At 64.8% G+C, this 110063-nt stretch carries 112 protein-coding genes and 3 pseudogenes (2 of these 115 running past the window's edge); 63 read left to right on the plus strand and 52 right to left on the minus strand.

What is annotated here, in order from left to right; genetic code table 11:
* Positions 1-115 carry the final stretch of a maleylacetate reductase gene (locus tag ACSQ9I_RS38545; RefSeq protein WP_436317177.1) on the plus strand. 962 nt of this gene lie to the left of the window's left edge, so 115 of the gene's 1077 nt are visible here — the last part of the coding sequence; its start codon lies beyond the left edge, outside the window; the stop codon is at positions 113-115.
* Positions 116-175: 60 nt separating this feature from the next.
* Here the strand turns inward: ACSQ9I_RS38545 and ACSQ9I_RS38550 are convergent, their stop codons facing one another.
* Together ACSQ9I_RS38550 and ACSQ9I_RS38555 are read right to left on the minus strand one after the other, a co-directional pair.
* The gene (locus ACSQ9I_RS38550; RefSeq protein ID WP_436317178.1) at positions 176-328 is read right to left on the minus strand and encodes a hypothetical protein; all 153 of its coding nucleotides are present in this window, start codon (positions 326-328) and stop codon (positions 176-178) included.
* Positions 325-456 (minus strand): hypothetical protein, encoded by a 132-nt coding sequence (locus ACSQ9I_RS38555; protein WP_436317179.1) that lies wholly within the window; start codon positions 454-456, stop codon positions 325-327. The genes ACSQ9I_RS38550 and ACSQ9I_RS38555 overlap by 4 nt, the downstream gene beginning before the upstream one ends.
* 10 nt (positions 457-466) lie before the next feature.
* Between ACSQ9I_RS38555 and ACSQ9I_RS38560 the strand changes: the two genes are divergently transcribed.
* Entirely contained in the window at positions 467-946 is a 480-nt protein-coding gene (locus ACSQ9I_RS38560; protein WP_436317180.1) for a helix-turn-helix domain-containing protein, read from the plus strand.
* A gap of 206 nt (positions 947-1152) precedes the next feature.
* Here ACSQ9I_RS38560 and ACSQ9I_RS38565 read toward each other — a convergent pair whose 3' ends face one another.
* Complete coding sequence (locus tag ACSQ9I_RS38565) at positions 1153-2652, minus strand: PLP-dependent aminotransferase family protein (protein ID WP_436317181.1); 1500 nt, start codon at positions 2650-2652, stop codon at positions 1153-1155.
* An 87-nt stretch (positions 2653-2739) separates the two neighbouring features.
* Between ACSQ9I_RS38565 and ACSQ9I_RS38570 the strand changes: the two genes are divergently transcribed.
* The 3 genes from ACSQ9I_RS38570 to sugE are packed head-to-tail and all read left to right on the plus strand — an operon-like array spanning position 2740 to position 4104.
* Complete coding sequence (locus tag ACSQ9I_RS38570) at positions 2740-3372, plus strand: FMN-binding negative transcriptional regulator (RefSeq protein WP_436317182.1); 633 nt, start codon at positions 2740-2742, stop codon at positions 3370-3372.
* Between the two features lie 13 nt (positions 3373-3385).
* A complete protein-coding gene (locus ACSQ9I_RS38575) occupies positions 3386-3766 on the plus strand; it encodes an antibiotic biosynthesis monooxygenase family protein (RefSeq protein WP_436317183.1) in 381 nt (126 codons plus the stop codon).
* Positions 3767-3804: 38 nt separating this feature from the next.
* On the plus strand, positions 3805-4104 hold the full coding sequence (gene sugE, locus ACSQ9I_RS38580) for a quaternary ammonium compound efflux SMR transporter SugE (protein WP_436317184.1): 300 nt from the start codon (positions 3805-3807) through the stop codon (positions 4102-4104).
* Here sugE and ACSQ9I_RS38585 read toward each other — a convergent pair.
* Together ACSQ9I_RS38585 and ACSQ9I_RS38590 are read right to left on the minus strand one after the other, a co-directional pair.
* Complete coding sequence (locus tag ACSQ9I_RS38585) at positions 4080-4751, minus strand: IS630 family transposase (protein ID WP_436317185.1); 672 nt, start codon at positions 4749-4751, stop codon at positions 4080-4082. The genes sugE and ACSQ9I_RS38585 overlap by 25 nt on opposite strands.
* Positions 4751-5194 (minus strand): helix-turn-helix domain-containing protein, encoded by a 444-nt coding sequence (locus tag ACSQ9I_RS38590; RefSeq protein ID WP_436317186.1) that lies wholly within the window; start codon positions 5192-5194, stop codon positions 4751-4753. Before ACSQ9I_RS38590 ends, ACSQ9I_RS38585 begins: the two co-directional genes overlap by 1 nt.
* 300 nt (positions 5195-5494) lie before the next feature.
* Here ACSQ9I_RS38590 and ACSQ9I_RS38595 point away from each other — a divergent pair, with 300 nt between their 5' ends.
* The 3 genes from ACSQ9I_RS38595 (at position 5495) to ACSQ9I_RS38605 (ending at position 9181) form a co-directional block, all read left to right on the plus strand.
* Entirely contained in the window at positions 5495-6616 is a 1122-nt protein-coding gene (locus tag ACSQ9I_RS38595) for a trans-sulfuration enzyme family protein (protein WP_436317187.1), read from the plus strand.
* Positions 6617-6733: 117 nt separating this feature from the next.
* Complete coding sequence (locus ACSQ9I_RS38600; protein ID WP_436317550.1) at positions 6734-7627, plus strand: LysR family transcriptional regulator; 894 nt, start codon at positions 6734-6736, stop codon at positions 7625-7627.
* 225 nt (positions 7628-7852) lie between these two features.
* Positions 7853-9181, plus strand: a complete 1329-nt coding sequence (locus ACSQ9I_RS38605) for an MFS transporter (RefSeq protein ID WP_436317188.1) — start codon at positions 7853-7855, stop codon at positions 9179-9181.
* Between the two features lie 532 nt (positions 9182-9713).
* On the opposite strand, the gene ACSQ9I_RS38610 is transcribed toward ACSQ9I_RS38605, so the two are convergent.
* From ACSQ9I_RS38610 to acuR, 13 genes and pseudogenes are all read right to left on the minus strand, one after another.
* Positions 9714-10919 carry a trans-sulfuration enzyme family protein gene (locus tag ACSQ9I_RS38610; protein ID WP_436317189.1) on the minus strand — a complete coding sequence of 402 codons (1206 nt, stop codon included), beginning with the start codon at positions 10917-10919 and terminating at the stop codon, positions 9714-9716.
* A gap of 61 nt (positions 10920-10980) precedes the next feature.
* Entirely contained in the window at positions 10981-11721 is a 741-nt protein-coding gene (locus tag ACSQ9I_RS38615; RefSeq protein WP_436317190.1) for an amino acid ABC transporter ATP-binding protein, read from the minus strand.
* 63 nt (positions 11722-11784) lie between these two features.
* A pseudogene (locus ACSQ9I_RS38620) lies at positions 11785-12876 on the minus strand (amino acid ABC transporter permease).
* 2 nt (positions 12877-12878) lie between these two features.
* Positions 12879-14051, minus strand: coding sequence for an amino acid ABC transporter permease (locus ACSQ9I_RS38625; RefSeq protein WP_436317191.1), 1173 nt, complete (start codon positions 14049-14051; stop codon positions 12879-12881).
* An 81-nt stretch (positions 14052-14132) separates the two neighbouring features.
* Entirely contained in the window at positions 14133-15152 is a 1020-nt protein-coding gene (locus ACSQ9I_RS38630; protein ID WP_436317192.1) for an amino acid ABC transporter substrate-binding protein, read from the minus strand.
* A gap of 144 nt (positions 15153-15296) precedes the next feature.
* The gene (locus tag ACSQ9I_RS38635) at positions 15297-16094 is read right to left on the minus strand and encodes an aldolase (RefSeq protein WP_436317193.1); all 798 of its coding nucleotides are present in this window, start codon (positions 16092-16094) and stop codon (positions 15297-15299) included.
* A gap of 129 nt (positions 16095-16223) precedes the next feature.
* Positions 16224-17351: a CaiB/BaiF CoA transferase family protein gene (locus ACSQ9I_RS38640; RefSeq protein ID WP_436317194.1), complete on the minus strand. Its 1128-nt coding sequence runs from the start codon at positions 17349-17351 to the stop codon at positions 16224-16226.
* A gap of 12 nt (positions 17352-17363) precedes the next feature.
* Positions 17364-18554, minus strand: a complete 1191-nt coding sequence (locus ACSQ9I_RS38645; RefSeq protein WP_436317195.1) for an acyl-CoA dehydrogenase family protein — start codon at positions 18552-18554, stop codon at positions 17364-17366.
* Positions 18551-19159 carry a 2-hydroxychromene-2-carboxylate isomerase gene (locus ACSQ9I_RS38650; RefSeq protein WP_436317196.1) on the minus strand — a complete coding sequence of 203 codons (609 nt, stop codon included), beginning with the start codon at positions 19157-19159 and terminating at the stop codon, positions 18551-18553. Before ACSQ9I_RS38650 ends, ACSQ9I_RS38645 begins: the two co-directional genes overlap by 4 nt.
* Before the next feature lie 104 nt (positions 19160-19263).
* Positions 19264-20232, minus strand: coding sequence for a Bug family tripartite tricarboxylate transporter substrate binding protein (locus ACSQ9I_RS38655; protein WP_436317197.1), 969 nt, complete (start codon positions 20230-20232; stop codon positions 19264-19266).
* Between the two features lie 44 nt (positions 20233-20276).
* On the minus strand, positions 20277-21917 hold the full coding sequence (locus ACSQ9I_RS38660) for a thiamine pyrophosphate-dependent enzyme (RefSeq protein WP_436317198.1): 1641 nt from the start codon (positions 21915-21917) through the stop codon (positions 20277-20279).
* 10 nt (positions 21918-21927) lie between these two features.
* Entirely contained in the window at positions 21928-22914 is a 987-nt protein-coding gene (gene acuI, locus ACSQ9I_RS38665) for an acrylyl-CoA reductase (NADPH) (RefSeq protein WP_436317199.1), read from the minus strand.
* A gap of 20 nt (positions 22915-22934) precedes the next feature.
* A complete protein-coding gene (gene acuR, locus ACSQ9I_RS38670) occupies positions 22935-23600 on the minus strand; it encodes an acrylate utilization transcriptional regulator AcuR (RefSeq protein WP_436317200.1) in 666 nt (221 codons plus the stop codon).
* A gap of 275 nt (positions 23601-23875) precedes the next feature.
* Between acuR and ACSQ9I_RS38675 the strand changes: the two genes are divergently transcribed.
* Genes ACSQ9I_RS38675 through ACSQ9I_RS38690 form a run of 4 tightly spaced genes read left to right on the plus strand, consistent with a single transcriptional unit; the run spans position 23876 to position 27426 of the window.
* The gene (locus tag ACSQ9I_RS38675; protein ID WP_436317201.1) at positions 23876-24859 is read left to right on the plus strand and encodes a Bug family tripartite tricarboxylate transporter substrate binding protein; all 984 of its coding nucleotides are present in this window, start codon (positions 23876-23878) and stop codon (positions 24857-24859) included.
* Between the two features lie 25 nt (positions 24860-24884).
* Positions 24885-26084 carry an acyl-CoA dehydrogenase family protein gene (locus ACSQ9I_RS38680; protein ID WP_436317202.1) on the plus strand — a complete coding sequence of 400 codons (1200 nt, stop codon included), beginning with the start codon at positions 24885-24887 and terminating at the stop codon, positions 26082-26084.
* The gene (locus ACSQ9I_RS38685) at positions 26081-26743 is read left to right on the plus strand and encodes a CoA transferase subunit A (RefSeq protein WP_436317203.1); all 663 of its coding nucleotides are present in this window, start codon (positions 26081-26083) and stop codon (positions 26741-26743) included. The genes ACSQ9I_RS38680 and ACSQ9I_RS38685 overlap by 4 nt, the downstream gene beginning before the upstream one ends.
* Positions 26740-27426, plus strand: coding sequence for a 3-oxoacid CoA-transferase subunit B (locus ACSQ9I_RS38690; protein WP_436317204.1), 687 nt, complete (start codon positions 26740-26742; stop codon positions 27424-27426). The genes ACSQ9I_RS38685 and ACSQ9I_RS38690 overlap by 4 nt, the downstream gene beginning before the upstream one ends.
* Positions 27427-27498: 72 nt before the next feature.
* Here ACSQ9I_RS38690 and ACSQ9I_RS38695 read toward each other — a convergent pair whose 3' ends face one another.
* Genes ACSQ9I_RS38695 through ACSQ9I_RS38705 form a run of 3 tightly spaced genes read right to left on the minus strand, consistent with a single transcriptional unit; the run spans position 27499 to position 29652 of the window.
* Positions 27499-28119, minus strand: a complete 621-nt coding sequence (locus ACSQ9I_RS38695) for a helix-turn-helix domain-containing protein (RefSeq protein WP_436317205.1) — start codon at positions 28117-28119, stop codon at positions 27499-27501.
* Positions 28120-28175: 56 nt separating this feature from the next.
* Positions 28176-29126: a PDR/VanB family oxidoreductase gene (locus tag ACSQ9I_RS38700; protein ID WP_436317206.1), complete on the minus strand. Its 951-nt coding sequence runs from the start codon at positions 29124-29126 to the stop codon at positions 28176-28178.
* Between the two features lies 1 nt (position 29127).
* Positions 29128-29652 carry an MOSC domain-containing protein gene (locus ACSQ9I_RS38705; RefSeq protein ID WP_436317207.1) on the minus strand — a complete coding sequence of 175 codons (525 nt, stop codon included), beginning with the start codon at positions 29650-29652 and terminating at the stop codon, positions 29128-29130.
* A 500-nt stretch (positions 29653-30152) separates the two neighbouring features.
* On the opposite strand from ACSQ9I_RS38705, the gene ACSQ9I_RS38710 reads away from it, so the two are divergent.
* A complete protein-coding gene (locus ACSQ9I_RS38710; RefSeq protein ID WP_436317562.1) occupies positions 30153-30311 on the plus strand; it encodes a hypothetical protein in 159 nt (52 codons plus the stop codon).
* Between the two features lie 422 nt (positions 30312-30733).
* Here the strand turns inward: ACSQ9I_RS38710 and ACSQ9I_RS38715 are convergent, their stop codons facing one another.
* Genes ACSQ9I_RS38715 through ACSQ9I_RS38725 form a run of 3 tightly spaced genes read right to left on the minus strand, consistent with a single transcriptional unit; the run spans position 30734 to position 32877 of the window.
* Positions 30734-31012: a YciI family protein gene (locus ACSQ9I_RS38715; RefSeq protein WP_436317551.1), complete on the minus strand. Its 279-nt coding sequence runs from the start codon at positions 31010-31012 to the stop codon at positions 30734-30736.
* 30 nt (positions 31013-31042) lie between these two features.
* A complete protein-coding gene (locus tag ACSQ9I_RS38720; protein WP_436317208.1) occupies positions 31043-31888 on the minus strand; it encodes an isocitrate lyase/PEP mutase family protein in 846 nt (281 codons plus the stop codon).
* A complete protein-coding gene (locus ACSQ9I_RS38725) occupies positions 31885-32877 on the minus strand; it encodes a Bug family tripartite tricarboxylate transporter substrate binding protein (RefSeq protein ID WP_436317209.1) in 993 nt (330 codons plus the stop codon). The genes ACSQ9I_RS38720 and ACSQ9I_RS38725 overlap by 4 nt, the downstream gene beginning before the upstream one ends.
* A gap of 114 nt (positions 32878-32991) precedes the next feature.
* Between ACSQ9I_RS38725 and ACSQ9I_RS38730 the strand changes: the two genes are divergently transcribed.
* The 9 genes from ACSQ9I_RS38730 to gabT (ACSQ9I_RS38770) all read left to right on the plus strand — a co-directional run bounded on the left by ACSQ9I_RS38730 (position 32992) and on the right by gabT (ACSQ9I_RS38770) (position 44425).
* Positions 32992-33891 (plus strand): LysR family transcriptional regulator, encoded by a 900-nt coding sequence (locus ACSQ9I_RS38730; protein ID WP_436317210.1) that lies wholly within the window; start codon positions 32992-32994, stop codon positions 33889-33891.
* Positions 33892-34395: 504 nt separating this feature from the next.
* A complete protein-coding gene (gene capB / locus ACSQ9I_RS38735) occupies positions 34396-36141 on the plus strand; it encodes a caprolactamase subunit beta (protein WP_436317211.1) in 1746 nt (581 codons plus the stop codon).
* 83 nt (positions 36142-36224) lie between these two features.
* Complete coding sequence (capA, locus tag ACSQ9I_RS38740; protein WP_436317212.1) at positions 36225-38297, plus strand: caprolactamase subunit alpha; 2073 nt, start codon at positions 36225-36227, stop codon at positions 38295-38297.
* Positions 38298-38299: 2 nt separating this feature from the next.
* A complete protein-coding gene (locus tag ACSQ9I_RS38745; RefSeq protein WP_436317213.1) occupies positions 38300-39091 on the plus strand; it encodes an ABC transporter ATP-binding protein in 792 nt (263 codons plus the stop codon).
* Positions 39088-39813: an ABC transporter ATP-binding protein gene (locus tag ACSQ9I_RS38750; protein ID WP_436317214.1), complete on the plus strand. Its 726-nt coding sequence runs from the start codon at positions 39088-39090 to the stop codon at positions 39811-39813. The genes ACSQ9I_RS38745 and ACSQ9I_RS38750 overlap by 4 nt, the downstream gene beginning before the upstream one ends.
* Before the next feature lie 9 nt (positions 39814-39822).
* Positions 39823-40737, plus strand: coding sequence for a branched-chain amino acid ABC transporter permease (locus ACSQ9I_RS38755; RefSeq protein ID WP_436317215.1), 915 nt, complete (start codon positions 39823-39825; stop codon positions 40735-40737).
* Between the two features lie 65 nt (positions 40738-40802).
* Positions 40803-41819, plus strand: a complete 1017-nt coding sequence (locus ACSQ9I_RS38760; protein ID WP_436317216.1) for a branched-chain amino acid ABC transporter permease — start codon at positions 40803-40805, stop codon at positions 41817-41819.
* 57 nt (positions 41820-41876) lie between these two features.
* Positions 41877-43073 carry an ABC transporter substrate-binding protein gene (locus tag ACSQ9I_RS38765; protein ID WP_436317217.1) on the plus strand — a complete coding sequence of 399 codons (1197 nt, stop codon included), beginning with the start codon at positions 41877-41879 and terminating at the stop codon, positions 43071-43073.
* A 35-nt stretch (positions 43074-43108) separates the two neighbouring features.
* Complete coding sequence (gabT, locus tag ACSQ9I_RS38770; RefSeq protein WP_436317218.1) at positions 43109-44425, plus strand: 4-aminobutyrate--2-oxoglutarate transaminase; 1317 nt, start codon at positions 43109-43111, stop codon at positions 44423-44425.
* A 26-nt stretch (positions 44426-44451) separates the two neighbouring features.
* On the opposite strand, the gene ACSQ9I_RS38775 is transcribed toward gabT (ACSQ9I_RS38770), so the two are convergent.
* From ACSQ9I_RS38775 to ACSQ9I_RS38830, 12 genes are all read right to left on the minus strand, one after another.
* Positions 44452-45408: a helix-turn-helix domain-containing protein gene (locus ACSQ9I_RS38775; RefSeq protein WP_436317219.1), complete on the minus strand. Its 957-nt coding sequence runs from the start codon at positions 45406-45408 to the stop codon at positions 44452-44454.
* A 323-nt stretch (positions 45409-45731) separates the two neighbouring features.
* Positions 45732-45893: a hypothetical protein gene (locus ACSQ9I_RS38780; protein WP_436317220.1), complete on the minus strand. Its 162-nt coding sequence runs from the start codon at positions 45891-45893 to the stop codon at positions 45732-45734.
* A 64-nt stretch (positions 45894-45957) separates the two neighbouring features.
* A complete protein-coding gene (gabT, locus tag ACSQ9I_RS38785; protein WP_436317552.1) occupies positions 45958-47247 on the minus strand; it encodes a 4-aminobutyrate--2-oxoglutarate transaminase in 1290 nt (429 codons plus the stop codon).
* 10 nt (positions 47248-47257) lie between these two features.
* Positions 47258-48460 (minus strand): CaiB/BaiF CoA transferase family protein, encoded by a 1203-nt coding sequence (locus tag ACSQ9I_RS38790; RefSeq protein WP_436317221.1) that lies wholly within the window; start codon positions 48458-48460, stop codon positions 47258-47260.
* Positions 48461-48481: 21 nt separating this feature from the next.
* Positions 48482-49294 carry an enoyl-CoA hydratase gene (locus ACSQ9I_RS38795; protein WP_436317222.1) on the minus strand — a complete coding sequence of 271 codons (813 nt, stop codon included), beginning with the start codon at positions 49292-49294 and terminating at the stop codon, positions 48482-48484.
* Positions 49291-50364, minus strand: a complete 1074-nt coding sequence (locus ACSQ9I_RS38800) for an ABC transporter ATP-binding protein (protein WP_436317223.1) — start codon at positions 50362-50364, stop codon at positions 49291-49293. The genes ACSQ9I_RS38795 and ACSQ9I_RS38800 overlap by 4 nt, the downstream gene beginning before the upstream one ends.
* On the minus strand, positions 50361-52124 hold the full coding sequence (locus ACSQ9I_RS38805) for an ABC transporter permease (RefSeq protein WP_436317224.1): 1764 nt from the start codon (positions 52122-52124) through the stop codon (positions 50361-50363). Before ACSQ9I_RS38805 ends, ACSQ9I_RS38800 begins: the two co-directional genes overlap by 4 nt.
* Complete coding sequence (locus ACSQ9I_RS38810; protein WP_436317225.1) at positions 52121-53161, minus strand: ABC transporter substrate-binding protein; 1041 nt, start codon at positions 53159-53161, stop codon at positions 52121-52123. The genes ACSQ9I_RS38805 and ACSQ9I_RS38810 overlap by 4 nt, the downstream gene beginning before the upstream one ends.
* 30 nt (positions 53162-53191) lie before the next feature.
* On the minus strand, positions 53192-53944 hold the full coding sequence (locus tag ACSQ9I_RS38815; RefSeq protein ID WP_436317226.1) for an SDR family oxidoreductase: 753 nt from the start codon (positions 53942-53944) through the stop codon (positions 53192-53194).
* Complete coding sequence (locus ACSQ9I_RS38820) at positions 53941-54390, minus strand: MaoC family dehydratase (protein ID WP_436317227.1); 450 nt, start codon at positions 54388-54390, stop codon at positions 53941-53943. The genes ACSQ9I_RS38815 and ACSQ9I_RS38820 overlap by 4 nt, the downstream gene beginning before the upstream one ends.
* Entirely contained in the window at positions 54387-54785 is a 399-nt protein-coding gene (locus ACSQ9I_RS38825; RefSeq protein WP_436317228.1) for a Zn-ribbon domain-containing OB-fold protein, read from the minus strand. Before ACSQ9I_RS38825 ends, ACSQ9I_RS38820 begins: the two co-directional genes overlap by 4 nt.
* Positions 54786-54787: 2 nt before the next feature.
* Positions 54788-55951 (minus strand): thiolase C-terminal domain-containing protein, encoded by a 1164-nt coding sequence (locus ACSQ9I_RS38830; RefSeq protein WP_436317229.1) that lies wholly within the window; start codon positions 55949-55951, stop codon positions 54788-54790.
* A 143-nt stretch (positions 55952-56094) separates the two neighbouring features.
* Between ACSQ9I_RS38830 and ACSQ9I_RS38835 the strand changes: the two genes are divergently transcribed.
* From ACSQ9I_RS38835 to ACSQ9I_RS38925, 19 genes are all read left to right on the plus strand, one after another.
* Positions 56095-56595 (plus strand): thioesterase family protein, encoded by a 501-nt coding sequence (locus tag ACSQ9I_RS38835; RefSeq protein WP_436317230.1) that lies wholly within the window; start codon positions 56095-56097, stop codon positions 56593-56595.
* Positions 56596-56601: 6 nt separating this feature from the next.
* Positions 56602-57534, plus strand: a complete 933-nt coding sequence (locus ACSQ9I_RS38840) for a LysR substrate-binding domain-containing protein (protein ID WP_436317231.1) — start codon at positions 56602-56604, stop codon at positions 57532-57534.
* A gap of 293 nt (positions 57535-57827) precedes the next feature.
* Entirely contained in the window at positions 57828-58886 is a 1059-nt protein-coding gene (locus ACSQ9I_RS38845) for an IclR family transcriptional regulator (protein WP_436317232.1), read from the plus strand.
* A gap of 246 nt (positions 58887-59132) precedes the next feature.
* Positions 59133-60674, plus strand: coding sequence for an AMP-binding protein (locus ACSQ9I_RS38850; protein ID WP_436317233.1), 1542 nt, complete (start codon positions 59133-59135; stop codon positions 60672-60674).
* Between the two features lie 58 nt (positions 60675-60732).
* Positions 60733-61719: a Bug family tripartite tricarboxylate transporter substrate binding protein gene (locus tag ACSQ9I_RS38855; protein ID WP_436317234.1), complete on the plus strand. Its 987-nt coding sequence runs from the start codon at positions 60733-60735 to the stop codon at positions 61717-61719.
* An 80-nt stretch (positions 61720-61799) separates the two neighbouring features.
* Positions 61800-62540 carry an enoyl-CoA hydratase/isomerase family protein gene (locus tag ACSQ9I_RS38860; RefSeq protein WP_436317235.1) on the plus strand — a complete coding sequence of 247 codons (741 nt, stop codon included), beginning with the start codon at positions 61800-61802 and terminating at the stop codon, positions 62538-62540.
* A gap of 99 nt (positions 62541-62639) precedes the next feature.
* Positions 62640-63554, plus strand: a complete 915-nt coding sequence (locus tag ACSQ9I_RS38865) for a LysR family transcriptional regulator (protein WP_436317236.1) — start codon at positions 62640-62642, stop codon at positions 63552-63554.
* 160 nt (positions 63555-63714) lie between these two features.
* Positions 63715-65088, plus strand: a complete 1374-nt coding sequence (locus tag ACSQ9I_RS38870; RefSeq protein ID WP_436317237.1) for an SLC13 family permease — start codon at positions 63715-63717, stop codon at positions 65086-65088.
* A 43-nt stretch (positions 65089-65131) separates the two neighbouring features.
* Positions 65132-66814, plus strand: a complete 1683-nt coding sequence (gene mdcA / locus ACSQ9I_RS38875; RefSeq protein ID WP_436317238.1) for a malonate decarboxylase subunit alpha — start codon at positions 65132-65134, stop codon at positions 66812-66814.
* 14 nt (positions 66815-66828) lie between these two features.
* Positions 66829-67161: a malonate decarboxylase acyl carrier protein gene (gene mdcC / locus ACSQ9I_RS38880; RefSeq protein WP_436317239.1), complete on the plus strand. Its 333-nt coding sequence runs from the start codon at positions 66829-66831 to the stop codon at positions 67159-67161.
* Positions 67158-68039 (plus strand): biotin-independent malonate decarboxylase subunit beta, encoded by an 882-nt coding sequence (locus ACSQ9I_RS38885; protein ID WP_436317240.1) that lies wholly within the window; start codon positions 67158-67160, stop codon positions 68037-68039. Before mdcC ends, ACSQ9I_RS38885 begins: the two co-directional genes overlap by 4 nt.
* 11 nt (positions 68040-68050) lie before the next feature.
* A complete protein-coding gene (gene mdcE, locus ACSQ9I_RS38890; protein WP_436317241.1) occupies positions 68051-68752 on the plus strand; it encodes a biotin-independent malonate decarboxylase subunit gamma in 702 nt (233 codons plus the stop codon).
* A 16-nt stretch (positions 68753-68768) separates the two neighbouring features.
* A complete protein-coding gene (gene mdcG, locus ACSQ9I_RS38895) occupies positions 68769-69452 on the plus strand; it encodes a malonate decarboxylase holo-[acyl-carrier-protein] synthase (protein WP_436317553.1) in 684 nt (227 codons plus the stop codon).
* On the plus strand, positions 69449-70312 hold the full coding sequence (mdcB, locus tag ACSQ9I_RS38900; RefSeq protein ID WP_436317242.1) for a triphosphoribosyl-dephospho-CoA synthase MdcB: 864 nt from the start codon (positions 69449-69451) through the stop codon (positions 70310-70312). Before mdcG ends, mdcB begins: the two co-directional genes overlap by 4 nt.
* On the plus strand, positions 70309-71217 hold the full coding sequence (locus tag ACSQ9I_RS38905) for an acyltransferase domain-containing protein (RefSeq protein WP_436317243.1): 909 nt from the start codon (positions 70309-70311) through the stop codon (positions 71215-71217). The genes mdcB and ACSQ9I_RS38905 overlap by 4 nt, the downstream gene beginning before the upstream one ends.
* A 96-nt stretch (positions 71218-71313) precedes the next feature.
* Positions 71314-73236 (plus strand): acetate--CoA ligase, encoded by a 1923-nt coding sequence (gene acs / locus ACSQ9I_RS38910; RefSeq protein WP_436317554.1) that lies wholly within the window; start codon positions 71314-71316, stop codon positions 73234-73236.
* 13 nt (positions 73237-73249) lie between these two features.
* Positions 73250-73795 carry an inorganic diphosphatase gene (ppa, locus tag ACSQ9I_RS38915; protein ID WP_436317244.1) on the plus strand — a complete coding sequence of 182 codons (546 nt, stop codon included), beginning with the start codon at positions 73250-73252 and terminating at the stop codon, positions 73793-73795.
* Complete coding sequence (gene adk / locus ACSQ9I_RS38920; RefSeq protein ID WP_436317245.1) at positions 73792-74448, plus strand: adenylate kinase; 657 nt, start codon at positions 73792-73794, stop codon at positions 74446-74448. Before ppa ends, adk begins: the two co-directional genes overlap by 4 nt.
* Before the next feature lie 512 nt (positions 74449-74960).
* Positions 74961-75383 carry an EamA family transporter gene (locus ACSQ9I_RS38925; protein ID WP_436317246.1) on the plus strand — a complete coding sequence of 141 codons (423 nt, stop codon included), beginning with the start codon at positions 74961-74963 and terminating at the stop codon, positions 75381-75383.
* Between the two features lie 457 nt (positions 75384-75840).
* On the opposite strand, the gene ACSQ9I_RS38930 is transcribed toward ACSQ9I_RS38925, so the two are convergent.
* From ACSQ9I_RS38930 to ACSQ9I_RS38940, 3 genes and pseudogenes are all read right to left on the minus strand, one after another.
* Positions 75841-76146 carry a hypothetical protein gene (locus tag ACSQ9I_RS38930; RefSeq protein WP_436317247.1) on the minus strand — a complete coding sequence of 102 codons (306 nt, stop codon included), beginning with the start codon at positions 76144-76146 and terminating at the stop codon, positions 75841-75843.
* A gap of 69 nt (positions 76147-76215) precedes the next feature.
* Entirely contained in the window at positions 76216-76551 is a 336-nt protein-coding gene (locus ACSQ9I_RS38935; RefSeq protein ID WP_436317248.1) for an EamA family transporter, read from the minus strand.
* 59 nt (positions 76552-76610) lie between these two features.
* Positions 76611-77108, minus strand: a pseudogene (locus ACSQ9I_RS38940) (IS110 family transposase); the annotation flags it as partial.
* Between the two features lie 96 nt (positions 77109-77204).
* Here ACSQ9I_RS38940 and ACSQ9I_RS38945 point away from each other — a divergent pair.
* Entirely contained in the window at positions 77205-77471 is a 267-nt protein-coding gene (locus ACSQ9I_RS38945; RefSeq protein ID WP_436317249.1) for a ribbon-helix-helix domain-containing protein, read from the plus strand.
* The gene (locus ACSQ9I_RS38950; RefSeq protein ID WP_436317250.1) at positions 77468-77788 is read left to right on the plus strand and encodes a type II toxin-antitoxin system RelE/ParE family toxin; all 321 of its coding nucleotides are present in this window, start codon (positions 77468-77470) and stop codon (positions 77786-77788) included. The genes ACSQ9I_RS38945 and ACSQ9I_RS38950 overlap by 4 nt, the downstream gene beginning before the upstream one ends.
* A gap of 23 nt (positions 77789-77811) precedes the next feature.
* On the opposite strand, the gene ACSQ9I_RS38955 is transcribed toward ACSQ9I_RS38950, so the two are convergent.
* Genes ACSQ9I_RS38955 through ACSQ9I_RS38965 form a run of 3 tightly spaced genes read right to left on the minus strand, consistent with a single transcriptional unit; the run spans position 77812 to position 80420 of the window.
* Positions 77812-78399 (minus strand): hypothetical protein, encoded by a 588-nt coding sequence (locus ACSQ9I_RS38955; protein WP_436317251.1) that lies wholly within the window; start codon positions 78397-78399, stop codon positions 77812-77814.
* Positions 78396-79781 (minus strand): sensor histidine kinase efflux regulator BaeS, encoded by a 1386-nt coding sequence (baeS, locus tag ACSQ9I_RS38960; RefSeq protein ID WP_436317252.1) that lies wholly within the window; start codon positions 79779-79781, stop codon positions 78396-78398. Before baeS ends, ACSQ9I_RS38955 begins: the two co-directional genes overlap by 4 nt.
* Positions 79782-79799: 18 nt before the next feature.
* The gene (locus ACSQ9I_RS38965) at positions 79800-80420 is read right to left on the minus strand and encodes a TetR/AcrR family transcriptional regulator C-terminal domain-containing protein (protein ID WP_436317253.1); all 621 of its coding nucleotides are present in this window, start codon (positions 80418-80420) and stop codon (positions 79800-79802) included.
* A gap of 130 nt (positions 80421-80550) precedes the next feature.
* On the opposite strand from ACSQ9I_RS38965, the gene ACSQ9I_RS38970 reads away from it, so the two are divergent.
* From ACSQ9I_RS38970 to ACSQ9I_RS38995, 6 genes and pseudogenes are all read left to right on the plus strand, one after another.
* Positions 80551-81759: an efflux RND transporter periplasmic adaptor subunit gene (locus tag ACSQ9I_RS38970; protein WP_436317254.1), complete on the plus strand. Its 1209-nt coding sequence runs from the start codon at positions 80551-80553 to the stop codon at positions 81757-81759.
* Between the two features lie 15 nt (positions 81760-81774).
* Positions 81775-84942: an efflux RND transporter permease subunit gene (locus ACSQ9I_RS38975; RefSeq protein WP_436317255.1), complete on the plus strand. Its 3168-nt coding sequence runs from the start codon at positions 81775-81777 to the stop codon at positions 84940-84942.
* 1 nt (position 84943) lies between these two features.
* Positions 84944-86407 carry an AdeC/AdeK/OprM family multidrug efflux complex outer membrane factor gene (gene adeC / locus ACSQ9I_RS38980; protein ID WP_436317256.1) on the plus strand — a complete coding sequence of 488 codons (1464 nt, stop codon included), beginning with the start codon at positions 84944-84946 and terminating at the stop codon, positions 86405-86407.
* Positions 86408-86435: 28 nt separating this feature from the next.
* Complete coding sequence (locus ACSQ9I_RS38985; RefSeq protein WP_436317257.1) at positions 86436-87335, plus strand: LysR family transcriptional regulator; 900 nt, start codon at positions 86436-86438, stop codon at positions 87333-87335.
* 169 nt (positions 87336-87504) lie between these two features.
* On the plus strand, positions 87505-87717 hold the full coding sequence (locus ACSQ9I_RS38990; RefSeq protein ID WP_436317258.1) for a type II toxin-antitoxin system VapB family antitoxin: 213 nt from the start codon (positions 87505-87507) through the stop codon (positions 87715-87717).
* Positions 87717-88099: pseudogene (locus tag ACSQ9I_RS38995) on the plus strand (type II toxin-antitoxin system VapC family toxin). Before ACSQ9I_RS38990 ends, ACSQ9I_RS38995 begins: the two are co-directional and overlap by 1 nt.
* A 401-nt stretch (positions 88100-88500) precedes the next feature.
* On the opposite strand, the gene ACSQ9I_RS39000 reads toward ACSQ9I_RS38995, so the two are convergent.
* Positions 88501-90096: an IclR family transcriptional regulator domain-containing protein gene (locus ACSQ9I_RS39000; protein ID WP_436317259.1), complete on the minus strand. Its 1596-nt coding sequence runs from the start codon at positions 90094-90096 to the stop codon at positions 88501-88503.
* A 171-nt stretch (positions 90097-90267) separates the two neighbouring features.
* Between ACSQ9I_RS39000 and ACSQ9I_RS39005 the strand changes: the two genes are divergently transcribed.
* The 5 genes from ACSQ9I_RS39005 to ACSQ9I_RS39025 are packed head-to-tail and all read left to right on the plus strand — an operon-like array spanning position 90268 to position 94239.
* The gene (locus ACSQ9I_RS39005) at positions 90268-91071 is read left to right on the plus strand and encodes a ribonuclease activity regulator RraA (protein ID WP_436317260.1); all 804 of its coding nucleotides are present in this window, start codon (positions 90268-90270) and stop codon (positions 91069-91071) included.
* A 19-nt stretch (positions 91072-91090) separates the two neighbouring features.
* A complete protein-coding gene (locus ACSQ9I_RS39010; protein ID WP_436317261.1) occupies positions 91091-91543 on the plus strand; it encodes a nuclear transport factor 2 family protein in 453 nt (150 codons plus the stop codon).
* A gap of 7 nt (positions 91544-91550) precedes the next feature.
* Positions 91551-93023, plus strand: coding sequence for an aldehyde dehydrogenase (NADP(+)) (locus ACSQ9I_RS39015; RefSeq protein ID WP_436317262.1), 1473 nt, complete (start codon positions 91551-91553; stop codon positions 93021-93023).
* Positions 93017-93313, plus strand: a complete 297-nt coding sequence (locus tag ACSQ9I_RS39020) for a Dabb family protein (RefSeq protein ID WP_436317263.1) — start codon at positions 93017-93019, stop codon at positions 93311-93313. The genes ACSQ9I_RS39015 and ACSQ9I_RS39020 overlap by 7 nt, the downstream gene beginning before the upstream one ends.
* Complete coding sequence (locus ACSQ9I_RS39025) at positions 93310-94239, plus strand: hypothetical protein (RefSeq protein WP_436317264.1); 930 nt, start codon at positions 93310-93312, stop codon at positions 94237-94239. Before ACSQ9I_RS39020 ends, ACSQ9I_RS39025 begins: the two co-directional genes overlap by 4 nt.
* Here ACSQ9I_RS39025 and ACSQ9I_RS39030 read toward each other — a convergent pair.
* From ACSQ9I_RS39030 to ACSQ9I_RS39060, 7 genes are all read right to left on the minus strand, one after another.
* Complete coding sequence (locus tag ACSQ9I_RS39030) at positions 94224-95312, minus strand: mandelate racemase/muconate lactonizing enzyme family protein (protein WP_436317265.1); 1089 nt, start codon at positions 95310-95312, stop codon at positions 94224-94226. The genes ACSQ9I_RS39025 and ACSQ9I_RS39030 overlap by 16 nt on opposite strands.
* A gap of 4 nt (positions 95313-95316) precedes the next feature.
* On the minus strand, positions 95317-96129 hold the full coding sequence (locus ACSQ9I_RS39035; protein WP_436317266.1) for an NAD-dependent epimerase/dehydratase family protein: 813 nt from the start codon (positions 96127-96129) through the stop codon (positions 95317-95319).
* 1 nt (position 96130) lies between these two features.
* The gene (locus ACSQ9I_RS39040; RefSeq protein WP_436317267.1) at positions 96131-97417 is read right to left on the minus strand and encodes a TRAP transporter large permease; all 1287 of its coding nucleotides are present in this window, start codon (positions 97415-97417) and stop codon (positions 96131-96133) included.
* Positions 97408-97938: a TRAP transporter small permease gene (locus ACSQ9I_RS39045; RefSeq protein ID WP_436317268.1), complete on the minus strand. Its 531-nt coding sequence runs from the start codon at positions 97936-97938 to the stop codon at positions 97408-97410. Before ACSQ9I_RS39045 ends, ACSQ9I_RS39040 begins: the two co-directional genes overlap by 10 nt.
* A 35-nt stretch (positions 97939-97973) precedes the next feature.
* A complete protein-coding gene (locus ACSQ9I_RS39050) occupies positions 97974-98957 on the minus strand; it encodes a TRAP transporter substrate-binding protein (RefSeq protein WP_436291333.1) in 984 nt (327 codons plus the stop codon).
* 146 nt (positions 98958-99103) lie between these two features.
* Positions 99104-100144 carry an L-talarate/galactarate dehydratase gene (locus ACSQ9I_RS39055; protein WP_436317269.1) on the minus strand — a complete coding sequence of 347 codons (1041 nt, stop codon included), beginning with the start codon at positions 100142-100144 and terminating at the stop codon, positions 99104-99106.
* A 209-nt stretch (positions 100145-100353) separates the two neighbouring features.
* Positions 100354-101298 carry a LysR family transcriptional regulator gene (locus tag ACSQ9I_RS39060; RefSeq protein ID WP_436317270.1) on the minus strand — a complete coding sequence of 315 codons (945 nt, stop codon included), beginning with the start codon at positions 101296-101298 and terminating at the stop codon, positions 100354-100356.
* Positions 101299-101450: 152 nt separating this feature from the next.
* Here ACSQ9I_RS39060 and ACSQ9I_RS39065 point away from each other — a divergent pair, with 152 nt between their 5' ends.
* From ACSQ9I_RS39065 to ACSQ9I_RS39090, 6 genes are all read left to right on the plus strand, one after another.
* A complete protein-coding gene (locus ACSQ9I_RS39065) occupies positions 101451-102449 on the plus strand; it encodes a Bug family tripartite tricarboxylate transporter substrate binding protein (protein WP_436317271.1) in 999 nt (332 codons plus the stop codon).
* Position 102450: 1 nt separating this feature from the next.
* On the plus strand, positions 102451-103464 hold the full coding sequence (locus tag ACSQ9I_RS39070) for an alpha/beta fold hydrolase (protein WP_436317272.1): 1014 nt from the start codon (positions 102451-102453) through the stop codon (positions 103462-103464).
* Positions 103465-103497: 33 nt separating this feature from the next.
* Positions 103498-105348, plus strand: a complete 1851-nt coding sequence (locus tag ACSQ9I_RS39075; RefSeq protein ID WP_436317273.1) for a tannase/feruloyl esterase family alpha/beta hydrolase — start codon at positions 103498-103500, stop codon at positions 105346-105348.
* A 356-nt stretch (positions 105349-105704) separates the two neighbouring features.
* Positions 105705-106229: a hypothetical protein gene (locus tag ACSQ9I_RS39080; protein WP_436317274.1), complete on the plus strand. Its 525-nt coding sequence runs from the start codon at positions 105705-105707 to the stop codon at positions 106227-106229.
* Entirely contained in the window at positions 106192-106395 is a 204-nt protein-coding gene (locus tag ACSQ9I_RS39085; protein WP_436291326.1) for a hypothetical protein, read from the plus strand. The genes ACSQ9I_RS39080 and ACSQ9I_RS39085 overlap by 38 nt, the downstream gene beginning before the upstream one ends.
* Positions 106392-106520: a hypothetical protein gene (locus ACSQ9I_RS39090; protein WP_436317563.1), complete on the plus strand. Its 129-nt coding sequence runs from the start codon at positions 106392-106394 to the stop codon at positions 106518-106520. Before ACSQ9I_RS39085 ends, ACSQ9I_RS39090 begins: the two co-directional genes overlap by 4 nt.
* Positions 106521-106545: 25 nt before the next feature.
* Here the strand turns inward: ACSQ9I_RS39090 and ACSQ9I_RS39095 are convergent, their stop codons facing one another.
* Positions 106546-107949: a heavy metal sensor histidine kinase gene (locus tag ACSQ9I_RS39095; protein ID WP_436317275.1), complete on the minus strand. Its 1404-nt coding sequence runs from the start codon at positions 107947-107949 to the stop codon at positions 106546-106548.
* Positions 107946-108617 carry a heavy metal response regulator transcription factor gene (locus ACSQ9I_RS39100; RefSeq protein ID WP_436317276.1) on the minus strand — a complete coding sequence of 224 codons (672 nt, stop codon included), beginning with the start codon at positions 108615-108617 and terminating at the stop codon, positions 107946-107948. The genes ACSQ9I_RS39095 and ACSQ9I_RS39100 overlap by 4 nt, the downstream gene beginning before the upstream one ends.
* Positions 108618-108745: 128 nt before the next feature.
* Here ACSQ9I_RS39100 and ACSQ9I_RS39105 point away from each other — a divergent pair, with 128 nt between their 5' ends.
* The 3 genes in view from ACSQ9I_RS39105 to ACSQ9I_RS39115 are tightly spaced (at most 2 nt apart) and all read left to right on the plus strand, a layout consistent with a single transcriptional unit that may run on beyond the window.
* Complete coding sequence (locus ACSQ9I_RS39105) at positions 108746-109378, plus strand: DUF5666 domain-containing protein (protein ID WP_436317277.1); 633 nt, start codon at positions 108746-108748, stop codon at positions 109376-109378.
* Between the two features lie 2 nt (positions 109379-109380).
* On the plus strand, positions 109381-109995 hold the full coding sequence (locus ACSQ9I_RS39110) for a cytochrome b/b6 domain-containing protein (protein WP_436317278.1): 615 nt from the start codon (positions 109381-109383) through the stop codon (positions 109993-109995).
* Positions 109992-110063: the 5' portion of a molybdopterin-dependent oxidoreductase gene (locus tag ACSQ9I_RS39115; protein WP_436291321.1), read on the plus strand. It continues 666 nt past the right edge of the window; only the first 72 of its 738 coding nucleotides appear in the window; it begins with the start codon at positions 109992-109994; the stop codon falls past the right edge of the window. Before ACSQ9I_RS39110 ends, ACSQ9I_RS39115 begins: the two co-directional genes overlap by 4 nt.

Genomic DNA, 110063 nt, shown 5'->3' on the forward strand with positions numbered 1-110063 from the left:
CGCAGATCTCGTTGTGAACAACCCGTACTGGAACCCGCGAGCGGCGGGCTTGACACAGCGCGGCGAGATCAGACAACTCCTGCAGAGCGCCTTCGATGGCATCCGACCTGAGTAGACTCTCACCTGTAAGCCCGTTGCTCCAGCAATGGCGGTGCCTTGCCGTACTCCGGTCGGGTCAAATATCTTTCCACAAGATCTGAAATCGGGCCGTCGGCCGGAAGATGCCAGCGCCGTGGGGAATCTCGACTTCCCGAGCCTTCACGCCATCGGCGGGGTCGACCTGCGCGGCGAAGACGGCACTCCGGTCGAAGGCAGGCCAGCGAATCATTGGCGGCGCCCCGACCAAGCCCAGACCATCAGTATCATCAGCACCAGCGCGAGGCCACTGAACGAGAACGCCGCCTCGCCGAGTTCGATCTCCGGCACCAGTGCCTTGCCGATGTTGTACGCGGCCACGGCGTAGGGGGTGGACGCCGGTCAGTTCAGAGCCGACCTGTACTATCGGCTCAATGTGCTCGGCGTGCGCATGCCCGCGCTGCGCGAGCGCGACGACCTGGAGTGGTTGGCCGAGCAGCTGCTCGAGCGCATAGCGCGGCGAGAGGGCCTGCCGGGGCGCCGCGCGCCGCCGTCGGTGCGCGCGCAATGGCTGGCCTTCGACTGGCCGGGCAACGTGCACCAGCTGGAAGCCACACTGCTGCGTTTCCTGGTTTCGGGCGACGCCGGGCTGCCGGCTGCGCCCGCTGCGAAGCAGCAGCGGGCCGGTACCGGCCAGCGCGGAACCCCGGTAACGACCACTTTGCAGGCACACCTCGATCGCGAGCGCGATGTCTGCATACGGAAGGCGCTCGCGGAGACCGCCGGGGACAAGGACGAGGCCGCACGCCGGCTCGGCATCAGCCGTGCGACGCTGTACCGCGAGCTTCAGCGCTCGCCCTCCTCGCTTTGACGACCCAGGCACGTCTACCGCCGTCAACACTCAGGGTGAGGCGATTCGTGTACCGCAGGGGTGGCTCTCATGCAGCCTGTGCAGCCGCCGGCTTCACGGCGACGCCTTTGCACATCGGGGTTGACCAGACTCGACTGTTCCCGGACATCAGATGCGATGTGCAGTCCAGCAACGGGTCTTGCGCCGGATCCAGCCGAGCCTACTTCTCACCTGCTATTCGGCTCCGAACCCCGCGCGGCAATCACCGCAGCCAAGGTACGCATCCCCTGCTGGATCTCTTCAACCGTCAGACTGGCATATCCCAGAATCAGTCCAGCTGGCCGAGGTTGCAGGGGCGATTGCGGCTTGGCAAACAGCGGCGACACCGGGTAGACGCCCACGCCCTTGCCGCGGACAGCATCCACCAGCGCGGGCTCGTCCTGCGGCCGCAGGAAAGGCAGCCAGAGCACCACATGCAGCCCGGCTGCCGTACCGGTGACTCCAGCGTCGCCAGGCAGGTGGCGCGCAATGGCATCGAGCAGCGCCGCACGGCGGCGCTCGTGCTCGCGACGCGTGCGCCGCACGTGACGCTCGTAGACGCCGCTGTCGATCAGCGACGCCAGCACGCGCTGTTCCAGCACGGGCGCATGGCGGTCGGCCAGCCGTTTGGCCTGCCGGAACACCGGCACCAGTTCGGGAGGCAGCACCAGGTAGCCGAGTCGAAGTTGCGGCGACAGCGCCTTGGAGAAGGTGCCTACGTAGATCACGCGGCCGTCGGTGTCGATCGACTGCAGCGCGTCGATCGGGCGCTGGCCATAGCGAAACTCCCCGTCGTAATCGTCCTCGACCACCCAGGCGCGGTGTCTTCGCGCCCAATCAAGCAGTTCCAGGCGCCGGCCGATGGGCAGCACGCCCCCCAGCGGGAACTGGTGCGATGGCGTCACGTACGCCAGACGGGTGCGATCGTCCCGGGGCAGTCTGGCGGTGTCCAGGCCCTGAGCGTCCACTGGGATCGCCAAGAGCTTGGCGCCGGTGGCCTCGAAGCAGCGGCGCGCCATCAGGTACCCAGGCTCCTCGAAGACGAAGGCATCGCCGGGATCCAGCAGCAGCCTTGCGCACAGGTCGATGGCTTGCTGGGAGCCATGCACCACAAGGATCTGCTCGGCGTCGCAGGCGAGACCCCGCGCGCGCCTCAGGTAACCCTGCAGTGCGCGGCGCAGCGACGCGTCACCTTCGGGCGCGACGTAGTACAGACTGCGTTGATGGTGCCGCAGTTTGGCCTGGTACTCGCGCCTCCAGACCAGTGCGGGAAAGTCGCGAGCAGCCACCGCACCATACAGGAAGTCGACGCGGCACGGTTCTGCAGGGGCAAGTCCCGGCATCTCGATCCCCGCAACGCGGCGGCCGAACGCGGAAAGAGATGGCGCGGCCCTAACGCGCCGCTTCGTTCCCGAGTCAGATGGTGCAGCCGCCGCCAGCGGGCTCGCGACCCGGGCAACGCGCCCGACGGACGTGACAAGGAAGCCCTCGGCCGCAAGCTGCTCATAGGCGGCCGTGACGGTGGTGCGCGACACCCCGAGATCGGCCGCCAAGGCACGGGTGGACGGTACCCGCGCGCCCGCAGGGAGCGTCCCATCGGCGATCTGAGAGCGCAGCAACTCGCAAATGCGGCGTCCAGCTCCATTGAAACCGGAACCCTGGCCAGGTGGAATAGGGAACTGGTCCATGCAAAAGGAAAAAAACTGGACCTTCCAATTGTGCCGGTTCCGCGCGAAAGTTCGGCTGCTCGCGCCATTTCAGAACCGCTCACCTTCATGTACATCCAATCGCACTTTGCCGAAACAAGACCTGAGGAACTGCACCGCATCATCCGCGAGAACCCGCTGGGCGCGCTGGTCACGCAAAGCGCCACCGGGCTGGACGCGGATCACCTCCCGTTCGAGTTCGATCCTGACGTGGGAACGCATGGCTTGCTCTCGGCCCATCTCGCCCGCGCAAACACGCTGTGGCAGCGCTGCCCCACAGGCACCCAAGTAATGGTCATCTTTCGCGGCGCCCAGGCCTACGTCTCACCCAGCTGGTACCCGAGCAAGCACGAGGCGCACCGCCAGGTGCCGACTTGGAACTACCAGGTGGTGCACGCGCACGGCGTGCTCACAGTGCACGACGACGAGCGCTTCGTGCGCCGCATCATCGCCCGCCTGACGCGGCGGCACGAGGCAACTGAGCCGAGGCCCTGGAAGATGGGCGACTCAGCGCCCGAGTACATCGACAGCTTGGTGCGCAACATCGTGGGCATCGAGATTGCCATCACGTCGTTGGTGGGCAAGGCCAAGCTCAGCCAGAACAGGGAAGCGCGCGATCGCCTCAGCGCCGCCGACACGTTGAATGCGCGCGGGCACGAGGAACTGGCGGGATTGATGCGCAATGCCAGCGCAAAGAGTTAGGGCGACACAAGCCATGTACACAGCCACCTTCACTTTCGCAAAAGGCCAGTTCGACGACGAGTTCCACGCCCTGGACAATGTCATTGCCCAGATTGCCAGATCCATCCCCGGCTACCGCGGCGAAGAGAGCTGGGAGAATGATGCAAAAGGACTCATCTCAAACGTGTACTACTGGGAAACGATGGACGCGCTTCAGGAGCTCATGAAGCACCCGGCACACATCGCCGCAAAGCAGCGGCAAGCGCTTTGGCTCAACGGCTATCAGGTGGTCATCGCACAGGTCGTCCGTTCCTATGGCGATGGCGGCATTCCTCACCCGCTCGCTGACGGAACCCAATCAGCACTTGCGTCCGCTGATTCTCGGCGCGGAAGAGCAGTGACGAAGTCGATCTGATGCGGCGTCTGGATCGCCGCTGCAGTGGAGAGTCTCATATGGCGTGGATGCTTCTGGTTGTCGCTGGTCTTCTTGAAGTGGGTTGGGCCATCGGCCTGAAATACACGGATGGGTTCACAAAGTTGTGGCCAAGCATCTTCACGATCGCTGCCATGGTCATCAGCGTCGTGCTACTGGGAATCGCCATGAAGTCCCTACCCGTTGGCACCTCCTACGCCGTCTGGGTAGGAGTCGGGGCCGTCGGCACGGCAATCCTCGGCATCATCCTGTTCGGAGAACCCGCAGCACCCGGTCGGCTGCTCAGCCTAGTACATCAACACGTAAGTTTCGAAACGTAATGACGTCCGAGCTTGTGATCTGCATCCTGTCGGGTGAACTTCCACTCGATGGTTCGGCGCAGCGCGTTGCGATCTGTTTGCCAAGCATCGACTTCGTGTCGCAGAAGTTGCTGGCTTGGGAGGCGGCGGTTCAGGCATTGGCGCGTGAGGATGCCGATCTCGATCTCTGCCATATTGAGCCAACTTGCGTGCTTGGGCGTGTAGTGAAAGCACACCCGGCGCAGCAGCGTGCTGGCCGCGCGCGTTCCCAACACATCGTCGAAGCATTTCCTGAAGTGAATGTTCAGGTTGTCCAGCACGAGGTGAACGCGGCGCGCCGTCGCATACGTGTCGGTGAGAAGTGCCTGGACGAAGCCGACGAAGTCCGCCTTGCCCCGGTGATCGGTGACCGAGACGACGCGCTGTCCCGCCCTGGGCTCGACCGCCACGAACAGATTGGTCGTGCCCTTGCGCACGTATTCGTAATCCAGCTTGGCCGCCTCGCCCGGCGCCATGGGCAACGGTTCGCGGCTATGAGCAACGAGCTGCAGACTCTTCTCGTCGATGCAGATCACGGGCTCGTCGACGCGCATCGGCTTGGCGTACAGCTTGAGCAGGTTGTACATGCGACAGCGGTACTCTTCGGTGAGCGTGCCGATGCACCACATCAGCCGTCGCCAGGGCTTGAGATCGTTTTTTTGAGCATGCGCCGGACGGTTTCCCGACTGACCTTGCCAAGGCCCAATTCCTGGCGCGCGGCACGTTCGAGTTCGACGATCGTCCAGCGCTGGCGACCCTCGGGCGGAGCCGAGCATGCCAGCGCCGTCACTCGCGCCTCGGCATCGGTGTCGTACTGTCGCGGCCGACCCGAGCGTGCAACGTCGAACACGGCCAGATCGACGCCCCCTTGCAGGTATGCCGACCGGGTGCGCCACAGCGCAGTGCGTCCGATCCCCAGAACGTCCATGATCTGCGCCTCGGGAATCCCGCGATCCAGGCACGACAGCGCATGCGCCCGGTTCACTTCGCGCGAATGATGAATTCCCTTGCTTCGAATCTCCTCGATGACCGACCGATCCTTCTCGGTCAAATGCAGTTCGGTCTGGCGCATGAACACTCCTTCGTAACCCCAACGGGGATGGATGGAGTGTATTCATGTTCCGTTATTTACGTGTCACTGTACTAGGGCTCATCGTCGCCGGCATCGTCGGCCTCAAACTGGCAAGCTCGGCGTAGTCTGCCTCGGTGCAGGTGCAAGCCTGCGAGCACACCGTGGCATGCCTGCATCATCAACGCTGTGCACCGCAAGCACGTTCGTGACCAGATCGATACCAACATGGGCAATGGCCATGGGATCCAACGGAACTCGCATCAATAGTTCCGCACCACAAACCTTCTGGAGATACTGAGAATGAAAAAGCACCCGTCTGCAATCAAGCCGGAATCGTGGCTCGTGACGGCAGGTCGCTCCTCCGAGCCCGGCGCTCCGTTGAGCGTACCGCCGATCCCCGCTTCGAACTTCATCATCGGCAGCGGGCGCGATTATTCGCGTGATGATGGCACCCCGACCTGGGAAGCACTCGAGGAAGTTGTCGGCGGACTTGAGTCTGGTAAGGCCGTCGCGTTCGCCTCAGGCATGGCCGCCATTGCCTCGGTGTTTGATCAGCTTGCGGCTCGTGCCGTTGTCGTGCTACCAGATGACTGCTATCAAGGTGTTGCAGGCCTGGCGGCAGCAGGCGCTGAAAGAGGGCGTTGGTCCTTGCAGCGCGTGGCGGTGGACGACACAGCCGGTTGGATTCACGCCTGCAGCGTCGCTGACCTGATCTGGCTTGAATCGCCCTCCAACCCCCTGCTGACCGTCGCAGACCTGGAGGCTATTTGCGCAGCTCCGCGCAAGCCCGGGGCGATCGTGGCAGTGGACAACACCTTCGCCACGCCCTTGAATCAGCGGCCGCTTGACTTCGGCGCGACAGTGTCTCTGCAATCGGCAACCAAGTTCATTGGCGGCCACTCCGACTTACTGGCAGGGGTCGCCACGACAAAAGACGACGCGCTGTGGCACGCCCTCAGGAAGTCCCGCGAGTTGACTGGCGCGACACCAGGAACGCTCGAAGCTTTTCTTGCCGTCCGCGGCGCAAGAACTCTCGCGATTCGCCTACAACGGGCCCAGCAAACTGCCATGCTGCTTTCGCAACGGCTTGAGGCACACCCGCTGATCACCCGAGTCCGGTATCCAGGCTTGCCCTCGCATTCGACGCATGCGACTGCCAAGCACGTGCTCAAGGGATTCGGGACCATCATTTCGTTCGATATGCGTGGAGGAGCTGATGTTGCTGATGGCGTCTGCAAAGAAGTCAAGCTCATCCGCCACGCCACCAGTCTCGGTGCAGTGGAGTCGACTATGGAAAGAAGGGCTACGATCCCGGGACAGGGTCACCTTCCACCTTCGCTCCTGCGGCTCAGTGTTGGCATCGAGGATGCGGACGATCTCTGGGACGACCTCGACTCGGCAATACGTTCTGCTGCACCATGACTCTGTCGATAATGGTGCAGCGCGGCGAGCGTAGCCCGGACGGCTGGTCGGCCCCATGGCAGGTCGGCTGCCAATTCGATCACGCACACAACTACTAACCCACAGAACACCATGGCGATCGAAACACTTGACCGGCCGCTGCGGTATTTCCTGTGCATAGCGGAGCTGGGCTCGCTATCAAAAGCTGCCGACAAGCTTGACCAAACACAGTCCGGATTGAGCAAGCAATTGGCTGCGCTCGAATCGAACCTTGGTCAATCACTGTTCGTTCGAACGGGACGTGGGGTTGAACTCACCGAGGCCGGCACGAGACTCTATGACGCCCTGGCGCCAGCCTTCAGAGAAATCGATCGGGCTATCGACAGCGTGCGCCGGCAAGGAGTAACTCACGGTACCGTCCGGCTGGCGACGGTCCATACGCTCAGCTACTACTTCGTCGCTGAAGTGGTTTCGCTATTCGTCAGTACCCACCCGGATGTGAATCTCTCGCTTCTGAGCCGCAGTTCGCCCGAAGTCGTAGCTCTGGTCGACAATGGCAAGGCGGATCTGGGGTTCGTCTATGACTCCGCTGTGGACTGCGGAACCTTGACATCGAGGTCGCTGTTCCAGGACGAAATGGCATTGGTCGTCCTCAACGGCAGTCCTCTGAACACGCCCCAGGATCTCTCTACCCTCAATCTGCGCCTGGTCGGCTTTCCGGCTCATTACGCTCTCAGACGGATGATTCATAGCGCCGGGTTGCAGGCGACCTATGTTGCCGAAGCAGAAACCATAGACGCGATGCTCAAGCTTGTTTCCTCCGGGGTCGGCAATTGCATATTGCCGTCACGGATCCCCGACAAGCTACTCGCCGACTATGGGCTTCGCAAGGTTCACATTGAGCGACCTGCGCTACGTCGCCGGGTGGTAGCGATCTCCAAGACGGCCAAGGCGATGGCGCCCCTGACCTCTGATCTCCTCGTTTGCGTCTTGCAGGTCGCTGAACAACTGCAATGTGAGCAATCGGAATAGCTGATATGAGGACGCCTTCATTGGCGGCCCCAACTCCGTGCAAACACAATCGCACCAACGTTCGAAGCCCCCACGCCGCGAAAGTTCCTGCTCCTCATCAAGAGGATCTTCGCTGTAGACGTCTTGCTCCTGCGCCGAAAATCCGGCCGTGCCATCGCGTTTGCATCTGTCACACCCGAAGTAGGGCTAGCGATCTTCTGAGTTCGAAGCTGAAAGGAACTTGTGATGACTTCCACAGTCAATCAGGCGACCCGCTCAAGGCGGCGGTACGTGACCGCCGGCCTGGCAAGCATGATGGGCACAACCATCGAGTGGTACGACTTCTTTCTCTATGGCACCGCAGCGGCGCTGATCTTCAACAAGATCTTTTTCCCATCGATCGACCCGTTGACTGGAACTCTGGCTGCGTTTGCAACCTACTCGGTCGGCTTCTTCGCGAGACCCCTCGGCGGCATCATCTTTGGTCATTTCGGCGACCGAGTTGGCCGCAAGTCGATGCTGCTCATCACACTGTTCCTGATGGGCATACCAACCATCCTCATTGGCCTGATCCCGTCCTATCACAGCATCGGCTACTGGGCAGCAGTGCTGCTCGTCTTGATGCGCTTCCTTCAAGGCCTCGCGGTAGGCGGCGAGTGGGGAGGCGCAGTGCTTATGGCCGTCGAACACGCTCCAGAAGGAAAGAAGGGCTTCTTCGGCAGCTTGCCGCAAACAGGTGTCGCACCAGGTCTGATTCTGTCATCGCTTGCAATGGGTGCGGTCGCCCAGCTACCAGAGTCCGACATGTTGAGCTGGGGCTGGCGCATTCCCTTCCTTGCCAGCGTCTTCCTCTTGCTTGTCGGCTGGTTTATACGGATCAAGGTGGCCGAATCTCCGGACTTCGAGCACATGGAATCCAAAGGAGACAAGGTGGAGGTGCCTGCTCTTGTGGTCTTGCGCCAGTATCCCAAGGAGGTTCTGGTCGTCGTGGGAGGCCGCTTGGCGGAGGTCACCTGGTTCTACACCGTCGTCACATTTTCTTTAGCCTACGCAACTGGAACGCTAGGCATTCCACGAGCACTGATGCTCGACGCGACCGTATGGGGTGCCCTGCTTGCATTGTTCACCATGCCGATCTTCGGGATCCTCGGTGATAGGGTGGGCTTCAAATGGATCTTCTTGGCCGGATCCGTGGGAATCCTCGTCTTTGCACCCGTGTTCTTCTCACTCTTGCAGACCCTCGATGCACGGTCGATCACCATGGCCGTTGTTGTCGCTATCGGAGTGGTCTATGCATCTCTGTACGGTCCCGAGGGTGGTCTGTTCTCTGCCCAGTTCCCACCTGAGGTTCGCTACAGCGGCATTTCCATCGCAGTCCAGGTGTCGGGTGCCATCGGTGGCGGACTGGCCCCCATCGTCGCGACTTCATTGCTCGCCTTTGGAGGCGGTAGCCCTCGATACATCGTGTGGTACCTCAGCGCGCTTGGCGTCGTCGCGATCGTCAGCTCGCTCCTCATGCACGACCCCTCCAAGTTCTCGGTCCTGGCCCGGGCATCTCAACCGGCGCGGCTATGAACGATCCATGGGTCAGCGCGCGAGGTGGGAGTCGATACTCTCGATCGTTCGTGTGGCCGCGATCGGCTGAAACTGCGCTCGTTGCTCTAAATTTCATCGTGGCAGTGGCAACGCAGTCTTGTATCGAACCTGCTTCAGGGCAAAGCAAAACGGAGCCGTCGCGTTGCAGCTCATCGAGGATGCGCAGGTCGATGGGATCGAGATCCATTGAATCACGCGGTCAGAAGGTGAAGAGCTTCAAAAGACCACCAGGAGTCGATGGCGGAGGTGATGACGCGCTGGAGTGCGCCTCCTGGAGGGCTCTACAGGAACCCGGCTCAATGATCGGGTGATGCCTATGGAGTTGATCAAGATTCATCCGGGCGAACCAGATGCGCGACGTCGTTGTGTCGATCAAGCGCACGGAACGGTCCGAGCGCCCTGCCCTTGCGAAGGCGGGAGACAGCAAAGATATGCCGACTCCGCGCGATCCCGCTGCTCATTCTGGCGCCGACCAGCGAGCGAGCGTCTGGTTCATTCCCCGCCCCTATGGCTACTTCAATGAGTCAAGTGCCTGTCGAAGGTCGGCGATGATGTCTTCCGCGTCTTCCAGTCCGACGGACAACCGAATGAGGTCCATCGTCACACCTGCGCTGAGGCGCGCGGCAGGCTCAACCTTTTGACGCGCAAGAATCAGGGTGCCGGGATGCGTGATCAGGGTTTCCGTGTCGCCCAAGCTGATGGCCCGGGATATGAGCCTCAACCGGTCGATCATGGCGATCGCACCGACGACACCGGAGTGCAGCTCAAAGGACATCATCCCGCCACCCGCACTCATCTGCGAGATGCCGAGCTGGTGATCGGGACTGCCTTCGAGGTAGGCATATCGCACGAGCTTCACCGCCGGATGGGACTTTAGCATGCGAGCGACCTTCAACGCGCTCTCGCTGTGCTGGCGCATCCGCAGGGTCAACGTCTTCAGCCCGCGCATGACCAGGAAGCACAGCATTGGCGAGAGCGTCGCGCCGGTCATGTACTTCAGGCCCGCCGACCTGATCCGCTTGATCGTCGCCAGATCTCCAAGCACTACCCCCGCGAGCAGATCGCCGTGTCCGTTGATGTACTTCGTCATGGAATGCACGACGAGGTCGGCACCGTGCTTGATCGGCCGCTGCAGGGCGGGCGAGCCAAAGGTCGAATCGACAAGCACCCGAACACCAGGACAGCTATGCGCCACCTTTGCCAGCTCGCTGATGTTCAACAGCTGAGCCGTCGGGTTCACGGGCGTTTCAAAGTACACGAGCCGCGTGCGATCCGACAATGCCTCTTTCAGGCTCTCGGGCTTGGTGAGGTCAACCTTCGTGACTTTCACACCGAAGCGCGGCAGCCCTTCGTCGACCAACGAAGTCGCAGTCGAGTACATGGTGTGATGCACGATCAACTCGTCTCCGGCGGAGAGGAGCGTGAGCAAGGTGGAGCAGATGGCGCCCATCCCTGACCCGGTGGCCAGCGCGGCCTCGGCCCCCTCGAGCTCTGCAAGCCTGGTCTCCAAGAGATGCTGTGTCGGATTGTGCTGCCGGCCGTAGACGTACCGCTCACTTTCTCCGGAAAAGACCGCTGCTGCTTCTGCCGTGTTCTCGAAGGCGAAGGTTGAGGTCATGTAGATCGGTGGCGAAACGGCCCCGTAGGGATCCGATCTATCGTGACCATGATGCAGCGCGCGTGTCTGGAAACCCAGACCCTGCGATTCCTCTTTCATGCTTGACTCTTTCGTTGTGAAATGTTCCGGTGAGGCCAATCTGGCGCAGCAACTGCTGTGCCTAGTGGACTATCTGGTTCAAGAACTGGCGAGCGCGATCTGTTTGCGGGTTTTCAAAGAACAGCTCGGGGACGTTCTGCTCGACGATCTCCCCTCGGTCCATGAAGATCACCCGGTCCGCCACCTTGCGGGCGAAGCCCATCTCGTGCGTCACGCAGAGCATGGTCATCTTCGTCTCCTCGGCCAGGCTGACCATCACGTCGAGCACTTCCTTGACCATTTCAGGATCCAGTGCCGAAGTGGGCTCGTCGAACAACATCACCTTTGGCGACATGCACAGCGATCTGGCGATCGCAACGCGCTGCTGCTGCCCCCCAGACAATTGGCCTGGGTATTTGTGTGCCTGATCGGGGATGCGAACTCGCTCGAGGTACTTCATTGCGATCGACCGCGCTTCGGCCAATGGCTTCTTCAGAACCCAGGTCGGGCCCAGCGTGAGGTTCTCCAGGACGGTGAGGTGAGGAAACAGGTTGAAGTGCTGAAAGACCATCCCGACTTCTTTCCTGATGGCCTCGATGCGCTTCAGGTCAGGGATCAATTCGACGCCATCCACCGTGATGACCCCCGACTGGTGCTCCTCGAGCCGGTTGATGCACCGGATCATCGTGGACTTTCCCGACCCGGATGGCCCGCAGATCACGATCCGCTCTCCTTTGCGAACGCTCAGGTCAATATCTTGCAGGACATGGAAGTCTCCATACCACTTATTGACCTTCTGCAGACTGACGATTACTTCGCTCATTGATGTTCCCTTTGTGGGTTCGAGAATCCTCGGTGGCTGCCGCGTGGCCGTAGAGAGAAAACGCTAGCGCTTCAGATCCCGTTCAAGAGATCGGCTGTACTTGGATATCGAGTAGCAGAAGACAAAATAGATCATGCCGACGAACAGGTATGCCTCAACGCCGAAACCTGTCTACGCCGGATCCGAAAGAGCCGCCTTTGCTGCTTGCGTCAAGTCGAAAATTCCAATGATGACGACCAATGACGTGTCCTTGAACAGCGCAATGAAGGTGCTCACCAAAGGCGGAATTGCAACCTTCAGCGCCTGGGGCAGAACAATCTTGCGCGTCTGCTGCCAATAGCTCAGTCCGATGGACTCGGCGCCCTCGTACTGGCCCTTGGGAATCGACTGTAGTCCGCCACGGACAATTTCCGCAACATAGGCCGCCGCAAAGAAGATGATCGCAAGCTGCGCCCTCAACAGCTTGTCGATGTTGAAGCCCTCTGGCAGGAACAGAGGCAGCATCACCGACGACATGAATAGCAGGCTGATCAAAGGCACGCCGCGTATCAGTTCAATATACACAACGCACATTGCCTTGATCGCCGGCATCCGGGAGCGGCGTCCCAGGGCGAGCAAGATTCCAATGGGAAAAGCGAACGCGATCCCGAATGTCGACAGGATCAGTGTCAAGGGCAAGCCGCCCCAGCGCGTGTTTTCGACGAACTTTAAACCCAGGAATCCGCCCCACATCAGGGTCGCCACTGCCAGGATTGTGAGCACCCATAGCCCGGCAATCTGGAGTCCACTCAGTCGGCGTGTGGCTGTCCAGACGATCGATGCCATCAGCATCGCAGTGGCGAGCAATGGTCTCCATTGCTCGGCGTGTGGATAGGTACCGAAGAGGATCAACCGGTACTTCTCGCGGATGAAAGCCCAGCAAGCTCCGCCCGCTTCTCTACAGGCCTGTGCGTCAGGGGCCCGGAAGCTCGCCTTGACCAGCAGCCACTGCACCAACGGCGGCGCCAGCATCAGCACAAGCCAGATCGTCAGGACTGTCAAGACCGCGCTCGTCGGGGACTGGAAGAGGCTTTGGCGCAGCCTGGTCAAGAGCTTGACCTGTACTTTGGGCGGAGCCTGCACGGTGGGCCGATCCGTGTGAGTGGTGGTGCTCATGCTTATCTTTCCACCAGGGCGATGCGCTTGTTGTACCAGTTCATCAACAGCGAGACCGTCAGGCTCACAGTCATGAACGCACCCATGATGAGCAGGATTCCCTCAATCGCTTGGCCGGTCTGGTTCAAGACGGTATTGACGACAGAAACCAGATCGGGGTAGCCAATCGCGACAGCGAGCGAGCTGTTTTTGACCAAATTCAAGTACTGGCTTGTCGTAGGGGGAACGATCACGCGGAGCGCCTGGGGCAGGATGACAAGCCGAAGCACCCGTGCTCTCGACAGCCCCAGCGTCTGTGCCGCCTCCCATTGGCCATGGCTCACCGATTGAATGCCGGCGCGCACGATCTCTGCAATGAACCCGGCTGTATAGGTGATCAGGCCAACCAGCAATGCAAACAATTCGGGAGATAGCGCCCAACCTCCTTCGAAGTTGAAGCCGCTGCGGTGCGGCATGCTGAAGTGAAATTCGCGCCCCCCAACGAGCCAGCCAGCTGCCGGCATGAGCAGGAAGAGGATCAGGGCGAAAGGCCACAGTCTCGACTGGATACCGGTCCGGCGCCGGTTGGAGCGCTGGTAGCGGCCAACCGCCACGGTGACAATCGCAGCGAGCACCAATCCTGAAAGAATCCCCGCAACGGCCGGCCCGTCAACCGATGGCATCAGCATGCCGCGGTTCGACATGTAGATGCCTGGAAGCGGATGGAAAGCCGATTTCGGACCGGGCAGCAGTTCACCAATGACGGCGTACCAGATCAACAACTGCAGCAGAAGCGGCACGTTGCGGATCAGTTCGACGTACGCACTTGCCAGCCGCACGATGAGCCAGTTGTTCGACAGCCTGGCAATCCCGACAATAACGCCAAGAATCGTGGCCAGTACCAATGCGACGGCGGAGACCCGCAGCGTGTTGACGAGGCCGACAAGGATCGCCCGAGCGTAGGTGTCCGAAGGTGAATACTCGATCAGAGACTCGCCGATTGCAAACCCTGCTTCTCTTTCCAAGAACGCAAAACCAGTCGCAATGTTGCGCGTTGCGAGGTTGTGCAAGGTATTGGAAATGAGGTAGTACGCCAAGAGGGCGGCCAGGCCCACAACGACGAGCTGATAGGCAAGTGCCCTGAACTCTGGATTGTTCCAGTTGAACTTGAACGGAGCGCGTTGGGGTGAGCTCATGGGGAGGTCGAGTGCGGGTTTGGCGCGATTGCGACAACGCGCGCGCCACCCGCGCTTCGCTTCTGTCGCCTGGGCTTGGAGCTACCGAATGGGCCACCCGTACATCAAACCGCCCTTCGTGTACAAGGCATTCAGGCCGCGTTCGAGCTTCATCGGACTCCCGGCCCCCAGGCTCCGATCGAACATTTCGCCATAGTTGCCAACTTGCTTGATGATGTTGTATGCCCACTTGTCATCAAGTCCGAGTCCTTTTCCCATTCCTGGGGTGGTGCCGAGGATCCGCTGGATGTTGGGCGGGGCGCTGCCCTTCGCAACCTCGTCGACATTCTTGGACGTCAGGTTGTATTCTTCCGCCTCCAGAAGCGCATTGAGAGACCAACGAACGACGTTGAACCACGCTTCGTCGCCTTGACGGACCATCGGTCCGAGTGGCTCCTTGGAAAGCGGCTCCGGCAGGATCACGTATTTGTCCGTGTTTCCAAAAGCGATACGCGCCAACGCCAGTTGCGACTTGTCCATCGTGATGCCATCACAGCGGCCAGATGCGAACGCGCGCTTGATCTCGTCAACGGTGTCCAGCAGCACCGGCTTGAACGTCTGCTTGAGACCGCGGAACCAATCGGTGAGGTTCAGTTCGGTGGTGGTTCCCGGCAGGACGCAGATGGTGGCGCCAGCAAGGTTCTTGGCACTGCTGACGTTGGCATCCTTGGTCACCATGATGCCCTGGCTGTCATAGAAGTTCACGCCAACGCCAATGAGGCCCAGGGTGGTATCGCGCGACATGGTTTGGGTCGTATTGCGCGTCAGCACGTCGACTTCGCCGGACTGAAGTGCAGTGAAGCGTGCCTGGGTCGTCAGTGGGATCACCTTGAACTTGGTCGCGTTTGCGAACATCGCGGCTGCAATGGCGCGGCACGTGTCGACGTCGATGCCCTGCCACTCCCCCTTGCTGTCGGTGAACGCGAATCCCGGCAGATTCGTAGAGACGCCACATTGCACAAAACCACGCTTCTTCACCGTGTCGAATGTTTGGCCGGCATGGCCCAGACCTGAGAGACAAAGGCCCATCAGGGCGGCGGTCGCGAGGCGGACAAGTTTCATGGCTATCTTCCTTGTGGACTGAGGTTTCTTTCAGCGCAGACGCTGGGCGTGGAGAAGTGGGCGGGCGAGCGAATGGAGGACGAACATGCCCGGCGCATGCTCATCGGAACCAACGCCTGAACGCGGCGCGGTTGGGCAAGTGCTCTATTGGCGCAGCTGGTCGGCGAGCGGCGTCGACGAGCCTGCTTCAGTCTGCCTGCACCAGTAGTCGAAGGTGCTGTTCACGATCGACGGCTTCAGGAGATAGTCATGAGCCTCGCGCGCCAAAGCGTCGTCTACGGGCGTCAGGGGACCAAATGCGGCTTGCGCCCGCATCTGCATCCTCGCAGCGCGCTCAAGGTATACCGACAAGTAGGTGGCTTCCTGTGTCGTCTTTCCCGCCGTGAGGTAGCCGTGGTGCGCCAGGACGATCGCTCGCTTCGATCCCAGCGCCCTGGAGATGATGACCCCTTCGTCATCGGCAATGGGAACCCCTGGCCAGTCCGGCAGGAACGCGCAATCGTCATGGAGGGGGGTCATGTCCATCTGGGCGATGACCAAAGACTGCCTGGCTGCAGCGAGTGCGGACGCCCATGGCGAATGCGTGTGGATGATGGACTGAACGTCAGGACGCGCCTTATAGACCCACAGATGGAAACGCGTCGCGGGATTCGGCATGCCGATGCCTGTCAGCGTGTTCAGGTCGCCATCGACTTCGATAAAGTCCTCCGGAGTTGCCTCGTCGAAGCCAAGGCCAAACCTGAGCGTCCAGTACGCGCCTTCGCGGTCAGATCGAGCACTGATCTGGCCTGCGAGCCCCGCCTCCTGCCCAGTCATGGCGAGAATCCGGCAAGCGTAGGCCAGCGTCTCCTTCATGGTCCGGCGAGGCGACGCCAGGTGCTTGGCCATATCCTTCGTGGCACGATCGTCAAAGTAGTCCTTGGATCGCAAGTCCTCAGCCATGTGGTGTGCCTCCTGATCAGTCTTTCTGTCGCAGGATCGCCAGGAAAACATTACCTGGCGATGACACAAAGTATCCTGGGCGACCGCACAAGAAGCCATGCACCGCAGTGCATAGCAGCTATGAGCTGACTACTCGTCAACGCCAAATTGCCGGCACACGGCAACGGAGTCTTGTCCGATCTTCGGCGAATGGCATCGATCCGGTCGTGGCACATTGATGCCCGGTAAGCTTACGAGCGGCAGCTGGCCAAGGGCGCCGGCATTCGTCCAGTGATATGCCCCTGTCGCGAGAACCTGTTCATTGCGCAGCCACTCACCATAGGACTGCACACGCTCGACGAGCACTCCCACGTCCTGAAGTGCCTTGAGAAGAGCCGCGGTTGTCCAGGGTTGCGTCAACCGCGCCAGTACTTGCATGAGCACGGCCTCGTTTCGGACTCGGTCCTCGCCGGACTTGAAGCGCGTGTCGTCTGTCAGCTCCGCACGCCCGAGCACCTGACAGAGCAGGACATAGTGTTCTTCCTTCCGGCAGGAGACAGAAACACCTCCGTCGCAGGTTGGAAGGTATCCGACGGGCCCATAGAAGGACTTGGGTTCGCCTCCGCTGGCATGAAACTCCGCGATCTTCGCACCCTGAAATGCAGCGGCAGACTGCATGAGGCTGAGGTCCAGGTATCCCCCTTCGCCGGTTTGTTGCCGCGAAGCTAGCGCAGCCGTCAAAGCGGAGAACACATAGAGACCCGTAACAACGTCGGCGGCGACCATGCCTTGGCGCTGGGGCACGCCTTCGCTCGTGCGGTTCATCACCATCATCCCCGAGAAACCTTGGATAAGGGAATCCACAGTGCCGCGCTGGTTGTATGGGCCCATCTGTCCGAACCCAGAAACAGAAACATAGATCACGTCGGACCGGATCGCCTGCACAGCTTCATAGGAGAAGCCGAGGCGCGATATCACCCCGGGCCTGAAGCTCTCGATGAAGATGTCGCATTGGCTCGCAATCTTCGTCAGGATTTCTCGGCCAGACGCAGTTTTCAAGTCCAGCGCAATCGACTTCTTTCCAAGGTTGTAGTACCACGAATGCGCGCAGTGGTCCTCGCTTCGAGGGCCCAGCAGTCGCCCCCAGTCTCCTTCGGGAGGTTCCACCTTGACGACCTCCGCGCCATACTGTGCCAGCAACATTGTCGCGTGCGGTCCCGCGATTCCCTGGCTGAGATCACAGACGCGAATCCCCTCGAACGACTGACGCAGGTCCATCGCAGATCCCTTTCATGGATATCGCCGAACCAGGTGGCTGCCGATCCGTTCATTCAAGATTTCGGTCGTTCCATCCGCATAGCTCGCCATCTTGATCTCTGCCAGCTGCCGGTGCAGTCCATGCTCGCGCGACAGCGCATTTGCCCCCATGCTTTGCATGCAGCGCTCGATGCCTGAGACCGCCCTCGACGTTGCGAATTTCTTTGCGTGCGCGGCCGGGAGCTCAGCGCTCTCGCCGGCGCTTATCAGCCGTGCCGCGCGCAGCACGAGCGCATTGGCTGCCTCAAGCTCGTTCGCCACATCGGCGAGTTGCCAGCGCAATCCTTGATGCTCGAGGAGAGGTTTGCCGAACACGGTCCTGCGCTGCCCATAGCCCACTGCCACCTCCAGTGCACGCTCGAGACTGGCCGTCGCCATGGCGGCAACATGCACCCTGGCCCCGTTGATGGCTGCCATTGAACGCTTGAATCCCTCCCCTGTTCGCTCCAGAAGATGGTCTTCCGGAACGAAGGCGTCATTGAACCTCAGGCCTCCGACACCACTCGCTGTGCCCGCGTCCAGCGGATGAGCGCCCAATCTTTCCGCGCCTCGCTCCCACAAGGGCACCAGGAACCGTCCAATGCCCTTCGTCCCGGCACCGGTCTGCGCACCAACCACGGCAAGATCAGAAATCGTCGCGTTGGTGATCCAGGCCTTTTCGCCGTTGAGGAGCCAACCACCCGAGACCTTCTTCGCGATGGTTTTCATCGCGGCCAGGTCGCTGCCGCCGCCGCGCTCAGTAAGTGCAATACAGGCGACCAGCTTCCCGGACAGCAGATCGCCCAGATAGCGTTCTCTCAACTGCGCCGAAGCCTGGGTCGCCATCATCTGGACCATGCTGTGCGAATTGTTCAGGCTGAACGCCGCGGCAAAAGCCGAGCGTGCCAACACCTGCACGACCCGAATCTTTGCCAAGTAGGAGGCCCCTTGGCCACCAAGCTCGCGTGGGGTCTGCAGTCCCTGAAGGCCGAGCGCTGCCCAGGATTGAACGAGCTCTTTGGGAAGTGCGCTCCCAGTCCGATGGGCACGCTCTGCGAAGGGAATCAACTCGGAATCACAGAAGGCCTGCGCCTTTCGGACGAGACCTGCTTCCTCTGGTGTCAGGAGGGCATCCCATTCGTCATAGATGCTCGACGCGTGGCTTGCCTCCGAGATGGCGCTCATGATCCAAGGGCCTTGGAGATGGTCCTGTCCAGCATGTCGAGTCGATCCTGGCCCCAGAAGGCTTCGCCGCGGAAGAAGTAGAAAGGAGCTCCGAAGACGCCACGCTCTATGGCTTCATTCGTGTACTTCATGTAGGTCAGTTCGGTACGAGGATCCTGAGCCGCCTTCAGAATCTTCGTCCCGTCGAGTCCCATCTCGTCGCCAATCGACACCAGCGTGGCCGGGTCCTCAGCGTCGCGGTCTTCGACCCAGATCGCCCGCATGATGGCTTGGCTCAGGTCCGCGACTTCGTGCCCCAGCTCTTCCGCTGCTATCACGAACCATGACGGCAGATGCCCCGTGACGCAAAAATACTTTGGTTCGAGGTTGATCGGCATGCCGAGAATCTCGCGAAATCGCTTCATCTCCAGAAGGCGATAGTTCTTCCGTTCCGCCGAGCGGTACGGAAGCTTTATGCCGCCCGTGCGCGCATAGACAGTCGCGAGATCCACCGGACGGTGGTTGACCTTCAGGCCATGACGCTCACCCATGGCTTTCAGGCGTGGCCCCCCGAAGTAGGCCCAGTCCGAATGAATCCAGTAAAAGGCGTCGATCGAATCGGTCATCTACCATTCTCCTAATCGATTGTTTGTTGCTTTCAATCTCAGGCCGACAAAGGCTTCTGCGGATCACCGGACTGGCTTGCCGACGCCCAGCCGATCGCATTTCCTTACTCATCGGGCTTCAAGATGCCCTTCTGTACCAGATGCTCGGCATCGCGGTAGTCTGCCCGCGCTCGATCCGTGAACCCCTTCTGGTCGGTCGCCAGCACAACGAACGTCGATGCTTCGAGTTGCTTCCTGACTGCGTCGCTCATCATCACTTTGTGTACTGCAGTCTGAAGACGGCCGAATACCTCGCTGGACAAACCTTTGGGTGCCACGATGCCGACCCAAGCGGTCGACTCGAAACCGGGCACGGTGCTGTTCATGGTTGGAACACCGGGCAGCGCGGCCAGGGACTTCGCCGCTCCGACCGCCACCGCGTTGACCTTCTTCGATTGAATCAGCGGCAGGGCCGCCGTGACCGACACGAGAGCCATGTCAATTTGCCCACCCACCAGCGCCTGCAGGGCGGGGGCCACTCCCGGGAACGGAACGTAAGTCACCTTGGTGCCCATTGCCTGGTGAAGCAGCTCAGGCTTCAGGACGCTTGCTGCCCCGGGCCCGGTAATGGCCTGGTTGAGTGCCCCAGGCCTTGCTTTCAACGCCGTGATCAGCTTGGGCAGCGTATCAAGGCCAGACTGCGTGGACGTCGTCAGTACGAGGGGGGAGTAGCCCAGCAGCGAGATGTAGTCGAACGATTTGAAGGCATCCCACTTGAAGTTTTTATAGAAGAGATTCGTCGTCGCGTGCGTTTCGTAGACAAGCGACAACGCGTATCCGTCAGCCTTGGCGCGAGACATCTCGTTGGCGGCTATGTTCCCGCCGGCTCCCGCCTTGTTCTCGATGACGATCGGCTGGCCAAGCTCCTGGCCCAGTGGAACGCTGACGACACGGGCCACGAAATCGACAGGGCCACCCGGCGGATAGGGCACGACGAGCCGGATGGGGGCGTTCGGAAAGTCACTTGCCTGCGCGGCGCCCAAAGCGAAGAGCACGAAAAGGCCGGTGACCGCACTTGACGACTTCATTGACATCTTCTTCTCCTGGGGGCTTGCTTTACAAGACGCCGCACGGGCGCTCAATTCCACTTGAGGGAGCGTTCAACCGACATGTCTGGATCGCTGCATACCTCGATCAGTACCGGTCCCTTGACGCTCATGGCTTGCTCGACGATGCCTGCGGCATCCCCGGAGTGCTCGATCCTGAATCCACGGGCTCCGAATGCCTCGGCAAGCTTCGCGAAGCCGGGATTCGCCAGATCGGTGCCGCTGATGCGATTCGGGAAGTGCCGCTGCTGATGGGTACGGATCGTTCCGTACGACCCGTTGTTGGACACCACCACGCGCAGGTTCAGCTTCCTGTCGACCGCGGTAATGAGTTCATTGCCATTCATGAGGAATCCTCCGTCGCCGACGAAGGCGAGGACTTCTCGGCCCGGATAGCGCAAGCCAGCCGCCACCCCCGCAGGGACACCCGTCCCCATGGCTCCGCAAGCCGAGCCGAGCAACCGGTTTGCTGGCGTCATCTTGAAGATGCGGTGAACCCAGGATGCGAAGTTCCCGGAATCGGTCGTCAGGATCGCATCGCTCTGGGTCAGCCGCGCAAGCGCCATGATCGTGTGGCCCATGACGTCATTCGCCACCACGTTCTCCGGCTGCCACCCGTGCGCACGGTCAGCAGCCTCCCGCACGCGCTGTAGCCATTGGCTGGATGCCGATGCCGAGCCACCATGGCGCAGTGCAGCGCGCACGAAGCCATGCGCCGTCGAGACGATCGGCAGTTCTGTCGGGAAGTGTCGACCGATCGTGGACGGATCGGGATACACATGAACGAGCTTCTGCGGATTGGCACCTTGCCGCGGAAAGGCGAATCCCAGAGACGACACATCGCCCATGCGACTGCCGATCGCGACAAGCAGGTCAGCTTTGCTGAAGAGCGCCGTATGGGCCGGCGAGGTGAAGAAGCTCAGCTGACCAATCCAGTGAGGATCTGTATTCGAGAACTGGTCCTGGTTCTTGTTGGTGAGGGCGATGGGAATGCTCCACCGGCCGACGAGCTCCTGGAGGTCGCTGCGGAAATCCTGGGTCCGGCACTCCCCGCCCACGATCAGGATCGGGCGCCTGGCCTTGGAAAGCAGATCGTGCACGCGCGCCGCGTCCTCCACATTCGCCTCCGAAAGCGCCAGGCCATGGACCCGCGCGGGCTGCCGGTCGACCAGCTCAGTCAAGACGTCCTCGGGCAACTCCACCGCGACTGGTCCGGGGGTTCCCGACGCAGCTGCAGCAAAGGCTCGGGCCATTACTTCGCCGGCGCCGGCCGCCCTGTCGATACGCCCCGACCATTTCAGCAAGCCAGAGAAAGCCTTCGAGGAGTCGATTTCTTGAACGGCACCCCTGCCCAGGTTTGGCGTTTCGACCTGGCCGATCAGGAGGATCAGTGGAACCGCTTCTTCGGCCGCAACGTGCACTCCGATCGCGGCATTGAACGCGCCGGGCCCCCTGCTTACCATGACGATGCCGGCGCGGCCGGTCAGCTTGGCGTCGGCGATTGCGGCCAGGGCAGCAGACCCTTCGTGGCGGCATGTCACCAGATCGAAGTCGCGCCGCGCGTGAAGCGCGTCAAGGAGTGCCAGAAAACTCTCACCGGGAACGCTGAATGCACGGTCCGCACCATGCGCGACCATGCTGTCAACCATTGCCTCGGCAACTCGATACGTCATGACTGCCCTTTCACGACGCGTTCACGTTGACAACCAGACGGCCTCGGATCTCGCCCCGCATGAGTCTTGCGGCAGCGTCAATCGCCTGCGCCAGTGGGATCTCGCCCGCAATGTCTTCCAGGATCGGGCCATGCAGGTCCCGGGCCAGCCGTTCCCAGGCTGCGATGCGATCTGCCCTTGGACGCATCACGCTATCGACACCGATCAGGCTTACACCGCGGAGGATGAAAGGCGCGACGGAGGCAGGCAGATCAAGACCCTGAGCCATGCCGCATGCAGCGACCACTCCGTTGTATCGAAGTTGCGCGCAAACATTGGCCAGCGTGTGGCTGCCAACAGAGTCCACGGCAGCGATCCAGCGCTCTTTCTGCAGCGGCTTGCCCGGTCCGCTCAACTCGCTGCGATCGATCAGGTCGCTTGCGCCAAGGCGCCGCAGATAGTCGGACTCATTGAGCCGCCCCGTGGCCGCGGTGACCTTGTATCCAAGGTTGGCCAGGAGGGCGACCGCAACGCTTCCTACGCCACCATTCGCACCCGTTACGAGCACCGGCCCATCCGCCGCCTTTAGCCCATGCCACTCCAAGGCCATCACGCACAGCATCGCGGTATACCCCGCAGTACCGATCGCCATGGCGTCCCTGGCGCTGAAACGCTTCGGGAGGGGAATCAACCAGTCGCCCTTTACGCGCGCTCGCTGAGCGAGGCCGCCCCAGTGCGTCTCGCCAACTCCCCAGCCGTTGAGTACCACCGGATCGCCAGGCTTGAATTCGGGATGGTCGCTCTGCTCCACCACCCCTGCAAAGTCGATGCCCGGCACCATGGGAAAGCTCCGGACAACAGGGCCCTTTCCGGTGATCGCCAACCCGTCCTTGTAGTTCAGCGTGCTGTATTCGATCCGGACAGTGACGTCGCCTGCAGGCAGGCGGCTCTCCTCAATTTCACCCAGTGAGGCGCGGTAGCCTTCCGCGTCCTTTTCAACAACGATGCCTTTGAACATGTTTTCGTTCCAACAAGAGATTAGTGATCCGCTTCATTGCGGGGCGAGGCCTGAGCGCGTACACCCAGGCTAGACAAAAATGCTTCGATGAACGTCACCAGGGGGCGGTCCGACTGAACAAGCCTGGCCCGAAGCACCGCCCCTTCCCACGCGATCCAGAAGAATTCCGCGAGCTGCTCGACGTTCAACGTTCCGGGGATAGCCCCTGCGGCCTGCGCCTCCTTGAGGCAGCGCGCCACCCGCTCCTGCCAACCGACAAGAATGGCGTCGAGGCGTTCGCGAAAATCCGGAGGAAGGGCACCCAGCTCCTGACTCAGGTTGCCGACCAGACATCCTCGCGTGAAGCGGTGTTTGCGCATGCCTCTGGATGCATCGGCGATGAAGTCGGCAAGTCGATCAAGCGGTGCGCGTTCCTGGTTCAACAACCACCGATCGAGCTTTTGCTTGAAGTAGTCGTCATAGGCGTCCATCACTGCCGCTCCGAACGCATCCTTGTTCGCGAAGTAGTGATAGAACGAGCCCTTTGGCACAGTCGCCCGCTTCAGCACGGCATCCAGGCCCGTCGAACTGAAACCCTGCTCGGTGAGCAGCTCCATCCCGCATCGGATCAGCACATCGCGCGTCGCCGCATATGCCGGAGACGGTCGCCGTCCGCGCGCCACGGCCACCTTAGGTTTTTCGTTCATTCGGCAATTCTAGACCGATCGATTAGGAAGTATCCACCGTTTTTTCCAGGCGGGCGCACATCCCTCAAGAATTGCACCAACATGCGCCCATACACGCCCTGACACTGTGCAGGTTGCGTTCGTCGCAGAGAAACGGGCGTGAGGATCCATGATTTCGCCAGTTTCATCCTGGGCCCGACTCTTGCTCGCAAATCCTAGGACGTGTCCTTATTGACACAAAGTGTCCTTGACCGCAATACTTCCATCACCTCCTCACCTTTGCAGAAGGAAGCCCCATGAAGCTCAACTCAATCAGAAAATGGCTTGTCGCCACCAGCGTCGCCTGCCTGGCTATCGCACCGGCGCTGGCGGACGAGCCGTATCCGTCGAAGCCGATCAAGCTCGTTGCGGGTTTCCCGCCCGGTGGGCCCACGGACATCATTGCCCGCGTCATCGCACAAGCACTGGGCAAGGAACTCAATGGCACGATCGTCATTGACAACCGCGCCGGCGCCGGCGGTGTCATCGGCGCCGACGCTGTAGCCAAGTCGAAGCCGGACGGCTATACCCTGCTCGTTGCGGTGGAGTCCTCGCAGACGCGCGGTCAAGCTCTGAACCCGACGCTTTCCTATGACCAGCTTAAGGACTTCGCCTATATCAGGAATGTCGCCAAGCAGCGCAATCTCGTCGTTGTGAATCCCGACGTGCCGGTCAACAGCATCAAGGAACTCATCGCCTTCGCCAAGGCGAACCCCGGCAAGCTGAACTTCGGGGGCACTTTCGGCGCTACGTCGCATATCGGCGGAACGCTTTTCGACGCGCGCAATGGCACGCAGCTTACCTTTGTGAACTACAAGGGCGGTGCGCAGCCCATCACCGACCTCATGGCCGGCGTGGTACAGGTCGGCTTCTTCACCGAGGCGACAGTCGCCCAGCACATCCGCGCCGGAAAGATCAAGGCGCTTGCGGTCGCCGCGCCGGAGCGCTCGCCCGCATTCCCGGATCTTCCGACACTGCAGGAAGCCGGAAGCAAGCCCATAGACCTTTCCCCTTGGTTCGGCATTGCGGCCCCTGCTGGCACGCCGAGCGCAATCATCCAGAAGATAGCGATGGCACTGGACAAGGTGGTGACGAGTCCCGACTTCCTGGCGCAGCTGGAGACGCTCGGCGCCGTTCCGGTGAAGGAGTCGACACCTGATCTGTACACCAGGCAGGTGGCCAAGGAGATCGTGTTCTGGAACGATTGGTCGAAATCTTTGAAGACTCCCTTGGCCCGCTGAGCGACTAACAGAGCAGTCGATTCCGATGAACTTCTACGACCTCTACGACGAGAGACTATCCGCGGCGGAGCGAGCGCTCGTGGAGGCCGCAAGCGACTTCTGCCGCGGTGAGTTCAGCGCTCACCTCCTGGAGTCCCACACGCAGGGTCGCGCCTACGATGTCTCATGGATCGACAGGTGGGCAAAGGAAGGGTTCCTGGGACTTCAAGCGCCAAGGGAACTCGGCGGCCACGATGTTTCATTTCTCTGCAAGATCCGCGTTGCGCAAACGATGGCGGAACATGGGTTTGCCGCTGCCTTCGCCATCAACAATCTGCAGGGTTCCGTGACACGCGTTGCGCGCCACGGCTCCGAGAAGCAACGTGCTGAGTTCCTCGACGGCATGCTGAGCGGGCGAATGCTGTGCGCCGCCGCCATGTCGGAGCCCGACGGCGGAAGCGATCTGGCTGCACTGAAGACAAGGGCACGGCGCGTGGACGGCGGGTGGCTGATCAGTGGCACGAAGTCGTGGGTCACCAACGGTTTGATCATCCAGTGCGCGAACCTGCTTGCGAGAGTTGATCCTGTCGGCGAGGAAGCCGGCGATATTGCCTCTTTTCTGGTTCCGCTGGCCGACGGACCGACGCTTCGCAGGGAAGAGCTTGTCATGCCGGGTGCCCGATCCTTCCGGCTGGCGTCCCTGATCTTCCAGGATCATTTCGTTCCCGACTGGTGTCTCTTCAACCCGCCGGGGCAGGCGTTCAGGTCTTCCATGGCATCTGTCAACGCAGCACGCGTTCACGTCGCGGCGATGTGCGTGGCGTCTGCCAGGGCAGCCTTGGCAGAAGCGGTTGGCTACGCGGAAACAAGGCAAGCCTTCGGCAAGCCGCTGCTCAGGCACCAGGGCTTCGGATGGGAACTCGCAGAAGTCTCCCTGCGCCTGGAGGCAGCCAATGCGCTCGTCCTGCGCGCAGCGATCGCCGTGCAAACAGGAATGGCGGCGCTGACGCTGGCCGCACAGGCGAAGAAGTTCGCAGTCGACATCGCTGCCTGGGGGCTCGACCAGTGCCAACGTGCGATGGGCGCTACCGGGGCGAGCGCCGACCATCGCCTCGCCATGCTGTCGAGCGAAACACGACTGGCAGCATTCGGCGACGGGACCAGCCAGATGCTGCTTGACCGAATAGCCAAGGGCTTGGCAAAGGAATACGGGCCTTCGCCCGTGCAAAAGGAATTTCATCCATGAGAAATGTGGTCGTCAAGGATGCGAACGCCGCCGTCGGTGGTTTGCGCGACGGAGACACGGTGATGGTTGGTGGCTTCGGCGGCGCCGGGGTTCCGCGCGGAATGATCAAGGCCGTCCTGGACCTGGGGGTGCGCGAACTGACCGTCATCTCCAACAACGCAGGCTCGGGTGGCCAAGACCTCTCGCTATGGTTCGGTGCGCGCATCGTCCGGAAGATCGTCTGCTCCTATCCGCGAAGTGCGGATGTGTTCGCTGATCAATACCGAGCCGGCGAGGTGGAACTCGAGTTGGTTCCACAGGGCACGCTGGTCGAACGTATCAGGGCCGGGGGCGCGGGCCTTGGCGGATTCCTGACTCCTACGGGCGTCGGCACCGTGTTCGAAAAGGGCAAACAAAAGATCGTGGTCGATGGCCGTGAGTTCCTTCTGGAGACGCCGTTGCGCGCTCAGTTCTCGCTGCTGAAGGGCCGACAAGCCGATGTCCTCGGCAACTTGAACTACAACAAGACGGCACGAAATCACTCGGTCGTGATGGCTACCGCCGGTGAGGTGGTCGCGGTGGAGGTCGACGAACTCCTGGATCCTGGTGAACTCGACCCCGAGGGCATCGTTACCCCCTGCATCTTTGTCGACCGCGTATTCCTCTCGAGGCAAGCATGAACTCGTTATCCAGAATGGAACTCGCACGCCTGGTTGCGAACCACCTTCCCAAAGAAGGTTTCGTCAACCTCGGGATCGGAGCGCCGACAAGTGTCGCGGACTACCTTCCTTCCGATACCTCGGTCATGCTTCACAGCGAGAACGGCATCCTCAACGTCGGGCCCAAGCCGGCCGACGGGAACGAGGACCTGGACCTGATCAATGCCGGGAAGATGCCCGTCACGCTCGCCCGTGGCGGATCCTTCTTCGACTCGAGCTTGTCGTTCTCGATGATGCGCGGAGGGCACCTCGACATCGCCATCCTGGGTGCGTTCCAGGTTTCCCAGAACGGCGACTTGGCCAACTGGACCACTGGCGATCTACGCGGTGCCCCTCCAGCAATCGGTGGCGCCATCGATCTCGCAGTGGGAGCGAAGCAGATATGGGTGATGATGGAGCACACCACCCGCGACGCCCAGCCGCGCCTGGTCGAGCGTTGCACCTTGCCGCTCACGGCGGTGGGGGTTGTGGCCAAGGTATTCACGAACTTGGCGATCATGGACGTCACCAGCGATGGATTCGTCGTGCAGGCGCTTTTTCAGGGCGCATCACTTGAATCCGTGCAGCAACTCACCGGAGCAGCGTTGAAGTCGGCGCCAACGCTGAAGCGATTCTCCTCGGACGGGGTGCTGACCGCCGCCTAGTTGAGGCCGCGAATCAGGGATGGAGTCGGGACAACGTCCAGCAGTCCCGAGCGAACCGTGCCTCTTCCAAACCTATGTAGTGGCGGCAATCACGACAAGCGCCGAGGCCGGCTCGTCAGTGAGCGCGGTCAACTTGTGTGGAATCGTGGAATCGAACTGCACGCAGTCGCCGGGCTCCAGGCGCTCCTTGCGTGCCCCGATTTGCATCTCGATGTGGCCGGTCAGAACAAAGAGGATCTCTTCGCCTTCATGGTGACTCATGATCCGACCGCGCTTCTGGATTTTCCCTGGCCTCACGATGAATGCCCGCATCACGCGATCGTTGCGAAGGCCCGCAACCAGCGACAGATGCGTAGTCGGATCTCCGGCAATGGTCCCATTACCGCGGACAATCGAAACGACGTCCTCCTCCGGCTGTTGCCCAAAGAGCCGGTCCACCGTCACACCCAGCGCCTTCGCGATATTGAGTGCGGACTCGATCGATGGCGTGGACACGCCTCGCTCGATCTTGGATAAATAGCTGCGCGTCAGCCCTGAATCTCGAGCCAGATTCTCTAACGTCAGTCCGCTTTGGACGCGCAGGTACTTGAGATGTAGTGCCAAGGCCTTGAACGGGTAACCCGGCAGCCCGATCTGCTGCCCGAGCCCCGCTGAAAATTGCTGGGGGGCTCGATTCTGGCACGAGTGTGTCATCCATCGTCCCGACCAAGATTGGCCGCGGCATGCGTGCTGCTTTCCAGAACCACGGCCTATAGATCGAGTATCAGGCGCGGCCCTGCGCACTGCGCAACGCACACGATCACTTCATGCGCGCGCTCCTGAGGACTCAGGACCCGGTCGTGATGGATCGGCGGCCCCTCGATCCAGCGCGTACGGCATGCACCGCAGATGCCACCGGCGCACGACACCGAGATATCAGCGTTCATCGCTTCCAAGGTGGCCAGAAGGCCCATCTCAGGCCGGACCTCCATCTCACGTCCGCTCTTGGCCAGCACCACACTGTAGGGTTGTGCGTTCAGGGTGGGAACTAACTTCGGCGCGGTGAATCGCTCCACATGCTTTCGGCTTTCGGGCCATTCAGCGACAGCGGACTCGAATGCATCGAGCATCCCCGTGGGCCCGCAGCAAAATGCCTTCGCATCTTGACCAAAGGCTCCCAAGAGGGATTTGATGTCGGGCGGACTTACCTCGAGCGTGTTGTACAGATGGACACGTCCGCCCTTGACCGCTGGCTCCAGCATATCGATCAGGCTCGGATGGCCCATGCTTGCCCAGTGCAGCTCGTAGTTTGTCTTTCCTTCACGCTCCAACGCCAGAATCGCGGAAACGAACGGCGTCACGCCTATTCCGCCTGCGACAAAGATGTTCATCCCGGTGGGCGAGAGCTCCAACCCACTTCGAGGCACGGAAACACCGATGACTTCGCCGGCACGAAGCTCGTCGTGTATGTGGCGGGACCCGCCACGCCCCTCCTCCTCACGCTTGACCGCAATAACGTATCTCCTGCAGTCGGCGGGGTCATTGCACAACGAGTAGGTGCGTACGAGCCCATTGGCCAAATGGAGATCAATGTGCGCTCCGGGCCTGAAGGCAGGCAAGCGCCAACCGTCCTGGTCAGCCAGTACCAACCGCTTGACCCCCGGCAGAGGCTCATCGATTTCTCGAACAACAGCTTGAAGATGTTTGATCGCCTTCGGCATATCACGCCCCGTGGACAGCGTCGCCCACGTGGATGACACCGCCCTTCAGAATTCGGCAGTTGAGCCCTGATCTGTTGATCAATGGATCGAACACTGCCTTCCCGAGGATCTCCTCGATGTGACGGCACGGCGTGGACAGCCGGGTGGCCTCAAGAAGAGTTTCCCCAACCCAGAACCGGCGGCCGACGAGGTGATTGAGCGGCACACCTTGTACCGTCACGTTTCTTCGGTGCTCCTCGGGCAGCATCTGGATTTTTGCATCGCATGCCAGGGCTTCCAGAGTCTCGATCTCGAACAGCGTAATCTGGCGCCCCTCCTCCGGCTTGTGGGAGTAGAAGCCGGACTCCCGGCCGATCATGTACCGGTCTCCCTCGATGCCCTTGCCGGCAACGAGCGTCAACTCGTCGAACGACTCCATGGGAAGGAAGGCTCGAGGCGTGATGTGCAGATGTCGAACGACCCCCGTCCAAGCAGGAACGACTTCCCGATCCCCGAGCTGCGGTTGGTGGGCTGCTGCATTGGGCATGTAAACGCTCCTTGATAACGGTCGATCCACCGGTCTGATAAAGGAACGCCATTATAGGACACTTTGTGTCCTATGGAACACTCCAAGCGCCGTGAGGACTGGCCCCGAAACGAGAGATCGCCGCCCGTACCTATGGCAGGTTGGCGACGGCGGCGCGTCATATTTCTTCGTCATTCGCGCCTTGCCTGGTAAGGGGACAGCGAACACACGTTGATGCTGATATGAGTCGGCGTTGTAGGAGGCTCGTGTCCGCATAAGTTAGGCGGACAGATGGACACTTACGGAATGGATTTGATGGGCCGGCGTCGTCGGCGTCGGCACAGCTCGGAGTTCAAGGCAGCGGTGATCCAGGAGTGCATGCGCCCCGGTGTGTCGATGGCGGCGGTGGCACTGGCGCATAGCTTGAACGCGAACATGCTGCGCAAATGGGTGATCGACGGATCGACGCGGAGAGCGCGTTGCCGCCGAAACCCAAGGCCGCGCCGGCGCAAGAAGCGCCCATGCCCGGCCCTACATTCGTGCCGCTGGCGCTGCCGGCGCCGACCATCGAGGGGGACATCCGCATCGAGCTCCAGCGTAGCGGCACGACGGTCACTCTCGTCTGGCCAGCGAGTGCCGCTCGGGATTGCACGGCCTGGCTGCGCGACTGGCTTCGATGATTCGCGTGGAGGCGGTGTGGCTGTGCACCGAGCCGATGGACATGCGCGTCGGCACTGACACGACCCTCGCTCGGGTCGTCAAGGTCTTCGGCGCCGCGTGACCCCACCACGCGTACGTCTTCGCGCGACATCGGCATGAAGGAGGACGATCTCGACCGTGCGGCAGACATCGTAGTGAGCAATCCGTACTGGAACCCCCGAGACGCAGGCTTGGCACAGCGAGGTGAGATCAGGCAACTCCTGCAGAGCGCCTTCGATGGCATCCGACCTGAGTAGGCTCTTACCTGTAAGCCCGTTGCTCCAACAATGGCGATGCCTTGCCGTACTCCCACAGCGTGCGCAGTGCGAGATCTGCGTTCCGATTAGTCACATTGTTTTGGAGATAGTTCTGTCTCCGTTCGCACTGTTGGTCTAGCCGAGGTCTAGCCGACACGTTTGACATAAGCAGTGATGGTCGCCTCCTGCCAGACACCGGCGGTGAAGAAAGGGTCGTGGGTATGGAAGGATTCCGCGGCCGCGCGATCGACCACGTCGACAACGAACAGTGATCCTTTCATGGTCTGCCCGTCGTCTTCCACCAGCGGCCCGGACACCAAGGTCTTCACGCCCTCGCCCTCCATGGCGGCGAGATAGACCTTGTGGGCGTCGTAGTTCGCCAGCCGCACCGGCAGCGCACCTGGCCGGTCGAGCGCATGGATCACGAACAGCAAATGCGCTCCCCCGCTTCTTCCTCAAACATAGCGGTCCTCGATCCGGGACCACTTGGGCAGGCCTACCAGGTTCTTGTACTCCTCGAAGCTCACGCCGGAACCGGTCAGCCGCAGCTCGCCGCTTGCGATGTCGGCCAGCGTCTCGCGCATTGTGCGCGTGATGCACATCAGCAGCGAGATGCCGTAGATGACGATGCGGAATCCGAGCTGCTCGAGTTCAGCCGGGCGCAGGATGGGGGTGCGGCCGCCTTCCAGCATGTTGGCCAGCAGCGGGACGTCGAAGGCACGCCCGATGCGCTCCAACTCTTCGACGCTCATTGGCGCTTCGATGAACAGGCCATCGGCCCCCGCGCGCAGGTACTGCTCGCCGCGGCGCAGCGCTTCGTCGAGGTCATGCACCTCGCGGGCATCGGTTCGCGCGATCAGGAAGGTGTCCGGGTGCAGGCGCTCGCCGGCCGCGGCGCGGATCTTTGCGCACATCTCCTGCGCAGAGACGAGCGACTTGCCCGCGATGTGCCCGCAGCGCTTGGGGCTCACCTGGTCTTCGAAGAACAGGGCCTGTGCGCCCAGGCGCTCCAGGGTGTGCACCGTGTGCACCACGTTCTTGACGTCGCCGTAGCCATTGTCGGCGTCAAGAAGCACCGGCAGATCGGTGACCTCCAGGATGTCGCGGTAGGCCTCGGCGAAATCGCGCAGCCCGGCCAGGCCGATGTCGGGCCAGCCATAGCGGACCCCGGCGACCGGGAATCCGCCGATGAAGAAGGCCTTGAAGCCAGCCTCGCGGATCAGCAGCGCCGAAAGCGCATCATGCGCGCCCGGCAAGACGAGCGGGCGTTCGCTCGCGACGAGTTCACGGAATCGATTCATTCGAATTTCACTCCTGCTTTCTGGATCACCTCGCCCCATTTCACGCGGTCCTCACGCATCTGCCGGGCCATGTCCTCCGGCGTGCCCGGCGAAGGCTCTACGCCCTGCGCCGCCAAGCGCTCCTGCATGTCCGGAGCCTGCAAGGCGCGCTGCAGCTCAGCATGCAGCCGGGCGACGATCTCGCGTGGCGTGCCGGCCGGAACAGCCAAGCCGAACCACGTGACTCCTTCGAATCCGGGCAGCCCGGCCTCCGCGAGAGTGGGCAGCTCCGGCGCGAGCGCCGAACGCGACGAGCCGGTGACGGCCAGGGCCTTCAGCTTGCCCGCGCGCGCCTGCGGCAACGTCCAGACGATCGAGTCGAACTGGAACTGCACCTGGCCGGACGCAAGGTCCGTCAGCGCCTGCACGCCCGTCTTGTAAGGCACGTGCACCGCCTCGATCCCGGCACGGGTCTTGAACAACTCGCCAACCAGGTGCGTGATCGAACCGTTGCCGCTCGAGGCGAAGCTGAGGGCGCCAGGTCGGCTGCGCGCCAGTGTGATCAGGTCCTGTACGCTGCGCACCGGCACGCTGGGGCTGATGACCAGCACATTGGGCGCGCGCGCCACCATCCCCAAGGAAGCCAGCGCCGTCGCGGGATCGAAGGACAGACGTGGATTGGCCAAGGGCAGCAGCGCGTGCGTGCTGGTCGTCGCGAGCAGCAGCGCATAGCCGTCTGGGGCTGCCTTCGCCACCTGCTCGGTCGCGATCGCACCGGCGGCGCCAGGTCGGGTGTCCACGATGACGGGCTGCCCGAGCCCCGTGGACATCTTCTCGGCGAGCAGACGGGCAATGGCGTCCGTGGAGCCGCCGGGCGCGAACGGCACGACCAGCTTCAGCGCCCGCGCCGGAAAAGCTTGCGCCAACGCCGGCAACGCGCCGGTGGCGAGCAGGCCGGCGGCTGACGTGATCAATTGCCGGCGCCGCTTGCCGGCCACGTGAAGCGTCATGGGTGTCTCCTCTTCTTGTCAGAACGCGTGCTACCTTAGCGAGCGGCTCCATGCCTGGGAAATGCTGATTTCGGATGGCGCTGGCATGCACAAAATGAATGGATCAGCGAAACCATGAACCTGCGCCGGATCGACCTAAACCTGCTCGTTGTCTTCGAGGCGGTCGTCGCGGAGGGCAGCGTGTCGCGGGCTGCACGGCGCCTGCATCTGAGCCAGCCCGCGCTGAGCCATGCGCTCGCGCGGCTGCGCGAAGCGTTCGGCGATCCCATCCTCGTGCGGCACGGAAGGCGAATGGAGCCCACACCGTCTGCGCTGGCCGCACTGCCCGAGCTGCGCTCGCTGCTGGCCCAGGCGAGCCGATTGTTCGCGCACGGCGGCCGCTTCGACCCGACCCGCACAGAACGCACGGTGCACCTGGGCGTCTCGGACTACGCGACCGTCGCCATCCTGCCGGCGGTGTTCGCACGCATCCGGCGGGAGGCACCGGCCCTGCGTCTGCACCTGCATCACGCCGGACGCTCCGATGCGCCTGCGATGCTGCGTTCAGGACAGCTGGACCTCGCGCTGGGCGTGTTCAACACGCTCACCGCGGACCTCGCGTGCATGCCGATGTTGGAGGAGCCTTATCTTTGCATGGTGGGCGCAGGGATGCGTCCGCCGCGCTCGGAACAGGAGTATCTGGACGCCGAGCACCTGAACGTGCTGGTCAGCGGGGATGCACTGGGACTCATCGACGAGGCGCTCGCGCGACGGGGCCTGGCCCGTCGCATTGCCCTCACCGTGCCTCACTTCGCCGCCGTGCCCGCGCTGCTCGCCGGAACCGGCCTGGTCTACACGGGCCCCGCAGGTCTGTCTCGCCAGCCCGCCCTCGCACGCGCGCTACGCCTTGCCCCGGCGCCGCTGGAACTTCCCCCATTCCGGACGCAATTGGCCTGGTCACTTCGCACCGAGCAGGACGAATCCCTCCAATGGCTGCGAACCTGCTTCAACGAAGCCATTCCGGCACGCGCATAGACGCTGCTGTGTGCACATGCGCTGAGCGCGTCATTCGCACGCTCGTTGCAGCGAGTCCATCAGCCCTCTCATGCTGACCCTGCATCCATTGCTCGCTTCTTGAGAGCACAGTGCCGGCGCTACGGATGACGTTCCCTCTTCATCGGGCCACCCAGGTAGACGAACGGATCGAACGAAGGTGTCTTCAATGGCCACCAGCGCGGGCAGGCGGCATAGCTGATGGCGACGACTTCCGCCAGCCCGGCTGCGATGTCGTGGCGGCCTTGCCCAGGTGGACGACATAGGAGCAGCCACCCACCTCGGTTCCCATCGACGTTTGGTGTAGGGCTCGGAGCACGGCATCCGGGGACTTACCCGAATCTGCACCCACGCACAAAGGCTTGTGCACTCAGCAACAAGAAGACGCGGGCGCCGACGCCTAAATTTGCAGCCATCGACGCAGCGAACATCGCAGCGCAAAGACCAGGCCCAGCCCCCGAGCCATTTCAGGAGATTCACGTGGACATGCGAATTCGAAAAGTCGATCCGATCACCCTCGCCGTCGTGCGAGGCGCGCTGGAGACCACCCAGCGCGAAATGACACTGACCCTCGAGAAGACGGCGCGCTCCAGCGTCTTCAATGTGGCGCACGACTACAGCAATGCGCTGTTCAACCACCGCGCCGAGATGATCCTGCAGGGGCAGGACATTCCGATCCACCTCGGCGGCTTGATGCCGGCCATGAAGGCGGTCTCCGCCTACTTCGGCGACGACATCCACGAGGGCGACGTGATCTATCACAACGATCCCGTGATGATGGGTAGTCACATCCTCGACTGCTGCATGTACAAGCCGGTCTTCTACCAGGGCGAACTGGTCTTCTGGAGCGTCTGCAAAGGCCATGTCACCGACATCGGCGGCCCGGTACCCGCGGGCTACAACCCCGACGCCAGGGAGATCTATGCCGAGGGGCTGCGCATCCCTCCGGTCAAGCTGTGGGAGAAGGGCCGGCCGCGCAACGATGTAATCAACTTCCTGCTGTCCAACGTGCGCTCGCGCCGCGATTGGGAGGGTGACCTGAAGGCGCAGTTCGGCGCGGTGTCCATCGGCGAGCGCAACCTGATCGCGTTGCTCGACAGGTACGGAGTCAGGGAAGTGCAGGCCTGCATCGACGTACTGCTCGACATGGCCGAGCGCTCCATGCGCGAACTGATCGCGTCCGTGCCTGATGGCAGCTACGAGGCCAGCGCGGTGTTGGAGGATGCAGGCCACGGCCTGGGAGAGCTGTGCATCAAGGCGACCGTGAAGATCGAGGGCGACAACTGCCACATCCGCATCGAAAGCCCGCCGCAGGTGCCCTATTTCATCAACAGCTATGAGGGCAACTCGCACTCCGGCGTGTATCTCGGCGTCATGATGTTCGCCAAGGTGGCACCCCCCTACAACGAAGGCCTGTACCGCTGTATCAAGCTTGACCTCGGGCCCAAGGGCACGCTGTGCAACGCCGCCGAGCCGGCGCCCCACGTGAACTGCACGACCACGCCGATGGAGACTTTGGCCGATGCGGTGCGCCTTGCCCTGGAGAAGGCGTTGCCTGAGCGCGCGGTAGGGTCCTGGTGCCACTCCAGCGGCATCAACATCGCTGGTCGCGACACGCGCAACAACGAGGAATACGTGACCATGGTCCTGGCTTCGCTGATCGGGGGGGCGGGCGCCACCGCGCATCTGGACGGCTGGAACTCGGTGGGCCCGCAATGCTGCTTCGGGGCGCTGACTTCCGGCGACATCGAAGTGCTCGAGCATTCATATCCGATTCAGATCCACCGCTACGGCCTCGTCACCGACAGCGGCGGCGCTGGCAAGAACCGCGGCGGTTGCGCCACCGCGTGGGAGGTCGAGCCAATCGACCACGAGATGACCGTGATCAGCTTCGGCGAAGGCCGTCACTATCCGGCGCTCGGCGCCGAGGGTGCGCAGAGCGCACGCCCGACCCTCAAGCTCGGCCGCGTCGAGCGCAAGGAGGGCGACGAGGTCGTCGAGGTGATGCGCAAGAACGCCATCCTCACGATCCGGCCGGGCCAGCGCGTCTCCACCGTGAACCCCGGGGGCGGTGGCTGGGGCAAGGCCCTGGAACGCGACGTCGACAAGGTGGTCCACGACGTGCGCAACGGCTACGTCTCGACGGCCGCCGCTGAGGAGGAGTACGGCGTGATCGTCGACACCGCCACCTGGACCGGCAGGCCGGCCCCCGCGCGCCAGGCGCAGTACTGAAGCCCTCGTCTTCTGTCCGATCCGCGGCGCCCACGGCGCCTCGGCCTGGCGAAGTGCACCCCCCAACCTCGAGAGACCAAACCATGAACTATCGACTTGGCGTCGATGCCGGCGGCACCTTCACCGATTTCGTGCTGGCCGACCGCGAAGGCAATATCCACCTGTTCAAGGCCACTTCGACACCCGAAGATGGCACCCGGGCGATCGCCGAGGGCTTCGCGCAGATCGCCGAGAAGCTGGGCATACCCATGTCCGACATCTTGGGGCAGACCGAGTTGTGCGTGAACGGCACCACCGTCGGCCTGAACGCCCTGATCCAGCACAAGGGCGTCAAGACCGGTCTGATCTGCACCGCCGGCCACGAGGACTCGCTGGAGATCCGCCTCGGTCACAAGGAGGAGGGCTATCGTTACGACGATGCGTATCCGCCCGCGCAGATCTTGGTCGATCGCCATCTGCGCGCACCTGTGCGCGAGCGCGTGCTCGGCGACGGCAGTGTGCGTACGCCGCTGAATGAGCAGGATGTTTACGATGCCTGCGAGCTGTTCAGGCGTGAAGGCGTGCAGGCGGTGGCGGTTTCGTTCCTGTGGAGCGTGGCCAACGACCGGCACGAGCGTCGCGCGGCGGAAATCGTGCGCGAGATGCTGCCCGATACGTACGTGTCCGTCGGCGTCGAGGTGTTTCCGCAGATGCGCGAGTACACGCGCACCTCGACCGCGGTGGTGAACGCCTACCTGGGCCCGGTGCTCAACGCCTATGTCACCCGCATTGACAAGTTCTTCCAGGACCAGGGCACGCGCATCCCGGTGCGCTACTTCCAGTCCAACGGTGGCATGGCCTCGCGCGGCGCAATGGTGTCGCGCGCCGTCAACGCCATCAATTCCGGGCCGGCCTCGGCACCGATGGCCGGACGGCATGTCGCTCAGCCGCTGGGCTTCGAGAACTTCATTACCGTCGACATGGGCGGCACTTCCTTCGACATCACGCTGACCCATCAGGGCAAGACCAACGTCACCAAGGACCACGACTTCCTGCGCTACCGCATCGGCACGCCGATGATCCAGGTAGAGACCCTGGGTGCCGGCGGCGGCTCGATCGGCTGGTTAGACGGCATGGGCGTGCTCAACGTGGGCCCGCAATCGGCGGGCGCGACCCCGGGTCCGGCCTGCTACATGCGCGGCGGCACCCTGCCCACCGTGACCGACTCGAACGTCGCGCTCGGCTACCTCAATCCCGAGTCGCTGCTGGGCGGTCGATTGGCGATCGACGCCGCGGCCTCGCGCAAAGCGATCACGACGCACCTGGCCGAGCCCTTGGGCATCACGGTCGAGAAGGCTGCATTCGGCATCTTCAGCATCGTCAATAACAACATGGTCAACGGCATCCGCCGCGTATCGATCGAGCGCGGCTACGACCCGCGCGACTTCGCACTCATCGGCGCCGGCGGCGCGACCGCGCTGCATATCACCGCGCTGGCCCGGGAGATCGGCATCCGCACGGTACTGGTGCCCAAGTTGGCATCGGGCCTCTGCGCCTTCGGCCAGATCCTGTCCGACGTGAAATACAACTACATGGCGGCGACGCCGATGCGGCTCGACGAGCGTGCCGAGCTAGCCCGGCTGGAACAGCGCTTTGTCGAATTGGAGCGCGAAGGAACGGCTGCGTTACGCTCCGAGGGCATCACGCGCGACCGCATCGCTTTCAAGCGCAGCATCGACATGCGCTACGTCGGGCAGGTGCATGAATGCTCGGTCGACATCGGCGACATCGCGGTCAGCGCAGCCACCATCGATTCGATCAAGAGTGCCTTCCACCAGCTTCACAAGCAGCTGTTCACCTACGACGAGCCCGACAGCCTGGTTGAGATCGTCAACATCGAGACGACGGTCTTCGGCAAGACCGAGCCGTTGAGCCCCGCGCAACTGCCCAAGGGCGGGAATGCCGCCGGGGCCGTCAGGACACGCCGGCGGATGATCTTCGCTGCCGACGCGGCGCCGGTCGAGACGCCCGTCTACGACGGGACCCGCCTCGGCGCCGAGGATGTCATCGACGGGCCGTCGGTGATCGAGGAACCGACGACGACGATCGTCGTGCAGCCGGGTTGGCAGGCACGCCTGGACGCGGCCGGCTGCTACGTCATCAGTGCGCGGAATTAAGCATGGCTGCCATGCCCGCCATGCCCGCCGGGCTGCAAGCCTGCGGCGTTAGCGTCGCCTTCGACGGGCTGCGCGCCCTGAGCCAGGTCGACCTCTGCGTTCCGCCGGCGACGATCATCGGCCTCATCGGTCCCAACGGTGCCGGCAAGACGACGCTGGTCAATGTGCTGAGCGGGTTCCAGCCGCCCACGAGCGGCGAGGTCCGGCTCGACGGCGCATCGTTCGCGGGTGTCGGCGCGGTCGGCTTTCGCCGCCGAGGCGTCGCGCGCACCTTCCAGGGCGGCAGGCTGTTCCGCGATCTCAGCGTGCTCGACAACCTCGAAGTCAGCGGCCTCGGACTCGGTGACTCGCGCCGTTCGGCGCGGGCCGAAGCGCTTGCGCTGCTCGACTGGATGGGCCTCGGCGGCCTGGCTGGTCGGCAGGCAGGCGCATTGACCTATACCGACGAACGCCGGGTCGCGATCGCGCGCGCCATCATGGGCCGGCCGCGCTACCTGCTGCTGGACGAACCAGCCGCCGGCATGAGCGAGCACGAGGCCGGCGAGCTGCGCGAACTCATCGCTCGGGTGGTGTGCGAACTGGGCTGCGGCGTGCTTCTGATCGAACACAACGTCCGCATGGTGCTCGCGACTTGTAGCCGAGTCGTGGTGCTCGATTCCGGCGCGGTCATCGAGTCCGGCGAGCCTGAGCTCGTCCACCGCAGCGATCGAGTGCGCCGTGCCTACATGGGCACGGCGGCCGACATCCCTGCCGGCGCCGGAAGCATCGAGCTCGACGAGGGGGCGACGGCATGACGCCTCTGCTGGAAATACGCGACCTGCGGGTACGCTACGGTGGCATCGCCGCACTGCGCGGCCTCGATCTCGTGCTCGAGGCCGGCGAGACACTGACGATCACCGGGCCCAACGGCGCCGGCAAATCGACGCTGATGAAGGCGATGGCCGGACTGGTCAAGCTGGAGGCGGGGCGCATTGCGTTGGATGGCCATCCGGTCAGCGGGCGCGCGCCGGAGGCAATCGCCGCGCTGGGCTTGTCGATGGTGCCTGAAGGACGCCAGGTGTTCGGCGCCATGACGGTGCTGGAAAACCTGCGGGTGGGCACTGGCATGCGGCGCGACAAGCCCGCGGTGGCAGCCGACCTCGACTATGTGATGGACCTCTTTCCGATGCTGCGCGATCGCGCTGGCACGCAGGCCGGCCTGCTGTCCGGCGGCCAGCAGCAGATGCTGGTGATCGCCCGCGGCCTTATGGCCGGGCCCAAGCTGCTGGCGATCGACGAGCCTTCGCTCGGCCTCGCGCCGAACGTGACCGACCAAGTCTACGCGGCGCTGATGCGGCTGCGGCGCGAACGCCGGCTCGGCCTGCTCATCGTCGAGCAGAGCTCGACCCGCGCCGTCATGACCGGTGGCCGAATGGTCATGTTGCGCGAGGGCCGCGCCGTGCTCGAAGGCGACCCGAGATCGCTTTCGGCCGAGGCGATGCAGCAAGCCTATTTCGGCCTTGCGGCCGCGGCCTGAGGAGAGGCGATGAGCACCCTGATGCAATACATGTTCGACGCCCTCAGCACGGGCAGCCTCTACGCGCTGGGGGCCCTCGGCATCGCGCTGATCTTCGGCGTGATGCGGCTGGTCAACTTCGCGCACGGCGACGTCATCACCTTCTCCGTGTTCGTGCTGGTGATGCCGACCACCGAGGCGGTGGCCCCGCTGCTGGTCGGCGCCTGGCCGACGGCGCTGCTGGTGACCAGCGTGATCGGTACCGGCGCCCTCCTGGCGGTCCTGTGCGAGCTGCTCGTGTTTCGCCACCTGCGGCGCGCGGCGCCCGCGGCAACCATGGTCACCTCGTTCGCGCTCGGCTTCGTCATCCAGAACGTCCTGCTGGTGCTGCACAGCAGCCGGCCGAAGTCGGTCAACCTGTGGCCTGCGCTGAACCTGCCGGTCGAGCTATTCGGTGCGCGCGTTCCAGCGCTGCAGCTGCTCACGGTGGGCATCGCGGTCATGCTGCTGCTCGGCCTGGCCTGGACGCTCAGGCGCACGCGCATCGGCCTGGAGATGCGCGCCGCCGCGGAGGATTTCAACATGGCGCGCGGCCTGGGCGTTCGCGCCAACCGTGTGATCCTGGTTGCCTTCGCGATGAGCGGCGCACTGGCCGCGCTGATCGGATTGCTGATGGTCAATCAGACCGGCCTGGTCGACATCCGCATGGGTGCGCCAATGATGCTGATCGCTTTTGTCGCCACCGTGATCGGCGGGCTGGGAAGCCTGCTGGGCGCGGTGCTCGGCGGCCTGCTGATCGGCGTCGCCAGCACGCTACTGCAGGCGGGACTGCCGCTGGACGCGAGGCCCTTCCGCGACGCCTTCGTCTACCTGGCAGTGATCGCGCTGCTGCTGTGGCGGCCCCACGGCCTGTTCGTCACCGGCGCGGCGCGCCAGCGCATCTGAGCCCCGTCATACGAAAGCCTGTCATGCCTTCTTCCATGAACCATCGTCGCCTCGCGGCGCCTGTCGTGCTGTGCCTGGGCCTGCTCGCCATCGCCGCCGCGGTCGGTCTGTTCGGCTCGGGTGGCCTGCAACGCACCGTGACCGAGATGCTGATCCGCGTCGTCACCGTCGTCGGGCTCTACATCTTCATCGGCCATTCGGGCGTGATTAGCTTCGGTCACGTTGCCTTCATGGGGGTCGGCGCCTACGGCGTGGCCTGGACCTCAATGGACCCGGGGATCAAGCAGTACGTGCTGACCGGCCTGCCCGCGTTCCTGAAGCACGCGGCGCTGCCCTGGATTCCGGCCTCGTTGGTGTCGGCCCTGCTGGCGGCGCTGGTGGCACTGGTTGTGGGCAGCGTGATCCTGCGCCTGGTCGGCATCGCGGCGTCGATCGCGACCTTCTCGCTGCTGGCGATCTTCAACGTCGTCTATTCCAACTGGGACTCGGTGACCGCGGGAACCAGTTCGATCGTCGGCATCCCGACGCCAGTGAGTCTCTGGGAAGCGCTGAGCTTCGCCTGCGTCGCCATCGTCGTCGCCCACCTGCACGCGGTGTCGCGCCACGGCCTTGCCTTGCGTGCGGTGCGCGAGGAGCCGGTAGCCGCGCGCAGTTGCGGGGTCGACGCCTATTGGCAGCTGCTGGTGGCCTTCGTCCTCAGCGCCTTTGTCTGCGGGCTGTCGGGTGCGCTGGATGCGCAATTCCTCGGTGTGGTCAACCCCGACGCTTACTACCTCGGGCGCACCTTCATCTGCTTGGCCATGCTGGTGGTCGGCGGCGCGGCCAGCCTGTCGGGCGCGGTGACCGGTGTCGTCACGATCTCGCTGTTGATCGAGCTGCTCGTCAAGCTCGAGAAGGGATTTGCCATCGGCTCACTCATGCTTCAGGCACCGAACGGCACCCAAGAGATCGTGGTCGGTCTGGCCATGATCGTCACGCTGATCTGTCGCCCGCGCGGCCTCGTCGGGCTGCACGAGTTCGGCTGGCGCGCCGCAGCGCGGCGCACCCGTCTCGGATTTCATCCCACCCATCGTTCGGCCTGAGTGCCATCCCGTCTGCCCCGTTCGCTCGGGGCGTTTCGTTCATTCGAGGAGAACCCCATGAAACTCAAGCAATCGATGCGCATGCTGGCGGCAACGCTGGCCTTCGGCGCGATCACATTCGGCTCGTTCGCGCAGTCAGGCGACATCGTCATCGGCTTTGCCAATGCCAAATCGGGCTGGATGGAAGCCTACGACACGCCGGCGCGACGCGCGGCATTGATGAAGATCGACGAGGTCAACGCGTCTGGCGGCCTGCTGGGTCGCAAGATCAAGGTCTTCGAGGCCGACACCAAGACGGACCGCGCGCAAAGCGCCAAAGCCGGCCTGGAGGTGCTCGACGCAGGCGCCGATCTGGTCGTGGTGAGCTGCGACTACGACTTCGGTGCGCCTGCCGCACTCGAGGCGCAGAAGAAGGGCAAGGTCTCGTTCTTCCTGTGTGCCGAGGACGTCAAGGCCGGCATCCAGGGGGTGGGCAAGTACGCCTTCAGCTCGTCGGTGCTGGCGGCCGTTCAGGGCGCGACCATGGCCGAGTGGTCGTACACCAAACGCAATGTGCGCAATGCCTTCGTGCTGCTTGACACCACAATCGAATACAACAAGGGCATCTGCACCGGCTTTGACTGGATGTTCCACCAGCTCGGAGGCACGGCGATCACCGGACGTGACACCTTCAAGAACGCCGACGCGTCGATCGCCGCACAGATCTCTCGCATCAAGGCGCTCCCCAAGGAGCCCGATGCGATCATGCTCTGCTCGTACATTCCGGGCGCAGCTAGCGCCGTTCGGCAGATTCGCGCTGCCGGCATCAACTCGCTGATCCTTAACGGCGCGGCGGTCGACGGAAGTTACTGGCTGGATTCGGTTCCGGGGCTGACGAGCTTCGTCGTACCGGTGCAAGGATCGATCTATGGCGACGACCCAAACCCGAAGGTCGAGGAATTCAACAAGGCTTTCGCCAAGAAGTACGGCGCGCGACCGTCGAGCACCTACGTCTATCCCGGCTACACGCTGATCGAGGTTTGGGCCAAGGCGGTCGAACGGGCGAAGAGCGTAGATGCCGCCAAGGTGACCGCCGAACTGGAAAAGATGCGCGCCGAGCCGACACTGTTCGGGTCGCGCACCTTCACCAATGTAATTCACCACCAGAACCAGGCGCGCCTGCTGATCGCCGAGATCAAGGACGGCAAGCCCGCCATCGTCGATAACTGGACGATCTCGAAGCCCGTTCCGCTTGACGTGCTGCTGAAGAAGTGAATTCCTCATTTCAACATCAAACCTGCCGATCACATATGAACGCCATCCTCACCCCCGCCCCCACTTCACTGCCTTCCAACCATGCCTTGATGACGCGCCGGCACGCCAGCATCGCGCGTGGCATCGGCAACGCGCACGCGGTTTTCGCGGCGCATGCCGACAACGCGCTGTTGTGGGATGTCGAGGGCCGGCGCTACATCGACTTCTGCGCCGGCATCGCCGTCGTCAACACCGGCCATCGTCACCCGCGGGTGATGCGCTCCCTGCTCGAGCAGGCAGAGCACTTCACGCATACTTGCTTTCAGGTGGTGGCATACGAGAGCTATGTTGCGCTGGCCGAGCGGCTGTGCGAATTGGCGCCCGGCGAGGGCCCCAAGAAGGCCTTTTTCATGAGCACGGGCGCCGAGGCGGTAGAAAACGCCGTCAAGATCGCGCGCCGCGCCACAGGGCGGGAGGCGGTCATCGCCTTCGAGGGCGGCTTTCACGGCCGCACCTTGCTGACCATGGCGCTCACCGGCAAAGTGGAACCCTACAAGTCGGGCTTCGGACCGCTGCAGGCCGATGTCTTCCACGTGCCCTATCCGAGCGAAGTGCATGGCATCACGGCGGCTGACAGCTTGACGGCAATTGACCGGTTGTTCAAGTACCACGTCGACGCGGCGCGGGTGGCGGCGCTGATCGTCGAGCCGGTGCAGGGGGAAGGCGGCTACCTTCCGGCGCCGGGGGGCTTCCTCGTCGCGCTGCGCACCTTGTGCGACCGCCACGGTATCTTGATGATCGCCGACGAGATCCAGACCGGCATCGGCCGCACCGGCCGTATGTTCGCGGTCGAGCATTCGGGCGTCGTGCCCGACCTGATCACGCTGGCCAAGGGGCTCGGCGGCGGCACGCCGATCTCGGCCGTGCTGGGCCGCGCCGAGGTGATCGACGCAGTGCCGCCTGGCGGGCTGGGCAGCACCTACGCGGGTGCCCCGCTGGCGTGCGCGGCAGCGCTCGGAGTGCTCGAGGCGATCGAGTCCGAGGGGCTGCTCGAGCGCAGTAGGGTCATCGGCGAGCGCCTGCGCGCACGGATGCGTGGCATGGCGATGGCATACCCTTGCATCGCAGACGTGCGCGGACTGGGCGCGATGACCGCCGTCGAGTTCTGCCACACGGGCGACATCGATCGGCCCGCCCCCGAAATTGCCTCGGCATTGAAGACCGAAGCGGCCCGGCGCGGCCTGCTGCTGCTGACCTGCGGAAGTTACGGTAACGTGGTGCGCGTGATGGTGCCGTTGACCATTCCGGACGATCAACTCGAGGAAGGGCTCGACATCTTCGAGGATGCGCTCGCCGCCGTCGCGCAGGGATGAGCGCCGCGGCGCCATTGGCACAAGGGCTACTTCCCGCGCAATGGTCGCAACATGTCGCTTGGAGCATGTCCGAACTTCTTGCGGAATGCGTGGGTGAACTGGGCGTGATCGCCGAAACCCGCGGCATAGGCGATCTGCGCCACCGAGGTCTGCGCCTTTGCGCGGCTGAGCGACTCGTGGGCGGATTGCAGGCGCAGTTCGCGGATCCATTGCGACACCGATTGACCGGTGTCCTTGAACAACTGGTGCAGATAGCGCAGCGAAATGCCGCAGGCCAGTGCGATGTGTTCGGGCGACAGCGCGGGGTCGCACAGATGCTGGCGCACATGAGCCTCGATGCGCGCCAGGTGCGCGTCGCGCACTGCCGACTGCGACGACTGCAGCGCATCCGGGTGCTGCTGCAGGCTGATCGCCAGCAGGTCGATCAGCTGCGTGCCCATCAGCGCTCGCACGTTGCTGTCGTGCGGTATCTCGCAATGCCGCGTCATCAGTTGGAGGTAGTCGCTGAACAGGCGGCCCACGCCCTGCAGGCTGTCGTACTGCCGCGCGCAGAAGCGGCTGGGCTCCCCGATGCGCGCCTTCAGCGCCGAGACTGGCACTTTGAGCACCCACATCGCGTTGTTCTGACCATACCCGAAGTCATAAGGCTCTTCGCTTAGCTCGAGCAGGAACTGGCCGGGCGTGCAACGTGTGGTGCGACCGAGTTGCGAGAACTCGACATCGGTCTTGAACGGAACCGTCACCAGCACTTGACGGTCCTGTGCACTGCAATGCTGCCGCAGGCGGCGATAGACGAGGCCGCTGGATTCGAGCCGCGACAGCTGAACTGTATTCAGGTCCCAGAAGTCGAGGCGCCCCTCAAACTGATGATCGTCGTGGAACGATAACTGGAGGTTGAAGTAGGTGTTGGCGATGACGTCGCGCCAATAGCCGAACTCGTGGTTTTCCGGAAGGTCGCGGGTCGAGAAGCTCTTGTGCATCATGGCCCTTCGCTACTAGCAAATGTTGCGCCCGGCCGGAGGAGTGAGATTGATAGATTGTGCAGCGAAGCGCGAGATGGGCCTGGCTCCCGGCCTCCGTAGTAACCCCTACGCAGCGACCGAACACAGGCGGGATCTGAAGATGTTCGATTTCGAGGCAGCTATCCATCCATCACTCAATTCCAGTGCCGAAGCTGCCGCGCCACGCCTTTCGCGGACTTGGCGCAGATCAAACCCTCACCACGTAGCGCTGCTAGCGACTTCGGGGGAGCTCAGGCGCAAATTTCTGACGCGGCCGAACTGCGGGCGCAAAGGCGCCTCGAAGGTCAGGCCGAAAGTACGGCGTTCCAGACTGCGGGTGCAGCGGTGCAGCTTGGCATGTGAACGCGCAGGCGGCCCAGAGTGAACCGGCCCTTGCGAATGCGATGCAGCAAGCCCATGCCGGCGATCGTCACGGTCGCAAGATCGAAGATCTTGAAGCCGAGCATGGGCCTGATGACGTTGTGCGGACGTCGCGCCGAGCGCGCAAGGCAAGCTCCGGCTCGCCGTAGGTCAAGCCTCGATCTCAGCCTCCGGCACGGCCTCGGTCAGCGCCAGCTTCAATGTTTGCAGTGCCGCTGCGAACTGGGCCGCTGGTACCGTGAGCGGATACAGGAAACGCACTACGTTCGCATGAGTGCCGCATGTGAGCAGGATCAGCCCGCGTGCCAGCGCCGCCTGCTGGACGGAGCGCGTGATCTCGGCGCTCGGGGCGCCCGTCGTTGGATCGCGGAACTCAATGGCCAACATCGAACCGATGCCCCGCACCTCAGCCACGGCAGGATTCGAGACGGCGAACGCCTGAAGGAACTCGCGCAGCTGGCTGCCGAGCTCGGCAGAGCGACTGCAAAGATCCTCCTTCTCGATCACGTCAAGCACCGCATGAGCCGCCGCGATCGCAAGCGGATTGCCCGCATAGGTGCCACCGAGGGCCCCCGGCGCCGGCGCATCCATCACCGCCGCGCGGCCCGAGACGGCCGAGAGAGGAAATCCGCCGGCGAGACTCTTGGCCATGGTGATGAGATCCGGCTCCACCCCGTAGTGCTGCATCGCGAAGAGCTTGCCCGTGCGCGCAAAGCCGCTCTGGATCTCGTCGACGATCAGGAGAATCCCGTACCGATCGCACAGCTCGCGCAGGCGCGTCATGAGCGCCACCGGGGCGACATTGAAGCCGCCCTCCCCCTGCACCGGCTCGATCACGATGGCCGCAACGCGCTCCGACTCGATGTCGCACTTGAAGATGCCTTCGATCGCCGCCAGCGACTGCTCAACGGATATCCCGTGCAGATCCGATGGAAAGGGCGCGTGGTAGACCTCGGCAGGGAAAGGACCGAAGCCCGACTTGTATGGCGAGATCTTGCCGGTCAGCGCCATCCCAAGCAGTGTCCTGCCATGGAAGGCTGACGAGAAGGCGATCACGCCGGACCTGCGCGTTGCCGCGCGCGCGATCTTGATCGCGTTCTCCACCGCCTCCGCACCGGTCGTGAAGAAGATCGTCTTCGCATCCCGCACCGGCACGAGGGCGTTCAGGCGCTGCGCAAGGGAAAGATAGGAATCGTAAGGCACCACCTGGTAGCAGGTGTGCGTGAAGCGCTCGAGCTGCTCCTTCACCGCCGCCATGACGGTCGGATGGCGATGCCCGGTGTTCAGGACGCCGATACCGCCGGCGAAGTCGGTGTAGGCGCGGCCTGCCGTGTCCCAAACGGTCGAGTTCTCGGCGCGCTCGGCGGCAAAATTGCACATCACTCCGACGCCGCGTGCGGCCACGGCAAGGCGACGCTTCTCCAAGTCGATCTTTGTCATTGCCTTCATGTCAGATCACCTGTTCCCGCTCGAGCTGATCGATCTCGGAGTCGCCCAGCCCCAGCTCGGCGAGGATGCCGCGGTTGTGCTCTCCCAGCCTGGGCGCGGGCGAGGCAGATGGCCTGATGGATCCCGGCATGCGGATCGGCACGTCGACGAACCTCCGGCCCGATCCGGGCGGAACTTCCACCACCATCTCGCGATGGCGCACCTGTGGGTCCTCCAACGCCTCAGCGACCGAGTTGATGGGGCTGGAAGGCACGTCGAATTCGTCGAACAGCTGCAGCCACTCCTCGCGCGTCCTGCTCGAGAAGCCGGCCTTGAGGATCGGCTCGAGCTCGCCGTGGTTCGCGTTGCGGCGCGAGCCCGTGGTGAAGCGGGGATCGTGCAACAAGTGTTCCAGACCCATCGCACGACATAGCCTTTCCCACTGCTCATTCGTGTCCACGCAAACCGCAAGCGGCCGGTCCGCGGTGGCAAATGCCTGGAAGGGCGCGATGAGCGGATGGCGGCTGCCCAGCGCGCGCGGCAGTTCGTCCGTATTGAGCGTTCGCGCCACTGCGTTCTCGAGCAGCGCGAGCTGGCAGTCGAGCATCGACACATCCACCGCATCGCCGTGCCCGGTGACATGGCGCTTCTGGAGCGCCGAGAGGATGCCGATCGTCGCGAACAGGCTTGCACCGATGTCGCCAATCGATGTGCCGACCCTGCACGGGCCACCCCCGGGCTCGCCGGTGACGCTCATCATCCCGGAGAGGGCCTGCACCACGACGTCGAATGCGGCCCGGTGCTGGTAGGGGCCACTCTGGCCGAAGCCGGAAATGGAGGCGTAGACGAGACGCGGATTGACCTTCGCCAGATCTTCCTTGCCGAGGCCGAGGCGGACCATCACCCCGGCCCGGTTGTTCTCGACCAGCACATCGGCGCCCTTTGCAAGCTTGAGCAGGAGCTCCTTGCCCCGCGGATCCTTCAGATTCAGCGTGAGGCTGCGCTTGTTGCGGTTGACGCTCATGAAGTAGAGGCTTTCGTCCTCCAGCATCGGTTCCACGATGCGGGTGAAGTCGCCGCTGCTCGGGCGCTCGACCTTGATCACGTCCGCGCCGAGCGCCCCGAGGAGCCAGGTGCAGTAAGGGCCGGAAAGCATGTGCGTGAGGTCGATGACGCGGATGCCATCAAGCGGGCCGGCACTTTCGTTGGGGGGTATTGGGGTCATTGTGAGTCCAGTGAGGCCGATTCAGCGGCCGGTGAAAACAGGAGCGCGTTTGGAGACGAACGCGGCGATCGCCTCCTGGTAGTCCTTCGACACATAGCAGGCCTGAAGCAGCTCCTGGCCGGGGTCGGCGGGTATGGCTGCATCGCGCAGGCGGCGCAGCGACTCCTTGGTTGCCCACAAGGTGAGCGGCGCAAGCGTTGCGAGGTTCTCGGCAACCGCCTGGGCGCGCTGCAGGAGCGCCGCCTCGGTCGCAACGCATTCCTTGGCAGCACCGATGGCTGCCACCTGGTCTCCGCTGAGCAGCGTCGGGTCAAAGACGAGGTCCTTGGTGCGCGCCGGGCCAATCATGGAAACGAGCCGGGCGTAATTCTTCAGGGACAGGCAGTTGCCCACCGTCCGCGCGATGGGAAAGCCGAAGCGCAGCGACGCGGACGCAAGACGCACGTCGCAGGCACTGGCAATCAGTACGCCCATGCCGACACAGGCTCCGGCCATGGCAGCGATCACCGGCGCTCTCACTTGTTCCAGCGCAGCCATCAACTCTTCCGAGCTTTCCTCCAGGCGGATGGAAATGTCCGGCGAAGCTGCGGCTTCCAGATCGCCCATGTCCGCACCGGCCATGAACGCAGGCTTGGTTCCAGCGGCGCCGGTGAGGACGACCGCTCGCACCGAGCCGTCCGAATTGAGCTCGCGCAAGAGATCCGTGAGCCGCGATTCCATCGCATGCGTGAGTGCATTGCGAGCATGAGGCCGGTTGAAGACGATCCATTCCACGGGGCCCTGGCGGCGCCGCACGATCTCTTCGCCAGGCGGAAGGTTCTCGAGCACACTCATTCGGCGGCTCCCGAAGCGAGCACCTGGCATTGTTCGACAGGCAGGCGCAGGGTTACGCGGTCACCCACCGACACCGGCGTCCCTGCGCTCACGTTCACCCGTAGCGTCTGCTCGCTGCCCACGCTGACGAGGACATCGCTGTACTCGCCCACGTACGAAGCGCGCAAGACCTGTCCGGCAACGGAGTTGGCATCAGCCGCCGTGCCTTGTTGCAGGACGACCTTGGACGGCCGGATGCAGATCGAGGCGGCCGCGCCCACGTCCAGTGCCTGCGTCAGGAGACCGTGGAATTCCCGACCGTCGAGACGGACACGCCCGCCGCCCAGGTGGGTACCACGCAGTTCGTTGTTGCAGCCAATGAACGTCGCGACGAACGCGTTGAGCGGCTTCACGTACAGCTCCTGCGGAGTGCCAACTTGCTCGATGCGCCCTGCATTCATGACGGCGACGACGTCGGCGGTCGAAAGGGCATCCGCCTGGTCATGCGTCACCAGCACGGTGGTGATGCCCAGGAGCTCGTGCACGCGGCGAATCTCGAAACGCATCTCCTCGCGCAGGTGCGTATCCAGGTTGGAGAGCGGCTCATCGAGCAGCAGGATCCGCGGCCGCACAGCGAGGGCGCGAGCGAGCGCGACACGCTGCTGCTGCCCGCCGGAAAGCTCGGCCGGATAGCGGTCCCGCAGGGAGGTGAGATGCACCGCCTGCAGTGCTTCGTCCAAACGGCCGCGCAGCTCGCCCGTGGTGAGCTTTTGCAGCTTCAGGCCGAAAGCAACGTTCTCTGCGACGGTCTTGTGCGGCCAGACCGCATAGTTCTGGAACACCAGCGAGACCCCTCGCCTCTCCGGCGGGACGGATCCGCGCGGGCTGGACAGCAGCTGGTCGTCAGCCCAGATGGCGCCTTCGGTGGGTTCCTCGAACCCCGCCAGTAGTTGCAGGGTGGTGGACTTCCCGCAGCCGGAAGGACCCAGCAGTGCCAGCAGCGCACCGTTCGCGATGTCGAGATCGATGCCGCGCAGGGCCGTTTGCCCTCCGTAGTCCTTGCGCAGCTTTTCCAGGCGGATGCGGCTCATGTCGGAATCCCTTCAGTGGCACGCCTGGCCGTGTTGCGCGTGGCGAACTGCGCGATGCCGACCAGCACCAGGGTGCTGAGGATCAGCAGCACGCTCATGGCACAGAGGGCCTCGTAGTCCCCGCCATCCTTGGCGTTGTAGATCATGGTCGTCATAACATTGGTGCGGGACGTGATGAGGAACACTGCGACGGAGAGCTCGCGGATGATCGGGATGAAGACGAGCAGCCAGGCTGCTATCAGCCCGTTGCGCAGCAGGGGCGCGGTGATTTCGCGGAAGGCATGGGCTTCGCTCGCGCCCAGGCTGCGAGCGACGCGCTCGAGATCGGGGGAGATCCCCTTGATGAGAGCGCTGGCCTGCGTGAATGCGATCGGGAGGAACGCAGCAGTGAACGCCGCTATCAGAATCCAGGCCGTTCCATAGAGCTGGAACGGCGGCCTGGTAAACGCGGCAAAGAAGCCCACAGACAGCACGACGCCAGGCACGACGATCGGCAAGGTAGCCAGCCCCGAGAACAAGGACGTGGCCCGTACAGCGCGCCGCTCGACAAGATAGGCGACGACAGTGCCGAGCAGGACGCACGCCGTCGCCCCGGCGATCGCGAAGGTGAACGAGTTCACGATGGCGGTTCGTGTTTCGACGTTGCCGATCAGGACGCGCTGGTACCAGGCGAGCGTCAGGTTGTCGAGCCCGGGGCCGCGACCCCACGCCTTGCTGAGCGACACCAGCAGCAGGGCTGCATAGGGCAGGACGATGGCGGTGACGGGAACGAACAGCGCAAAAGCAAATGCAGGCCAACGCCAGCGGCCCAGTGCGACGCGACGGCTCCCGCGCGACTTGCCAGAGATCATCGTGAATCGCTTGCGCCCGAGCAGTCGCCGGCGCACAAAGAAGAGCGTCGCCGTCATCAACAGCAGCGGTATGCAGTACGCGGCAGCCAGGTTCAGCTGCGGCGGGAACTGCTGGTAGAGCTCGGCGAGCTTGGTCGTCACTACCTGTGTGCGCGCGGGCGCCAGCAGAAAGGCAGGTACGCCGAAAAGCGTGACGCCCTGGATGAATGAAAGGATGAAGCCTGCGAGGATCGACGGCAGCGCCAGCGGCAACGTGATCGAGAACATGGTGTGCCATGTGCCACTACCCAGGGTGGTGGCCGCATCCTCCAACTCGACCGCCATCGATTCGAGCGCGCTGCTGACGATCGTGAAGGTGAAGGGCACCGTGTAGATGGCACTGACGAAGATCGTCCCGGTCATCGAATAGATGTTGAACAGCGCCGCGTCGGTGCCTGCCGCGGCACGCCACAGACTGTTCAGCCAGCCTGAATTGGGGGCGGCAAGGAGGATCCAGGCGGTCGCCCCGACGAAGGAAGGCGTCACGAAAGCAGCGATCGTCAGAGTCCGCACGAGGCCGCGGGCCGGCATGTCGCTTCGCGCCACCAGCCATGCCGCGGGCGCGCCAAGCAGCACGGAAAGGAGGCCGACTGCGACGGCGAGCAGCAGCGAGTTGAGCACCGGCCGAATCAGCTCCCGCTCGCTGAAGATGCGCATGTAGTTGGACAGGGACCATGCCTTGGTCGCGTCGTCTTGCAGGCTGTTGCTGATGACCCAGCCGGACGGATAGACGATGAGCAGCGCGAGGAGCGCCAGCACCACCGCGACGACCAAGGCCTTGCCGGGGTGCAGATGGCGCAGCCGCTGCCCCAGCGTGAACGCCGGCGACGCGTTCATCGTGTCGACGGGGGTACCGGCAACCGCGCTCATGCCATGATCTCTTTCCACTTCGCGATGCCCTCGGCCACCTCTGCCGCGAGATTGTCCAGCGGGTTGCGATACCACTTCAGCTTGTCGAGCGTGCGGCCTTCGGCCCACGCAACGTCGCTGCGCAGCGTCGGCCAGAAGTTCTTCGAGAGAATCTGCGACACCTCACGGGAGTACATGAAATTGTGGAACAGCTTCGCCGCGTTCGGGTGCGGCGCGTTCCTTGGGATCCCCATCACGCCGAGGTTCAGGATCAGGTCATCCTCCGGCGCCACGACGTCGATCGGGTTGCCCGCCGCCTTCTGCGCCAGGGTGTAACTGAATGGCGCGGCCGCGCCGACGAGCCGCTCGCCGGACAGGATGTCCGTCACTGTGTCGACATTCGACTGGCCGATCTTCGGCTTCTGCCTCGCGAGGCGGCGCAGGAAGTCGTCGCCGTACTTCGCCCGCATGGCGACGACCCAGCTCGCGACATCGCCGGAAGACGTGGGGCTGCCGATCGTGATCTTGCCTTGCCACTCGTCTTCGAGCAGCGCCTTCCAGCCGACGGGCGGCTTCTTCACCTTCGCGGGCTGGAAGTTGATGCTGGTCAAGCTGACCGCGCCCACGTGGTAAGTACCGTCCGAGTCGAGTTTCTGCAGACTGGAGGGCAGGATCTGCGAATCGGCCGGCACATGGGTGAGCAGCGCGTTGGCCTTCTTCAGTTCGACGAAGTGCAGGATGTTCGTGGTGCCCAGCGAGTCGCACTCGGCGACGCCGTTTTGCAGTTCCAGGCGCAGCTTGTTGTAGACGGTCTGGGACGCCTGGCGCAGCAGGCCCACCTCGATGCCCGGGTACCTCGCCTTGAAGGCGTCGCGAATCTCCTCCGCGGTCTTCTGCTCGTACGAGCCCCAGTACATGGAGAGCCTTCCCTCCTTCTTCGCCGCCTGGTATAGCGGATCGTCCTGCGCTGCCGCCTGCTGCAGCCCGGAGAGGCCAATAGACGCGCCGAGGGCCGCCCCGGACTGGACGAACCGGCGGCGGGTGAAGTGCTGTGTCATTGCTGAAACCTCCCAGGGAGTGATTGGCGCCTAGTAGTCGCCTGTGGTTGCACCGCCATCGACCACGATGGTCTGGCCGGTGATGAAGCTCGCATCCTCCGACGCCAGGAAGGCGACGGCCGAAGCGATCTCGGATGGCTGGCCGATGCGGCCGAGCGGCGTCTTGCTCGTCCAGTCAGCGCGCACCTCGTCTGGTACACCCGAGATGATGGAGGTGTCGACGACGCCAGGTGCGACGGCGTTCACCAGGATCCCACGGCGCGCGCCCTCCAGCGCTGCCGTGTGCGTCAAGCCCACCAGCCCGGCCTTCGCGGCCGAGTAGTTGGCCTGGCCAAAGGTGCCGTACATCGCTGTCGATGCGATGTTCACGATACGGCCCCAGCCGCTGCGCTCGATCGAGGCGAACGCAGCCTGGCAACCGAGCCACGCCCCCCGCAGGTTGACGCCCATCACGGCATCCCACTCGGCATCCGTCATCTTCGGAAGCGACCGGTCGCGGACGATGCCCGCGACATTCACCAGCACCTGCCAGCCGCGGAAACACTCGGGCAACGCTTCGACCGCCTGCTCCCAGCTCCCGCGGCTGGAGACATCGAGCCCCACGCCGAAGGCATCGAGCCCCTCTGCCTGCAGCCGGCGGGCGAAACCCTGCGGGTCCGCGGTCGGCAGGTCGGCGACGATGACCGCGGCGCCTTCCCGGGCGAGACGCGAACAGACCGCCGAGCCGATCCCGCCCGTGCCGCCGGTGACGAACGCCACCCGGCCTTCGAAGCGCTTGCTCATGCCTGAACTCCTGTCGCGACGGAAAAGACGTCCTCCCCCTCCTGGACAACCGCCCCGTCCTGGTTGTGCAGCACCATCGCCACGCGAACGACGCCGCGGTCTCGTTTCGACGCGCTGGGCCGCACTTCGCGCACGGTCGCCACGTAGTGCAGCGTGTCGCCGGCGAAGACCGGGCCCTTGAACCTGCGACTGGTTTCAAGGAAAGCGAGGATCTCCCAGTCGTCGATGCGCGACCGCATGCCGGTGCTCATTGAGTAAGACAGCATGCCGTGCGCGATGCGCCGGCCGAACGGCCCTTTGCTTGCGCTTTCCTCATCCATGTGGAGGGGGTTGAAGTCGCCCGTGAGCCCGGCGAACCACACGATGTGCGCTTCGCTGATCGTCACGCGCGTGGAAGCATGGGTGTCGCCGGGAGCGATCGCCTCGAGTGTGATGCGCTGGTTCATTGGGTCGCGGGCTTGAAGACGGGAAGGACGAGATCGGCGCCGGAAGGCTCGAAATCCACCTCGACCGGCATGCCGATGCGGACATCGGCTTCCTCCACGCCGTGGAGCGTCGACGTGAAGAGGACGCCTTCCTCCAGTTCGATGACGGCACAGATGTAAGGGATGGGTGTCGTGCCGTTTCCGCGGTGGATGACGGAGTAGGTGAAGAGAGTCCCACGTCCGCTCGCCTGCACCCACTGCGGCTCGGCGCCCGGGGCGTGCAAGGAATGCCTGCGTGGGTACCACTGGTGGCGGCCGGTCACGGGGCAGCGCTGGATCATGAGCTTCCGATCGCGCGCGCCTTCCCAGAAGTGGCGGCTGAGCGCGTCGGGCACGGGGAGGTAGTGGGGATTCATGGTCAGAGCGTGAGCACCGCCGTGGCGGCAGAACAGAACGTGCCGCCCAGGCCGTGCGCCAGTGCGACTTCAGCACCCTGCACCTGGACGCCGGGACCTTCGCCGCGCAACTGCCGCGTGGCCTCGATGAGCGTGAAGATGCCGCGCTTGCCGGGGTGGTTGGAGGCGAGCCCGCCGCCATCCGTGTTGGTCGGCAGGCTGCCGTCGATGTCGAGGTGACCATCGCTCACGAAGGCGCCGCTCTCGCCTCGGCCGCAGAAGCCGAGGTCCTCGAGCGCCAGCATCGGCGTGATGGTGAACGCATCGTAGATCTGGGCGACGTCGATATCGCGGGGCGTGAGCTGGGCCATCGCGAAAGCGCGCGAGCCCGAGAGAGCGGCGGGCGTACGGATCTCGCGGTCCATCTGGCTCAACTGGGTCCGGTGAATCGCGGCTCCGAAGCCGGCGACATGGACGGGCTTCTTCTTGAGATCCCGTGCACGCTCACGACTCGTCACGACCACGGCGCCGCCTCCGTCGGTCACCACGCAGCAGTCGAGACGATGCAGCGGCGATGCGACCAGCGGCGAGGCCAGCACGTCCTCGACAGTGATTGGCTTGCGCATGCGTGCATGAGGATTGGCCAGCGCGTGGCGGCGGAAGATCACCGCGACCTGCGCCATCTGCTCGGGCGTCGTCCCGTACAGGTGCATGTGCCGGTGCGCGAACATCCCGTAAGCTGAGATGAGCGTCGGGTCGTAGGGAAGCTCGTACTGTCCGGGGCCAGCCGGGAGGACGAACGGATCGAACGAAGGTGTCTTCAAGGGCCACCAACGCGGGCACGCGGCATAGCTGATGACGACGACTTCCGCCAGCCCGGCTGCAATCGCGGTGGCGGCCTTGCCCAGATGGGCGACATAAGAGCAGCCACCCACATCAGTTCCATCGAACCAGGTGGGTTGGAGACCCGCGTACTCGGCAAACTCGATGACGCTCTCAACCGCGCCGCCTTCCGCCCAATCACCGGATGCACTGCACAAACCGTCGACATCGGACAGCACCAGGCCGGCATCATCAAGGGCCGCGAGCACGCATTGCATTTGCAGCTCGAACGGATGCACTTCGCGTGCGTCCCTGAGAGGGGATTCGTGGATGCCGACGATGGCCGCGGCGCCGGAGAGCTTCACGTCTTGTCCTTCAGGGCTTGTTGCGTCGTGTTCATCATAAGCACGCATCGGAGGGCAACAAGCAGTTAGATTGCGACTGACTGGTGCATACAGGTTTCCAATTGCAGGGTGAACCCCTACGGGGATGCCGGTACACTGGCCGCATGGAAACTGGCTGGCTGGACGACCTCTTTACTTCTCGCGGGCACATCGTGAAGCCCGAGTGGATTGACGCGTACGACCACATGAACATGTCGCGGTACGTCGCGCTCTTCGACGATGTCACCTACGACCTGCTCGACCGCGTGGACCTGGGACTGGCGTACACGAAGCGCACGCGGCACGGCTTGTTCATCGTGGATGCCCGAGTGCGCTTCCTCCGTGAGCTTCGAGTCGGTACACCCCTGGAGGTGAAACTTCGCCTGGTTGGCGCCGATCATGTGAGACTGCACATGTGGCTCGAACTGCGCGCTGCGGGGTCTGATACCGTCCATGCGACCCAGGAGCAGATCGGGCTTCATGCCGACCTGGACAGGCGTCGCACCGCAGCCTTCGCGGAGACGGTGCTAGAGAAGCTGCAGCAGGTCGTCTCGGCGCATCGCGCCGAGCCGGAAGACGCGCAGCGCGTGCTGAGCATGCGCTGCAGCGATGGCGCCGGGAAATAGCGAGGCATGAAGCGCCGCAGGCTGCCACCTCTGCTGACGGTCCGGGCTTTCGAGTCATTCGGCCGTACCGGCAGTGTGCGGGCGACCGCCGAAGAGCTCGCGGTCTCGCACACGGTCATCTCGCGCCACATCCAGAACCTCGAGGCGAGCGTCGGCACCTCCCTCGTCAAGAAGGACGGACGCGGCCTGAAGCCCACGCGTGAAGGCGAGCGCTTCGCCTCCAAGGCCCGCAAGGCTTTCGACCTGCTCGAGGAGGCCACCGCCGAGCTCGCCCACGGGCGAGGCGACGCCATCCACATCTGCTGCATGGTCGGCCTGGCCAGCCACAGGCTGCTCGCGAGGCTGCCGATCCTCGAGGCAAGCCTCACGGACACGGAAGTGATCCTGCAGCCGACGAGCGAACGGCCGGACTTCGACCGCGACGAGGCCGACGCGGAGATCGTCTTCCTGGAGCAGCCGGAAACACGCGACGGACTGCGCTCGGAGCTGCTCGTTCGACCGCGCATCCTTGCCGTGGCAAGCCCGGCATTGCTGCGCCGACACCCCGGAATCACCTCACCCGCCGACGTGCTGCAACTGCCCCTGCTGCACGAAAAATCCACTGCGCTGTGGGAGGGCTGGTTCCAGTCGCAGGGCGTGGACGAGGTTCCCCGCCTGCGCGGGCCTCGCCTGTGGCACGGCCACCTCACACTCGAAGCTGCTCGGCTGGGTCAAGGCGTCGCGCTGGTGAGCGATTTGATCTGCGGCGACAGGCTGGAATCAGGAGAACTTGTCGAAGTTGTGCCCTCCCACATCCAGTTGGGCGGCTACTACTTCGTGGCCCCTACCGCAAAGTGGAACGACTCCATCCTGACCACGGTCAGGCGCTGGCTCGCGGCGACTTTGTCGGTCCCTGCGGCGAGCCCTGGCCAGAAATCATTGGGCAGCGGAAGACGCTGAAACGACGTCCTCCCTGGCTTCCTCCGTTCGCATATTCGACGCAACGAGCGCGCCGGCGACGATCGGTGCTGCCGGAGTGGTCGTGGCGTTACGCGTAGCACAGGCGAGGCAAACGCCCGAGCGCGCAGCATCCGTCGGGCCGCATTTTTTGAACGGATTGCCGCTTCAGCGTTTGCCGGTCGGGTGATGTTCGACTGGGACGATGGACCAGTCGAACAGAGACTTGATCTGGAAAGAATTCTTGCTTCGCCGGCTCAAGGTGTGCATATCTATGTGAGTGAACCTCGCGGTTCATGGATTCTGTTCTTCTGCACGAACAGTTCGATTTCGTTTCAGCGATCCATTCGTTCGTCTCGGCCGCGGGCCATGGATCGCGCCATTCCAGCCATGCCGCTTCTTCCAGCGGCGACTTGAATCGCGCGGGTGCATTACACTGCTCGCGCGCTCGCTACCGCAGGCGGCCCGCTCCTCTTCAAGAAGCACCGCATCTCGATCCGTATTCACACTATCGATCGTCATACTCCCCCGTGGATACGCCTCAAAAGCTCTCAAAGCATCGCACCCGCGTTCAAGAAAGTTCGCATGGCGATCGCAGCCAACCTGATCCGCGTTTGTTCGTCGGTTCGATGGACAAGGGCATGCGCGTTCTGGAGCTATTCAACGAACATGACTCTGCCCTTTCGATCGGTGACATTGCGGCGAATACGGGCATGGGCCGAAGTGCGGCGCAGCGCTTCGTCTATACGCTTCACTGGCTTGGATATCTCAACAAGGACAGCGAGTCGAAGAAATACTTTCCGGCGCTGAAGCTGCTGGGGCTGGTGCGAGGCATCCATCGTCACCATCCACAACGAGAGCTGGCCTATCCATTGCTGGAGAGGCTCGCGAGAGAGACGCGCGAGACGGTGTCATGGGTCGAACTGGATGGAGACGAGGTCGTGGTGCTCTTGAACGTCCCCGGCGCGCACGTCACGACCATCAATCTTCCGGTTGGAAGCCGCTTTCCTGCGCTCACCTCCTCTTCCGGCCAAGTGCTCCTGTCGCAAGCCCCGCAGGCGCAACTTTTGAAGATGCTCGACGCGCTGCCGCCTGAGGTGCGGGCCCGCTTCGGCAGCCGCAGCCGCGCCGCAATACTTGCTGTTTTCCGCAAGGCGGCGGAAGAGGGCCATTCATTCACCGAGAAGAATTTCGGTGATGACGGCGTCTCGGTGTCCGTGCCGGTGACGGATTTCTCCGGGCGTCCTATCGCCGCCCTCAACGTGTCCACCGTGCGTTCGCGTTTCGACATCGCCCAGGTGCGCGAACTGATCCTGCCCCGGCTCAAGTCGGCAGCGCGCGAAGCATCAATCTGAGGGCTGCGGCCCTGCTGCCTTCCCTCGCAAATCAACCGAAGGGTGTCGGTTCACCCGACGCACAGGGCGTGCTCGCGTGCTCGCGCCAGGGTCACGCATCTACGCACTTGACGAGGCGAAGCACAAGCCTGAAGATTAAATTGGAATACAAACCACGTAATTGAATTGCAATTACTTCGGCTGGTCTCAGCCAATCTTCACGGGAACAGGATGTCGCAAGGAACCTCTTTGGCTGAACCGATCGCCATGGCTGAGCCCGGTGACGAAACAATCGGCGAACTGCTCGCGCGGCGCGCTTGCACAAACCCGGAAGAGATCTACTGCTCCTTCAGAGATGAGCGCATCAGCGTCGGGATGCTGAATCGGCGCGTGAATCAAGTGGCGACCCTGCTGAAGTCGCATGGGCTGCAAAAGGGCGACCGGGTGGCCGTCATGCTGCCCAGTCATCCCGAGCACCTCTACCTGCTCTTTGCACTGGCGCGACTGGGCATGGTCCGCGTGCCTATCAACGTGCACCTGCTGGGAGCACCGCTGGCCCACCTGCTCAACGAACTCGAACCGCAAGCCATCGTCGCCGACAGCGCGTTCCGTGCCGCCTTGAACGAATTCGGAAGTACCCTGCCCCGGGTGATCTGGCGCAACGGCATCGACGGTGAGTTCGACCGCTTCGCCTCCTGCGCCGAGGACGAGGCGGCCCCAGTCGTGCGGGCCGACGAGGTCATCGCTCTCAGCCCGAGTTCGGGCACCACCGGCGCTCCCAAGGGCGTTCTGAAGACCGACCGCCATCTGCGCGCCGGCCCGATGGCCATCCTTCGCCTGACCGAGGCCGGCCCGGGCGATGTCTTCCTGTTCTGGGAGGCGATGCATCACGGCTCCGGCGTCGCCGTCGCAATCGCCGCGCTGATGGGCCGCTTCCAGCTGGCGATGCTGGAACGATTCAGCGCTTCCAACTTCTGGGATGACGTTCGCCGCCACAGGGTCACGCACATCCACTATCTGGGCAGCGTATTGCCGATGCTGTTGAAGCAGCCGGTGCGCCCCGACGACCGCCAGCACGACGTGCGCATCGCCTGGGGCGGTGGCTGTCCCGCCGATGTCTGGCAGGCGTTCGCCGAGCGCTTCGGCGTGACCATGCGGGAAGGCTATGGGCTCTCCGAGCTGATCACCTTCGTGACGGCCAATCTCGACGGTCCGCCGGGCTCCATCGGCAAGGCGCTGTCTTACTACAAGATCTCGCTTCTTGCGGATGACGGCACGCTGGTCAAGCCGGGGGACAAGGGCGAGATCGCGATCCGCGCTCTCGATCCGCGCCTCGGCTTTCTAGGCTATTTCAGAAATCCGCAGGCCGATGCAGCCACACGCCGCGGCGAACTGTTCCTCACCGGCGACCTCGCACACGCCGATGCGCACGGCCATCTCTTCTACGCGGGTCGCAAGAAGGACATGCTCCGACGCCGCGGGATCAACATTGCCGCCTGGGACGTGGAGAGCGTTTTCGCGCAGCACGAGGCGGTTGCCGAGGTGGCGCTGGTCGGCGTACCCAGCGATCTCGGCGAAGACGAGCTCAAGCTTTTCGTGCGCCTGCGCGAAGGTGCCGGCATCGCGCCGCTCGAGCTGATCCGCTGGTGCAGCGACAAGCTGCCCTACTTCCAGATCCCCCGCTACGTCGAGTTCATCGATGCCTTCCCGAAGACACCGACGCAGAGGATTCAGAAGAAGGAACTCTCGCGCGCCGTGGCGGGCGTGTGGGACGCCGAGGCAGCCGGCTTTCGCGCCGTCAAGCGCTGACGCCACGCCCGACCAGGATCTCCATCGTTTTCCGATTTCCCAACTGAAAGGAAGAAACATGATCCGAGTTGCCATGCATCGCTGGCGCCGCACGATCGCGGTGGTTTCCAGTCTCGCCCTCTGCGCATGGGCCCAGGCCGGCCTCATGGACAAGCCGGTCACCTTGGTCGTGGCATTCCCAGCCGGCGGCGGCGTCGACGTGGTGGGGCGCATCCTGGCCCAAGGCATGGCGCAGAAGCTGAAGCTGTCCGTCGTGGTGGACAACAAGGCCGGCGCTTCCGGCGCGATCGGCGCGCAATTCGTGAAGCGGGCGGCGCCCGACGGCCACACGCTGCTCATGGCACCGACCACTTCCTATGTCATGTCGGAGAAGATGTCCGGTGCCGAGTCTGTGGGCTACGAGATCGCCAAGGACTTCAGGCCGGTGGCCACGGTTGGCGAATTGCCCCTGGTCATGCTCGTGTCGAAAGGCAGCGGCATCACCTCATACACAGAGCTGTCCGCCAAGGCCCGGCAGCAGCCGGGCAAGCTCGCCTATGGCTCGTCGGGCAATGGATCGACCGAGCACATCGTCACCGAATGGTTTCGGCAGCAGGCGTCCGTCGATCTGCTGCACGTGCCCTACCGTGGTTCCGCACCCGCCATGGCCGACCTGTTCGCGGGCGAGATCCAGATCATGGTGACCACTTCGCCGACCGCTCTCACCAATCTCGCGACCGGCCGAGTGGCGGCCGTCGGCGTGGCGAGCCCCCAGCGGCTGGCCATCTTCCCGGAGCTTCCGACCTTCGCGGAGCAGGGCCTGCCGCAGTTCGTTGCCGCCTCGGTGTATGCAGTGCTGGCACCCAAGGGCACCCCCGATGACGTGGTCGCCACCCTGAACGCAGCGCTCAACGAGACGCTCGATGACGAAGCGGTCAAGCGCCGCTTCGCGCAGCTCGGGGTCGAGGTCGTCCACAGCACGCCGACCCAGGCGCGCGACAAGCTGCAGCAGGAATCGACCAAATGGGAGCAGGTGGTACAGCGCATCAGGGCAGCCACCCGCTGAGATCCGCATATTCAGGAGACACCCCGATGAACGAAGCACTTTCCGCGCGACCTTGCGTCACTCTCGCCGTGGAGAAGGGCGTGGCCCTGATCACCATGGATCGTCCGCAAGCCATGAACGCGTTCAACTGCACGCAGCGTGAACTCTTCCAGAGCGCGCTTCTGTGCGCCGATGCCGACCCGGGAGTGCACGCCATCGTGATCACCGGCCAGGGCAAGGCCTTCTGCGCGGGCCAGGACCAGCATGAGAGCGCCGCAATGGATGCGGCAGGCTCCGCCGCGCGCATTGACAGCTACATGGCACTCTACGAGGTGTTTCGTGCGCTCACCAAGCCGGTCATCGCCCGGGTCAACGGAGTGGCTGCCGGGGCCGGACTGCAGATCGCGCTCATGGCGGACCTTCGCATCGCTTCCACCAAGGCGCGCTTCGGCATGACGGAGTTCAAGGTGGGCTCCGCGGCTATCTTCGGCAGCGCGCTGCTGGCCTCGATCATCGGCGAGGCCGCGATGAAGCGGCTGGTGCTGCTCGCCGAGATCGTGCCGGCGGCGCAGTCCCTGACGCTCGGCTTGGTGCATGAGGTTGTGGACGATGCCGGCTTGGACGCGCGCGTGGCAGAAATCTGTGCGCAAGTGTCGCAGTGGTCGCCGACCTCCGTGGCGATCACCAAGTCGTGGTGGAAAGAGATGGGCGACGAGCTGTTCGCAAGGGCCGCGACCGCGGCCCGCCGTGGCCATGCCCTCAATTTCGCGTCCGGCGCCTATTCCTTGGGCGCAAGGAAATTCACCGAGCGCAAGCAAGCAGATCCTCATGCCCGCGCGTAACGCGCACCACGCTACTTTCTGCAAATACGGCGCGCCCGGGGCGGCGCGATTCGCTCGCGCTTGTCAGGGTTACGATTGGATTTCATCCGCAGGCCACCCATGCTCCTCCGCGTCGACGAAGAGATTACCTTCCGCAAGCTCGAGATCCTCCTGGCCTTCATGGAGACCGGCAATCTCGCACGCGCGGCTGAAAAGCTCGAGATCAGCGCCGTCAGCGTGCACCGCGCCTTGCATTCGCTGGAAACTGGGCTGCGCTGCGCGCTGTTCCGGCACGAAGGCCGCAACCTGCACCCGACTGAAGCCGCTCATGCGCTGGCGGAGGTCGCCCGCGAGGTGCTTCGCACGATGTCAGAGGGCATCCGCGCCACGCGAGAAGTCGCCGGCTACTCGGCCGATCGGATCCGCATCGGCTCGCTCTATTCCCTGACGAGTCGCACGGTGCCGCAGCTGATCATGGGAATGAAGCTGCGCAAGCCGGAACTGCACACCGAGCTCGTCCTGGGGTCCAATGCCGACCTGCTGCAGAAGTTGCGGGACGGCGCGATCGATGCCGCCCTCATGGCGATCCCCGAGGATGCTTCCGACGTCGAATCGGAGCCGCTGTTCCAGGACGACATCCAGTTCGCCGCGCCAGTGGATTCTCCTTATTCGGCGCAGAAGGAGATCGACCTGAGCGCCTGCGCCGGAGAGCGCTTCGTGAGCCTGAGCGAAGGCTTCGTCACCTACAGCGGTTTTATGGAGTCGTTTCGTGTGGCCGGCTTCACACCGAACGTGGTGATGAAGACGGGCGACATCTTCTCCCTGATGAACCTGGTAAGCGGGGGCGTCGGCTACACGCTGTTGCCGGGCCGTGTGCGCGGCGCCATGCCTCAGAAGGTGCAGTTGATCCCGTTGCAGACCAAGTACCTGATGCGCCAGACCATCGCGCTCAACTTTCTGCGCACTCGCGAACGCGATCCCAACCTGCTCGCGTTGCTGTCAGTGTGCCGCCTGGCGAAAGCGGAACTCGGCTGAACGGGAGCCATCGACTGGGCTCGGGTTAACCCTCGATCGTTTCAATTCGCGTAAGGATCAACGCGACAGCTTCATTGATCGTCCTGGAGGCGGTGCGTACCTTACGCACCCAGATGCACAGCCCGATGCGTCGAACCCCAAAACCCCCGGAGACGCATTGATGACTTCTCATTGGATCTCGATCTACGCCCTGGTTGGCATGTTCGTGCTCGCCACGGTGCTACCGATCAACATGGGCGTGATCGCCTTCGTCGGTGCCTTCCTGGTCGGCACGCTGGTGGCCGGCATGAACGCCAAGGCGATCATGGGCGGCTTCCCCGCCGACCTGTTCCTCACCCTGGTCGGCATCACCTACCTGTTTGCGCTGGCGCAGAACAACGGCACCATCGATTGGCTCGTCAAGCTGGCGGTGCGTGCGGTGCGCGGGCGCATCGCCGCGATTCCTTGGATCATGTTCTTCATCGCCGCGCTGCTCACTTCGGTGGGAGCGGTCAGCCCCGCGGCGGTGGCCATCATCGCGCCGATCGCGCTGGGCTTTGCCGCCAAGTACGGCATCAATCCACTGCTCATGGGACTCATGGTCGTGCACGGCGCGCAAGGCGGCGGCTTCTCGCCGATCAGCATCTACGGCGGCATCACCAACAAGATCGTCGCCAAGGCCGGCCTGCCGCTCAACGAGTTGGCGACCATGCTCGCCAGCCTCGGTGTCAACCTGTCCGTGTCGCTGCTGCTGTTCTTCCTCATGGGCGGCATGAAACTGCTGCGCCAGAAGGCCGACGTGACCGGCGCAGTACCAGCAACGCGCCGCGCTGCACATGCGCAGGGCGGGGCGCAGGTGTTCGGCGATGCGGAGGCCGAATCGTTCGCGGAAGAGCGCCGCGTCGCGACTGCGGCTGGCGAGTCGCTCATGGACGCGGCGCCGGCGGTCCCGGCCGACCAGGGTTCGCGCCTCTACCAGATTGTCACCGTGCTAGGCCTGCTGGCGCTGGCCGTGCTGACGCTGTTCTTCAAGCAGGACATCGGCTTCGTCTCGATCACCATCGGACTGCTGCTGACGCTGATGGCGCCCAACCTCCAGAAGCGCGCCCTGGGCCAGGTGTCGTGGCCGGAGATCATGCTGATCGTGGGTGTCAGCACCTACGTGGGCGTGATGGACAAGATGGGCACGATCGATTTCGTCGGCCACAGCGTGGCCGGTCTCACCTCGCCCATGGTGGCCGCGTTGCTGTTGTGCTTCGTCGGTGCCGTGGTCTCGGCCTTCGCCTCGTCGACCGCGGTGCTCGGCTCGCTGATCCCGCTGGGGGTGCCGTTCCTGCAGGGCGATGCCGGCGTCAGCGCGGTCGGCTTCATCGCGGCGATGGCCGTGTCCTCCACCATCGTCGACGTCAGTCCGTTCTCCACCAATGGCGCCCTGGTGCTCGCCAATGCCAAGGGCGTGGACCGCGACGTGTTCTTCCGGCAGCTGATGGTGTACGGCGCCATCGTGACCCTGGTGGCCCCCGTGGTGGTGTGGCTGCTCTTCGTGGTGCTGTGAGGCGGCGCCTCTGTATCGACCGAACTTCAACTCCATCGCCCCCATGAACTCCAGATCCTGGACCTCCAAGGCCGACGACCGCGCCGCACGATTCGCGCGCGCGGCCGGTGCACTCGGCACGCGGCTCGCCGGCAAGCGCGTCGACACCGAAGCGATCGCCACCCTGCTCGAAGCGGTGCTCTCGCCCGGCGACCGCGTCTGCCTCGAGGGCAACAACCAGAAACAGGCCGATTTCCTCGCGCAGGCGCTGGTGCAGGTCGATCCGCAGCGGGTCAATGGCCTGCACATGGTGCAGTCGGTGCTGGCACTGCCTGAGCATCTGGACGTGTTCGAGAACGGCGTGGCCGCTCGGCTGGACTTCAGCTTCTCGGGGCCTCAGGGTGCGCGGCTGGCCAAGCTGGTGTCGGCCGGGCGCATCGAGATCGGCGCGATCCACACCTACCTCGAGCTTTTCGCGCGCTACTTCGTCGACCTGACGCCCAAGGTCGCGCTGGTCGCGGCGCAGGCGGCCGACGCCGAAGGCAATCTCTACACCGGCCCCAACACCGAGGACACACCAGCGATCGTCGAAGCCACCGCGTTCTCCGGCGGCATCGTGATCGCGCAGGTCAACGAACTGGTCGACGGCAAGAGCACGACGCTGCCACGCATCGACATCCCGGGCGACTGGGTGAGCTTCGTCGTGAAGGCGCCGCGCCCCAACTTCATCGAGCCGCTGTTCACGCGCGATCCGGCGCAGATCAGCGAGGTCCAGATCCTGATGGCGATGATGGCGATCAAGGGCATCTATGCCGAGTACGGCGTGCAGCGCCTGAACCACGGCATCGGCTTCGACACCGCGGCCATCGAGCTGCTGCTGCCGACCTATGCCGAGTCGCTCGGCCTCAAGGGCAAGATCGGCAAGCACTGGGCACTGAACCCGCATCCGGCACTGATCCCGGCGATCGAGGCGGGCTGGGTCGAGTCGGTGCATTCCTTCGGCTCCGAGCTGGGCATGGAGGACTACATCCGCGCGCGCTCCGATGTGTTCTTCACCGGGCCCGACGGCAGCCTGCGCAGCAACCGGGCGTTCTGCCAGGCGGCCGGCCACTATGCCTGCGACATGTTCATCGGCTCGACCTTGCAGATCGATCTCGACGGCAACAGCTCCACCGCGACGCTGGGCCGCATCGCCGGCTTCGGCGGTGCACCCAACATGGGCGCCGATGCGCGCGGCCGGCGCCATGCCAGCCCGGCCTGGCTCAAGGCCGGGCGCGAGGCGCGTGCCGGGCGCAGCGGTGCGGCCGGCACGCCGCGCGGGCAGAAGCTGGTGGTGCAGATGGTCGAGACCTTCCGCGAGCACATGCAGCCGGCCTTCGTCGACAGGCTCGACGCCTGGACGCTGCAGGAGCAGGCCGGCATGGACCTGCCGCCGATCATGATCTACGGCGACGACGTGTCGCACATCCTCACCGAGGAAGGCATCGCCAACCTCCTGCTGTGCCGCAGCGACGCGGAGCGCGAGCAGGCCATCCGCGGCGTGGCCGGCTACACCGCGGTGGGCCTGGCGCGCGACAGGCGCGCAGTGGAGAACCTGCGCGACCGCGGCGTGATCCGCCGGCCGCAGGACCTGGGGATCGACCCGCGCCAGGCCACGCGCAACCTGCTGGCCGCCCGCAGCATGCGCGACCTGGTGCGCGCCTCGGGCGGGTTGTACCAACCACCCAAGCGCTTCAGAAACTGGTAGCAGGAGATCCGACCATGAGCGACGTTCCCGCAGGGCTCGAAACCCTGGACTTTTCTTTCTCCGGCGGCCGGCCGGCCGGCGCCTTCGCGCCGGTGCTGGTCGGCGTCGTCGGCTCCGGCAACCTCGAGGTGATGCTCGAGGCCGCCGACGGCAACGACTGCGCCGTGCGTGTCGAGACCTCGGCGCGCGGCTTCGGGCCGATCTGGCAGGCCGTGATGAACGACTTCCACGCGCGCCATCCGCTGGCCGGCGTGCGCGTCTCGATCAACGACATGGGCGCCACGCCCGCTGTGGTGAGCCTGCGGCTCGACCAGGCAGTGGCCGAGATCACTGGAGGGCAGCCATGATCAGCTTTGCCGAATGCTCGGCGCGCGAGCGGCTGGCGCTGCTGCTCGACCCCGGCAGTTTCCACGAATGGCTGCCACCCGCCGAGCGGGTCACCAGCCCGCACCTGGCGCAGCTCGGCGTGCCCTCGGCCTTCGATGACGGCGTGGCGATCGGCCGCGCGATGCTCGATGGGCGCAACGTGTTCGTGGCCGCGCAGGAAGGCGCGTTCATGGGCGGCGGCGTCGGCGAGGTGCACGGCGCCAAGCTGGTCGGCCTGCTGCAGCGCGCGCTTCGCGACCAGCCGACCGCCGTGCTGTTGCTGGCCGAATCGGGCGGCGTGCGCTTGCATGAGGCCAACGCGGGGCTCATTGCAGTGTCGGAAGTGATGCGCGCACTGCTCGACGTGCGCGTCGCAGGCATCCCGGTGATCGTGCTGATCGGCGGCGCCAACGGCTGCTTCGGCGGCATGGGCATCGTGGCGCGCTGTGCCGACCACATCGTGATGAGCGATGTCGGGCGGCTGGCGATGTCGGGGCCCGAGGTGATCGAAGCTTCTCACGGCGTGGAGGAATTCGATTCGCGCGACCGTGCGCTGGTCTGGCGCACGACCGGCGGCAAGCACCGCTGGCTGACCGGCGATTGCGACGCGCTGGTCGAAGATGACGTCGATTCTTTTCGCGTGGCGGCTGTGGCGGCGATCGGTGCGTCGAAGCCATTGACCTTGGCGGCGCTGGAGCAGGAGCACGCGTTGCTCACGGCGCGCCTGCACGCACTGCCGGCCGATACCGCCGGCCGCGACGAAGCAACGCTGCTTTGGAGCGCACTCGGCATCGCCGACGCGCAGCAGGTTCCTGATCTTCCGGTCGAAGCCGTGCGCGCGCTGCGCGCGATCCCTTGAGGAGCATTCATATGCAGTGGAATTCCCTTGTTACCCAGCTCTTCGGCCCGTACCACGGCATGCGCGCAGACGGCGACTTCCTGCAGGGCGAAGTGATGTTCGAAGGCGAACCGCTCACGGTGATCGGCACCACGAACCATGCGCCCATCGGGGTCCGTCTCGCGCTCGCGCAGGCCCGCGTGGTGCTCGACGCCATCGCGCAGCACCCGGGTCGGCCGATCCTGCTGCTGATCGACACCCAGGGTCAGCAGCTGCGCCGACGCGATGAATTGCTCGGCATCAACCGTGCGATGGCGCACCTCGGCGCGAGCATCGACCTGGCGCGGCGTCGCGGCCATCGCGTGCTCGGGCTGGTATACGACCAGGCCTTGTCCGGCGGCTTCATCACCTCGGGCCTGATCGCCGACGCCTGCTACGCGCTGCCGGAGGCCGAGATCCGGGTGATGCGCATTCCCGCCATGGCGCGCGTCACCAAGCTGCCCGAGGACAAGCTCACGGCGCTGTCTCAATCCAACCCGGTGTTCGCACCGGGCGTGCGGAACTACGTGGCGATGGGGGGCGTGCGTGCGCTGTGGGAGGGAGACTTGCAGGCCGCGCTGCGCGAGGCGCTGGCCCATACGCCGACGCAAGATCGGCGCGCGCAGGACGGCGCCGAGCGCGGTGGACGCCAGCTCGCCGCCGCCGTCGTGCGACGCGTGCTGGACGCCGCCTGAACGCCGCTTGCGCGCCATGGTCTCCCTGCGCCGCCATCAACTCGTTCGGCTCTCCGAGGCGGGTTGGTCCGCCGTCTTGCTCCAGCCATGGGACAGGCAGGCCCGCGACTGTCTGACGCATTGGGTGACGCATCGGCTGCCGCTGGTGGTGACGCGTCAAACCATCGATGGCGCCGCCAACGGATGGATTGCGCTGGGTTTGCCCTCACCCGCTCGCTGGGACCGGCGTCGGCTGGCGCTGCAGGTGCCGCGCACTGCAGTGCTTCTTTTTGACGAGTTCCCGCGCCTGGCCGAGGTGCAAGGGCTGCTGGCGCCGTCAATGCGCAGCTCGGTTCGCGATCTGCTTGGCGCGCTGGACGCCTGCCATGCGACAACGCGCGTGTTCGGCAGCTACGGCTGGCAAGCGATCAGCGGTCTCTATCACGTACGGCCGGACTCCGACCTCGATCTGGCGGTCAGCGTCGGTGGGGCGGCACACGCGGATGCGGTTGCGCATGTGCTTCAGTCCTTCGGCTCAACGCAGCCTAGGCTGGATGGTGAACTCGTCTTCAGCGATGGGGCGGCAGTCGCGTGGCGCGAATGGATCGAGTGGCGCGCTGGACGCACGCGCGCCGTGATGGTCAAGCGGCTGGACAGCGTGTCCCTGCAGCGCGAAGCGGCGTGGTGCAAGCGTAGCGAGTTGGTGGAGTGGGCCGAATGAGCACCTCTGCGCTCCATGTGCAACAGCATCCACGGCTCACGTCCGCGGCGATCGGGCGCGCTGCCACGCTCGCGCTTTACGACGAGCTGTCGCTGGCGCCCAAGCCGGGCCTGGTGACATTGACCGACCGCGGCAGCCACGGCGACATGGACGCGCACACCTTCATGCGCAGTCTGTTCTCGCTGCGCCGCTACTTCGTCCAGATTGCCGAAGCCGGCTTCGCCGGCGCGGACTTCGCCGTGCTCGAGCGCTGTGGCATCGCGGCCGAGGCACGCATGCTCGCCGCGACCGGCGGCGTCAACACGCATCGCGGCGCGATCTTCATGCTCGGCCTGTTGTGTGCGGCGGCGGGCGCTGCCCTGCGAGAGCGCGGGGGCGCATTGCATCGCGATCAATTGCGCGAGGCGTTGCGCCGGCACTGGGGCGATGCGCTGGCAACGCGCAGCCTGCGCCCGCCCACCCTGCCCGGCGGCATCGCCGCGCGGCGCCACAGCCTGCGCAGCGCCTCCGAAGAGGCGGCGCTGGGCTTTCCGGTGCTGTTCGAGACGGCGCTGCCCGCGCTGACGGCAGCCCTGGCTCGCGGCCTCACGTCGCAACAGGCTCGGCTCGACACCTTGTTCCACATCATGGCCGTCCTGGACGACAGCAATCTCGCGCACCGCGGCGGCCTCGACGGCCTGCGCCACGCCCAGCGTGCTGCGCGCGGCTTTCTGGATCGAGGGGGCATTGCGCGGCCGGACGGCATTCAGGAGGCGAGAGCCATTGCAAAAGCCTTTGTCGCGAGGCGACTGTCGCCCGGTGGCGCGGCAGACACGCTCGCCGCGGCCTGCTGGATCACTCGCGTGTGTTCAAGCCAATGAGCTTTGCTCTGGTTTTTTCCGGCCAGGGAACCCAGCATCCTGCGATGCTGCCCTGGTTGGCGGACGATGAACACGTGCGCGACACGTGCGCGCGCCTCGGCGTCGACGACTGGCGGCGCGCCCTCGCGGATCCTGACTGGGCAGAGCGCAACGACAACGCGCAGACGCTGCTGACGGGCCTCGCCTTGGCGGCCTGGGGTCAATTGGCGCCACTCATTTCGTCGCCGGCGGCAGTGGCCGGCTACAGCGTCGGCGAGTTGGCGGCCTTCAGTGCGGCCGGCGTGATCGAGCCCGCCACGGCTGCGGCCCTGGCGCCCCTGCGGGCCGAGGCCATGGATCGGTGCGCTGCTCGCGTGCCCGGCGGTCTGCTCGCCGTCAGCGGACTTTCCGAGTCGCGGCTCGAGCAAATACGCGACGAAGCCGGCCTTGCACTCGCCATCCGCAACGGAAACGACAGCGTGATCCTCGGCGGCCCGAGGGCCGCGCTGGACCACGCGGAACGAAAGGCCCTGGCCGCCGGCGCGCAGTGCACGCGCTTGCGGGTCCATGTGGCATCGCACACGCCCTGGATGCGCGAGGCGGCAGCGGGCTTCGCGCAGACGCTTGCGCAGGTGCCGTTCCACGCGCCTCGAGTCGTGCTGTTCAGCAATGCGAGGGACCGCATCCGGGATGCAGCGTCGGCCCGGACTGCGCTGGCCGCTCAGATCGCCACGACGGTTCGCTGGGACGAATGCATGGAAAACGTCATGGCACGGCAAGTACGTTGCGTACTGGAGCTGGGTCCGGGCCAGGCACTGGCGCGCATGTGGAATCAGCGCTGGCCCACCGTTCCAGCGCGCGCTTGCGACGACTTTCGCAGTGCTGCAGCGATTGCTGCCTGGCTGAACAGCCATGCGGACCGATGAACTGAATCAGCCGTCTGTGATGACCTAACCCAAGGCTATAGGAGATCTATCGTGAACGAGAACGAAACAAGGCCCCATCTGGTTCCAGTCCCGGACATGAAGGACGCCCATGTGTCCGGCATGGCCGCCTACGACCGGCTGGTGGCCGACGCCGAAGCCGACTACAGCGGCTACTGGTCGCGCCTCGCCCGTGAATTCCTCAGCTGGAAGACGCCGTTCACCCAAGGACTCGACGACAGCCAGGCGCCCTTCTTCAAATGGTTCGAGGACGGCACGCTGAACGTGTCCTACAACTGCCTCGACCGACAGATCGAGCGGGGCCTGGGCGACAAGACCGCGATCATCTTCGAAGCCGACGACGGGCAGGTGACGCGCGTCAGCTACCTCGAGCTGCTGGCACGCACGTGCCGCATGGCCAACGCGTTGAAGGCCCGCGGCGTCAGGAAAGGAGATCGCGTCGTCATCTACATGTCGATGAGCATCGAAGGCGTGGTCGCGATGCAGGCCTGCGCGCGCATCGGCGCCACCCATTCGGTGGTCTTCGGCGGCTTCTCGGCGCAGAGCCTGCGCGACCGCATCCAGGATGCCGGCGCGGTCATGGTCATCACCGTCGACGAGCAGCTGCGCGGCGGCAAACAACTGCCGCTCAAGGCCATCGTCGACGATGCCATCGCGTTGGGCGGCTGCGAGGCGGTGAAAGACGTCATCGTCTACCGGCGCACGGGCGGCCCGATCGCCTGGGATCTGTCGCGTGACCGCTGGCTGCACGAAGAGATGCAGAACCAGGCCGAGACCTGCGAACCCGAATGGGTGAGCGCCGAGCATCCCCTGTTCGTGCTGTACACCTCGGGCTCGACCGGCAAGCCCAAGGGCGTGCAGCACTCCAGCGGGGGCTATCTGCTGCACGCGGCGCTGACCACGAAGTGGACCTTCGACCTGAAGCCCGACGACGTGTTTTGGTGCACCGCCGACATCGGCTGGGTCACCGGCCACACCTACATCACCTACGGCCCGCTTGCACTGGGGGCGACCGAGGTCGTGTTCGAGGGCGTGCCCACCTATCCCGACGCGGGCCGCTTCTGGAAGATGATCCAGGACCACAAGGTCAGCGTGTTCTACACCGCGCCCACGGCCATCCGCTCGCTGATCAAGGCGGCCGAGGCCGACGAGGCGGTGCATCCGAAGCGCTACGACCTGTCGAGCCTGCGCATCCTGGGCTCGGTAGGCGAGCCGATCAACCCGGCGGCCTGGGAGTGGTTCCACCAGCACATCGGCGGCGGCCGCTGCCCGATCGTCGACACCTTCTGGCAGACCGAGACCGGCGGCCACATGATCACGCCGCTGCCGGGCGCCACACCGCTGGTTCCGGGTTCCTGCACCCTGCCCTTCCCGGGCATCGCCGCTGCCATCGTCGACGAGACCGGCACCGACGTGCCCAACGGCCAGGGCGGCATCCTGGTGGTCAAGAAGCCCTGGCCAAGCATGATCCGCACGATTTGGGGCGACCCCGAGCGCTTCAAGGCGAGCTACTACCCGCCGGAACTCAAGGGCTACTACCTGGCGGGCGATGGCGCGATCCGCGATGCGCAGACCGGTTACTTCACCATCACCGGGCGCATCGACGACGTGCTCAACGTCTCGGGCCATCGCATGGGCACGATGGAGATCGAGTCGGCGCTGGTGTCTTGCACCGATCTGGTGGCGGAAGCCGCGGTGGTCGGCCGCCCTGACGAGACCACCGGCGAGGCGATCTGCGCCTTCGTCGTCCTGAAGGGCGCTCGCCCCACCGGTGACGAAGCGAAGAAGATCGCCAATGAGTTGCGCAATTGGGTCGCCAGGGAGATCGGCCCGATCGCGAAGCCCAAGGACATCCGCTTCGGTGACAACCTGCCGAAGACGCGCAGCGGCAAGATCATGCGCAGGCTGCTGCGCTCGGTCGCCAAGGGCGAAACCATCACCCAGGACACCTCGACGCTCGAAAACCCGGCGATTCTGGAGCAGCTGGCGCAAAAGAACTGATCCGTCGACATCCATGGCCTTCGACAAAATTTCCCCGGGCGAGAAAGTCCCCGACGAGTTCAACGTCGTCATCGAAATCCCGATGAACGCCGACCCCATCAAGTACGAGGTCGACAAGGAGTCGGGCGCGATCTTCGTCGACCGCTTCATGACGACCGCGATGCACTACCCGACCAACTACGGCTATGTGCCGCAGACGATCTCGGGCGACGGCGATCCGGTGGACGTGCTGGTCATCACCCCCTGGGCGCTGGTGCCGGGCGTGGTCGTGCCGTGCCGCCCGATCGGCATCCTGATGATGGAAGACGAGGCCGGCGTCGACGGCAAGGTGCTCGCCGTGCCCACCGACAAGGTGCTGCCGATCTACAGCCACTGGAAGAAGGTCGAAGACGTGAACCCGATGCGCCTGAAGGCCATCACGCACTTCTTCGAGCACTACAAGGACCTGGAAGCCGGCAAGTGGGTCAAGGTGCTGGGCTGGGAAGGCATCGATGCCGCCAAGAAGGAAATCGTGGACGGCGTTTCCCGAAACATCCAACGCATGCCGGAGACACCATGAGACTGATGCTGTTGGGCGCCCCCGGGGCAGGCAAAGGCACGCAGGCAGCCTTCATTTGCCGGAAATGCGGCATTCCTCAAATCTCGACCGGCGACATGCTGCGCGCCGCCGTCAAGGCTGGTACACCGCTCGGGCTCCAGGCCAAGGCCGTGATGGATGCCGGCGCCCTGGTGAGCGACGACCTGATCATCGACCTCGTCAAGGAACGCATCGCGTTGCCGGACTGCGCCCAGGGCTTTCTGTTCGATGGCTTCCCGCGCACCATTCCGCAGGCCGAGGCCATGCGCTCGGCGGGCGTCAAGATCGACTATGTGCTCGAGATCGACGTGCCTTTCGCCGACATCATCGAACGCATGAGCGGGCGCCGCTCGCACCCGGCGTCGGGGCGCATCTACCACGTCAAGTTCAATCCGCCGAAGACCGAAGGCAAGGACGACCTCACCGGCGAAGACCTGATCCAGCGCGAGGACGACAAGGAAGAAACCGTGCGCAAGCGGCTCGAGGTCTACAGCCAGCAGACCCGGCCGCTGGTCGACTACTACTCGGCCTGGGCCAAGGCGGACCCGGCCACGGCGCCGAAGTACCGCGCGATCGGCGGCGTCGGCAGCGTCGACCAGATCGCGTCCTTGGTGCTGACGACGCTCAGCGATTGACTGCGCAGCGATGTCCCAACTTAGGCGCCATGCGCTTGCGTCACAACTGCCGCCGCTCGGAGTTGCGCAGCCAATGCGGGCTGACCACTCTGATAGCTGTCGGCCAGCGCATTCAACTCGTCTGCGGTCCGAGCACTTGCGACGCGCTTGAAGGCCTTCCAGGGAGCGACGAGCCGTTGACGCACGCCGCTCGCAGTCGACGCTCGAAAAACGCGATCATCGGAGCGATTGTTGTTTCCTACGAACCGGTCTGCCATGGAGCCCTCTTTCGATGTTGCACGCCGACGATTGGCATCGACAAGTATAAGGGTTTACCCTTAGCACTGCTTTGCCCAGAACGTTCGCACGGGTATGGGGCGGTTGCCTTTCGACGCACGCTGGCGCAAAGACGGGGGAGCAGACCTCTTCTCGCTAGGACCCCCGCCGTGTTCGGCAGAGGCTCGGCCCATCCCATAGCAACCGCCGGTTGGACAAAGCGTCCGAGCGGCACAAATCAACCTAGTAGCACCACGATGGAAAAATGGATTGTCTACGCGTTCGTTTCGATGGCTTTCGCAGGATTCACGTCCGTGATTGCAAAGATGGGCCTGTCGGGAGTCTCCGGCGACCTCGGCCTCGCGGTGCGTACCTGCTTTGTTTTTGTGTTCGTGCTGATATTCGCCGCGGCGGTCGTCCCGACGACTGAACTGAAATCGCTCAGCGGCCGAAATCTTTTTTGGCTCGGCCTTTCAGGCGTCACCACAGCATGCTCATGGGTCTTCTACTACAGGGCCATCAAGCTCGGCGAGGTTTCGACGGTGGCGCTCATCGACAAAGGCAGCGTCGTCGTGGCGCTCTTGCTGGCATGGGCGCTCCTGGGCGAGGGAATCACATCCGCCAAATTGATTGGCGGAGGTCTGATAGTGGCAGGCTTGCTTGTCATCGCCAGAGGTTGAACTGGCACGCCTGGCCGCACTCATCAACGTTTCGAGAGCATGCTGCGCGTCAGACCCGAACTTGCCGCCGCCTTGTCGACGATGCTCGACAAGATCGATGCGACCTGCGCGACAGCGGCTACCAGGGCGAGCCCATTACGACGTACCTGGCAGGCGGCTGGCGGCGAACTACTGCTGCGGGACGCGCCTAACGAATGATGTGGACGCGAGCTTCTCCCAGGCGCGTCGCTTTGAACTACTGGGACCTGTCTGACGAGGAGAGAAAGCATGCGCCATCAGCATCCCCTCTCACGATTCATGAAGTGCTGGCGATGCGCTGCTGAAGGGAGCCGCGCTCTCGATCATGTTTCATGAAACCGGCTGCGGGCGTGGACAGTTCCGAGCGGCTCCTCATTGCCAGCAGGAGCGCGCGTTCCATTTCGATGCCTTCTAGGCCGAGGTACCGAACCATCTCACGCTAGTACTCGGGCAACTCGGCCAAGCTCGGCCCCATCGCCTTGCCAATAATGGGCAGGGAAATGAGTTCGTCAGTTCCAGCCTTGCACTGGACCTCGGTGCCCTTCAAATAGCCGCCCTTCCCGTCGGGTGTGCCCGTGTAGAGTCGGGCGCCGCCATGCCAAAGATTCGCCACGTCGGAGGCCGCCATGTCTTTAGGGTCCAGAAGCCTGAATTGTTCCGGCCCTTCCAGGTCGATCTCGTGAAGCATGACGCGCTTGAGGACTCCGCCCTCTGCGTGGACCTGCGTGATTGCGTAGTGTGTCATCTCTACCTCCATCGATCTCAGTCAGGAGTATGCCGCTTGTGGCTGTACGCAGCGAGGTGCCGCAGTGTGTCAGCCCAGCCGGTTGCTCACGAAGTTGTCCATCTCGTCAGTGCCAACGTAGCCCACATCCGGCTTCGCCAGCGCGCTGAGCACCACGCCAACGAACGCCAAACCCAGCCACACAAGCTTGGTCGCGGTCAGCTTCTCGGAAAAGAAGAGCGCGCCCAGCACGACCAGCACGAAGGGCTGAGTGTTGTAGGCGGCTGTCGAAATGGAGATGGACGCGCGTGAGAACGAAGCGAAGATGAGCAGCCAGTTGAGGACGATGGCCGCACCCCCTAGAGCGCCGCCCAGCCGAAGAGGCGAAGCGAGAGCGGGCCGCGCAGCATGCCCGACGCGGCGCACACAATCAGGAGCGTCGCCGCGCCGAAGACGCAGCGCCAGAACAGTAGGTCGATGCTTGGCTTCTCAGGTCTCCATGCCTGTCCGCGTGCCAACACCGCCCATATCGTTCGCGCCAGCTTGTTGGCCACCGCCGCGACGACCACGCTGTATGGTCGGCGCTGAAGCAGCGCTGCGAGCCAGGGCCATGTCGGCGCATCCTTCGATCTGACCACGATGGCCCGTGCGCCGTGCATCAGCAGCGTCCTCAGATATGCATCGCCGCGCTTGCTGATGCCAAGCTGCCGGACTCGGCCGCCAGTCCCGGTCTGCCGTGGAACCAAGCCAATCCACGCGGCGAACTCCCGTGTGTCCTTGAAGGCTGTTGGTGTCCCGATGCTGGCGACGATGGCCGTAGCCGTGAGAAGCCCAACGCCAGGGATTTCGGCGACAGCTTTGCAGGCTGGAATCTCACGCATTTGGCGCGAGAGCCTGCGTTCGATGACGTCGATGTCGGCTTGCAGTTGGTGAATGCGCCGGACCTGCTCGTCCAGGCTATCCATGAGCATCGCTGGTAGCCGCGCCGGCTATCGGCCGCGATGGCGAATTGGCTCGCTGGACTTTGGTCGGCCGATTGAGTAGGATTTAATCCTATTGAACGAGATGGGAGCGCCTTCATGCGCACAACGCAACAACTGAGCATCACCCTGCCAAACGAGATGGCCGAGGCCGTGAAGGCCAAGGTCTCGGCGGGCGAATACGCCACCGAGAGCGAGGTCATCCGCGATGGGCTGCGTGCCCTGATGGCGCAGGACCGCGCCATGCAAAGCTGGCTACGAGATCAGGTCGGTCCGGCCTACGACGCGTTGAAGGCTGATCCATCGCGCGCCGTCACCGCCCGTCAGGTGCGCGCCAGGCTGGCGGCCGAGCGCGCCAAGGGGTGACGCCTTACCGCGTCGTCTTCTCGCCCGAGGCCGAGGAGCAACTGGCCGATCTGTATCACTACATTGCGCGTGCAGCTTCGCCGGACATTGCGGCGCGGTACGCCGAGGCGATCGTCGCCTACTGTGAGAGCCTTCAGACGTTTCCCCATCGCGGTACCAAGCGCGATGATGTGCGCCCGGGTCTGCGCATCACCCACTACAGGAAGCGCACGGTCATCGCCTTCGATGTCGCCGCCGAACAGGTTTCCATCATCGGCATCTTCTATGGCGGACAGGACTACGAGAGCATCTTGCACGACGAATCCGAGAACCCTTGAGCGTGGGGTCCCAACTCCTGCGCTCACCCCTGGCGGTACCTGAAGCGCGAGCCGATCACCGCAGCAGTTCCGGCAGCAACGCTACCTCCCGTCCATGCGCCAGCATCGCCTCGACGAGGGCGGCGGCTTTCACGGTCTACGCGTTCCATCTCCAAGACCAGGCTTCGCATGATGTCGACCGGGCGATCCATCTGTCGGCAGACATCGAATGTGCTCAGCCAGCGAACGAGACCGGTCGGCGGGTGCAGCGGCTTGCAGTGAAGTGCGCCCGGGTGGCGAAATCCGCACCAGTGCATGGCTGCCAGCAACCAGGCCGCGCCGCGCACTTGCTCCGGCGCCAGGACGACCATGGGTTCGATCGGATCAAAGCGGCGCATGGCCTCAAGCCACGCGCGGCGCTCGCCTCGGGGCAGCTTCGACCGGGATTTGCGAAGAAGGGCTCGCAGCAGCCACTCCGCGCTGCGCAGCAGTTCCGCGCGCGGCTGCGCAGCCGGCAGGAAACCCTGCCATTCTGGACGCGCCACCATCCTTGGGCCGGTCACGACGGACCTTTGCGACAGCCGCAGCGTCCGTCGTCCGGGCGACAGCCCGGTGTGACGCGTGTCGCTCATCCTGAAGCCAGCGGCAGTTCGATGGCGATCCTGAGCCCGCCCAACTGCGACGCCGAGGCGGTGATGCGCCCTTCATGCGCCTCCACGATGTTGCGACTGATGGCCAGTCCCAGCCCACTGCCCCCGGTGGCCCCATTGCGCGAAGCTTCGACGCGGTAGAAGCGCTCGAACAGCTTCTCCATCTTGTCCTCGGGGACGCCGGGGGCACTGTCCTCGACGACGATGAGCGCATTCGCACCGTGCCGAGCGCAGCCCACTTGAAGAACACCACCACGGCCCGTGTACCGCAGCGAGTTCTCGAGCAGATTGCCGAACAACTGGTGCAGGCGCGGTTCGTCGCCGCTGATCATGAGCGGCGCCTGCCCGATCTGCAGTACCAGTTGCAGTGATGCCGCCTCGAGTCGCTCCTGCATGCTGCTGGCCGCCGCATGCACCACCGTTGCCACATCGAGGGGGACCCGCCGGTACGTCATCGCGCCGACATCGGACAGCGACAGATCGTGCAGGTCATTGACCAGCCTGCCCAGGCGCTCGACCTGCAGGTGCATGGCGTTCGTCGACTGGACCGTGGGTGAGCGAATCCCGTCCTGGATCGCCTCGAGCTGCGCGCGCAACACCGCTAACGGCGTGCGCAATTCATGGGAAATGTCCGCCATGTAACCGCGCCGTGCCCGCTCGGTATGTTCGAGTGTCTGGGCCATTCGGTTGAAGTCCTTCGCCAGCGCTCCGAGTTCGTCGTTCGCAACGGCCGCGATTCGCGAAGCGTAGTCCCCTGCGGCCAGTTGGTGCGTGGCCTGCGCCATGTCGCGAAGGCGTCGCAATAGGGCGCGCGCGAGGAAGAATGTCAGCAGGGCTGCCACAAGGATCGATCCAAGGCCGACCATCGTCAAGGCCTTGAACTGCTGTTCGAGAAAGCGCTCGTCATTCTTCGGCAGCACCGCCTCGAACGGCACCATCGCGACCCACCCCACCGTGCGTCCTTCGACGACGATGGGAATGCGGAACGAGCTCGCGTCTACATCCGGGTTGCCGACGACGCGGCGCATGCTCGCGTCCAGCAGGCCCATGCGCGCCATCGCGCCTGTCTGGTCGGAAGACGCCACGCGAGGTGCCGTATCGACCCCTGGTTCGCGAAGGAACGGCGACACCAGAGCCACCCATTCCCCGAAGTCGGCGCGAAGGAAGTCCCAGCTGCCGCGAACGACATAGGCCTCCTGCAGACGTGGCACGACCTCCTCCATCCGCATTTGACCCTGCTGACGGAGGTAGCCCAGGAAGCCGCGCTCCATCACGAGCCGGATCGCAGCTCCATGGACAACGACCACGGCAGCACAGGCGAGCAGAACGAACAGGAAGAGCTTGAATGTGATGCCGACTTTCATGGTGGATGCACCTGTCGGCTACGAGGCCTTGTCGCTCCCGGGTGCATAGCCGCCGAGAAAAACCTGTACCGCGCGGCGGGTGGCCTCGCGCAGGTCCTTGCGTGACGGCGGCCCTTCGATGCCGAGCAGAAGCGGCATGGTGACCTCCGAGTCCAGCAACGCAGTCAGGTGGCGCGCCGCCACCTGCGGATCGGCTTTGCGCAAGCGTCCCTTCTGCATCTGCTGCTCCAGAAACCCTGCCAGCTCGAGCAGACCTTTCTTGGGCCCGCCTTCGAAGAATTGCCGTCCGATGTCGCTTCGCCCGGACTCCGCGATCACGGCTCTCATCGCCTCGATGATCTCCTGCGAGCACACCACGGCCAGGATCCGTTCACCGTAGCGTTGCAAGACATGCTCCAGGTCGTCCTCGTCCGTCGCGAGTGCAGCGAAGATCGGGTCGAAATGCGTCTCGGCAGCGCCGAGGATGACCGCGACGAAGAGCGCTTCCTTGGAGCTGAAGTATCCGTACAGCGTCGCCTTCGAACCGCCCGCCCGCGCGGCGATCTCCGACATGGAGGCGCCTTCGAATCCCATTTCCCTGAAGACCTCCGACGCCGCCCGGACGATCGCGTCGCGCTTGGCTTCCGTCTTGACTCGCATCTCGTTGCCTCCTTATATCCGAACCAATGTGTTCATTATTGATTGACATCAGCAGGAAGTCAATCTACATTCACATACCGTACGGTTCGTTTAAACGACGAATCCTTCCACGTCCTTCAGGAGATTCGCCATGCGTCCACCCCTTACCTTCGGCCTGACCTTTACGGCAGCCCTTGCGTCCGCCTGCCTGCTCGTCGCATGCGGCAAGCCGCCAGGAGGCCCGCCTCCGGCGCAGGGCACGCCCGAAGTCGGCGTGGTCACGGTGCAGCCGCAACGCGTGGCCATCACGGCCGAGCTGCCCGGCCGCACCGCGCCCTTCCTCATCGCCGACGTCCGCCCCCAGGTCGGCGGCATCGTGAAGACGCGCAAGTTCCGCGAAGGCAGCGACGTGAAGGCCGGCGAGACGCTCTACCAGATCGATCCAGCCACCTACAAGGCCACCTACGACAGCAATGTCGCCGCGCTCGCCAAGGCGCAGGCCAGCCTGAAGACCACGCGGCTGAAGGCCGAGCGCTACAAGGAGCTGGTGGCCATCCAGGCGGTGAGCCAGCAGGACTACGACGATGCCGCCGCTTCGCTGCAGCAGGGCGAGGCCGACGTCGCCGCGGCGAAGGCCAATGTCGAGACGAGCCGCATCAACCTCGCCTACGCGCGCATCGACGCGCCGATCTCGGGGCGCATCGGCAAGTCGACGGTCACGCCCGGCGCGCTGGTCACGGCCAGCCAGGCGACCGCACTGGCCACCATCCAGCAGCTCGACCCGATCTACGTCGACGTGACGCAATCCAGTGCCGCGGTGCTCCAGCTCAAACAGGCCATGGCGCGCGGCGATCTCCAGAAGAGCGGCGCCAATGCGGCCAAGGTGCGCCTGCTGCTGGAAGACGGCAGCGCCTATCCGCTCGAAGGCAAGCTCGAATTCTCGGACGTCACCGTGGACCAGACGACCGGCGCCATCACGCTGCGCGCGGTGTTCCCCAACCCGAACGCCGACCTGCTGCCCGGCATGTACGTGCGCGCCGTGCTGCAGGAGGGCGTCAAAGAGCAGGCGCTCCTGGTGCCGCAGCAGGCGGTGTCGCGCGACAGCACCGGCAAGCCGACGGCCTTCGTCGTGGATGCCCAGCACAAGCTGCAGCGACGCATGCTCGAGACAGAGCGCGCCATCGGCGACCAATGGCTGGTGCGCCGCGGCCTTCAGGCCGGCGACCAGCTCGTGGTGGACGGTCAGCAACGCGCAGCGCCGGGCGTCGAGGTGAAGACCGTGCAATGGAGCCCCAGCGCCAAGCCGGTCGCCGAAACGGCCAAGGCGGCTCTCCCCGCTTCCGGCAATACGGCGAACTGATCGCGAGAGACCGTCATGGCACGCTTCTTCATCGACCGCCCCATCTTCGCCTGGGTCCTCGCCATCATCGTGATGCTGGCAGGAGCTCTCTCCATCTTCACGCTGCCGATCGCGCAGTACCCGAGCATCGCGCCGCCCGCCGTCGCGATCACCGCCAACTACCCGGGCGCTTCCGCCAAGACGCTGGAGGACACCGTCACCCAGGTCATCGAGCAGAAGATGAAGGGGCTGGACCGGCTGAGCTACATGGCATCGACCAGCGAGTCGTCGGGCTCGGTCACCATCACGCTGACCTTCGAGAACGGCACCAACCCCGACACCGCCCAGGTGCAGGTGCAGAACAAACTCTCGCTGGCCACGCCACTGCTGCCGCAAGAGGTGCAGCAGCAGGGCGTCACCGTGACGAAGTCGGCCACCAACTTCCTGAACGTGCTGGCCTTCACGTCCGAGGACGGCAGCATGAACGGGTCCGACCTGTCGGACTATGTGGCCGCGAACGTGCAGGAGGCGATCAGCCGCGTCGAGGGCGTGGGCGACACCACCCTTTTCGGCTCGCAGTACGCCATGCGCGTGTGGCTCGACCCGAACAAGCTCGCCAACTTCAGCCTGACACCGCTGGACGTGAAGACCGCCATCCAGGCGCAGAACGCGCAGGTCTCGGCCGGCCAGCTCGGCGGCCTGCCTGCGGCGGGCAGCCAGCAGCTCAACGCAACGATCACCTCGCAGACGCGCCTGAAGACCGCGCAGGAGTTCGAAGACATCCTGCTGCGCACGCAGACCAACGGCGCCCAGGTCCGCCTGCGCGACGTCGCCCGCATCGAGCTGGGCAGCGAGTCCTACAACACGGTCGGGCGCTACAACGGCAAGCCGGCTGCCGGCCTCGCCATCAAGCTGGCCACGGGGGCCAACGCGCTCGACACGGTCAAGGGCATCGACGCCCGCGTGGCCGAGCTCGAGAAGTTCTTCCCACCCGGCATGAAGGTCCAGAAGCCCTACGACACCACGCCCTTCGTGCGGATCTCGATCGAGGAGGTCGTCAAAACGCTGGTCGAAGCAGTCGTCCTGGTGTTCCTGGTGATGTATCTCTTCCTGCAGAACATCCGGGCGACGCTGATCCCGACCATCGCGGTGCCGGTGGTGCTGCTCGGCACCTTTGGCGTGCTCGCGGCCTTCGGCTTCACCATCAACACGCTGACCATGTTCGCCATGGTGCTGGCGATCGGCCTGCTGGTGGACGATGCGATTGTGGTGGTCGAGAACGTCGAACGAGTCATGACGGAGGAAGGCCTCTCACCGAAGGAGGCGACGCGCAAGTCGATGGGCCAGATCACCGGCGCCCTGGTCGGCGTCGCGCTGGTGCTGGCGGCGGTGTTCGTGCCGATGGCCTTCTTCAGCGGCTCCACCGGCGTGATCTACCGCCAGTTCTCGATCACGATCGTCTCGGCCATGACGCTGTCGGTGCTCGTGGCGCTGGTGCTCACGCCGGCGCTCTGCGCGACGCTGCTCAAGCCCGTCGCCAAGGGCCATGCGATGGCGACCACCGGCTTCTTCGGCTGGTTCAACCGCACTTTCGACCGCGGCAACGGCCGCTACCAGGGCGTGGTGCGACACATGCTGGGCAAGGGCTGGCGCTACATGGTCGTCTACGCGGTGCTGCTGGCCGCGGTGGTCTTCGGCTTCATGAAGCTGCCCGTCGGCTTCCTGCCCGACGAGGACCAGGGCAGCATGTTCGTGCTGGTCCAGCTGCCGCCCGGCGCCACCAGCGCACGCACCGACGACGTCATGCGCCAGGTCGAGCACCACTTGCTGGAAGACCAGAAGGACGCAGTGGCCGGCGTGTTCGCGGTATCCGGCTTCAGCTTCGCTGGCAGCGGTCAGAACACCGGCTTCGCCTTCGTCAAGCTCAAGCCCTGGGACGAGCGCAAGGGTGAGACGCTCGCCGTGACGGGCGTGGCCGCGAAGGCCAGCGCCTTCTTCAACACCATCCGCGACGCGAAGGTGTTTGCCTTCGCACCGCCGGCCGTGTCGGAACTCGGCAACGCGGCAGGCTTCGACCTGATGCTGCAGGACCGGGCCAATCTCGGCCATGAGGCCCTGATGCAGGCGCGCAACCAGCTGCTGGGCGAACTGTCGAAGGACAAGCGGCTGGTGGCCGTGCGGCCCAACGGCCAGGAGGACACGCCCGAGTTCAGGCTCGAGGTCGATCCGCACAAGGCACAGGCGCAGGGCCTTTCGATGGCGGACATCAACGACACCTTCTCGGCCGCCTGGGGCAGCAGCTACGTCAACGACTTCATCGACAAGGGTCGGGTGAAGAAGGTGATGCTGCAGGCCGATGCGCAGTACCGCATGCTGCCGGAGGACATCGACCGCTGGTATGTGCGCAGCAGCGCCGGCGCCATGGTGCCCTTCACCTCCTTCGCCAAGGCGAGCTGGAGCTCCGGCTCGCCGCGGCTGGAGCGCTACAACGGCGTGCCCTCGGTGGAAATCCTGGGCATGGCGATGCCGGGCAGCGCCTCCAGCGGGGAGGCGCTGGCCATCGTCGAGCAGGCGGTGGCGAAGCTGCCTGCTGGCATCGGCTACGAATGGACCGGTCTGTCGCGCCAGGAGAAGGCATCGAGCGGCCAGACCGGCCTGCTCTACGCGCTATCGATCCTGATCGTGTTCCTCTGCCTCGCGGCCTTGTACGAGAGCTGGGCGATCCCGTTCTCCGTCATTCTCGTGGTGCCGCTCGGCGTGCTGGGCGCGCTGGTCGGCGCGATCCTGACGTGGAAGATGAACGACGTGTACTTTCAGGTCGGCCTGCTCACGACCATCGGCCTGGCGTCGAAGAATGCCATCCTGATCGTCGAGTTCGCCAAAGATCTGCATGAACGCGGCAGTAGCCTGGTGGAATCGGCACTGGAAGCCGCCCGCCTGCGGCTGCGCCCGATCCTGATGACGTCGCTGGCCTTCATCCTGGGCGTGCTGCCCCTGGTGCTGGGCAGCGGCGCGGGCGCCGGAGCGCAGCATGCGCTGGGCACCGCGGTGATCGGAGGAATGCTATCGGGCACGGTGCTCGCCATCTTCTTCGTGCCGCTTTTCTTCGTCCTGGTGGTCGGGCTGTTCAAGGGCAAGCCGGCCGAGCCACACGCTGCGATTTCCCACTCCCACACGGCCCAGCCCACTTCAGAAGGTGTCTGACATGTCCCGCTTCACATCGACTCCCCTCGCGCCGTTGGCACTGGCCGCCCTGCTCGCCGGCTGCAGCCTGATGCCCGCGTACCAGCAACCCGCAGCGCCCGTCCCCGGCAAATTTGCAGGCGATGCAGGCGCCGCCGCATCCACGCCGGTGGCCGACCTCGGTTGGCGCGATGTCTTCAACGACCCCTCGCTGCAGCGCGTGATCGAGATGAGCCTCGCCAACAATCGCGACCTGCGCGTCGCGGTGCTGAACATCGAGAAGGCCCGCGCCCAGTACCGGGTGCAGGATGCGGCGCTCTTCCCGACCGTCAATGCCAGTGCCGGCGGCAGCGGCAGCCGCACGCCGGCCGACCTGTCGTCCACGGGCGAGGCCCTCACGGCGCACCAGTACAGCGCGACGCTCGGTTTCAGCGCCTACGAGATCGACCTGTTCGGCCGCGTCCGAAGCCTGAGCGCACAGGCGCAGGAGCAATTCCTGTCCACCGCCGAGGCGCGTCGCAGCACCCAGATCAGCCTGGTGGCGGAAGTCGCGACCAGCTACCTCACGCTTGCCGCCGACCTGGACCAGCTGAAACTCGCGCGCGACACCTTGCGCAGCCAGAGTGACTCCTACCGTCTCAACCAGCGCAGCTTCGAGCTGGGTGCGGCCTCGGCACTCACGCTGAGCCAGGCGCAGACGAGCGTCGACACCGCCCGCGTCGACGTCGAGCGCTACACCGCCCAGGTGGCGCGGGACCGCAATGCGCTGATGCTGCTCGTGGGTGCCGAGCTGCCGGACGAACTGCTGCCGCAGGCCCTGCCCGACCGCGCCGCGGCGGCCACGAGCCCGCTGGCCAGCATTCCGCCGGGGCTGCCCTCCGAGTTGCTGCAGCGCCGCCCGGACATCCTGCAGGCCGAGCGCGATCTCAAGGCCGCAAACGCCTACATCGGCGCGGCGCGCGCGGCCTTCTATCCGCGCATCAGCCTCACGGCATCGGCGGGCACGTCCAGCAGCGAGCTCTCGGGCCTCTTCAAGGGCGGCTCGGGCAGCTGGAGCTTCGCGCCGCAGATCACGCTACCGATCTTCGACGGCGGCGCCAACCGCGCCAACCTCCAGATCGCGACCGTCAGCCGCGACATCTCGGTGGCGCAGTACGAGAAGGCGATCCAGACAGCCTTCCGCGAGGTCTCGGATGCGTTGGCACAACGCAGCACGCTCGGCCGCCAGCTCGAAGCGCAACAGTCGCTGGTGAATGCGACGACGGAGAGCTACCGGTTGTCGGACGCGCGCTTCCGGCGCGGCGTCGACAGCTACCTCACCGTACTGGATTCGCAGCGCTCGCTCTACACGGCACAGCAGAACCTCATCGCCACGCGCCTTTCGCGCCTGACCAATCTCGTGACCTTCTACAAGACGCTCGGTGGCGGCTGGGTGGAGAGTACCGGCACGCCGATTGCGAGCTTGACCCGCGACGCGCGACACTGACGAGCTGGAGCAATGTGCCCAGGTCTCCATGGACGGATTCGATCTCATCAAGACTTTTCGTGAAGTGGCGCTCAGGCGCAGCTTCTCCCGCGCCGCCATGTCGCTCGGCGTGTCGAAGGGAACCGTCAGCCGCTACGTGACCGAACTCGAAAAGCGCAGCGGCGTGCGCCTGCTCAACCGGTCCACCCGTTCGCTGAGCCTGACTGACGCCGGCGAGTTGCTGCTGGAGCGCAGTGCGCAACTGGTGGCCATGGCCGAAACCACGCTCCACGACCTCCAGGCGCACGGCGCGCTCCCCCGCGGGCGGCTACGCATCAGCGCGCCGCATGGCCTGATCGCGGGATGGCTTTCGAACGTGATCGCCGAATTCATCAGGCGCTTCCCCGACGTATATGTCAGCCTCGTATTCACCAACAATGCGGTCGATATGATCGCGGAAGGCATCGATATCCACCTGACCGGCGGGCGCATCGATGACATGAACCTCATCGTGCGGCGGCTGGCGCAGTTCGACATGGTGGTCTGCGCCTCGCCCGGCTACTGGGCTCAGCGGGGCATTCCGCAGACGCCTGAAGACCTGAGCCGGTACGAGGTGCTGAGCTTCGCGGCCATGCCCACCACGCACCTGCCCTTCGAGACCGCAGGTCGGCAGTACGAGGTGGCGGTGCACAGCCGCATGGAAGCCAACGATCCGATCGCGCTGATCGAGCTGGCGCTGCGCGGTGCTGGCGTGGCCTATGTGCCGGAGCCGCTGGCGCAGTCGCATCTCGAGCGCGGCGCGCTGGTTCCGGCGCTGCGCGAGCACATGCGCAGCGACCACTGGGTCTACGCGGCCTATTCGCAGCGCCGCCACAACAGCGCCGCGATGCGCGCGATGCTCGATTTCCTCGAACAGTCGACCGGTTCGGCCGACGGCCTGGCGCAGTAAACCCGCTCGGCTGCTTCAACGCCTGCAACAGCGTTTGTCGGAGGCCTTCGGCCCACTTCTCGTACCGTTCCTTCGACGTGGCCACCACACTCTGTGGCAGAGAATCTCCGGCAGCCTACGCCATTTGCATCTTGATTGATGCACAATTGCATCATTTCAGGCGACTGACATGCGAACGACCGTGACACTCGACGATGCGCTTTACGCCAGAGCCCTTGAGGTGGCAGATCCCGGGATGGACAAAGCTGAGCTGTTTCGCGAGGCCATCGAGACCTTTGTTCGCGTTCGGGCTGCCAAGCGCCTCGCGGCGCTGGGTTCGTCTGCACCTGACATGCGAAGCGTTCCTCGCCGGCGCCCTCGGCGTCCAGCAACGCACTCCTGATGGAGCCCGTTCTTGTCGACACCTCCGTGTGGGTGAGTCACTTCCGCCATCGAAATAACTCCCTGATTGCGCTTTTGCAGGCGGATCTGGTTCTGACACATCGATGATCGTTGCCGAGCTGGCATGCGGGACGCCGCCGGAACCGCGACTACGGACATTGGGCGATCTGGACCTGTTGCAGAAAGTTCAGCAGGCGACCCTCACCGAGGTCAGGGATTTCATAGAACGGGAACGGCTCTACGGCCTCGGTTGCGGTCTGGTGGATCTCTCATTGCTCGCATCCACGATGCTGCTACGGCCGGCCGAACTCTGGACGCTCGACACAAGACTTGGCGCTCTTGCCGCGCGCTACGGCGTCATGCATAGGCCGGCACCGCACTGAGTCGGTTGATCTCCCGTCTTCGCCTTCAGGGCTTCGGATACGGAGTATTCCTTTGCGCGGCAGCGGCACACCGCCCTACTTCGTCACGGCCAGACCAAAGTTCCGAGATTGAGTGTCTGATCACCCATATGGCCACGCTCGGACGGAGCCCGACGGTTCCGACGACCCTCGTCAAGGAGCTCAAGCGCGCTCATCGCGCCGGCCGGCTGCAGGTCTTCGGCGCTAGATCCAAATAACCAGGCAGTGCCGATGCCCGAAGGACGATGATCGATAGTGCCGTCCGCGCCCGCTCGATAGCACATTCGGCGGAGCGCGATCTGATTCTGGATCGAGGGTCGATGAAGTCAAGGATCGCCTCGACCACTGGCCGAAGCGACGTAGCGCAGCACCGAACGGCCGCGTCAAACGGTCAGTTCCAGCAACCGCCCCGACAGCGGCGCATTCGCCAGCGTGTCGAGCGGAACGCTGTGCCGCGCCGTCGTGATAACCAGCTTTTCGGCTTCCGCACCTTCTGACATCGGTGCAAAGGCCAGATCGGTGGCGCAAGGCACCGGCAAGCCGATCACGCGATCGAGCTGGCCGTCGGCGGTGAAGCGCACCACCGACCAGCCGTCGCTCAGCGCCGTCCAGATGCCGCCGTGTGCATCGAAAGCCAGGCCACTCAGGCGGCCCGAACCCTTGGGAACGGTCGCAAGTCGGCGCACGGCCCCCTGCCCTGGTCGCAACAGCAGGATCGTCCCCGAGCCCGGCACGGTGGCATAGAGCGCCTGCCCTCGGGCATGCCAGCCGAGCGCCTGCACCAGTTCACCCATGCGCCATTGCACTTCCAGCGCGCCGTCGGAGCGCACGCGGCCGATCGCGGTACCTGCCTCAGGCAGTGCGACGGCGGCCCACACCATATCGGCTTCGCCGTTGCACGCCGCGAGCACCTGCCCCGAGAGCCATGGTGCGAAAGGCGACGACTGCCCTCCAGCCGAGATGCGCTGTGCACCGCGCTCATGCACGGCGATCACGTCGTCGCCATGGCGCAGCAGCGCGACCACCGGCGCCTCGATGGTGGCGACTTCGCGATCCTGACCGCTTGCATAGAGATGCACCGAAGGCGCGAGCGCATCGGCCCACCAGAGCCGGCTGCCGTCCGCCGACCAGAGCGGATGCGCACCATGGAAGGCCCAGTGGCCGGGCAATGCGGTCACCGCCGCCTCGGTGCTCGGCGTCGGGTCGGTGCCGGCCAGCTGCAACTGCGCACCCACCCGGCGCGCGGCATCAGCCACCTCTGGCCCAAGCAGTTCGAGCCGCGCGCGCGTCAGGCGGTAGGCCGGACCGGCCACGCTGATGGCGCCGCGCACCTGGCCCGCCGCGTCGACGACGGGCGCGCCCACGCAGCGCACGCCAAGCACGATCTCCTCGTCGTCGATCGCATAGCCGCGCGCCCTGGTGATGCGCAGCTCGGCCTGGAGACGGCGCCGGTCGGTGATGGTGAGCGGCGTGAGCGGCTTCAGCACCGCGTCGCGCACGATGGCGTCGCGCGCCTCGTCGGGCATGGCCGAGAGGATCGCCTTGCCCTGGCTGGTGCAATGCACCGGCTTGCGCTGGCCGAGCGCGGCGGCCGAGCGCTGGCTGTGCGCGCCGTCGCAACGCTCCAGCGAAATGACTTCGCGGCCGTCGAGCGTGGCGAGATAGCTGGTCTCACCCGTGAGGTCGCGCAGCGCGCGCAGTTCGAGCGCCGCGGCGGCCACAAGGTCGGGCATGGCATAGGCTTGGCGCGCCATCTCGAAGCAGCGAAAGCCCAGGCAGTACACCTTGCGCAGCGGATCGCGCCGCACCAGGCCGCGCGCGACCAGGGTGGCGAGCAGGCGATAGACGGTGGTGCGCGGCAGGTCGAGCTGTTCCGCGAGCTCGCTCTGCGCCAAGCCTTCGGACGCCGCGCCTATGGCATCGAGCACATCGAGCGCTTTTTCGAGGGTGCCGGTGCCCTCGCCGGTGGAGCTGGCCATTTGCTTTGCCTTGCTTGCCTGTTTGTCTCAGATGCTGGTACTTGGCGCACCGGCAGGGGCCGGAACGTCGCTGCGGTCCATTCTATTTTTCGGACCGTCTCTCTACGATCAGGTTTCCGCTGGCGAAATGCCGCGTTCCTCCATCCGTTCCCACCATTTGAGACAAGGCACATGACCATGACCCCGCCCAAGCCGCTGGCGGCCATTCCCCAGCGCGCACCCGCACCCTTCGTTCCCGACGCGGTGCTCGACCGCCTGGCCCGCGCCACGAGCGGCTCGCTCACCACACAGCTCTACATCAAGGGCTTTCGCCAGCCGGTGCTGCACGGCCTGACGCCGCTCAACCGGAAGATCCTGCCCTTCGCGGGCCGCGCCTACACGATGCGCTTCATCCCGGCGCGCGAGGACGTGGACGTCTACGGCAACCTCACGACCGAACCCAGCGCCGACAATCTGCAGTGGGTGGGCGTGGAGCAGATCGAACCGGGCCACGTGCTGGTGATCGACAGCAACAAGGACGGCCGCGCCGCCTCGATGGGCAACATGCTCATCATGCGGATGATGATGCGCGGCGCGCGCGGCGTGGTCACCGACGGCAGCTTCCGCGACGGCACCGAGCTCAGGCAGATGGATTTCCCGATCTGGTGCACCGGCGTGACCGCGACCACCCGGCTGGCCTTCCACCACGTGGCAGACCTGCAGGTGCCGATCGGCTGCGCGGGCGTGGCGGTGTACCCGGGCGACGTGATCCACGGCGACGGCGACAACATCACCGTGATCCCGGCGCACCTGGCCGAGGAGATGGCCGATCTGTGCGAACAGCGCGACGACATCGAGGCCTATCTCGCACTGCGCGTGCAGGCCGGCGAGGCGCTGTGGGGCCTCTATCCGCCGAGCGACGCCACGCGCGAACAGCACAAGCAGTGGGTGGCCGATGGCCGCCCGCCCATCGCACCGGCACAACCCACGCGCTGATCTTCTCGAAAGGCTTTCAATGACCCGCAAGTTCACCCCCGAAGACCACGCGGCACTCATCCGCCGTTACTTCGACGCCTGCAACGCTGCCGACTACAAGGCGCTGGTCGACTGCTTCACGCCCGATGCCGTGCACTATTTCCCGGCCGGCCTGCCCGAGATTCCCTGGCGCACGGCCGACACCATCGCGAAGAAGTGGCAGTGGTGCGTCGAGACGCTCGGCTCGCAATGGACCATCGACAAGCTCATCGTGAGCCACAACACGCCCGAGGCCATGATCGAGTGGACCCACTGGAAGAACAAGAGCGGCACCGCGCTGCGCGGCGCCGAGTGGTACGAGTTCGACACCGAGACCGGCAAGATCAAGGAGATTCGCGCCTACTACGCGGCGCCGGCCGACAAGGACGCGAGGATCAACGAGCTCGTCGCCTTCGACTACGCGGGCCGCGGCTATCCCCTGAAGAGCAAGTAGGAACACCATGCTGCAATCTATCGAAGCGCGCACCGGCGCCGCCATTGGCGAGCACTGGGCCGAATCCACGCGCGCCGAGATCGACGCCGCGGTGCAGGCGAGCGCCGCCACGGCCGATGCGTTCGCGGCCACGCCTGCCGAACATCGCGCCGAGCTGCTGCGCGCACTCGCGTCGGCGCTCGAAGCCGATCGCGAGGAGCTCGTCGTGCTGGCCGATCGCGAAAGCGGCCTCGGCCTGCCTCGCCTGAACGGCGAACTCGACCGCACCACCTTCCAACTGCGCGGCTTTGCCGACGTGATCGAACGTGGCGATGCACATGCCTTCACCAACGACGCGGCCGTGGCAGCCCCGCCGCCCGCGGGCCGGCCCCATCTGATGCGCGTTCGCGTGCCAATCGGCCCGGTCGCGATGTTCTCGGCCAGCAACTTTCCCTTCGCGTTCTCGGTGCTTGGTGGCGACACCGCGTCGGCGCTGGCCGCGGGCTGTCCCATAGTGGTCAAGGGCCATCCCGCGCATCCGGGCTTGTCGCGGCGCACCGCTGCGCTGGCGCAGAAAGTCGTTGCCGCGCAAGGCTTGGACTCTGGCGTGTTCCAGTTCGTCGAAGGCGGCTCGGTCGAAGTTGGCGTGGCGTTGGTGAAGGCGCCGGCCATCGCCGCGGTGGCGTTCACAGGGTCGTTCAAGGGCGGCACCGCGCTTGCGAAGATCGCGGGAGAACGCCCCCGCCCCATTCCGTTCTACGGCGAACTCGGTTCGGTCAATCCGCTGGTCGTGCTGCCCGCGGCCCTCGCGAAGAACGGCGGCGAACTGGCCAGCACGCTGGCCGCGTCGATCTGCCTCGGTGCCGGCCAGTTCTGCACCAGCCCCGGCGTGATCGTGGTGCAGAAGGACGCGGCCGGCGACGGCTTCGTCGACGCGCTTGCCAAAGCCCTGAAGGCCTCGCATCCGCACCCCATGCTGTCGACCGGCATTCGCGCGACCTTCGATCGCGGCGTGGCGAAATGGCGTACCTCGCCGCAGCTCAGGCCTCTGGTGGACGATGCGGCCGACGCTGCAGGTGCGCCGCGGCCGTTCCTCGCCGAGGTGTTGGCCGCCGACTTCATCGCCGCCCCTGCCCTGCACGACGAAGTGTTCGGTGCGGCCGCGTTGGTCGTGCGCGTGGCGTCGATCGACGAAGCCGTCGAAGTGCTCGAGGCCATCGGCGGCTCGCTCACGGTCACGCTGTGGGGCGCCGAGGTCGAGAACGACGAAACGCGGCGCCTGGTGCGCGCCGCGACGCAAGTCGCAGGCCGCGTGCTCTTCGCGGGCGTTCCGACCGGCGTGGCCGTGACCGCCGCCCAGCACCACGGCGGCCCGTTTCCCGCATCGACGCAACCCTTCAGCACGTCGGTCGGCTACGCCGCGCTCGACCGCTTTCTGCGGCCTGTGGCATTGCAGGACGCGCCCGCCTGGTTGCTCGAACGAAAGGGCATGCCATGCTGAGACACATCGTGCTGTTCCGGCGCAAGCCGGAGCTGGCCAAGGACGAAGCGCTGGAGCAGGCGCTCGCCGACCGCATGGCCGCGCTGGGCGCACGCATCCCTGCGATCGCCGGTTGGAAGTTTGCCCCCAACGAGCTGGAGCGCCCGCCCGTCACGTGGGACTACGTGCTCGAAGCCGAGGTGGACGACGCGGGGGCGCTCGACGCCTATCTGTCCCATCCGCAGCACCAGGCGCTGGTCACCGATCTCAAGCCATATTTCGAGTGGGCGGCGGTGGACTACACGGCATGAGCGGCGTCTGGTCGCCGACGTTGCCGATCGAGCTGAGTGCCGGGAATGCGTGGGTGCGCATCGCACCGCAGTTCGGTGGCCGCATCACGCATGCCTGGCTCGAGGAGGCTGACGGATCGGTGCGAGCGGTGCTGCACCCCTGCCCGGAATCGTCAGCGCCGCGACTGCCGTGGCCCAAGGGCGGCTTGTATCCGCTCATTCCCTACAGCGGGCGCATCGGCCATTCGCGCCTGCAGCACGAAGGACAGCTCGTGCACCTCGCCGCGCACCCGGGCGGCGAGCCGCACACGTTGCATGGCATCGCGCAGCAGCGCAGCTGGATGCCGGAGCGGATCAGCCAGGACCACGCCGTCCTGCGCTACCGCCATCGACCGGACGTGCATTGGCCGTGGCATTTCGAAGCGTTGCTCGAGTTCGCGTTGAGCGCACGGCGCTTGCGCATCGGCATGTCGCTGCGCAATCTCGACACACGCACCATGCCGGCCGGGATCGGACTGCACCCATACCTTCCGCACGCGCACGGCACCTCGCTGCAGTTCGATGCCGGGGCGCCCTGGCCCTTCGACGCGGATTACCTTGCACAGGCGCAACCCGGCGCGCCGGCGGGGCCGCGCCGCATCGCGGTGCCAGCGGCCCGGTTCGAGGCCGGTGAGGTCACCTTGTTTCATGGCGATTGGACGGGCGCCCTCACGCTGGGGGGCGGCGACGGGACGACGCTGCGTCTGAGCGCCGATGGCGCGCTGACGCATCTGGTGGTCCACCGGCCGGCCGACGCGCCCTACGTCTGCATCGAGCCGGTCAGCCACGTGGCCGACGGCTTCAACCTGCACGCACGCGGCGTGCCCGGCACAGGCACACGCATCCTCGCTCCGTGCGAAACGCTGCAGGGCAGCGTGGAGATCGGTTGCGATCAGGACGTCGCGTAGCGCTGCAGTACCGCTGGATCGGGCTCGAAACCGATGCCGGGGCGTTGTGCGATGGCCATGCGGCCGCGCTCGGGCCGTTGCGGCTCGCCGCCGACCCAGGCCTGCGGCTCGACGTAGAGGTGCTCGAACATGCCGAACTCGTCGAGCGCCGCAGCCATCTGCAGTGTGGCGCAGTGGCCCGGCCCGAAGTACGGCGAATGCGGCATCAGCGTCTGTCCATTGGCGCGGGCGATGGCGGCCACGCGCAGGAACTCGCTGACGCCGCCGACCTTGGTGATGCTGGGCTGCGGATAGCGCACGGCCTGCGCCAGATGCCCGAACTCCTGGGCGGTGCAGGCGTTCTCGCCCGCGGCGATGGCCAGCCCCAGCGCGCCCAGGCGCCGCAGCGCGTCCCAGTCCTCGGGCGGAAAGACCGGCTCCTCGAGCCAGAGCGTGTCGAGCGCCACGAGCTCGGGAATCACGCTGGCTGCATGGTCCTCGGTCCAGCTGCAGTTGACGTCCACCGTGAAGCTGATCGCGCGATCGATGGCGCCGCGGCCGGCGCGGATCTCCGGCATCGTCACCTCGTGCAGCTTGATCGAGCGATAGCCTTCCCGCGCGGCCTTCTCGCAGTAGCGCGCCACGAGCTCGGTCGAGCCGTAGCGCACCAGGCTTGCATAGGCGTCCACGTGCTCGCGCTTGCGCTCGCCCGCGATCAGGGTCGCGAGATCGACGCCCTCCGCCTTGGCCTTGAGGTCCCACAGCGCGATGTCGATGCCCGACAGCGCGAAGATGGTCAGGCCGTAGCGACCGAAGAGCGCAAGGCGGCGTTGCAGCTCGAGGTTCAGCGCCACCGGGTCGTCGACGGTGCGCCCGACGAGCGGCGGCGCCACCAGGTCGCGGATGTGCGCGGCCACCGCGCGACTGCAGAAGTAGCCGAAGGCCTCGCCCCATCCAACCAGGCCGGTGTCTGTGGTGATGCGCACCAACACCATGTCGAGCGTGTGCCAGCGCTGCGGTGTGATGCCGACGCCGGCGCCGCCGTCCTCGAAGGGGATGGAAAGCGTGATGGGGTCGATGGCGGTGATCTTCATGGTTCTACCATTCATGGATGCGTTCGACGGCGCCGACGTATTCATTGTTGGCGGCCCAGCCGCCCATGGCGTGGGTGCCGACGAGGGCCGGGTCTTCGGCCGGCACAGTGGCCAGCACCTCGGCGGCGTGGACCTCCGCATCGTCCATCGGCCGATAGCCGAGCCGGAACGCGGCTTCGTTGTCGAAGAAGCCGCGCGTGTTGTTGGACACCCCGTACACCACCGCATAGCGCAGCTGCGGATGCGAAAGACCGATGCGCACCAGCTGCGCCAGGTCGCGCCAGCTCACCCAGATCGACAGGCGCCGGCGATCCGCAGGCTTGTCGTCCGCATAGCCGATGCGAATGCAAAGCACACGCAAGCCATGCTTGTCGGCGTACATCGCGCCGGCCTGCTCGCCGAAGGCCTTGGTGAGGCCGTAGCGGCTGTCGGGCCGAAGCAGCACGCCGGTTCCGATGCGGCGGGTGCGCGGGTAGTAGCCCACCACGTGGTGCGAACTCGCGAACACCACGCGCTCGACGCCGGCCTCCCGCGCGGCGTCGAAGACATTGAAGGCGCCGCGCACGTTGCCGTCGATCTGGGCCTCGATGTCGGCGTCGGTGGTACAGCCGGCCAGGTGCACCACGGCACGCACGCCCTGCATGGCGCGGCGCAGCGCGGCCCGGTCGGCGATGTCGCCGACCACGGATTCCTCGTTGTCGCAGAGGCCGGAGATGGGCTGGCGGTCCAGCAGACGCAGCTTCAGGCGGTCGGGCGCGAGCTCGCGTCGCAGCCCTGTGCCGACAATGCCGGCGGCACCGGTGATGAGGATGGTCATTTCAGTTTCCCATGAACATGTGCGGCAGCGTGAGCGAGAACGCAGGCACGTAGGTGACGAGCATCAGGCACACCAGCAGCGCGCCATAGAAGGGCCAGATCGATTTCATCACCTCGCCCACGGTGACGCCACCTATTGCGCAGCCGACGAACTGCGTGGTGCCTACCGGTGGCGTGTTCAGGCCAAGCGCGCAGTTGATGAGCATGACCATGCCGAACTGCGTCGGGTCCATGCCGAACTTCTGCGCGATGGGCAGGAAGATCGGCGTGCAGATCAGGATGGTGCTGCCCATGTCCATGAAGGTGCCGAGCAGGAACAGGATCACGTTGATGGTCAGGAAGATCACCCACGGCTTGTCGGAGATGCCTTCCATGAACTCGCCCGCGAGGTCCGGCACCGAGTACAGGCCCATGAGGTACTGGAACATCGTCGAGGCGCCGATCAGCAGCAGGATGACGCCGGTGGTTTTCGAGGCCTTGGCTGCCGCCTTCATGAAGGCGTTCCAGGTCATGGTGCGATAGAGGAAGAAAGTCAGGACGATCGAGTAGATCACTGCGATCGAGGCCGACTCGGTGGCCGTGAAGACGCCGCTGATGATGCCCGCCAGGATGATGAGCACCACCAGCAGACCCGGCGCGGCCGCGGCGAGCGAGCGCAGCATCACGTCCACTGCCGCGCGCTTCATCGCCGGGTAGCCGCGCTTGACGGCCACGAAATACGCCGCCGCGAGATTGCACAGCGTGAGCAGCAGCGCAGGCACGATGCCGGCCAGGATCAGCGATCCGATCGACGCGGCGCCGCCGGCGGCCAGCGCGAAGATGATCATGTTGTGGCTCGTGGGCATGAGCGCGCCAACCAGCGCTGCGTGGGTGGTCACGTTGACCGCGTAGTCGGCGTGGTAGCCCTCGCGCTTCATCATCGGGATCATGACCGAGCCCATGGCCGACACGTCGGCCACCGGAGAGCCCGCAACACCGCCGAACAGCGTGCATGACACCACGTTCGACAGGCCCAGCCCGCCGCGGATGTGACCGACCAGGTTCTTGGCCGCGGCCACGATCTTGTCGGCGATGCCGCCATGCAGCATCAGCTCGCCGTTGAACACGAAGAACGGGATGGCGAGGAACGAGAACACGTTCATGCCCGACATCATTTGCTGGAACAGGACGGCCAGCGGCAACCCCTCGTAGAGGATGGTGCAGACCGCCGACAGCGCGATGGCGAAGGCCACCGGCACGCCCATGGCGAGAAAGCCGAAGAAGGCGACGGCGAGGATGGTCAGTGCCATGCGGGCTCCACTTCCTGCCCGCGCAGCGCGGCGATGACGTGCTCGATGGAAAAGAGCACGATCAACGCGCCCGAGACGACCAGCGGCACGTAGCGCAGCCCTTCGGACACGCCCAGCCCCGAGATCCTGTAGTTCATGACCGAGACGCCAAGCAGACAGCCGTTGTAGACCATGGCGGTGCCGAACAGCGCGACCAGCACATGGATCACGAGCTCGACCCCTTCGCGCACCCGGTCAGGCGCGAGCACCAGCAGGGACTCCATGCCGATGTGGCCCGCATCGCGCACGCCCACGGCTGCGGCGATCAGGGTGACATAGAGCACCAGCAGCAGGGCCAGGCTTTCCGCCCAGGCCGGCGGGTTGTTCAGGACGTAGCGGCCGAACACCTGCCATGCCACGGTGACCACGATCAGCAGCAGGCCGGCGACCGCGAGGTACATGCCGTAGCGCGCCAGCGTGGCGTTGAAGGAGGTGAGCGGACTGCGCGCAGGCTGCACGCGAACTGCAAGATCGACGGACATGGAATGGCTCCGCTGACGGGGGTGCGCCCGCGCGCCTACCGGGTGTCCTCAATCCGCTTGACCAGGCTCTTGAGCTCCGGCGCGGCGGCGTACTTGTCGTAGACGGGACGCACGGCCTTGATGAAGGCGGCGCGGTCCGTGATCGGCACGATCTGCGAGCCGCGGGCGACGACGGCTTCGCGCGCTTTCTTCACGCGTTCGTCCAGCAGCCCGCGCATGTAGGGCACCGAGTCCTTGGCTGCCTGGCGGACGAGATCGCGGTCGGCCTGCGGCAGGCGGTCCCAGACGGCCTTGGAGAACACGACCACGCAGGGCAGCAGCGTGTGCTCCGTCAGGTTGTAGTACTTGGCGTTCTCGAAGTGGCGCGAGGTCTGGTAGGAGAGGACGCTGTTCTCGGCGGCATCGATGATCCCGGTGGACAGCGCCGTGTACACCTCGCCGTACGGCAGCGGCGTGGCGCTTGCGCCCAACGCCTCGGTCATGGCGACGAACATGTCGGATTGCTGCACGCGCAGCTTCAGCCCCTTCATGTCCGCCAGCGAGCGGATGGGCTTCTTCGAGTAAACCGAGCGCGCGCCGTCGTCGTACCACGCGAGGCCCACGAGGCCCTGCTTCTCCATGGCCTTGAGGATCTCGTCGCCGATGGGGCCGTCGAGCACCGCATGCATGTGGGCCTCGTCGCGGAACACGAAGGGCAGCGAAGGCGCGATGCTCTCCGGCACCATGTTGTTAAGCGGCGCCAGGCTCAGGCGCGCCATGTCCAGGCCGCCGATCTTCAGCTGTTCGATGGTGTCGCGCTCGGTGCCCAGCGCGCTGTTGGCATAGACCTTGAGCTTCAGGCGGCCCTTGCTGCGCTCCTCGAGCAGCTTGCCCATCTGCTTGACGCCCTCGACGGTTGGGTAATCGGGCACCTGGGTCTCCGCCACACGGAAGTCACGGGCCTGGACGGAAAGTGCAAGCGCGGCCGCGGCAATCGCCGCCGCTGCCCGCAGGCGCAGGAAAGTACGCTGGACGTGCATGTTGTCTCCTTTGTTGGAATCGATGATTGGCTTGCGGAACTCACCAGCCGGTGGGCCGATTATTGAAAGCAAGCGAGCGTCTTCGCAGGACGCTCCGAGCGCCGATGCGGCGATTCGTCCCACAGGACGGGACAGAGCCGCCGTGCTCAGGGCCGCTTGCCGAACTCCTGCGTCTCGGTCGTCCACTTCAGTGCCTGCTCGCTCAGGCTGAAGCCCAGGCCCGGACGGTCCGACACGTGCATGCGGCCGTCCTTCAGGTGCATCTGCTCGTTGAACATCGGACCCAGCCATTCGAAGTGCTCGAGCCAGGGCTCGATCGGGTAGGCCGCGGCCAGGTGCAGGTGGATCTCCATCGCGAAGTGCGGCGCCAGCTTGCGGCCCTTGAAGGCCGCCAGGTTCATGATCTGCAGGAAGGGCGTGATGCCGCCGACGCGCGGTGCGTCGGGCTGGATGTAGTCGCTGCCCTCGGCCATGATGAGCTGCGCATGCTCGCCGAAGCTGGTGAGCATTTCGCCGGTGGCGATGGCGGTATCGAAGCGCTGGGCCAGCTGGGCATGGCCTTCGAAGTCGTAGGCATCGAGCGGCTCCTCGATCCAGGTGAGGTCGAAGTCCTCGAACGCACGGCAGGCGCGCGTGGCCTTCTGGCGGTCCCATTGCTGGTTGGCATCGACCATCAGCGGGAACGAATCGCCCAGCAGCTTGCGCACTTCGTCCACGCGCTGGATGTCGATGGCGAGATCGGGCTGGCCCACCTTGAGCTTGATGCCTCCAATGCCGCTCTCGCGCGAGATCGCGACGTTCTTGAGCACCTGGTCCAAAGGCGTGTGCAGGTAGCCGCCCGAGGTGTTGTAGCACTGCACCGAGTCGCGCTCGGCGCCGAGCAGCTTGGCCAGCGGCAGCTTCGCGCGCTTGGCTTTCATGTCCCACAACGCGATATCGAACGGCGCAACCGCCTGCGTCGTGAGGCCGCTGCGGCCCATGCTCGCGCCGGCCCACAACAGCTTGGTGAAGAGGCGAGAAATGTCGTTCGGGTCCTCGCCGATCAGGTTGGGCGTGCGATGGCGGGACTGGACGCGGGGTTTTAGCACGCATTCGCTGCGGGGCCGCTTCGTGACGGAGGCAGGTCGGCAGAACATGTCGCTGCCCGAGACGATGGCGATCACCGGGCACCAGAGCGTGGCGACCATCGGGGTACTTCAGGGCCGAGAGCGCACTGGGCAACAGGGTGTCAGCCGGATGCTCGAAGAGGTTTGATGCGCGTAGGGCTGTCGCGGTCCGCCCGCCGTGCCAATGATGAAATGAAGAGTTATCTGCATAGCACGCCTCTCCATTGCCGAAGAAAACCTGCGCATGCCGATCTGCACGCGGCCCACTCCGTGCCGATCTCAGAAAAGACTTAGTGTTGAGAAGACTTCGGTTTACGCGGATGTTTGCCACTGACACTAACCCGCTCGCGCATCTCCGGAGTGACTTCGAACAATCGGGCCAGGAATTCGAACAGGCTTGCGCTGCTCTCGCTCGCGCCGACCGATGGCTTCAGCAGGCCGAGGGGTTCCATCGGGATGTCACTGCTGACCCGGATCTCGGCGAGTTCGCGTGCAAGCAAATGAGGCCGCACAAAACTCAGCGGCAGCAACGCGAGCAGATCGCCTTGCCGCAAGAGCCACGTCATCATGCTGTCCGAACGCGTGACCAACGGATGGGTCTTCGGCGTGCCGGGGAAGCGCTCCGCGAGTGCGTCGAATTGCGCCCGTGCCGCAGATCCCGCCGGCGCCAACAGCCAAGTCTCCCCGCCGAGGCTCTTCCAGCTCACGCGCTTGGCATGGGCTAGGCGATGATTCACCGAGCCCACCACGGCAAAGCGATCCTGCAGCAGAGGAAGGAACTGCCACCCTTGGGGGTTGACCATGCGCTGGCGGCAAGCGACAAGATCGACTTCACCTCTGGCGACTGCCAGGAGCTGGTCATCGTTCTCGGCCTCGCGCAGATGCACCCGGATGTCCGGCCAGCGCGCGTTGAACTGCGGGATCGCTTCCACCAGCAATCCGTTGACGGCCGCCGCGGAGGCGATGAGCCGAACGCTGCCACGGCCGGCGCTGCGCCGGGCGGTGACGATCTCAGCGCTCTCCGTCACGCCCAGCATCACCTGGCGCGCCACCGGCAGCAGATCGGCGCAGGCCGGCGTCGGCCGGACCCCGCGGGCATGTCGGTCGAAGAGCCGGATGTCCAGCAGCTGCTCGAGGTAGCCCAGCATTTGCGTCACCGAGGACTGCGTGGTGCCGATCGCATCGGCCGTGCGCTGCACGCTGCCGAGCTCCGAGAGCGTCAGCAGCACCTGCACATGGCGGAACTTCCCGCGTGCGAGCAGCCGGTTGACGAGGACGGAGGCGGACTGTTCCAAGGTATCGCCCAGTCTAATACCTGCGGCCCCCTTTTAATTGGGCGCCGCGGCGCTGACTCTGCAAGATGCATCCACAGAACAAAGGAGACAGAGTGAGCTGCACGATCTCTTGCGGCATACGGCGCCGCGACATCCTCGTCGCCGGCGCGGTCCTGATGGCCTGCGTCGGCCTATCGATGCACGCGCACGCGCAAGCCGCAGATTTTCCCACGCGGCCCATCCAGCTCGTGGTCGCTGCACCGGCGGGCGGTCCCTCGGACGCGGTCGCGCGCATGCTGGCGGAGGACATGGCGAAAATGCTCGGCCAAGCCGTCATCGTCGACAACAAGCCGGGCGCGGGCGGCGCCATCGCCGCCGATGCCGTGGCGCGCGCGGCGCCGGACGGCCACACCCTTTTGCTGTCCTGGATTGGCAACGCGACGAACCAGACCTTGTTGCCCCGGCAGGCCCTGGACATCAACCGCGACTTCTTGCACATCACCCAAGTGGTCTCCGGCGCCAATGTCCTGGTGGCGCGACCCGGTGTCGCCGGGTCTCTCAGGGAGCTGCTGTTGCTCGCCAAGGCGCAGCCGGCAAAGCTGAGCTACGCGAGTGCGGGCAACGGCTCGTCCGGCCACCTCGCCATGGAGATGCTGAAACAGCGCGCAGGCGTTTCCCTGGTCCATATTCCCTACCGCGGCGGCGCGCTGGCACTCAATGACCTACTGGGCGGTCAGGTCGACCTGATGTTCCTGAACCAGGACGCCGTGATGCCCTATGTGCGCAGCGGCCGGCTGGTCGCGCTGGCGATCAGCAGCAGCGCGCGCAACGCGCAGCTGGCCGAAGTGCCGACGGTGGCCGAGTCCGGCTTCCCCGGCTTCGAGGCGACCGCATGGGCCGGCCTCTCCGCGCCGCGCGGCACGCCCGACGCGGTGGTGCAGCGCCTACACGCTGCGGCGCTGAAGGTTTTGCAAGGTCCCTTCCGAACGAAGCAGGAGGCGATCGGCGCACAGGTGGTCGGGTCCACGCCCGCCCAGTACGCCGCCTTCGTGCGCAGCGAGACCGACAAGTGGGCCGTCGTCATCAAGACCGCAGGCATCCGACCCGACTGACATGAACCACACGCTATCAATCGGCTCCTTCGAACTGGAGTCAGGCCGGGTGCTGCCCGCCGTGGACGTCGGCTACGTCACGCACGGCACACTGGCACCCGATGGCCGCAACGCCGTGCTGGTGACGCATGGCTACACCAGCGGTCCCTCCATGCTGTCTCCGGGCCATCTGACCGCGGAAGGGTCCTGGGCGCCGCTGCTCGGTCCGGGACGCCCGCTGGATACCGAGCGCTTCTTCATTGTCTGCTCGAACATGCTGGGCTCCGCCTTCGGCACCACCGGTCCGGCCAGCATCGACCCGGCGACCGGCCGCCCATGGGGTGGCGATTTCCCCGCGATCACGCTGGGCGACATCGTCGGCGTCCAGCATCGCCTGCTCGCGCAACTCGGTATCAGGCACCTGAGGGCGGTGGTAGGCCCCTCCTATGGCGGCTGGCAGGCGCTGCAGTGGGCGCTCGACCAGCCCGACATGGTCGACGCCATCGGCGTGCTGATCTCGGGCCTGACGCATCCGCCGGGACTGAGCGCCGCTTCCGTGCGCGCCCGGCTCGCCGAAAGCCCGCAGTGGCACGGCGGCCGCTACTACGAACACGGCGGCATGTACCAGGACCTGCTGCAGATGCGCCTGCAGACGCTGCGCTCCTATGGCCTGGAACGGCTCTACGAGGACCGCATGCCCGATCCGCAGGAGCGCCAGGCCGCGCTCGAGCGGCCGGCTCGCGAATGGGCTTCGCGTTTCGATCCGCACAGCATGGTGGTGCTGGCCGGCGCCGCCGAGCGATTCGACGTGCGCGCGCGCATGGCGGAGATCCGCGCCCGGCTGCTGTTCGTCGTCTGCACCACGGACGCGATCTTCCCGCCGAATCCGCAGGTGCGCGCGCTTCTGCAGCGCACGCGCGGCGGGCACCGCTATCTCGAGCTGGACAGCCCGTATGGCCACATGGCGTCCGGCATCGAATGGCGCCGGCTTGAGCCCGAGCTGCGCTGGCTGCTCGCCGACCTGCCATGCCAGTGAATCGATAGACCCACAAACAACACAGGAGACAACATGAGGAAGAACGACTCGCACACGAAGAAGCGCCCCGCGCCGTGGGCCGCACTCGGCCTGCTCGCCGCACTCGCCGGCTGCGGCGGAGGTGGCGGCGGCATCCGCTTCACGCCCCCTGCGCCGCCGCAGCAAGCCGCGACGCTGAGCTGCGACGACAGCATGAAGACCGCCTTCAAGCCGGACGCGAACACCACCGTCACGCTGGTCCAGGCCTTCAAGGCGGGCGACGCCCTGAAGCTCGCCAACACGCCCGCCACGCCCGCACCGCCCGTGGCCGGCATCGACACCTGCCTGGTCAAGCTGCTGGTGGGCCCCGGCAACCCCGGTCCCGCCGGCGCACCCTCGACCTCCACCGGCATCGGCATCGAGGTCTGGCTGCCCAAGCCGAGCGCCTGGAACAGGATCGTCCGCGCCTTCGGCAGCGGCGGCTGGGCCGGCGGCGTCCATGCCGACACCACGCAGATCGGCTCGCGCGCCCAGTTCATCCCGGCGCTCAACGCCGGCTACGCGATCAGCGCCTCCGACCATGGCCACGCACTGCTGAACAACGGCTCCTTCGCCATGAACCCCGACGGCACCATCAACACCGTGCTGTGGCAGGACTTCGCCGAGCGCAGCATGCACGAGGTGGCGGTCAAGACCAAGGCGCTGGTGAAGGCCTACTACGGCGAGGCGCAGGCCTATGCCTACTGGGACGGGTTCTCCACCGGCGGACGCCAGGGCTACAAGATCGCGCAGAAGTACCCGGCGGACTTCAACGGCATCCTGGCCGGCGCGCCGGCTTTCAACTGGAGCAAGTTCATCACCGCAGAGCTGTACCCGCAGGTGGCGATGCAGCGCGAGCTCGGCGCGCCGATGGCCGCGGCGAAGCTGAACTTCGCGAGCGGCGCGGCCGTCAAGGCCTGCGACACCCTTGGCCTGGGCTTCCTGCTCGACCCGCTGCAGTGCCGCTACGACCCGACCAAGGATGCCGATGCGTTGTGCGCGGGCGTCGCCGGCAACGGCGTGACCGGCGCGAGCACCAGCGCGTCCTGCGTGAGTCTGGCGGAAGCCCGCGTGATCAACCAGATCTGGTACGGCCAGACGGCGAGCGGCAGTACGCCGGACCCGGCCGGCGACAACGGCAGCGGCACGGCCCTCGGCAGCGCGGATCACCTGTGGTGGGGCCTGACGCGCGGCACCAACCTGGCCGTGTCGCTCGCCGGCAGCAACCCGTTCCCGATCGCGACCGATCAGGTGGCGCTGGAGCTCCAGGATCCGAGCTATGCCGGACCCAGCTTCACCAACGCGAGTGGCAACGGCACGAGCAAGTGGAAGGCGCTGGACTATGCAGGCCTCGCGAATGCTTATGCGCAGGGCATCGTCTTGCAGCCGCAGTTCAGCTCTATCAACACCGACGATCCGGACCTGAGCGGGGCGCGTGCGGCCGGCACGAAGATCCTGTCCTATCACGGCCTGGCCGACGACAAGATCATGCCGCAGGGTTCGATCAACTACTTCACCCGCGTCTCCGCCGCGATGGGCGGCAACGCCGAGGTGCAGAAGTTCAATCGTCTCTTCCTCATTCCCGGCCTGGCGCACGACAGCACTTTCGCGAGCAGTGCGTCCGTCGATCCTGCGACCGGCGCCAACCTCGCGGCCCGGCGGGTACCGCTGCCGCAGCCCGCGGGCGGGCGCGACGAGTTGTTCACCGCTCTTCGAAACTGGGTGGAGAACGGTGTGGCGCCGACGCGGATCAACTTGGCCTCCTCCGATGGCAGCGTGGGCATGCCCTTGTGCCTCTATCCGCAGAAGCCGAGCTACTCGGGCAGCGGCTCGGTCGCAGCGGCGAACAGCTATGAATGCAAATGAACGCGACGGGTGAATCGCATGGTGTCTCGGCCACCGCTTCACAATCGACGCCTAAGCTTTGTAGATAGCGCGGTATCGCGCCGGCGCGGTGTGCGTGTCTCTGTCGCAGTGCGATCGCCCTCGCACGCGCGGACGACGACCTCAACAAGGCCTGTTCGAGGAGATCAACGCCCATCCGCCGCCTTCAGCGGTGTTGCGCAGGACTTCGGCAACGACTACCGCGCCGGCATCAAGATTAGCTTTCCAGCGCGTGAACAAGGCCGGCGGCATCCACGGCCGAAAGATCGAGCTGATTTCCCACGACGATGCCTACGAGTGCGGTATTCCTCAGCCATTGCTGGAGCTTCTCTGCACGTATGGGCCGTTCTACCGTGTTCGGCAGGCCGTCCGAGCCCGCTGGGGTGAGCGTGAGTACCGCCCCTGGCCATTCCGGCGGCCTCGGCCGCGCCGCCCTCCGCCGCGGCCCCATCGACGAGCAGCGCGGTCATACGGCGGCACGTCTACCAGCCCCACAGCGCCCATTGGGCGTCTTTCGCGCCGGCTGGAAGGACGGCACACTCACGGTGCGGCCGCACCCGGGTGACCCGGACCCGAATCTGCTGATCGAGACCTCTCCTCGGCGCTGCGCCACCGCGCACGCGTGGCCGCGCCCATGGTGCGGCGCGGCTGGCTCGAGGACGGCCGGGGAACCGAGGCCAAGCGCGGGCGCGCGCAATTCGTCCGGGTGTCCTGGGACGAGGTGTTGGACCGGCTCGCCACGGAGTTTGTGGCGCGTGAAAGAGCAGCACGGCGGTGGACTACCGGCTGGCGCCCGAACATCCCTTTCCAGCGGCGGTGGACGACATGGCCCGTGCGCTGCGCTGGGTGGCAGCGGGCAGTAGTCAGCGCGGCACGGTTGATCGGCGACGACTTCTACGGCATCGGTCTGAAGCAGACAGTGGCCGGCGAGTTCGTGATCGAGATCAACGACAACCCAATCCAATGTTGGCGCCGAAGTCAAAGTGCTCGGAGACGAGCTGTACCGCCGCTTGCTGGCGCGCCTGTTGACCAGAGTCGAGGGCCGCACTGCGATTGCCGGCCGAGAGGCTCGCGCGGGGCGCAGCCTGGAGCGCCACCTGCGGCTGGGCGCAATGCTGGTGATCCACGCCAATCCGGCTGTCGCGTCCACCTGAGTCACGGCTCGCCCATGGGCGGCACTCACCCCCTCATCGCGGGAAAGCGCAACTCGAAGCGAATCAAGCCGGGCGTAGAGCATGAAGCGCACACTTCGCCGCCGTGCAACGCCATGATCGCCTTGACGATCGCGAGCCCGAGGCCGTTGGATTCGGTGTAGCTGCGTGCTGCGTCGCCTCGGTAGAAGCGGTCGAACAGGCGCCCGAGCTGTTCGGGCGGGACCGGCACCCCTTCGTTCTCGACAGCTATCGTCGCCATGTCGCCATCTTGCGCACCGATCAGCCGCACGGTCGTCCCCCGTGCGCCGTGGCGCACCGCATTCACGACGAGGTTGTTGATCGCGCGCCGGCACAGCGCTGCATTGACGAAGGCCACACCGCTGGCTCGCACGTCGAACCGAAGCCCGCTCTCATCGGCAGGGCCTTCGAAGTATTCGGCGATCTTCTTAAGCTCGCCGTGCAGCGCAATCGGTGCTCGCTCAATCGCCAACGATGCGTGGTCGGCCTGCGCGAGGAACAGGATGTTCTCCGCAATCTGGCGCAACCGGTTCAGCTCTTCGAGGTTCGATTCAAGAAGGTGCTGGTACTCAGTGCCGCTGCGGGCCCGTTGCAGCGCGACTTGCGTCTGCCCGATCAGCGCGCCGATGGGGGTGCGGATCTCGTGCGCGAGGTCGGCAGAGAACTGTGAAAGACGCTCGTAACCCGTGGCAATGCGGTCAAGCATGGCGTTGAACGCGACGACCATATGCTGGACTTCGAGTGGCGCATCATGCTCTGGCAGCCGCACGGCAAGATTGATCGGGTTGATCAAGGCCGCCTTTCCGGCTACTCGGTGCAGTGGCCTCAGGCCGTGCCGCAGCACCAGATACGCAAGAATGGTCGAAGCGAGCGTCGCGACGAGGGCGCTGAGGACTACGCGATCCCGGTTGGCGCGAATCATCTTCAACTCGTTGGTCAGCGGGTGGCCGGCCACCACCTCCACCATGTCGCCATCGCGGCCGGAACGCGCGAGCGCCGCGACCCAATGCATCGGCACGCCGTCAGCCGTCGGGATGTTCAGTACGTTCCCGACCACGAGATCGCGATCAGCGGCCACCGCAGCGAGCGTGCCGGGCACTGAAAGGCGGCGGGGGTTGACATCGATGAAAGGAGCCTCGCCGGGGCGGCGAAGCAGCAATACATCGCTCTCGGCACCCAGCATGGCCTTGAACAGCAACGGCCGCTCTTGCAGGTCGGCGATCGTCTGCACATTGCCCACCAGGCGGCGGAAGTGCTGTACTCGGCCGATCAGCCGAGTATCGATCTGTTCGGTGATGGCCGCGCGCGTGGTGTAGAAGAAATACGCGCCGAGCATGCCGGTGACGGCACACGCGATCAGGGCAAGCAGCAATGTGGCGCGCACTGCCAGAGATCGCGGCAGCCACTTCATGGCGCGTCCCCGAACGAATAGCCGATGCTGCGCACCGTGTGGATCAACTTTTTCTCGAACGGCTGATCGATCTTCGTGCGAAGGCGCTTGATCGCGACGTCGACGACATTGGTGTCGCTGTCGAAATTCATGTCCCACACTTCGGAGGCGATCAGCGTGCGCGAGAGCGCCTCGCCCTGCCGCTTGATCAGCAACTGCAACAGAAGGAATTCCTTGTTGGTCAGCACGATCTCCTTGCCTTCACGAGTGACCTTGCGGCGCAGCGCGTCGAGCTTGAGATCGGCGAATTCGTAGAACTCGGCTTCGCGCACGATGCCCCGGCGCAGCAGCGTGCGAATGCGCAATACGAGTTCGGTGAACGAGAAGGGCTTGACGAGATAGTCGTCGGCGCCGAGTTCAAGGCCGCGGATGCGGTCGTCCAAGCCGTCGCGCGCGGTGAGGAAGAGCACAGGCAGATCGCGCCTGTCGCGCAAGGCCTGCATGATCTGCCAGCCGTCGATGCCGGGCAGCATCACGTCGAGCACGACGAGGTCGTAGGTGTTCTCCAGCGCCATGTGCAGCCCATCCGTGCCGGTGCGCGCCAGGTCGACGGCGTAGCCGCTTTCCTTCAGGCCCTTCTTCAGGTAGTCGCCCGTCTTCGGGTCATCTTCGATAACAAGGATGCTCATGGGAGTGTGTTCGCCATTCTCTCGCGCGGCGCGGCGTCGGTTCATGACTTTTTTGTCATCCGAATGTCATGCCCATGACCATGGGCGATCCCTAGAGTGGCTTGGTCTTCATTCTCTACGGCTCATCCATGAACACCAGATTCGGAAAACTCCTTCGGACCCTCGCCCTCCCGACCTTGATGACCGCCGGCCTGCTTGGCGCCAGCTACGCCGTGCACGCCCAGACGCCGCCGCCGGTCGGTGTGCGCGGCGCGATCACCGCGGTCAGCGACGATGCGATCAAGGTCCATACCAACCGCGGCGAAGACCTAACGATCAAGATCAACAACAACACGCAGGTTCGCGCGGTCACGCTCGCCAAGTTGACCGACATCAAGCCCGGCAGCTACATCGGAACGGCGGCGACTCCCCTGCCCGACGGTTCGCTGAAAGCGCTCGAGGTGCATGTGTTCCCGCCCGCGATGGCGGGCACCGGGGATGGCCACCGCGCCTGGGACTTGGGACCCAAGAGCACGATGACCAACGGCACCGTGGGTGACCTGGTCGCGACCAACGGCCGTACCCTGACCCTCAAGTACAAGGGCGGCGAGAAGAAGATCGTCGTGCCGGATGACGTGCCGATCGTCAACCTCGAGCCCGGCGACCGCTCGCTGCTCGCGGTCGGCACCAAGGTCGTGCTGTTCGCGAAGAAGGAAGCCGATGCGAGCCTGTCCGCAAGCTTCATCTCCGCGGGCAAGGACGGCGTGACGCCGCCGATGTGAAGATGAAGAGCACGATGATTCATCCGCTGGCGGTGCGCGCCGCCCACTGGATCAACGCGTTCGCGATGACCTGCATGCTGATGAGCGGTTGGGCGATCTACAACGCGTCGCCGATCCTGCCATTCCAATTCCCCGCCTGGGCGACGCTCGGCGGTTGGCTCGGTGGCGCCATTGCGTGGCACCTTGCGGCGATGTGGCTGTTCGTCGCGAACGGCCTGCTGTATGCGCTCTACGGCATCGCCAGTGGTCACTTCCGCCGCGAGTTCCTCCCGATTCGCGCGAGCGAGCTGCTGCGCGACGCCGGACGCGCGCTGACGTTGCGGCTGGCGCATGAAGTCGGTCGCTACAACGCGGTGCAGCGCTTCGCCTACGTCATCGTGCTGCTGCTTGGCGTGCTCGTCGTCGCATCGGGCCTGTCGATCTGGAAGCCTGTGCAGCTGGCATGGCTGGTCGGCCTTTTCGGCGGCTTCGACTTCGCGCGCAAGGTGCACTTCGCGGCGATGGCCGGCATCGTCGGCTTCATCGCGATCCATCTGCTGCTCGTCCTCCTCGTGCCGCGCACGCTGCTGCCGATGGTCACCGGCCGCGCGCCGGCCTCTCACCGTACCGCATCATGATCAAGCTCTCCGATCACAAGACGCAGCTCGTGAACCTCGAGCGACGGCTGCTGCTGCGTTCGTCGCTG

The sequence above is a fragment of the Variovorax sp. LjRoot84 genome, from assembly GCF_964254305.1.
Classification (GTDB): domain Bacteria; phylum Pseudomonadota; class Gammaproteobacteria; order Burkholderiales; family Burkholderiaceae_C; genus Variovorax.

Bases quoted from the DNA above. Each gene is read 5' to 3' on its own strand.
- ACSQ9I_RS38550 (WP_436317178.1), bottom strand. From the start codon at position 328: ATGATTCGCTGGCCTGCCTTCGACCGGAGTGCCGTCTTCGCCGCGCAG.
- ACSQ9I_RS38565 (WP_436317181.1), bottom strand. From the start codon at position 2,652: ATGGACCAGTTCCCTATTCCACCTGGCCAGGGTTCCGGTTTCAATGGA.
- ACSQ9I_RS38570 (WP_436317182.1), top strand. From the start codon at position 2,740: ATGTACATCCAATCGCACTTTGCCGAAACAAGACCTGAGGAACTGCAC.
- ACSQ9I_RS38575 (WP_436317183.1), top strand. From the start codon at position 3,386: ATGTACACAGCCACCTTCACTTTCGCAAAAGGCCAGTTCGACGACGAG.
- sugE (WP_436317184.1), top strand. From the start codon at position 3,805: ATGGCGTGGATGCTTCTGGTTGTCGCTGGTCTTCTTGAAGTGGGTTGG.
- ACSQ9I_RS38585 (WP_436317185.1), bottom strand. From the start codon at position 4,751: ATGTGGTGCATCGGCACGCTCACCGAAGAGTACCGCTGTCGCATGTAC.
- ACSQ9I_RS38590 (WP_436317186.1), bottom strand. From the start codon at position 5,194: ATGCGCCAGACCGAACTGCATTTGACCGAGAAGGATCGGTCGGTCATC.
- ACSQ9I_RS38595 (WP_436317187.1), top strand. From the start codon at position 5,495: ATGAAAAAGCACCCGTCTGCAATCAAGCCGGAATCGTGGCTCGTGACG.
- ACSQ9I_RS38605 (WP_436317188.1), top strand. From the start codon at position 7,853: ATGACTTCCACAGTCAATCAGGCGACCCGCTCAAGGCGGCGGTACGTG.
- ACSQ9I_RS38610 (WP_436317189.1), bottom strand. From the start codon at position 10,919: ATGAAAGAGGAATCGCAGGGTCTGGGTTTCCAGACACGCGCGCTGCAT.
- ACSQ9I_RS38615 (WP_436317190.1), bottom strand. From the start codon at position 11,721: ATGAGCGAAGTAATCGTCAGTCTGCAGAAGGTCAATAAGTGGTATGGA.
- ACSQ9I_RS38625 (WP_436317191.1), bottom strand. From the start codon at position 14,051: ATGAGCTCACCCCAACGCGCTCCGTTCAAGTTCAACTGGAACAATCCA.
- ACSQ9I_RS38630 (WP_436317192.1), bottom strand. From the start codon at position 15,152: ATGAAACTTGTCCGCCTCGCGACCGCCGCCCTGATGGGCCTTTGTCTC.
- ACSQ9I_RS38635 (WP_436317193.1), bottom strand. From the start codon at position 16,094: ATGGCTGAGGACTTGCGATCCAAGGACTACTTTGACGATCGTGCCACG.
- ACSQ9I_RS38640 (WP_436317194.1), bottom strand. From the start codon at position 17,351: ATGGACCTGCGTCAGTCGTTCGAGGGGATTCGCGTCTGTGATCTCAGC.
- ACSQ9I_RS38645 (WP_436317195.1), bottom strand. From the start codon at position 18,554: ATGAGCGCCATCTCGGAGGCAAGCCACGCGTCGAGCATCTATGACGAA.
- ACSQ9I_RS38650 (WP_436317196.1), bottom strand. From the start codon at position 19,159: ATGACCGATTCGATCGACGCCTTTTACTGGATTCATTCGGACTGGGCC.
- ACSQ9I_RS38655 (WP_436317197.1), bottom strand. From the start codon at position 20,232: ATGTCAATGAAGTCGTCAAGTGCGGTCACCGGCCTTTTCGTGCTCTTC.
- ACSQ9I_RS38660 (WP_436317198.1), bottom strand. From the start codon at position 21,917: ATGACGTATCGAGTTGCCGAGGCAATGGTTGACAGCATGGTCGCGCAT.
- acuI (WP_436317199.1), bottom strand. From the start codon at position 22,914: ATGTTCAAAGGCATCGTTGTTGAAAAGGACGCGGAAGGCTACCGCGCC.
- acuR (WP_436317200.1), bottom strand. From the start codon at position 23,600: ATGAACGAAAAACCTAAGGTGGCCGTGGCGCGCGGACGGCGACCGTCT.
- ACSQ9I_RS38675 (WP_436317201.1), top strand. From the start codon at position 23,876: ATGAAGCTCAACTCAATCAGAAAATGGCTTGTCGCCACCAGCGTCGCC.
- ACSQ9I_RS38680 (WP_436317202.1), top strand. From the start codon at position 24,885: ATGAACTTCTACGACCTCTACGACGAGAGACTATCCGCGGCGGAGCGA.
- ACSQ9I_RS38685 (WP_436317203.1), top strand. From the start codon at position 26,081: ATGAGAAATGTGGTCGTCAAGGATGCGAACGCCGCCGTCGGTGGTTTG.
- ACSQ9I_RS38690 (WP_436317204.1), top strand. From the start codon at position 26,740: ATGAACTCGTTATCCAGAATGGAACTCGCACGCCTGGTTGCGAACCAC.
- ACSQ9I_RS38695 (WP_436317205.1), bottom strand. From the start codon at position 28,119: ATGACACACTCGTGCCAGAATCGAGCCCCCCAGCAATTTTCAGCGGGG.
- ACSQ9I_RS38700 (WP_436317206.1), bottom strand. From the start codon at position 29,126: ATGCCGAAGGCGATCAAACATCTTCAAGCTGTTGTTCGAGAAATCGAT.
- ACSQ9I_RS38705 (WP_436317207.1), bottom strand. From the start codon at position 29,652: ATGCCCAATGCAGCAGCCCACCAACCGCAGCTCGGGGATCGGGAAGTC.
- ACSQ9I_RS38710 (WP_436317562.1), top strand. From the start codon at position 30,153: ATGCCCGGCCCTACATTCGTGCCGCTGGCGCTGCCGGCGCCGACCATC.
- ACSQ9I_RS38720 (WP_436317208.1), bottom strand. From the start codon at position 31,888: ATGAATCGATTCCGTGAACTCGTCGCGAGCGAACGCCCGCTCGTCTTG.
- ACSQ9I_RS38725 (WP_436317209.1), bottom strand. From the start codon at position 32,877: ATGACGCTTCACGTGGCCGGCAAGCGGCGCCGGCAATTGATCACGTCA.
- ACSQ9I_RS38730 (WP_436317210.1), top strand. From the start codon at position 32,992: ATGAACCTGCGCCGGATCGACCTAAACCTGCTCGTTGTCTTCGAGGCG.
- capB (WP_436317211.1), top strand. From the start codon at position 34,396: ATGCGAATTCGAAAAGTCGATCCGATCACCCTCGCCGTCGTGCGAGGC.
- capA (WP_436317212.1), top strand. From the start codon at position 36,225: ATGAACTATCGACTTGGCGTCGATGCCGGCGGCACCTTCACCGATTTC.
- ACSQ9I_RS38745 (WP_436317213.1), top strand. From the start codon at position 38,300: ATGGCTGCCATGCCCGCCATGCCCGCCGGGCTGCAAGCCTGCGGCGTT.
- ACSQ9I_RS38750 (WP_436317214.1), top strand. From the start codon at position 39,088: ATGACGCCTCTGCTGGAAATACGCGACCTGCGGGTACGCTACGGTGGC.
- ACSQ9I_RS38755 (WP_436317215.1), top strand. From the start codon at position 39,823: ATGAGCACCCTGATGCAATACATGTTCGACGCCCTCAGCACGGGCAGC.
- ACSQ9I_RS38765 (WP_436317217.1), top strand. From the start codon at position 41,877: ATGAAACTCAAGCAATCGATGCGCATGCTGGCGGCAACGCTGGCCTTC.
- gabT (WP_436317218.1), top strand. From the start codon at position 43,109: ATGAACGCCATCCTCACCCCCGCCCCCACTTCACTGCCTTCCAACCAT.
- ACSQ9I_RS38775 (WP_436317219.1), bottom strand. From the start codon at position 45,408: ATGATGCACAAGAGCTTCTCGACCCGCGACCTTCCGGAAAACCACGAG.
- ACSQ9I_RS38780 (WP_436317220.1), bottom strand. From the start codon at position 45,893: ATGCTCGGCTTCAAGATCTTCGATCTTGCGACCGTGACGATCGCCGGC.
- gabT (WP_436317552.1), bottom strand. From the start codon at position 47,247: ATGACAAAGATCGACTTGGAGAAGCGTCGCCTTGCCGTGGCCGCACGC.
- ACSQ9I_RS38790 (WP_436317221.1), bottom strand. From the start codon at position 48,460: ATGACCCCAATACCCCCCAACGAAAGTGCCGGCCCGCTTGATGGCATC.
- ACSQ9I_RS38795 (WP_436317222.1), bottom strand. From the start codon at position 49,294: ATGAGTGTGCTCGAGAACCTTCCGCCTGGCGAAGAGATCGTGCGGCGC.
- ACSQ9I_RS38800 (WP_436317223.1), bottom strand. From the start codon at position 50,364: ATGAGCCGCATCCGCCTGGAAAAGCTGCGCAAGGACTACGGAGGGCAA.
- ACSQ9I_RS38805 (WP_436317224.1), bottom strand. From the start codon at position 52,124: ATGAGCGCGGTTGCCGGTACCCCCGTCGACACGATGAACGCGTCGCCG.
- ACSQ9I_RS38810 (WP_436317225.1), bottom strand. From the start codon at position 53,161: ATGACACAGCACTTCACCCGCCGCCGGTTCGTCCAGTCCGGGGCGGCC.
- ACSQ9I_RS38815 (WP_436317226.1), bottom strand. From the start codon at position 53,944: ATGAGCAAGCGCTTCGAAGGCCGGGTGGCGTTCGTCACCGGCGGCACG.
- ACSQ9I_RS38820 (WP_436317227.1), bottom strand. From the start codon at position 54,390: ATGAACCAGCGCATCACACTCGAGGCGATCGCTCCCGGCGACACCCAT.
- ACSQ9I_RS38825 (WP_436317228.1), bottom strand. From the start codon at position 54,785: ATGAATCCCCACTACCTCCCCGTGCCCGACGCGCTCAGCCGCCACTTC.
- ACSQ9I_RS38835 (WP_436317230.1), top strand. From the start codon at position 56,095: ATGGAAACTGGCTGGCTGGACGACCTCTTTACTTCTCGCGGGCACATC.
- ACSQ9I_RS38840 (WP_436317231.1), top strand. From the start codon at position 56,602: ATGAAGCGCCGCAGGCTGCCACCTCTGCTGACGGTCCGGGCTTTCGAG.
- ACSQ9I_RS38845 (WP_436317232.1), top strand. From the start codon at position 57,828: ATGGATTCTGTTCTTCTGCACGAACAGTTCGATTTCGTTTCAGCGATC.
- ACSQ9I_RS38850 (WP_436317233.1), top strand. From the start codon at position 59,133: ATGGCTGAGCCCGGTGACGAAACAATCGGCGAACTGCTCGCGCGGCGC.
- ACSQ9I_RS38855 (WP_436317234.1), top strand. From the start codon at position 60,733: ATGATCCGAGTTGCCATGCATCGCTGGCGCCGCACGATCGCGGTGGTT.
- ACSQ9I_RS38865 (WP_436317236.1), top strand. From the start codon at position 62,640: ATGCTCCTCCGCGTCGACGAAGAGATTACCTTCCGCAAGCTCGAGATC.
- ACSQ9I_RS38870 (WP_436317237.1), top strand. From the start codon at position 63,715: ATGACTTCTCATTGGATCTCGATCTACGCCCTGGTTGGCATGTTCGTG.
- mdcA (WP_436317238.1), top strand. From the start codon at position 65,132: ATGAACTCCAGATCCTGGACCTCCAAGGCCGACGACCGCGCCGCACGA.
- mdcC (WP_436317239.1), top strand. From the start codon at position 66,829: ATGAGCGACGTTCCCGCAGGGCTCGAAACCCTGGACTTTTCTTTCTCC.
- ACSQ9I_RS38885 (WP_436317240.1), top strand. From the start codon at position 67,158: ATGATCAGCTTTGCCGAATGCTCGGCGCGCGAGCGGCTGGCGCTGCTG.
- mdcE (WP_436317241.1), top strand. From the start codon at position 68,051: ATGCAGTGGAATTCCCTTGTTACCCAGCTCTTCGGCCCGTACCACGGC.
- mdcG (WP_436317553.1), top strand. From the start codon at position 68,769: ATGGTCTCCCTGCGCCGCCATCAACTCGTTCGGCTCTCCGAGGCGGGT.
- mdcB (WP_436317242.1), top strand. From the start codon at position 69,449: ATGAGCACCTCTGCGCTCCATGTGCAACAGCATCCACGGCTCACGTCC.
- ACSQ9I_RS38905 (WP_436317243.1), top strand. From the start codon at position 70,309: ATGAGCTTTGCTCTGGTTTTTTCCGGCCAGGGAACCCAGCATCCTGCG.
- acs (WP_436317554.1), top strand. From the start codon at position 71,314: ATGAAGGACGCCCATGTGTCCGGCATGGCCGCCTACGACCGGCTGGTG.
- ppa (WP_436317244.1), top strand. From the start codon at position 73,250: ATGGCCTTCGACAAAATTTCCCCGGGCGAGAAAGTCCCCGACGAGTTC.
- adk (WP_436317245.1), top strand. From the start codon at position 73,792: ATGAGACTGATGCTGTTGGGCGCCCCCGGGGCAGGCAAAGGCACGCAG.
- ACSQ9I_RS38925 (WP_436317246.1), top strand. From the start codon at position 74,961: ATGGAAAAATGGATTGTCTACGCGTTCGTTTCGATGGCTTTCGCAGGA.
- ACSQ9I_RS38930 (WP_436317247.1), bottom strand. From the start codon at position 76,146: ATGACACACTACGCAATCACGCAGGTCCACGCAGAGGGCGGAGTCCTC.
- ACSQ9I_RS38945 (WP_436317249.1), top strand. From the start codon at position 77,205: ATGCGCACAACGCAACAACTGAGCATCACCCTGCCAAACGAGATGGCC.
- ACSQ9I_RS38955 (WP_436317251.1), bottom strand. From the start codon at position 78,399: ATGAGCGACACGCGTCACACCGGGCTGTCGCCCGGACGACGGACGCTG.
- baeS (WP_436317252.1), bottom strand. From the start codon at position 79,781: ATGAAAGTCGGCATCACATTCAAGCTCTTCCTGTTCGTTCTGCTCGCC.
- ACSQ9I_RS38965 (WP_436317253.1), bottom strand. From the start codon at position 80,420: ATGCGAGTCAAGACGGAAGCCAAGCGCGACGCGATCGTCCGGGCGGCG.
- ACSQ9I_RS38970 (WP_436317254.1), top strand. From the start codon at position 80,551: ATGCGTCCACCCCTTACCTTCGGCCTGACCTTTACGGCAGCCCTTGCG.
- ACSQ9I_RS38975 (WP_436317255.1), top strand. From the start codon at position 81,775: ATGGCACGCTTCTTCATCGACCGCCCCATCTTCGCCTGGGTCCTCGCC.
- adeC (WP_436317256.1), top strand. From the start codon at position 84,944: ATGTCCCGCTTCACATCGACTCCCCTCGCGCCGTTGGCACTGGCCGCC.
- ACSQ9I_RS38985 (WP_436317257.1), top strand. From the start codon at position 86,436: ATGGACGGATTCGATCTCATCAAGACTTTTCGTGAAGTGGCGCTCAGG.
- ACSQ9I_RS38990 (WP_436317258.1), top strand. From the start codon at position 87,505: ATGCGAACGACCGTGACACTCGACGATGCGCTTTACGCCAGAGCCCTT.
- ACSQ9I_RS39000 (WP_436317259.1), bottom strand. From the start codon at position 90,096: ATGGCCAGCTCCACCGGCGAGGGCACCGGCACCCTCGAAAAAGCGCTC.
- ACSQ9I_RS39005 (WP_436317260.1), top strand. From the start codon at position 90,268: ATGACCATGACCCCGCCCAAGCCGCTGGCGGCCATTCCCCAGCGCGCA.
- ACSQ9I_RS39010 (WP_436317261.1), top strand. From the start codon at position 91,091: ATGACCCGCAAGTTCACCCCCGAAGACCACGCGGCACTCATCCGCCGT.
- ACSQ9I_RS39015 (WP_436317262.1), top strand. From the start codon at position 91,551: ATGCTGCAATCTATCGAAGCGCGCACCGGCGCCGCCATTGGCGAGCAC.
- ACSQ9I_RS39020 (WP_436317263.1), top strand. From the start codon at position 93,017: ATGCTGAGACACATCGTGCTGTTCCGGCGCAAGCCGGAGCTGGCCAAG.
- ACSQ9I_RS39025 (WP_436317264.1), top strand. From the start codon at position 93,310: ATGAGCGGCGTCTGGTCGCCGACGTTGCCGATCGAGCTGAGTGCCGGG.
- ACSQ9I_RS39030 (WP_436317265.1), bottom strand. From the start codon at position 95,312: ATGAAGATCACCGCCATCGACCCCATCACGCTTTCCATCCCCTTCGAG.
- ACSQ9I_RS39035 (WP_436317266.1), bottom strand. From the start codon at position 96,129: ATGACCATCCTCATCACCGGTGCCGCCGGCATTGTCGGCACAGGGCTG.
- ACSQ9I_RS39040 (WP_436317267.1), bottom strand. From the start codon at position 97,417: ATGGCACTGACCATCCTCGCCGTCGCCTTCTTCGGCTTTCTCGCCATG.
- ACSQ9I_RS39045 (WP_436317268.1), bottom strand. From the start codon at position 97,938: ATGTCCGTCGATCTTGCAGTTCGCGTGCAGCCTGCGCGCAGTCCGCTC.
- ACSQ9I_RS39050 (WP_436291333.1), bottom strand. From the start codon at position 98,957: ATGCACGTCCAGCGTACTTTCCTGCGCCTGCGGGCAGCGGCGGCGATT.
- ACSQ9I_RS39055 (WP_436317269.1), bottom strand. From the start codon at position 100,144: ATGGTCGCCACGCTCTGGTGCCCGGTGATCGCCATCGTCTCGGGCAGC.
- ACSQ9I_RS39070 (WP_436317272.1), top strand. From the start codon at position 102,451: ATGAACCACACGCTATCAATCGGCTCCTTCGAACTGGAGTCAGGCCGG.
- ACSQ9I_RS39075 (WP_436317273.1), top strand. From the start codon at position 103,498: ATGAGGAAGAACGACTCGCACACGAAGAAGCGCCCCGCGCCGTGGGCC.
- ACSQ9I_RS39080 (WP_436317274.1), top strand. From the start codon at position 105,705: ATGGGCCGTTCTACCGTGTTCGGCAGGCCGTCCGAGCCCGCTGGGGTG.
- ACSQ9I_RS39085 (WP_436291326.1), top strand. From the start codon at position 106,192: ATGGCCCGTGCGCTGCGCTGGGTGGCAGCGGGCAGTAGTCAGCGCGGC.
- ACSQ9I_RS39095 (WP_436317275.1), bottom strand. From the start codon at position 107,949: ATGAAGTGGCTGCCGCGATCTCTGGCAGTGCGCGCCACATTGCTGCTT.
- ACSQ9I_RS39100 (WP_436317276.1), bottom strand. From the start codon at position 108,617: ATGAGCATCCTTGTTATCGAAGATGACCCGAAGACGGGCGACTACCTG.
- ACSQ9I_RS39105 (WP_436317277.1), top strand. From the start codon at position 108,746: ATGAACACCAGATTCGGAAAACTCCTTCGGACCCTCGCCCTCCCGACC.
- ACSQ9I_RS39110 (WP_436317278.1), top strand. From the start codon at position 109,381: ATGAAGAGCACGATGATTCATCCGCTGGCGGTGCGCGCCGCCCACTGG.